General features: G+C 60.5%; 88 protein-coding genes, 1 tRNA gene and 2 pseudogenes (1 of these 91 running past the window's edge). 43 read left to right on the top strand and 48 right to left on the bottom strand.

The window, feature by feature from the left end:
- The first annotated feature begins 102 nt into the window (after positions 1-102).
- The 7 genes from MUG96_RS04545 to MUG96_RS04515 all read left to right on the top strand — a co-directional run bounded on the left by MUG96_RS04545 (position 103) and on the right by MUG96_RS04515 (position 10,664).
- A complete protein-coding gene (locus MUG96_RS04545; RefSeq protein WP_246986913.1) occupies positions 103-1,461 on the top strand; it encodes a hypothetical protein in 1,359 nt (452 codons plus the stop codon).
- Between the two features lie 2 nt (positions 1,462-1,463).
- On the top strand, positions 1,464-1,910 hold the full coding sequence (locus MUG96_RS04540) for a hypothetical protein (protein WP_246986911.1): 447 nt from the start codon (positions 1,464-1,466) through the stop codon (positions 1,908-1,910).
- Positions 1,911-2,441: 531 nt separating this feature from the next.
- On the top strand, positions 2,442-5,081 hold the full coding sequence (locus tag MUG96_RS04535) for a HEAT repeat domain-containing protein (RefSeq protein ID WP_246986909.1): 2,640 nt from the start codon (positions 2,442-2,444) through the stop codon (positions 5,079-5,081).
- 45 nt (positions 5,082-5,126) lie between these two features.
- Positions 5,127-5,246: transfer RNA gene (locus MUG96_RS04530), tRNA-OTHER, on the top strand.
- Between the two features lie 921 nt (positions 5,247-6,167).
- Positions 6,168-7,913, top strand: coding sequence for a hypothetical protein (locus tag MUG96_RS04525; protein ID WP_246986907.1), 1,746 nt, complete (start codon positions 6,168-6,170; stop codon positions 7,911-7,913).
- Between the two features lie 241 nt (positions 7,914-8,154).
- Complete coding sequence (locus MUG96_RS04520; RefSeq protein WP_246986905.1) at positions 8,155-8,967, top strand: hypothetical protein; 813 nt, start codon at positions 8,155-8,157, stop codon at positions 8,965-8,967.
- 227 nt (positions 8,968-9,194) lie between these two features.
- Complete coding sequence (locus tag MUG96_RS04515; protein WP_246986903.1) at positions 9,195-10,664, top strand: FtsZ/tubulin family protein; 1,470 nt, start codon at positions 9,195-9,197, stop codon at positions 10,662-10,664.
- Positions 10,665-11,226: 562 nt separating this feature from the next.
- Here MUG96_RS04515 and MUG96_RS04510 read toward each other — a convergent pair.
- From MUG96_RS04510 to MUG96_RS04500, 3 genes are all read right to left on the bottom strand, one after another.
- Positions 11,227-11,538 (bottom strand): hypothetical protein, encoded by a 312-nt coding sequence (locus tag MUG96_RS04510; RefSeq protein WP_246986901.1) that lies wholly within the window; start codon positions 11,536-11,538, stop codon positions 11,227-11,229.
- A gap of 178 nt (positions 11,539-11,716) precedes the next feature.
- Positions 11,717-12,406, bottom strand: a complete 690-nt coding sequence (locus MUG96_RS04505; protein ID WP_246986900.1) for a metallophosphoesterase family protein — start codon at positions 12,404-12,406, stop codon at positions 11,717-11,719.
- 204 nt (positions 12,407-12,610) lie between these two features.
- Positions 12,611-13,036: a dual specificity protein phosphatase family protein gene (locus tag MUG96_RS04500; RefSeq protein ID WP_246986898.1), complete on the bottom strand. Its 426-nt coding sequence runs from the start codon at positions 13,034-13,036 to the stop codon at positions 12,611-12,613.
- A 774-nt stretch (positions 13,037-13,810) separates the two neighbouring features.
- Between MUG96_RS04500 and MUG96_RS04495 the strand changes: the two genes are divergently transcribed.
- The 7 genes from MUG96_RS04495 (at position 13,811) to MUG96_RS04465 (ending at position 27,452) form a co-directional block, all read left to right on the top strand.
- Positions 13,811-14,386: a helix-turn-helix domain-containing protein gene (locus MUG96_RS04495; RefSeq protein ID WP_246986896.1), complete on the top strand. Its 576-nt coding sequence runs from the start codon at positions 13,811-13,813 to the stop codon at positions 14,384-14,386.
- Positions 14,386-16,356 carry a hypothetical protein gene (locus MUG96_RS04490; RefSeq protein ID WP_246986894.1) on the top strand — a complete coding sequence of 657 codons (1,971 nt, stop codon included), beginning with the start codon at positions 14,386-14,388 and terminating at the stop codon, positions 16,354-16,356. The genes MUG96_RS04495 and MUG96_RS04490 overlap by 1 nt, the downstream gene beginning before the upstream one ends.
- 165 nt (positions 16,357-16,521) lie before the next feature.
- The gene (locus tag MUG96_RS04485; protein ID WP_246986893.1) at positions 16,522-17,115 is read left to right on the top strand and encodes a hypothetical protein; all 594 of its coding nucleotides are present in this window, start codon (positions 16,522-16,524) and stop codon (positions 17,113-17,115) included.
- Between the two features lie 52 nt (positions 17,116-17,167).
- Entirely contained in the window at positions 17,168-18,406 is a 1,239-nt protein-coding gene (locus MUG96_RS04480) for a hypothetical protein (RefSeq protein WP_246986892.1), read from the top strand.
- Between the two features lie 241 nt (positions 18,407-18,647).
- Positions 18,648-21,389 (top strand): hypothetical protein, encoded by a 2,742-nt coding sequence (locus MUG96_RS04475; protein WP_246986891.1) that lies wholly within the window; start codon positions 18,648-18,650, stop codon positions 21,387-21,389.
- Positions 21,390-21,638: 249 nt separating this feature from the next.
- Positions 21,639-23,756: a HEAT repeat domain-containing protein gene (locus MUG96_RS04470; protein WP_246986890.1), complete on the top strand. Its 2,118-nt coding sequence runs from the start codon at positions 21,639-21,641 to the stop codon at positions 23,754-23,756.
- An 894-nt stretch (positions 23,757-24,650) separates the two neighbouring features.
- The gene (locus MUG96_RS04465; protein WP_246986889.1) at positions 24,651-27,452 is read left to right on the top strand and encodes a HEAT repeat domain-containing protein; all 2,802 of its coding nucleotides are present in this window, start codon (positions 24,651-24,653) and stop codon (positions 27,450-27,452) included.
- Positions 27,453-27,791: 339 nt separating this feature from the next.
- Here the strand turns inward: MUG96_RS04465 and MUG96_RS04460 are convergent, their stop codons facing one another.
- Positions 27,792-28,049 carry a hypothetical protein gene (locus MUG96_RS04460; RefSeq protein ID WP_246986888.1) on the bottom strand — a complete coding sequence of 86 codons (258 nt, stop codon included), beginning with the start codon at positions 28,047-28,049 and terminating at the stop codon, positions 27,792-27,794.
- Positions 28,050-28,589: 540 nt separating this feature from the next.
- Here MUG96_RS04460 and MUG96_RS04455 point away from each other — a divergent pair.
- The 5 genes from MUG96_RS04455 to MUG96_RS04435 all read left to right on the top strand — a co-directional run bounded on the left by MUG96_RS04455 (position 28,590) and on the right by MUG96_RS04435 (position 35,604).
- Complete coding sequence (locus MUG96_RS04455) at positions 28,590-31,937, top strand: hypothetical protein (RefSeq protein ID WP_246986886.1); 3,348 nt, start codon at positions 28,590-28,592, stop codon at positions 31,935-31,937.
- A gap of 248 nt (positions 31,938-32,185) precedes the next feature.
- The gene (locus MUG96_RS04450) at positions 32,186-32,908 is read left to right on the top strand and encodes a vWA domain-containing protein (protein WP_246986884.1); all 723 of its coding nucleotides are present in this window, start codon (positions 32,186-32,188) and stop codon (positions 32,906-32,908) included.
- Between the two features lie 8 nt (positions 32,909-32,916).
- On the top strand, positions 32,917-33,819 hold the full coding sequence (locus tag MUG96_RS04445) for a protein phosphatase 2C domain-containing protein (protein ID WP_246986882.1): 903 nt from the start codon (positions 32,917-32,919) through the stop codon (positions 33,817-33,819).
- A gap of 21 nt (positions 33,820-33,840) precedes the next feature.
- On the top strand, positions 33,841-34,686 hold the full coding sequence (locus MUG96_RS04440) for a CAP domain-containing protein (protein ID WP_246986880.1): 846 nt from the start codon (positions 33,841-33,843) through the stop codon (positions 34,684-34,686).
- Between the two features lie 156 nt (positions 34,687-34,842).
- Complete coding sequence (locus tag MUG96_RS04435) at positions 34,843-35,604, top strand: pentapeptide repeat-containing protein (protein ID WP_246986878.1); 762 nt, start codon at positions 34,843-34,845, stop codon at positions 35,602-35,604.
- Positions 35,605-35,637: 33 nt separating this feature from the next.
- Here the strand turns inward: MUG96_RS04435 and MUG96_RS04430 are convergent, their stop codons facing one another.
- Positions 35,638-36,933, bottom strand: coding sequence for a hypothetical protein (locus tag MUG96_RS04430; protein WP_246986876.1), 1,296 nt, complete (start codon positions 36,931-36,933; stop codon positions 35,638-35,640).
- 215 nt (positions 36,934-37,148) lie between these two features.
- Between MUG96_RS04430 and MUG96_RS04425 the strand changes: the two genes are divergently transcribed.
- The 3 genes from MUG96_RS04425 (at position 37,149) to MUG96_RS04415 (ending at position 42,714) form a co-directional block, all read left to right on the top strand.
- The gene (locus tag MUG96_RS04425; protein ID WP_246986874.1) at positions 37,149-40,334 is read left to right on the top strand and encodes a hypothetical protein; all 3,186 of its coding nucleotides are present in this window, start codon (positions 37,149-37,151) and stop codon (positions 40,332-40,334) included.
- Positions 40,327-41,700: a C58 family peptidase gene (locus MUG96_RS04420; RefSeq protein WP_246986872.1), complete on the top strand. Its 1,374-nt coding sequence runs from the start codon at positions 40,327-40,329 to the stop codon at positions 41,698-41,700. Before MUG96_RS04425 ends, MUG96_RS04420 begins: the two co-directional genes overlap by 8 nt.
- 84 nt (positions 41,701-41,784) lie before the next feature.
- Positions 41,785-42,714 (top strand): metallophosphoesterase, encoded by a 930-nt coding sequence (locus MUG96_RS04415; RefSeq protein ID WP_246986870.1) that lies wholly within the window; start codon positions 41,785-41,787, stop codon positions 42,712-42,714.
- A gap of 22 nt (positions 42,715-42,736) precedes the next feature.
- On the opposite strand, the gene MUG96_RS04410 is transcribed toward MUG96_RS04415, so the two are convergent.
- Complete coding sequence (locus MUG96_RS04410; protein ID WP_246986868.1) at positions 42,737-45,745, bottom strand: hypothetical protein; 3,009 nt, start codon at positions 45,743-45,745, stop codon at positions 42,737-42,739.
- A 508-nt stretch (positions 45,746-46,253) separates the two neighbouring features.
- Complete coding sequence (locus MUG96_RS04405; protein WP_246986866.1) at positions 46,254-46,571, bottom strand: hypothetical protein; 318 nt, start codon at positions 46,569-46,571, stop codon at positions 46,254-46,256.
- Positions 46,572-46,850: 279 nt separating this feature from the next.
- Between MUG96_RS04405 and MUG96_RS04400 the strand changes: the two genes are divergently transcribed.
- Both MUG96_RS04400 and MUG96_RS04395 read left to right on the top strand, forming a co-directional pair.
- Positions 46,851-48,242 (top strand): MBL fold metallo-hydrolase, encoded by a 1,392-nt coding sequence (locus MUG96_RS04400; RefSeq protein ID WP_246986864.1) that lies wholly within the window; start codon positions 46,851-46,853, stop codon positions 48,240-48,242.
- 110 nt (positions 48,243-48,352) lie between these two features.
- Complete coding sequence (locus MUG96_RS04395; RefSeq protein WP_246986862.1) at positions 48,353-48,769, top strand: hypothetical protein; 417 nt, start codon at positions 48,353-48,355, stop codon at positions 48,767-48,769.
- Between the two features lie 406 nt (positions 48,770-49,175).
- Here MUG96_RS04395 and MUG96_RS04390 read toward each other — a convergent pair whose 3' ends face one another.
- The 5 genes from MUG96_RS04390 to MUG96_RS04370 all read right to left on the bottom strand — a co-directional run bounded on the left by MUG96_RS04390 (position 49,176) and on the right by MUG96_RS04370 (position 53,357).
- Positions 49,176-49,328, bottom strand: coding sequence for a DUF7837 family putative zinc-binding protein (locus MUG96_RS04390; protein WP_246986861.1), 153 nt, complete (start codon positions 49,326-49,328; stop codon positions 49,176-49,178).
- An 898-nt stretch (positions 49,329-50,226) separates the two neighbouring features.
- The gene (locus MUG96_RS04385) at positions 50,227-51,327 is read right to left on the bottom strand and encodes a tyrosine-type recombinase/integrase (protein ID WP_246986860.1); all 1,101 of its coding nucleotides are present in this window, start codon (positions 51,325-51,327) and stop codon (positions 50,227-50,229) included.
- On the bottom strand, positions 51,324-51,791 hold the full coding sequence (locus MUG96_RS04380; RefSeq protein ID WP_246986859.1) for a hypothetical protein: 468 nt from the start codon (positions 51,789-51,791) through the stop codon (positions 51,324-51,326). Before MUG96_RS04380 ends, MUG96_RS04385 begins: the two co-directional genes overlap by 4 nt.
- Before the next feature lie 289 nt (positions 51,792-52,080).
- Positions 52,081-52,509, bottom strand: a complete 429-nt coding sequence (locus MUG96_RS04375; protein WP_246986858.1) for an SWIM zinc finger family protein — start codon at positions 52,507-52,509, stop codon at positions 52,081-52,083.
- 257 nt (positions 52,510-52,766) lie between these two features.
- Positions 52,767-53,357 carry a TFIIB-type zinc ribbon-containing protein gene (locus MUG96_RS04370; RefSeq protein ID WP_246986857.1) on the bottom strand — a complete coding sequence of 197 codons (591 nt, stop codon included), beginning with the start codon at positions 53,355-53,357 and terminating at the stop codon, positions 52,767-52,769.
- A 419-nt stretch (positions 53,358-53,776) separates the two neighbouring features.
- Here MUG96_RS04370 and MUG96_RS04365 point away from each other — a divergent pair, with 419 nt between their 5' ends.
- Positions 53,777-54,256 carry a hypothetical protein gene (locus tag MUG96_RS04365; protein ID WP_246986856.1) on the top strand — a complete coding sequence of 160 codons (480 nt, stop codon included), beginning with the start codon at positions 53,777-53,779 and terminating at the stop codon, positions 54,254-54,256.
- Between the two features lie 39 nt (positions 54,257-54,295).
- Here the strand turns inward: MUG96_RS04365 and MUG96_RS04360 are convergent, their stop codons facing one another.
- The 5 genes from MUG96_RS04360 to MUG96_RS04340 all read right to left on the bottom strand — a co-directional run bounded on the left by MUG96_RS04360 (position 54,296) and on the right by MUG96_RS04340 (position 57,732).
- Positions 54,296-54,874: a hypothetical protein gene (locus tag MUG96_RS04360; protein WP_246986855.1), complete on the bottom strand. Its 579-nt coding sequence runs from the start codon at positions 54,872-54,874 to the stop codon at positions 54,296-54,298.
- Between the two features lie 164 nt (positions 54,875-55,038).
- Complete coding sequence (locus MUG96_RS04355) at positions 55,039-55,368, bottom strand: type II toxin-antitoxin system PemK/MazF family toxin (protein WP_246986853.1); 330 nt, start codon at positions 55,366-55,368, stop codon at positions 55,039-55,041.
- Between the two features lies 1 nt (position 55,369).
- The gene (locus MUG96_RS04350; protein ID WP_246986852.1) at positions 55,370-55,726 is read right to left on the bottom strand and encodes a MarR family transcriptional regulator; all 357 of its coding nucleotides are present in this window, start codon (positions 55,724-55,726) and stop codon (positions 55,370-55,372) included.
- 314 nt (positions 55,727-56,040) lie between these two features.
- The gene (locus MUG96_RS04345) at positions 56,041-56,988 is read right to left on the bottom strand and encodes an ImmA/IrrE family metallo-endopeptidase (protein WP_246986851.1); all 948 of its coding nucleotides are present in this window, start codon (positions 56,986-56,988) and stop codon (positions 56,041-56,043) included.
- An 81-nt stretch (positions 56,989-57,069) separates the two neighbouring features.
- Positions 57,070-57,732 (bottom strand): DUF6735 family protein, encoded by a 663-nt coding sequence (locus MUG96_RS04340; RefSeq protein ID WP_246986850.1) that lies wholly within the window; start codon positions 57,730-57,732, stop codon positions 57,070-57,072.
- A gap of 1 nt (position 57,733) precedes the next feature.
- Between MUG96_RS04340 and MUG96_RS04335 the strand changes: the two genes are divergently transcribed.
- Positions 57,734-58,006, top strand: coding sequence for a DUF2250 domain-containing protein (locus MUG96_RS04335; protein ID WP_246986849.1), 273 nt, complete (start codon positions 57,734-57,736; stop codon positions 58,004-58,006).
- Between the two features lie 25 nt (positions 58,007-58,031).
- On the opposite strand, the gene MUG96_RS04330 is transcribed toward MUG96_RS04335, so the two are convergent.
- From MUG96_RS04330 to MUG96_RS04310, 5 genes are all read right to left on the bottom strand, one after another.
- The gene (locus tag MUG96_RS04330; RefSeq protein ID WP_246986848.1) at positions 58,032-59,810 is read right to left on the bottom strand and encodes a hypothetical protein; all 1,779 of its coding nucleotides are present in this window, start codon (positions 59,808-59,810) and stop codon (positions 58,032-58,034) included.
- Between the two features lie 248 nt (positions 59,811-60,058).
- Positions 60,059-60,583, bottom strand: a complete 525-nt coding sequence (locus MUG96_RS04325; RefSeq protein WP_246986833.1) for a restriction endonuclease — start codon at positions 60,581-60,583, stop codon at positions 60,059-60,061.
- A gap of 313 nt (positions 60,584-60,896) precedes the next feature.
- A complete protein-coding gene (locus MUG96_RS04320) occupies positions 60,897-62,168 on the bottom strand; it encodes a DsbA family protein (RefSeq protein WP_246986831.1) in 1,272 nt (423 codons plus the stop codon).
- A complete protein-coding gene (locus tag MUG96_RS04315; RefSeq protein WP_246986829.1) occupies positions 62,152-62,877 on the bottom strand; it encodes a hypothetical protein in 726 nt (241 codons plus the stop codon). Before MUG96_RS04315 ends, MUG96_RS04320 begins: the two co-directional genes overlap by 17 nt.
- 486 nt (positions 62,878-63,363) lie before the next feature.
- The gene (locus tag MUG96_RS04310) at positions 63,364-63,750 is read right to left on the bottom strand and encodes a hypothetical protein (RefSeq protein WP_246986827.1); all 387 of its coding nucleotides are present in this window, start codon (positions 63,748-63,750) and stop codon (positions 63,364-63,366) included.
- Positions 63,751-63,849: 99 nt separating this feature from the next.
- Here MUG96_RS04310 and MUG96_RS04305 point away from each other — a divergent pair, with 99 nt between their 5' ends.
- Positions 63,850-65,976: an AAA family ATPase gene (locus MUG96_RS04305; protein ID WP_246986825.1), complete on the top strand. Its 2,127-nt coding sequence runs from the start codon at positions 63,850-63,852 to the stop codon at positions 65,974-65,976.
- Positions 65,977-66,267: 291 nt separating this feature from the next.
- Positions 66,268-66,972, top strand: a complete 705-nt coding sequence (locus tag MUG96_RS04300; RefSeq protein ID WP_246986823.1) for a hypothetical protein — start codon at positions 66,268-66,270, stop codon at positions 66,970-66,972.
- 4 nt (positions 66,973-66,976) lie between these two features.
- Here the strand turns inward: MUG96_RS04300 and MUG96_RS04295 are convergent, their stop codons facing one another.
- Positions 66,977-68,200, bottom strand: a complete 1,224-nt coding sequence (locus MUG96_RS04295; protein ID WP_246986822.1) for a hypothetical protein — start codon at positions 68,198-68,200, stop codon at positions 66,977-66,979.
- Entirely contained in the window at positions 68,130-69,887 is a 1,758-nt protein-coding gene (locus MUG96_RS04290; protein WP_246986821.1) for a DEAD/DEAH box helicase, read from the bottom strand. Before MUG96_RS04290 ends, MUG96_RS04295 begins: the two co-directional genes overlap by 71 nt.
- 135 nt (positions 69,888-70,022) lie before the next feature.
- Between MUG96_RS04290 and MUG96_RS04285 the strand changes: the two genes are divergently transcribed.
- A complete protein-coding gene (locus MUG96_RS04285; RefSeq protein ID WP_246986820.1) occupies positions 70,023-70,745 on the top strand; it encodes a hypothetical protein in 723 nt (240 codons plus the stop codon).
- Between the two features lie 6 nt (positions 70,746-70,751).
- Here the strand turns inward: MUG96_RS04285 and MUG96_RS04280 are convergent, their stop codons facing one another.
- Positions 70,752-73,445, bottom strand: coding sequence for a DUF1156 domain-containing protein (locus MUG96_RS04280; RefSeq protein WP_246986819.1), 2,694 nt, complete (start codon positions 73,443-73,445; stop codon positions 70,752-70,754).
- A 203-nt stretch (positions 73,446-73,648) separates the two neighbouring features.
- On the opposite strand from MUG96_RS04280, the gene MUG96_RS04275 reads away from it, so the two are divergent.
- A complete protein-coding gene (locus MUG96_RS04275; RefSeq protein WP_246986818.1) occupies positions 73,649-76,909 on the top strand; it encodes a DUF499 family protein in 3,261 nt (1,086 codons plus the stop codon).
- 2 nt (positions 76,910-76,911) lie between these two features.
- Positions 76,912-77,298, top strand: a complete 387-nt coding sequence (locus tag MUG96_RS04270; protein WP_246986816.1) for a DUF8076 family protein — start codon at positions 76,912-76,914, stop codon at positions 77,296-77,298.
- A gap of 9 nt (positions 77,299-77,307) precedes the next feature.
- On the opposite strand, the gene MUG96_RS04265 is transcribed toward MUG96_RS04270, so the two are convergent.
- The 6 genes from MUG96_RS04265 to MUG96_RS04240 all read right to left on the bottom strand — a co-directional run bounded on the left by MUG96_RS04265 (position 77,308) and on the right by MUG96_RS04240 (position 83,744).
- Positions 77,308-79,083: an McrC family protein gene (locus MUG96_RS04265; protein ID WP_246986814.1), complete on the bottom strand. Its 1,776-nt coding sequence runs from the start codon at positions 79,081-79,083 to the stop codon at positions 77,308-77,310.
- A complete protein-coding gene (locus tag MUG96_RS04260) occupies positions 79,080-80,327 on the bottom strand; it encodes an AAA family ATPase (protein ID WP_246986812.1) in 1,248 nt (415 codons plus the stop codon). The genes MUG96_RS04265 and MUG96_RS04260 overlap by 4 nt, the downstream gene beginning before the upstream one ends.
- A 593-nt stretch (positions 80,328-80,920) precedes the next feature.
- Positions 80,921-82,315: a GIY-YIG nuclease family protein gene (locus MUG96_RS04255; RefSeq protein WP_246986810.1), complete on the bottom strand. Its 1,395-nt coding sequence runs from the start codon at positions 82,313-82,315 to the stop codon at positions 80,921-80,923.
- Between the two features lie 95 nt (positions 82,316-82,410).
- The gene (locus MUG96_RS04250) at positions 82,411-82,806 is read right to left on the bottom strand and encodes a DUF7567 family protein (protein WP_246986809.1); all 396 of its coding nucleotides are present in this window, start codon (positions 82,804-82,806) and stop codon (positions 82,411-82,413) included.
- Positions 82,807-82,832: 26 nt separating this feature from the next.
- Positions 82,833-83,249, bottom strand: a complete 417-nt coding sequence (locus tag MUG96_RS04245) for a DUF7568 family protein (protein ID WP_246986807.1) — start codon at positions 83,247-83,249, stop codon at positions 82,833-82,835.
- Between the two features lie 3 nt (positions 83,250-83,252).
- On the bottom strand, positions 83,253-83,744 hold the full coding sequence (locus tag MUG96_RS04240; RefSeq protein WP_246986805.1) for a DUF7995 family protein: 492 nt from the start codon (positions 83,742-83,744) through the stop codon (positions 83,253-83,255).
- Between MUG96_RS04240 and MUG96_RS04235 the strand changes: the two genes are divergently transcribed.
- Positions 83,739-85,850 (top strand): hypothetical protein, encoded by a 2,112-nt coding sequence (locus MUG96_RS04235; RefSeq protein ID WP_246986804.1) that lies wholly within the window; start codon positions 83,739-83,741, stop codon positions 85,848-85,850. The two genes, MUG96_RS04240 and MUG96_RS04235, sit on opposite strands and share 6 nt — an antisense overlap.
- Positions 85,847-88,414: a phospholipase D family protein gene (locus tag MUG96_RS04230; protein ID WP_246986802.1), complete on the top strand. Its 2,568-nt coding sequence runs from the start codon at positions 85,847-85,849 to the stop codon at positions 88,412-88,414. Before MUG96_RS04235 ends, MUG96_RS04230 begins: the two co-directional genes overlap by 4 nt.
- 533 nt (positions 88,415-88,947) lie before the next feature.
- Here the strand turns inward: MUG96_RS04230 and MUG96_RS04225 are convergent.
- Positions 88,948-89,802 carry a DNA-binding protein gene (locus MUG96_RS04225; RefSeq protein ID WP_246986800.1) on the bottom strand — a complete coding sequence of 285 codons (855 nt, stop codon included), beginning with the start codon at positions 89,800-89,802 and terminating at the stop codon, positions 88,948-88,950.
- Positions 89,803-90,703: 901 nt separating this feature from the next.
- Between MUG96_RS04225 and MUG96_RS04220 the strand changes: the two genes are divergently transcribed.
- Positions 90,704-91,210 (top strand): hypothetical protein, encoded by a 507-nt coding sequence (locus tag MUG96_RS04220; RefSeq protein WP_246986798.1) that lies wholly within the window; start codon positions 90,704-90,706, stop codon positions 91,208-91,210.
- 14 nt (positions 91,211-91,224) lie between these two features.
- On the opposite strand, the gene MUG96_RS04215 is transcribed toward MUG96_RS04220, so the two are convergent.
- Both MUG96_RS04215 and MUG96_RS04210 read right to left on the bottom strand, forming a co-directional pair.
- Complete coding sequence (locus tag MUG96_RS04215; RefSeq protein WP_246986796.1) at positions 91,225-93,177, bottom strand: Aq_aa27 family P-loop NTPase; 1,953 nt, start codon at positions 93,175-93,177, stop codon at positions 91,225-91,227.
- Positions 93,178-93,505: 328 nt separating this feature from the next.
- Positions 93,506-93,700: pseudogene (locus tag MUG96_RS04210) on the bottom strand (ArsR family transcriptional regulator); the annotation flags it as partial.
- Positions 93,701-93,930: 230 nt separating this feature from the next.
- On the opposite strand from MUG96_RS04210, the gene MUG96_RS04205 reads away from it, so the two are divergent.
- The 3 genes from MUG96_RS04205 (at position 93,931) to MUG96_RS04200 (ending at position 99,261) form a co-directional block, all read left to right on the top strand.
- Positions 93,931-97,695 carry a DUF8128 domain-containing protein gene (locus MUG96_RS04205; RefSeq protein WP_246986794.1) on the top strand — a complete coding sequence of 1,255 codons (3,765 nt, stop codon included), beginning with the start codon at positions 93,931-93,933 and terminating at the stop codon, positions 97,693-97,695.
- Between the two features lie 667 nt (positions 97,696-98,362).
- Positions 98,363-98,725 (top strand): DUF7262 family protein, encoded by a 363-nt coding sequence (locus tag MUG96_RS24385; RefSeq protein WP_443984567.1) that lies wholly within the window; start codon positions 98,363-98,365, stop codon positions 98,723-98,725.
- Positions 98,713-99,261: a DUF7261 family protein gene (locus MUG96_RS04200; RefSeq protein WP_246986792.1), complete on the top strand. Its 549-nt coding sequence runs from the start codon at positions 98,713-98,715 to the stop codon at positions 99,259-99,261. Before MUG96_RS24385 ends, MUG96_RS04200 begins: the two co-directional genes overlap by 13 nt.
- A 4-nt stretch (positions 99,262-99,265) precedes the next feature.
- On the opposite strand, the gene MUG96_RS04195 is transcribed toward MUG96_RS04200, so the two are convergent.
- Entirely contained in the window at positions 99,266-99,889 is a 624-nt protein-coding gene (locus tag MUG96_RS04195; protein ID WP_246986790.1) for a hypothetical protein, read from the bottom strand.
- A gap of 90 nt (positions 99,890-99,979) precedes the next feature.
- Here MUG96_RS04195 and MUG96_RS04190 point away from each other — a divergent pair, with 90 nt between their 5' ends.
- The gene (locus MUG96_RS04190; RefSeq protein WP_246986788.1) at positions 99,980-100,225 is read left to right on the top strand and encodes a BolA/IbaG family iron-sulfur metabolism protein; all 246 of its coding nucleotides are present in this window, start codon (positions 99,980-99,982) and stop codon (positions 100,223-100,225) included.
- A gap of 9 nt (positions 100,226-100,234) precedes the next feature.
- Here MUG96_RS04190 and MUG96_RS04185 read toward each other — a convergent pair whose 3' ends face one another.
- The 5 genes from MUG96_RS04185 to MUG96_RS04165 all read right to left on the bottom strand — a co-directional run bounded on the left by MUG96_RS04185 (position 100,235) and on the right by MUG96_RS04165 (position 104,987).
- The gene (locus tag MUG96_RS04185; protein ID WP_246986786.1) at positions 100,235-101,287 is read right to left on the bottom strand and encodes an ATP-binding protein; all 1,053 of its coding nucleotides are present in this window, start codon (positions 101,285-101,287) and stop codon (positions 100,235-100,237) included.
- A 125-nt stretch (positions 101,288-101,412) separates the two neighbouring features.
- A complete protein-coding gene (locus tag MUG96_RS04180; RefSeq protein ID WP_246986784.1) occupies positions 101,413-102,285 on the bottom strand; it encodes a transcription initiation factor IIB in 873 nt (290 codons plus the stop codon).
- 220 nt (positions 102,286-102,505) lie between these two features.
- On the bottom strand, positions 102,506-103,171 hold the full coding sequence (locus MUG96_RS04175) for a hypothetical protein (RefSeq protein WP_246986782.1): 666 nt from the start codon (positions 103,169-103,171) through the stop codon (positions 102,506-102,508).
- Positions 103,168-104,013 carry an ABC transporter permease subunit gene (locus MUG96_RS04170; RefSeq protein WP_246986780.1) on the bottom strand — a complete coding sequence of 282 codons (846 nt, stop codon included), beginning with the start codon at positions 104,011-104,013 and terminating at the stop codon, positions 103,168-103,170. The genes MUG96_RS04175 and MUG96_RS04170 overlap by 4 nt, the downstream gene beginning before the upstream one ends.
- Positions 104,010-104,987, bottom strand: coding sequence for an ABC transporter ATP-binding protein (locus MUG96_RS04165; RefSeq protein ID WP_246986778.1), 978 nt, complete (start codon positions 104,985-104,987; stop codon positions 104,010-104,012). The genes MUG96_RS04170 and MUG96_RS04165 overlap by 4 nt, the downstream gene beginning before the upstream one ends.
- A 283-nt stretch (positions 104,988-105,270) precedes the next feature.
- Here MUG96_RS04165 and MUG96_RS04160 point away from each other — a divergent pair, with 283 nt between their 5' ends.
- Both MUG96_RS04160 and MUG96_RS04155 read left to right on the top strand, forming a co-directional pair.
- Positions 105,271-105,612 carry a glutaredoxin family protein gene (locus MUG96_RS04160; protein ID WP_246986776.1) on the top strand — a complete coding sequence of 114 codons (342 nt, stop codon included), beginning with the start codon at positions 105,271-105,273 and terminating at the stop codon, positions 105,610-105,612.
- 71 nt (positions 105,613-105,683) lie between these two features.
- Complete coding sequence (locus MUG96_RS04155) at positions 105,684-106,406, top strand: profilin-fold protein (protein WP_246986774.1); 723 nt, start codon at positions 105,684-105,686, stop codon at positions 106,404-106,406.
- Here the strand turns inward: MUG96_RS04155 and MUG96_RS04150 are convergent.
- On the bottom strand, positions 106,403-107,515 hold the full coding sequence (locus MUG96_RS04150) for a serine hydrolase domain-containing protein (protein ID WP_246986772.1): 1,113 nt from the start codon (positions 107,513-107,515) through the stop codon (positions 106,403-106,405). The two genes, MUG96_RS04155 and MUG96_RS04150, sit on opposite strands and share 4 nt — an antisense overlap.
- Positions 107,516-107,659: 144 nt before the next feature.
- Positions 107,660-107,827, bottom strand: a complete 168-nt coding sequence (locus MUG96_RS04145) for a DUF7556 family protein (RefSeq protein ID WP_246986770.1) — start codon at positions 107,825-107,827, stop codon at positions 107,660-107,662.
- A gap of 150 nt (positions 107,828-107,977) precedes the next feature.
- On the opposite strand from MUG96_RS04145, the gene MUG96_RS04140 reads away from it, so the two are divergent.
- A complete protein-coding gene (locus MUG96_RS04140; protein WP_246986768.1) occupies positions 107,978-108,214 on the top strand; it encodes a helix-turn-helix domain-containing protein in 237 nt (78 codons plus the stop codon).
- 290 nt (positions 108,215-108,504) lie between these two features.
- On the opposite strand, the gene MUG96_RS04135 is transcribed toward MUG96_RS04140, so the two are convergent.
- From MUG96_RS04135 to MUG96_RS04120, 4 genes are all read right to left on the bottom strand, one after another.
- Positions 108,505-109,074, bottom strand: coding sequence for a DUF8054 family protein (locus tag MUG96_RS04135; protein WP_246986767.1), 570 nt, complete (start codon positions 109,072-109,074; stop codon positions 108,505-108,507).
- The gene (locus MUG96_RS04130) at positions 109,071-109,841 is read right to left on the bottom strand and encodes a nucleotide-binding protein (protein ID WP_246986765.1); all 771 of its coding nucleotides are present in this window, start codon (positions 109,839-109,841) and stop codon (positions 109,071-109,073) included. Before MUG96_RS04130 ends, MUG96_RS04135 begins: the two co-directional genes overlap by 4 nt.
- A gap of 202 nt (positions 109,842-110,043) precedes the next feature.
- Entirely contained in the window at positions 110,044-111,564 is a 1,521-nt protein-coding gene (locus tag MUG96_RS04125; RefSeq protein WP_246986763.1) for a cobyric acid synthase, read from the bottom strand.
- A gap of 156 nt (positions 111,565-111,720) precedes the next feature.
- Positions 111,721-112,374, bottom strand: a complete 654-nt coding sequence (locus MUG96_RS04120) for a cob(I)yrinic acid a,c-diamide adenosyltransferase (protein ID WP_246986761.1) — start codon at positions 112,372-112,374, stop codon at positions 111,721-111,723.
- Positions 112,375-112,521: 147 nt separating this feature from the next.
- Between MUG96_RS04120 and MUG96_RS04115 the strand changes: the two genes are divergently transcribed.
- Together MUG96_RS04115 and MUG96_RS04110 are read left to right on the top strand one after the other, a co-directional pair.
- Positions 112,522-113,295, top strand: coding sequence for a CbiX/SirB N-terminal domain-containing protein (locus tag MUG96_RS04115; protein WP_246986759.1), 774 nt, complete (start codon positions 112,522-112,524; stop codon positions 113,293-113,295).
- A gap of 97 nt (positions 113,296-113,392) precedes the next feature.
- Positions 113,393-113,779 (top strand): annotated as a pseudogene (locus MUG96_RS04110) (zinc ribbon domain-containing protein); the annotation flags it as partial.
- 77 nt (positions 113,780-113,856) lie between these two features.
- Here the strand turns inward: MUG96_RS04110 and MUG96_RS04105 are convergent.
- Positions 113,857-114,663, bottom strand: a complete 807-nt coding sequence (locus tag MUG96_RS04105; protein ID WP_246986757.1) for a cobalt-precorrin-7 (C(5))-methyltransferase — start codon at positions 114,661-114,663, stop codon at positions 113,857-113,859.
- A protein-coding gene (locus MUG96_RS04100; protein ID WP_246986755.1) for a precorrin-8X methylmutase crosses the window boundary here: on the bottom strand, positions 114,660-115,343 show its 3' portion. 66 nt of this gene lie beyond the right edge of the window; the window shows 684 of its 750 coding nt (coding positions 67-750); its start codon lies off the right edge, out of view; its stop codon occupies positions 114,660-114,662. The genes MUG96_RS04105 and MUG96_RS04100 overlap by 4 nt, the downstream gene beginning before the upstream one ends.

Here is a 115,343-nt window from a genome sequence, read left to right as displayed (position 1 = left end):
GACGGTGGTCCCGCAACCGAGTCGTCTGCTGTCGAATCGACGCATGCACAGCAATCTCGCCCAGTTCAGGTCACTGGGATGGGCGAGGGAGGGTCCCGTACCATGCTGATCGTCATCGATACGCTGAATCGGTGTGGATACATCGACATCGACAACGCGGGCATGGGTGGCACCCAGATCACCACGGACGACGGTTCAGTCCTGGAGATCGGCGTTCTCGACACCGACGAACTCATCGAACAGGAGGTGCCCGAGGCCGTCGAGGACCCGACCCTCGCCGAGTACATCCTCTCGAACACCATTGCCCCCTACGAGGGCAGCGGTGGCAATCCCGAGCGGGTACTGCGCTGGTTCGACAACAACCCGGACCTCGCAGACTGGCTCGTCAACCAGCACACGCCGGAGGGAGAGCAACACCCCGCCGGAACCATCGTCCACATCGCGCTGCTGGGCGGATCGGGCAACGCGGGCTCACACCGCTTCTGCAGGGACATCACTGACGGGAAGTACCTGCAGGCCGACGACGACCAGCGCGGGCCGGTCACCATCGTCGCCATCCTGCCGGCGTTCCGGCACGGCGACCGCCCACGCAAGCAACTCGCTGACGAGGAGGGCATGCCTGGGACGGCCTTCGTGAACAACGTCATCCCGCGGCTGGATGACCTCAATACCCACGTCAAGCAGGGCAACATCAACGCTCTGACGCCGGTGTCGAACGGGTTGTTAACGCTCCAGTCACACGCGCTCTCGAAACTCATGCCCTACAACGAACTCCGGCGCATCCTCGAACCGATCCGGACCAATCTGGACTGGTCGAAGTTCCGCCGGTACTTCCAGCAGCAGGGTGAGATGCGCGACGCGACCAAGTTGATGTACGCGAACGACGCGCTCAGGAAATCGGTCTGGCCGCAGTATCTGGGGATCATCCGGCCCCCGGACATCTCGATGAGCATCGGGTGGGCCAACGTCGACGCCGCGGACTTCGAGGGCATGTTCGGCCACGGCGTCTACGCTCCCGGCCGGTGTTTCCTCAACGAGGTCGACGAGATCGCCGAACTGTTCCCGCGTGATGTGCCAGCCGGTGCGGACTTCGAGACCGCGCTGAAGGGTGCCGCCAAGTACTCCGCGTGGACGAACGCAGCAGCCTACCGGAACGACTCCGTCTACCGGGCGACGACCATCGCCTTCAGCCGGTCGCGGGACGTGACGACCACCTCGGCCTACGAGATTCGGGAGGGCGTCGCCACCGAACTGGGCATCAATCCCCACGACGTGACGCTGGCGACGATCGACGGCTTCACCGACGAGACGTTCCCCGGTGAGCGTGCCCCCGAGATCGCGGTCTGGACCTACGCCAACATCGACGACCCGCTGTCCCCCTACGCACAGCATCTCAGCCCGGACGAACGCGCCCATCTCACCGATGAACACGACATCGACCTTGGCGGGAGGGGGCTCTGACGATGAAGGACACTCTCGTGGGACGACTGCAGGGCCCGACGCCGGCCGCAACGGTGCGACGTTCACTGCTCGTGGCCGCCGCCGTCCTGCTGGCCGCTATCGTCGGCGTCCTGGTCTTCGATCTCGGACTCCGGGCCGACCTGCAGGCGATGGGGATCGGTGCCGCGCTGGCCGTGGCACTGGTCAGCCTCGCGCTGACGCTCCAGGCTCACAGCGAACTCCGAATGCTCGAGGAGCGCTTGAGTGTTCACGCCAGCCGCCTGGACAGTCAGCAGGGAGCTACCGGACAATCGGGCACGGAGGAGTCCCAGCAGCATTCCCAGACCCCTTCGACCCAGCAGGACGGCTCCCAGACCGGCCTGGACAAGTCGCTCTCGGAGATGAACGGAAGCGAACGGGCCAGGGAGACCTGGCCGCAAAACACCGACGAGAACGAGACACTCCGGTAGACTGAGACACCGATGCCGTCACACGCCCCAGAACAGTCCCCCCTGACGCTTTTCCCTCCATCTCTCACCAACGCCAGCAGATCACGTTCGGTCGACCACTGGTTCCCGAACCGCTACCGTAGTGTTCCCCATTCCCGACAGTTTCAGTATCGGGCGGTCATTACCCGTGGTATCGGGGTCTTTCAGAGCCACTGACATCCGGATGTCTCACTGGTATACTGATACGACGGTACCCACGCAACCGCCAGATATCGTGCCGGGATGCACCTGGCATAGGTATGTGGGGAGACGGGAGACGCATCTATGACTGGCTTCGAGTCCGGATCGGTCGACTCCGGTGAGGTGACCGACAGCGATTCGTCCCCGGCAGCTCGACGGGAGGCCATCGAGACGCGGCTAGCTCGCGAGGTTCCTGCTGACGCATCGCTGGGAAAACTCGCTGGCCGCGCCGAGGCGCTCGCCGACGCCCGGGATCTGTCGACGGCTCATCCCAAGCAGGTCGGCGCGCTCGTCCCAGCGATCAGCCAGACGATGGCCGGTGTCGCCGCAACTCGTTGGAGCAAGGGGAGCGAGTACCTGCTCGGTGCCTACAGGGACGACGTCTTCCGACACGGGTTGGCCGCGATTGCCGAACTCGATGCCAATCACCTCCCGACCGACGAGACCGAGAGCCTCGAGAGGGTTCTCGAGGTCATCCAGACGGTACTGGCGAACGCTGACGACACCGAGATGACTGGGCACGCGATTCGGGCATTCGGGGTGATTGCGGCGACCCGACCCGACTGGACCGCCACGTGGGTGGCGAACAACTACGGGGAACGCCACCTCTATCGGTTCAACGAGCAGGTCGAGACAACCCTCACAGAGATGGCCGACACCGATGAACTGGTGTCGCTTTTGCAGACCGTTGCAGTCCTCGTCAGCCACGACCGGCTTTCCGTCCTCGTCGCCACCCTGCCTCGACGTGTCCTCGAGAATTGCGCAACTGTCGATGAGTATCGAAGCAGGACCTGGATTCACGTGATCTGTCGGGAACTCGGATACGATTCGCCAGTCGACCCCGCGGACGTCTGGGTCCGAATCGAGAACGAGCGACATGCATTCGGGATGTACAGGTGGCTCTTGGTGACCTACAGTGTCGGAGAGATTCCTGGCCTCGATCCAGGGCCCGACGCGGCAGCAGTCGTCATACAGAAACAGCGCCACATCGGGATCACCCAGGTCGCGACTCTCCCGGAATCGCTCGTCAATACGAACGATCTCATCGACCAGTTGATGATCCTCGCGACCCGCGACACAGACGGCTACCCCGGCATCCAGAAGAGGGCGGCCAAGAGTCTCGGAGCGATCGCAAGTTCGCCTCGACTCTCGGTGACTGAGGCAACACAACTCGTCGAGCATTTCGAATCGGTCGTCGACGATCACGACCGCCGCGTCCAGAAACCGGCCCTCGCGGGTCTCAAGCAACTCGCCGTCTCGGATGGGATCCCATCGCGTGTTCGGTTGCGGGCAGTCGAGGTGATCACTACTGCGATGGACACAGACCACGCTGGTGTCCGACACACGGCTCTCAAGGAACTTGGAACGATGTTGACGCTGGACACTGCCGCACTGACCGGCCGTGTCCGTGAGATGCTCGAGACCGCTCTCGATCACGCGGACCCGGTCGTTCGCGCAACGGCCGCATGGGAACTCGTACGCTCCGAGGGGACGAAAGATGGCTCAGACCTGACACGGACGGAGGTCGTTGCGCCGCTAGAACGTGCACTCGACAGCGACGATGCTGAGGTACGTGAACTGGCCATCGAACGGAGCAAACTGCTTGCGAGTAGCACCGTCGTGCCGGTGGACCTGCGACAGGGGGCGATCTGCGTCCTCGAACGCGCGATGGAGGCTGACACCGCGGAATTACGCCGGAACGCCGCGAGGGGACTTGGTGAAGCTGCGGACACCACCGGCCAGTCCTCGAACACCCACTGGCGGATCTTTTCAGCACTCGAAACAGCGCTCGACGACCCTGCGACGAAGGTTCTGGAGGCTGCAGCTAATGCACTGAAAAGACAGGCAGCGGGTGAGACGACCCCACCGGAACTGTGTGAACGAGCGATTCCGACGCTCGGTTCGACCCTCCGTAACTCTGAGCGTTTCGACGCGGGGGCTGTAGCGGGAGCGCTCGTCGAGTGGACCGGGAGAGCCGCAGTTTCAGATGCCGTGAGTGACACGATAGTCACAGCATTGACTACCGCTTTCGAAGCTTCCGATGGTAATGATCGGAACCAGGTCGTCCAGGGTACCAAGCTGCTCCTTCAGGCGGATTCAACGTCGCTCTCGCCGCTGCAGCGGTCACAGGTTCGCGATCTGCTTTGCACTGCGGTCCGTGACGAAAACCAATTTGTGCGGGAGGAAGCTGTTGCCGGTCTCACAGCGTGGGCAGAAACGGCAACCTCGCCGGCCGACGGGGACGACGAAGTCGTCAGGGCCCTCCAGTCACAACTCGATGCTGAGAGTCCCGACACCAGACTGCACGCTGGCGACGGGCTGTCAACAATCGCCGCAAGTGGTCAATTCACCGAGGGTGCCAGCGATTCGGCTGCCGACTCGATGGCCAGCATGCTTGAGGACGACGATCTCCGCGTTCGAGTGGCGGCTGCGCTGAATATCATTCGGCTGTCGTCATCACCGCTGATCACGACAGCGAGAGTGAGTCGAGCGCTAGACGTGCTCCAGGCGGCCCAACAAGCCGATAACCCGGCCGTTCGGCTGTATATTCTGGACCGGCTCGAGGCGTTAGTGGTAGAGGAAGCCTCGATCGAGACACACGGATGGGTCTGGACACTCTATCTCACGGCTCTGGAAGACGATCGGAACGAAATTAGAGAAAGAGCGGCCCGCGGGATTCGAGATATCTGTGAGCGAGCGCTCCCGTCGCCAGGTAGCGCCAAGCACTCGTTTGTTTCAGACCTCGGCGATGCGCTTTCAACGCTCGATCCGGCAGTGACACGCCACCTCTTGGTCGGCCTTCGGACCCCCGCAGAGAACGATCCAGTACGACTCGAGGCACTGCGAGCCGAGATCAGGGCCGTCCTTACCGAAGACGCGCCCGTTGACGTACAAATAACGGCACTGGGACTGCTCTCGCTGCTCGGTGTTCGAACGATGGCGACCGACTGACCGAAGGATTTAATATTGACTAAATATTAGTAAGTGGTGCAGAGAGGATCGGTGGTGTAGGCCGGCATAACACACGGCCAGCCGCCCTCGCTCAGTCCCCTGCGGCCGCGGGTCGTCGGGGCGGCACACATGGCCGTGCCGGAGGTTCAAATCCTCCCCGATCCATTTTTCAACACCAGCAGACCCAACCAGTCTATGACGCACCAGACCGCAGATGACCGACCTCGAACGGCTGATACCGGCCCAGCGAGTGCAACTGGTGTCAGTGTCGTCAGGAGTCGTGATATCGCCGATCAGGAACGGTCTGTCAGCCAATACTGGGTTTGATACGAATCTGGCTGTAGAACACACGACAAGGAACGTTGCCAATACCGGCTTATGACTACGGAACAACTGGACGGTGGCGAAGACTCTGTCACTTCTGACGCGTCGGTCGAGGAGAAACGCGACCGTCTCGACCGACAACTCGCGGACGAACTGTCCGCAGATCCGAAGATTGGCGAACTCTCGGCTCGTGCAGATTCGCTCACAGCTGCTCGAGAACTGGCCGTCGAACGGCCCGATCTGATCGGCGATCTCGTGCCCGAGATCGCTCAGACAGTGCTCGCAGTCACACCCAGTCCCCGGAGCAAGGGCAGGTCGATGCTGCTCGGTCGCTTCGAAGCGGCCGTTCGGCGCGACGGAGCAGCGGCGCTCGCCGAAGCCATGTCACGGTCGAACACTGGAGAGTCGGACGAACACGTCGCAGTCGCGTTGCGGGCCGCGTCATCCGTCCTCGAACACGCCACCGCGCCTGCTGCGACGCGACAGGCGCTCCGCACGGTCGGCGCGATTGCTGCTACTCGGCCGGACGCTGTCGCCAACCATCTGGATTGGGCTGTATCGGGGGCCGATTCGGAGTCGCTGTGCACGACTCTCGAGACACTCCTCTCACGGACCAGCGAGCGAGAGCAGTTACGAGAGTTACTTCGAACAATTGCGATCCTGGCGGTGCACGATTCGACCCGGCCGCTAATCGACGGCCTACCATCGTCAGCTTTGCCACCGGCCGACTATGCCGACGGTATCGGCGAGCGAGCGTATCGAGTGCAGGCGTGGGCGTATGTGTGTCGCCACGAACTCGGGTACGACTCACCGGTCGATCCCGGACAGCTCTGGGCGGACCTCGAGCAGGGAATCGGCGTCAGTAGCGCAGACCCCGGCCCGGGTATCGTCTGGTGGCTCCTCGCTGAGTCCGCTGCTGCCGATCTCCCGACCGATATCGATACTCGATTCGCAACCATCGTCCAGCATGACCATGCCAGGACACGCCTCGGCGATGCAGTGGCGCTTCCGGATGCGATCGTAGACACGCGCCGACTCGTTTATACTGCTGCCACCGCGCTTGACGACGCTGATATCGAACGTCGGACCGAATCCGCACGAGCGCTCGTCTCGTTGGTGGGCACGCCTCCGATGTCGACGCCACTACTGGAACTGGTCATCGACACCCTCACAGACGCAATCGGCGACCCGGACTTGTCCCCGAGTGGTGTCGTCCAGGAGCTCGCAACGTTGGCAGACTCGCCATCGGTCTCGACGTCGCTTCGACGCCGTGCCCTCGTCGGTCTCACTACTGGACTGATTGTCGATCACGACGGGACAAAGTGGCTTACAGCACAGGAACTGGCCGAAATAGATACACCGGTGATTGACCAGTCCCATCGTATGCGTGCAGTCGAGACGCTCGAACAGGTGCTCTGTCGTGACCCTGGAAGTCTCACCAGTCCTCTTCTCGTAGAGCAAGCCGCGAAACAACTCGCGAGCATTGCCTGTGATGAAGCATTTCAGGACGGCACCCGCGAGCGTGCTGCCGACGCCCTGCTCGCCGCGCTGACCTACGACGAGCACTCGGATTCGGAACACATCCAGGGCTGGGCGACGGATCAGCTCATGGAACTCGTCGGAACCGACATCCTCTCGGCTGACCAGCACGGCCAGATCTACGACTCCCTTGTGAAGATGCTCAACGGCTTTCAGCCGGAACTGGGAGAGAAGGGTGCCAGAGGGCTCGGGATCCTGGCAGGGACAGCAGCAGTCCGAGAACCGCTTCGTCACCGCGCCGTCGAGACGCTAGCCGCCGCCCTCGAATCCACGACCGAGAACCCACTCGAGCAGATTTCCGGCCCGGCCAAGGTCTCTGCCGCATTCGTACTCACGAGACTGACCGAGACTGACCTGGTCACGCCCGATGTTCTGGAGCGTGCCCGGAGCTACCTTGCCGACTACACCCTGCGCAGCGATACTGCTGTCGACGGACTGGGTGAACTGGTCGCGGGTAATTCCGTTCCGACGCCACTCAAAGAACGCGCGTTCGCCGACCTCGTGACCAAACTCGAGTCTCTCGCCGATCACACCACGCTGAGAGATCCTCGACGCACAGCAGCGAGGCGACTGGCGACCGCAAACAGCTACGAAACCGTCTCCGAGGAAACGGTTCTCTCGGTGGTTACGGTTCTCGGTTCAGTCCTCGACGACTCCGCGGGCCGAGCACCAGCCGCTCGCGGTGTGCGTAACGTTTGTGAGACAAGCCCGGACCTTGCGTCTCGTCTTGGCCGCGACCATATCGAACAGTTCGGGGCGGAACTGTCCCCAGATACACCGACACCGACCCGGAACCTCCTGTGGGCGCTGAAAGTGCTGGCCGAGGAGTCTCCAGCGCTGCTGTGTCATGTCCGGGACGACCTCCAGGGACTCCTCGTGGAAGAAGCGCCCGTGAGCGTCCAAACCCAGGCGCTCGAGGTACACTCGTGGCTCCAGCAGACCGGAGAACACGAGACCGACGGTGCGTGACTGGTATCGATTCGGAGTGTGCTGAGTCCTGAAAGACCAAGCCAGTACATTGCCGACCTGCCAAAACCGCGGCCATACATCGAAGCCGAGGGTTCACCGACGAGAACGAAATCGAAACCATGCAACGGGACCTCGAGTAGCCCGTTTCTCACAGTCCCGGATACTCCACGATCTGGGATGCGTCCCAAAGTTTATACCCTACAGATACAAAACTAAGATTGAGTCAGAAGTAGTGATTATTATGACTGACGAACCACAGTCCGATGACGATGATCAGCCAGACGAGTCCGGGAAAACGGGGTTGCCGGAGAAGATGGAACGAGAGGTTGAATCATTTCTCGGTCAATTTGACGCGACGCGACAGTTTCTGGACGAACTGCAGACACAGCAGGTCCAGGGGCAAGACGCCGAAGTGCGCGAACAACTGCGGCAGTGGGCAGATCGGAAGCCCGGACAGTACACAGTGCTGTTCCACACTCTCGTGACAGGGGAGCGGTTTCGGCAGGACGTCAAGGTGAACTTCGGGTCGAAGGTGGCGACCGCGCTGGAAAAGCTCCAGGACCAGTATTCATCTCTGTCATATGACTTCTTCCTCATTCGATTGGAGCGAGTCTATGGTCTGTATCGGTCGGATCTCCGGGCGATCGTCACCGATGCCGTCCCAGCTGAACAGGACGGAATGCCGGTACTGTCGGTTGAATACCGTGAGGGGTCGGCAGTCGTCGCCGAAAGTCAGCAGGAGCCGTCCCAGGCACTCGTGACCGCAGCCAATCTCACACAGGCTGTGGCGGAGTTGCTGACGACGGAGCAAGACGAGTGGGACCAGCAGCATCCGGCAGAGCTACGAGGACAAAAGGAAGCGATCGAGCGACTTACAGACGCAGTCGAACAGCTCCCGGACGTCGAGGAAGCCGAAGTCGAGACTCGTGACGCGGCCAATGTCGACACCACGGACGCTGACCAGTCGTCCCCGTCGCTACTAGAACACGACCCCGGGTCGTACAGGGACCGCGACGATCCCTCCGAGTCCGAAAGGCCGACGTACATCCAGTGATGAGAGACTCCGTCTCGGTCCCGGGACACTGCCCACGTGCCATCCCACAGGCTGTTCAGGCCCCCACGCCGGAATTCGTCTCGATATTTGGTGATGCCCATCAAACACTGCGGGTCGGTGAACTGGTGGTGTAACTGATTTCCTGGAGTCCAGGCAGCTCTCAGCTGAACTGTTCCGAATATTTTAATAGTAACTTTTATTGACTAAAGATGGCTATTTGAATTAAGATGAGCCCAGACAATCGAACTGCGCCGGATACCACCAGTCCAGGAGACCAACCTGCGCTGGACGCCGATCCGGCGCACCGACTCACGGTGACCGGTCTCGGGGGTGCCGGTGCGCGCTTGCTGTGGGGTACTCTGACTGCGTTCCACCGACTCGGTCTCGTCGAGATCGACGGGGAAGACGACTCGGAACTGTACTCTGGTACTGACACGACCGTCAACGTCGGCCTCTTCGACACTGACCGGCAGACATTCGACAGGACGCGGGAGCACATCGACGACGAACGTCTCGCCACCCATCTTTCTCGACACACGATTGCGCCCTTCCAGGGTAGTGGGGGCAACCCAGAGCGGGTCGATAGGTGGTTCGACGAACACCCCGAACTCGGCAACTGGATCCGTAGCCACCTCACAGCGACGACGGAGTTGCAGTCTGACCACGCCATCGTCTACTGTTCGCTCATGGGTGGGACCGGGAGCGGCACTATCGAGCATGTCTGTGATGTCTTCCGGGATGATGGGTGGCGAGCATCCGACGACAGTCGGGAACAACACGTCTCTGTGGTCGCAGTCGCGCCTGCGTTCCGGCAGGGTGACCGCCCCTGCCGACAACTTCCGGGGTCCGAGCGCGAAGTGAAGACCGCATACGTCGAGAATGTTATCCCACGACTCGACTCCCTTGCGACACGTGTCGAGCGTGAGACGGTGGACAACGTGATTTTGGTGTCGAACGACCTCCTGAAGCTGCAATCGTTTGCCACAACGGCGGATCTCCCGTTCCAGGAACTTCGAGCGCTGGTCGAACCCCTCCGGAGTGACCTCGACTGGAGCCCCATCAGACGTCTGTACAGACACGAAGATTGGGTGCAGAGTGCGACCCGAGCGAGGGCAAACCAGTCGCTGGTCAGGGCCCTGTTCCCCCTGTTGCTCGGGACACTCCAGCCACCAGATGTTGCACTCGACCACGGCTTTGGATGGGGAGCGCTCGATGCGACTGGCTTCGCTCAGTGTCTTGCTGACGGCTTCGTCACGCCAGGGTACTGTTTTTTACAGGAATCGTCCGCTGTGCGGCAACTGTTCCCCTCACAGGTGCACAGTACCGAACAGGCAACCTTCGAAACAGCACTGCGGGGTGCGACCACCTACTCGGCCTGGACCTCAGCAGCGGCCTTCTGCCACGAGACGGTCCAGCAGGCCTTACTCTTCGCCTATGGTCGCGACGAAATTGACCGCTCAGTCTGCAGCGAACTCGAACAGGTTGTCAGCTCCGAACTCGATATTGACACCCACGACGTCCAGTCGGTCACGATAGACGCGGAGCGAGATGCGTGGTTCCCCAACGGCGACACACCCGAAGTCGCAGTCTGGACCTATCTGGTGTTCACTGACCCGCTGCCTCCATACGCCATGCACCTGACTAAGGAAGAGCGATCCCACCTGACCACCGAATACGGAATCGATATCGAACGATAGACACCCTCTTGCACAAAACAAATAACATACGCATTGCAACCACTCCATATGGTTTCAGAATGTTCGAATTGTGGGTCCTCAAACATCTACACTCAGAAGGAGTGTTCTTACTGCGGGACAGAGTTCCACTTCAACAGGAAATCGGATAACTGTGTGGCAGGACGAAAACAGGTGAGATATCGAACGTCCTATGGTGGCGATGAGGTTCGGAAGGGATGGCTGGTGAAATGCCCGAGCTGTAAGGAGTGGCTCTACCATACTGGCGGCACCAAGCCAAACCGTGAGGTCCGTGCGACTGAAAAATATCAGCGAGGGATGGAGATAGTCGAAACCATCAAAACCGGCGAATACTGACAGGATGATGTCAATTCTGCCTGCGTTGAAGAACGTGGGTCCCGCTATGAGAGATGAGATTTTAGGTGCACTCCGGGCACTCGAACACGTTGCTGTGCGGCCCGTAGTCGATCCACTGTTTCCGAGCCCCGCAGTCGCTGCAGGTTCTGGGCTGTTCTGTCCGGGGATTGCTGCATCGGCACTCCTGACCAGGTAAAGGGTCCATAGGTCAGTTCCCTCCGAAATCGGGGTTGCGGAGGCTGTCGTGAAGGCCCACGTCGCTGGGTTTGCCGTGGAGTTCGATGCGTTCCAGCCGCTGGATGAGGTCTTCCAGGGCGGCGTGTATGTGTTCCATCTCCTCGGTACTGGCTGCGAGGTGAGCTTCAATCTCGTTCAACTCCTCCTTCAGCTTTAGTTTCTTCTCCTCGGATTCCTCCAGTTCCTCTTCGAGGAAATCGATCTGATCGTAGAGCCGGTCAATGTACTGTTCGAGGTCCTCCTCTGAATCGAACTGTTCCGGTATCTCGGGTATTTCAGTCACCGCTTGCCTCCTACAGGTCTATCTGTGGTTCTGGGAAGTTTTAACTCTGGGAGGCTACACCCCCGTCCGCGAGGCGCGACCAGCAGGAGCGAGCAGGGCGAGGATACAGCCGTCACGTCCCGAGGTCATTCTAGGCAGGGGATGACCGTATCGTCGCCACTGTTTGCTGGTGGCGGGCTCACCGCCAGGGGTTCCGGTCCCGACGCCGTCCTCGGTCTTCGGGGGTCAGCCGCTCAGCGGTCGCATCCGGAAGCCCTGTCCTCTTGATCTCACGAGTGACCTCCTGAATGGCATATTCAGTGCTGTAGACGGAAATCTCGTGGGTGTCGGCGTCGACGACTGCGTAGCGCGCTGCCGTCCCGTCACGTGGTTGACCGACGCTGCCCGGATTCACGATCAGTCTATCGTCGATAACCGCCTCGTGCTGGAGATGCGTATGACCCAGGAAGATGCCGTCGTGGTCCTCCAGGTACGGCCGCATTTTCGGGAAGTCCTTCGGGAACACGTACTCATCCAGATTCGTCGGATGGCTGTGAACTGCCAGGAACTCTCCGATTTCCTGCTGGGTTGGAAGCGCCAGCAGGTACTCTATCTGCTCGTCTTGCAACTCGCGCTGGGCATACTTCAGCCCCGCTCTGGCCTGTCTGTTGTTGTCATAGCGCTCCGGATTCGTGACCTCTCGGTCGTGGTTTCCCTGCAGTACCACGTCACACTCGTGTCGAACCATTTCGACGCACTCTGCGGGAAACGGATTGTATCCGACGATGTCTCCGAGACAGACCAGCAGGTCCACTGTCGGCATATCGTCCAGAACAGCCTCGAGAGCCGGTCGGTTCGCATGGATGTCCGACAGCAGGCCGATCTTCACTCGTCACTCACCTGTCTCAGGTAGACGCTCGGGGCCTTTCAAACTCCGCCGGTTTGTTCGCGAGGTCATCACCCAGCCACCATCCGACAGACCCCTGGAACTCACCTGAATCTCCACATTTCTCGATAGCCAGGTGTATGGCAAACACATCCGAGATGTCGACACGGCAGGGGCCGAATGCCTTGGATACCTGTTCCCCGAATGCTACTGCTGGAACGTGTGGGACGCTGTTGCCGCTCGCCGTACCAACGCATCGTGTGGATCGGTTTCCTCCCTGTGGGCTGCCACCTGCTTGAACGCCTCGTCGATGCTGATCCCTCGGTGAATAGCGAGAGCGGTAGCCGCTACTGCCGGACTGCGAGAAGCACCCCGCGAGCAATGCACAAGCACACTATCGCTCGAGCACAATCCCGAGAGAACCTCCTCGACTGCCGACTCGAAACGGTCCCTTTCGTTCCTCGGTCCGTCCTTCATTGGAACCTTGTCGATAGAAACACCGGACGGGAACCCAGTCTCGGGACCTCCGTGCGTGAGTGATACCACTCTATCTACACCACACTCACGGAGCAGGACCTCGTTTCCTGCTTCGTTCGTTGTCCCGACGAACAGACCGGAGCAGATCTCGTCCATTGGTCGTGAGTCAAGGCAGTTCGTATTGAATGTGTGGCTGTCTCGTGGCCGATTCTGACCGACACGGCCTGGAGCTCGCGCTGTTCTCGATGCGGTGGCTGTTATCTGGCGCCGGGGAGGAAGCGTATCTGCAGGTGGATCACGTCAGGGACATTCGCTGCTTCCGCGAAGTACGTGCTTTCGCCACACTCGTCACACACCGTTTTTCCTTTAGTGGTAGTTTCGTCATCCGGCCTGAAGGGAGATGCGGAAATCTGGATGTGCTCACCCGGACATTTCCGTATCCGGTTCTCGCAGGCCTGGTTTGAACAGGGGATTCTAATGCCTTCTGCCCGTGTTGATTTGTCCAACCTGCTCCAGCTGACCCGGACGAGCCGACCACAACCGGAGCAGATGCTCGAATCCAGATCGACAATTGATGGTGTGTCATTCGATACCGTGATGTGCTCATCTGTTATCCACAGCGACTGAACACGACCCACCGACGGGACAGTACAGCGTATCGACCCATCACAGCCCGGATCTGGACAACTCGTGAGTATTGATCTGGATGTCATCCGTCCACTAATAAGCTATTATTACTAATTAATACTTCGAAGTGACAACCTATAGCTTGTAGTATTCCTCTCTCCAGTCAGACTCCGATGGACTCCGTCAGTGATTGGAGTTGTCGAATGTGGACGGTAGACTGTTTACGGGATCGAATTTAAATAGACTAATGCAAACTCAGAAAAAGCACAAAAACCTTAAGCATATGTCAAAGTAACACCCGCCATGGACGATGACATCAAGGACTCGGTCCTGAAGGTGAAGAGTTCGGACGTTCGTGAAGAGATACTTCGGGAGTTGCACGAACGCGGCGAACAGGTGCGTCCGTCGAAAGTCCTCAAAACAATCCAGGCGCGCAAAGACACCTCGAGCGGAAATTTTTATATGAACTTAAAAACGCTGCAGGAGGAGGGGCTCGTCGAGAAGATGGAAGGGAGTGGCGGTGGCGCGACGTTGTACTGGACGACTGACCTCGGCGAACGGGTTGCGGCCGAGCTGGAAGACGAATGGAGTGATAAATCGTCAGCGGAGCGTGACGAGGAGACGAGCAGCGTCAAACAACCGACTGCGAACCCAGTAGACGGCCAATCGGAGGACCAGGCGCGAGCTCGAGATCGTGACGAGGGTGTCGGTGGAGAGGCGGCGTTACCGGACGAGGGCCACCCGGTTAGCAGCGAGACAGTCGATGTGGATGTCGACCCGTCGTTCGTCGACGACGTGCTCCGGTTCCTTGGCCGGCGGTCTCAGGGGCCAGACGAACTGATCGCTGCTGCCAACCAGATCAAACAGGAGCGGGAATGATGACGACGGGTGATCGCTGGGCAGTCATTCCCGAAGCGAGCGCCCCCACCGGCAGTGAATCAGCGGTCGAAAGCGAGGGCCCAGAATACGACATCGCTGGATTGGCCGACTGGCCAACCCATCCCGAGTGGCACTTCGATGTCGCACCCTTTGCAATCATCTATCCCGAGATCAGTCTGCTCTGGTTGTATCGACCGAGTTCGAGCAAGGTCGAGATGACCAAGACGTACGCATTGCACACACGCGAGGAACTCCTCCATCTCGATTGGCAGAATAACGGACTCACGCGAACGAAAGCTCAGATTGCTATCGCAGCGAGTGAGGCGCTGCTCTCGACGCTGACACGCGATGACCCTCGCGTTGGGGAACTCGAAGAGCAGATCGATCTGATCGACAAATTCCTCGCCAACAAATACGTCCTGGAGACGCTCGACGGAATCTCGTCGTTTCGAGAGGCGGTCGACAAGTTCCACATCGCTTCCGAAATCGCACCGACAGGAGCCACCGACGAGGCGTATCTTCGACGAATCGCGGACTCGATAGCAGGTAGCGATATGGAACCGGACGTGCTGATCGAAGAACTCGAGAACTCGAACTCCGATCTCCTGAGCGAGGAGGGCTACGAACTACAGGTTGACGCGGAACACGACGCGGCCGCTGACATTCTGTACAAGGTGTTGCTCGAGGACGTGGACAAGAATATCCTCGGCCACGTGGAAAACACAGGAAGGGAGACGAGCCCTGCGGAAGCGACAGAAGGTTACACGAACTCTGCAATATACTACGCGCTGAATCACATTACAGAGGAGTTCAGCGATCAGGAACTGGGTGGCGAACGGAGGGATGGCCAGTCCGTCGCCGAGGCAGTCGCAAACGCCACACTCGACGTGCCGTATCCCATCGTTCCACTGAGCCACCATACTGACAATCGACATCTGAACGTAGACAATCTCGACGTGGGGGCGATGGATTCACTCGCGAGGTTCGTCGAAGAGTCGGGCATTGGGGCTTCGCCCGAGACGGACGATTTCCTCACTCACGAGGTACTGCCTGCCGGACGCGAAGGATCCAGAGACGAATATACCACAATTGAGTCTATCTTCATCCGTATGTATCGCGAGGTCGGTTCCATCCAGGACGACCTCGAGGAAGGCCAAATTGAGACGGTCAGTGACGAGGTAACGCATCCGGCCGAATTGGACCAGACTGTACTGCACCGGCTGCTGGTCGAACGGGTCTACGACGTTGACCTGGACCAGATGAAGACGATCAAAGATCTCGAGATACCGTTACTTGATTTCCCTGCGGAGGCGACCACGCCGCGAACGAGCGATGTAGACACGTTGGACGAGAACGGTGGTATTCTCGGGAAGATTCTCTTCGATAGCTTTCGCGCCAAAGGAAACTTCGGCGGGGCTATATTTCAACTGAGTGATGAGGAGACGAACTTTCTGGTCAACCCCTATACGATGGGGCCGGCCAGCGAGGAATCAATTAGTTTCGAGTCCGACCGACACCCGGATGTTGACTCGTATCCGGCCCTGTGGAAACGCTACGCGTTCGCGTTCCTGACGATCATGCGGCTCGAACATGTCTCACGGGACTGGAGTACCATCGCCGACGCCTGTCTGCAACGCACGTTCCGCGATTCGAAGGATGGTGTCGACGAACTCGCCCAGCAACTGTCCGAAGGCTATGATGTCTCGAGATCGACCCTCGACGAGGTGGTTGCAGACGCAGAGGCGGCTGACGCAGAACCGTTCTTCGAGGCATTCCTCAGAGGGTTTCTTCAGCACCCGGACACCGATGCGAGTGGCTGTCCGCTGTGTGGCGTGAGTCGGGACAGTAGTTGTGGGTCGAATCAGTGTGACTTCGAAGCAGAACAGAGGGCACTGGAGAACGCCTTCCCAACGCTCGTGCTCGCAATGACGCGGAAGCGACGCGGGAACCGAGTCACCGAACCGATCTGACCCACCACTGCACTCACGGGGTCACCGCCATGTCGACACTGCTCTCTGACGACCATTGCAGATAGTGGAGTTTAGTAAATAATACCCAATACTTATTTACTATTAGTCCCAACGGTTCGCTTGCATCTCAGGTGGAGTGACACAATCAGCGATCACAACCTATCCATGACAACGAACACTCAAACATCGGTTGACGCAAACGACGGAAGCGGGCTCTTCATGGCCATCCTCGTCGTGGCGGGGCTCGTGGCCATCGGTAGTGCGCTGTTCATCGACGTGATCACGGACGTACCGAAAGAACTCCCGCTAGCCCTCGTCGGGCCACTGTTTGGTGGCCTGACCTTCGCCCTGTTGCTGACCCAGTACAATCGTCGCCAGCGAAGCAGTCTCGTCACTGCAGTCGGCGACCTGGAGGGACGAATCGCGGAGCAGAACGCAATCATCGAGACTCATCGAGAACAGCTCAGGGAGCTCGAATCGGAGGTCAGCGAACTGCAGGGGCGCAACTGGGGACACCACGGGGCGACAACCCGGTCCAGACAATCGACAGCCTCGCAGACTGGCCAACAGGCTCGATCTGGCGAGCAGGCGCGGAGCCCCACTGGAAAGTCCACCCGAACCGGAGCCAGTGACGGGAGCGCATCCAGTAGCGAGACCCGAACTGATCGACACGGCGACGAACAGTCGACACAGCGTTCGGCGCATCACGAGGACCTCGTCCACCGTGTTGAGGTCTCGACCGACGAGCCGACTGAATGACCGGAACTGGCGCAGTGTCGACCATCAGGTATGCCAGAGATCAACCTGGGTTATGATTGACCCTCATCGTAGCGACCACCTGCTCTGCCTTCCACTCAGCAGTGAGCGACAGTTCTCCGTTGGAGTCGACCTCGCCGGCTCGCGGGTCTGGATCGATGGTGACTGCGGCGAGCCATCGACTCTGCCGGCCGTCATGTTCGGACTCGAGGTGAGTCGGCACCAGCAGACGTCCCTGGTACTGGAGCTCGGACGGGTGGAGAGTCGCCTCCGAAGCGTCTTCGGAGAGATCACGCGGCAGGAACCGACCGAGGACCGTGTTGCGGACCTCCTGGCGCTGGACCAGACTCGAACGCAGTTGTGCCAGTGGATCCGCTCGCTGGCGACTCCAGGTGCCTGCGTCGGTCTCAGGCCCTATTACGAGGACGAGCAGTTCAGGGAGCGAATTGCCTCACAGTTGTCGGCACTGTCGGGGATCGACAGTACCGGGGCAGTCTATCGAGAGCTCGGTGGCTTGCAGGATCTCAGGGCCGCCACGGAGGGAGGGGACGAAATCTGGACGCAGCTCGACCGTATCGACGCGGCCACGTCCGACCGAGGGGTCCAGATCGCCGTCAGAGTGTTGTTGAATCCCCCACCGAACCAAGTGCGAACCGAGGGTCAGCGATCCGGCCATGCTGCGGAGCGTCTGCGATCGAGACTGAAACGCGCCGCGGACCTCCTCGTTTCCGTCCCGTCTCCACGGCAGTGGACGACTCGCGACCTGTACGCCGAGGTCCACCGGGAGCTGTGGGACGCCGAACCGGACCGAAGGGGAACCGTCGACAGTCACATCTCCGCGTCAGCGCGTGCCCTCGTCACACGACCCCGGGAACTGGAGCAGGTGACCGGCTCCCCCGAACTGGGGGGTCACCCGAACGAGGTCCGTTTGCGCGGATGGGCCCTGTATCGACTCTTCAGACAGGCACGATACGGCGGTGTCATCTATCCGCACGCGACGGGTGACACCGCCCATCTCGTGAATCCGTGGGTCGATTCCGCCACTGTCGACGAGAGTGTGGGTTCCTACCGTCGGCTGTGGCGTGAGGCGCTGTTCTACGACGGCCTTCTGGGACAGGTGTTCGAGCAGGTGGCCAGCGGCTCGGAACGCACACCGCTACGCTGCCCGCTCTGTGCTGTCTCGGTGGCACACTGTGGCGGTGAGACCTGTGGACGGCGAACGACGGTCGCGCGCGCCAACCGCCAGCTTCACGAACTGGTCTCGCGCCTCCGTACCGCGGACGACTCGGGGTGAGCAGTCCGATGCGAATCCCGTCTGCCCCCGTGCGAACGACGCGTGAGGCCCACAGAACGAATCGCCTAGCAACAGTTTCACTACAGCCCGCCGATTGGTCGAGTATACCAGTTGCCTCATCGTCGACCGATGGTTCCACAGCTCAGGCACACCCCCTCGGGCTCGTGGGCACAGCCTCGAGGTTCGTTTCACGACCACTCCACGCTGTGTGGGGAGCGCGGAGCGCCAGCAGGAGTCACCCATGACTGAACCGACCGACGGACAGCGTGCCGCCGCATCTCGCGATTCGACTGAAGAGACGCGACTGTCTGCGGTTGAGCGGCGGGAAGCAATCGAGTCACAACTGGCAGTCGAGGTGTCCGCCGAGTCGCCGACCGGAACCATAGCCGCCTCTGCCGAGGCATTGCGCGAGGCCAGAGAACTGGCGACCACAGACCCGGAGCAAGCGGCAAGACTCGTACCAGACATCGCCCAGGCGGTGCTCGCAGTGACTCCAGGGTACCACAGCAAGGGCAGGGCGTTCCTGCTCGGGTCGTACGAGGCCGACATTCGGCGCGACGGGATGGCCATACTCGAAGAACTGGGGTCCGAACGGATTGTCGCTGGCGATGCTTCACGACTGGAGTCCGTCATCTCGGCCGTCGTGGCGGTGCTCGAAACTGACGCCGCCTTGACTGCCCAGCAACACGCTCTCGTCGTGCTCAGCACCTGTGGGGCGGCACTGCCGAGGCGGACCGCAGAACGACTCCAGTCGACAACTGGGGAGCCAAACGGTATCCCCGACTACAGCGACCGGATCGAAGCGATTCTCGTCAACACGACGGATACCGACCGGCTGATCACAGTGCTCCAGTCGCTTGCAGTCCTCGCCGGCTACGATCAATTGCGGGGGCTCGTCTCCGGTCTCTCCCGACTCGTACTCAGTGAACCGGAACGTGTGGTCGGCGAACTCGCCACAGAAATGCCGAGCGGGAGAGACGCCTTCCTCGTCCAGGGGTGGCTCCACTTCGTCACGACCGAACTGTTCGGGAGGTCACAACTGGCTGTGTACGGTGAGTCGCCAGTGGATGTCTGGGTGCTTCGGGATTTACTCGACATCCATGGCAGCGAGCATGCGTTATCAGATGAAGAAGCCCTGCTGTGGTGGCTGCTCGCAGAGGCGGACAACGAGACAATACAGGAATATTATGGGGACTTCGAGACGCTACTGCAGAAACCATACGCTCCCGATGGTCTGATCGCATCCGACGAATACCCGAACACGCTCCTCGATACGCCGACGTATGTCGTCTTGAGTGAACGAGCGCTCGATACGGCAGATTCCAGTGTCCGGGTGACAGCCGCCAGGACGCTTCTCCGATTGGTGGAGACCGATGGCGTCACGACGGAAACCTTCGTGGCGGCCCTGGAAACGCTGGGGGCGGCCGTGGACACCCTCTCCGAGGTCGTGACTGAAGCCGACGATACTGCTGTCCAGCGACGAACTGCCAGCTGTCTGGCGATCGTCGCAGAGATCGGCCAGTGCGAGGCGGCCCATCAGGCAACGGCACTCGACGGATTGTGTAGCTGTGCGCGCGACCGAGAGAACGAGCCCGCGGTCAGACGCGAGGCGATCAGGTCCACACTCGCGGTGGTCGACGGGATGTCGGCGAGTCACGAGGACGTCGACCTCGTCGTGGATACGCTCGCGGAGACGGCCAGCGGCACCGCCGAAACTCGCGTTGGGACCGAGTCGGTACGGGGTCTCTTACGCGTCGTCCGGCGTTGCAGTGTGACCGCCGAGCAACGCGACCGCGCAGTTGCAGCGGTCACCGAGGTGCTCACGACCGCGGACGACACCAGTCTTCGACTGGCGGCCGCCGAATCTATCGTCGAGGACTCGACGACCGACACCGCGAACGGCGACCTCGAGGAGGTCGCCGTACGCGAACTCGCAGACATCGCTCGTGACCACGATCCGCTTTTTCACGACTTCCAGGCAGTCTGGCAACTCGTTCGGGTCGCACAGCGCGAGTCACGGTCGACGGGAGACGCTCGGCTGGCGATCACGGCCCTCGAAGACATAACCGAGAGCAACGGGGCGGCGAGCGTCCGGACGCTCGCCGCTTGGGGACTCTACGCAACAGCACATCGTCCGTCCGTCACACCGTCCGCGCTCGGCCAGGCGATGGACGCGCTGAACGAGTGCATGACGGAAAGCTACAGCCGAACCAACCCGCTCACTTGGTTGCTGGGCACACCCGGCCTGTTGACGATGGAAGCTGCCGAGAGCCTCGCAGTCCCGGAAGCCGGAGACACATTCCCCGCATCCGATCAGTCCTCGACCCGACTCCGGACGGCTCGACGACTCGTCGACCTCGCGGATACGCCAGTCGCTGGCCCTGGCGACCTCGACCGTGCCCGGGCCCTCGTCACTGATGTAGCCCGTGATGGTCACTCCTCGCTGTCGACGTATCGCGTTATCGGGGTCATCGAGGGACTGGCATCCTTCGAGACAGTCACGCCGGAGCTCCTCGACGACGCCGTCGACGTAATCGTCGACATCATCGAAACAGCCGACGGCGAGTCCAATACTATCTTTCCAGCGCTCGAGTGTCTCGGGGACCTCGCCGAGCACGATGCACTCCCCACCGGTTCGTTTGCGTCCGTTCACGACGGATTCCTCTCAGGGTTGGAACAGTCGAACAGAGAACCGATCAGACGAGCGAGTGCCGACGGATTCCAACGGTTCTGTCGCGCTCACCCCGACGCGTTTGCCGAGTCTGGGGCCCAGCGGTGCGCCCGGTACAGTGCTCATCTGACACCCGATACGCCAGCCGTCTGCAGGGATCTCCTTGCAGGATTCCGCTCAGTTACCGCTTCGAATGCTACCACCCCTGTGTCGATACGAGACGACATCCGGCGTCTCCTGGCCGACGACGTCCCCGTCGAACTCCAGGTACAGGCGCTGGAAATCAGTTCTTCACTTCCGAATAAGCGGTAAGAACATGGTTGTGAAGTCGTTCGGTTCTCTCTTGAACTGACGATTGTGGTCGATTGCTTGGGCATTGTATCGTACTGGGTCCAGAGCTGTCAAGTGGGTAGGCTGTTTTCGACAGATAACTACTCTATACAGCCTTGAACCGTGACTGATCCCGAACCCATAGAAACCGACAATCCCGTTCGGACCCCCGAGGAGCGGTCCGAACGCATCTATCGCAGATTGGATGGGGGCGTCCGGTCTTCCCCGAGCATGGGTGAACTCGCGGTTCGTGCCGATGCACTAGGCGACGCGAGACAGCTGGCAACCACGCACCCTGAAGTGGTGATCGACCTCCTGCCAGCCATCGTCCGAACCGTGACCGATGTCGCTGCTGCCTTCCAGAGCAAAGGGCGAGGTGTCCTCCCGGGAGAGTACGATACGAAGATATTGCGACGTGGACTCGCTGTCATTACTGATATGGCCCAGGAGCATCGCGTGGCTGGTGACGCTGAGGTGATCGATTCCGCGTCGACAGCGGTCCTTCGCGTCCTCAGTGACGACACAATCGAACAGTCCGCACGGCAAGACGCACTCGTCGCACTCGGCGAGTTAGCGGCTATGGCACCCGACTGTGTCGCCGAACACCTTGCTGACAACAGTGCTGTCGAGACCAGTCCTGCCTCGGGCGTCGTGATCGACCGTGTCATAGCCGGGACCGACGACACCGACCGCTTGAGCGAACTACTCGCCGCCGTCGCCTTCCTCGCGAGCGACGACCGACATGCCCACGTGATCGATACGGTTTCGCGGTCGACGCTCCAGCGCTGTGCAGTCACTGACGACGATCGTGTCCGTATCTGGTGTCACGTAATCAATCGGGCAAGCGACCGGAGTTCGATGGTCGACCCGATCCAGACGTGGGAGTCGTTTCTCGAAGGCCAGGCCGGCAGTGAGACAGCATTCGCTCTGTGGGTGCTCATACAGCACACTGCGACGGAACCTGTACACCCGAATGCCGACTCACCCGTCGAACCAGTGCTTCGCCAGATGAACTCCGTCGAAAGCTTCGAGGAGGCGGCCAGGCTACCAGACAGTCTATTCGATCCCGCCAAGCTCGAAGCAGACATTGCGGACGTTGCCGCCAATGCAGAACTGTCCGTTCGACTGCGAGCTGCTCGACTCCTGTTGAAGCTCATCGACACGGCGGACGGTACGACAGATCATCTCTCTGAAGCCTGTACAGTCATAACTGAAGCGCTTGAGCGCGCGAGCGAACTCTCATCCGAGGACATCGAGGTCGCGCTGACCGACCTCGCCCGGTGTACTCCGCCGACAGGCCAGCATACAACTGTACTCAATGTTTTCGAGGTGGCACTTGGGCACCCCGACCTTGGTCTGCGTATCCACGCTGCCGAAATACTTCCTACCCTCTCGATAGAGGGTGGTCTCCCAGTTGGACACCGGACCCGTGCTCTCGACGTGCTTGCCGCTGCACTTGAGGCTGACAACCTCTTGCATCGACTCGGGGCCGTTGGAACGCTTTCCGAATACGTGGTCGAGGAGACCTTCACCGCTGCAGATCGTGACCGTATGCTAGCGCTTCTGGAAGACACACTGGATCACGACGACGAACACGTCAGGACCTGGGCAGCACACGCGTTCGCGGATCTGGTTGTAGATGAGGGAATGCCACAAGCGCATCGAGAGCGGGTAATTGATGCGTTGCAGACGGTACTTCAGGACGACGCCTCACCAGTCCGGACGTGGGCAGCGGTCGCACTCGCCGACCTCACGACTACGAAGACGGTTCCCGAGTGGTCCCGGAGTATGGCCGTGAATACATTACGGGATGCGCTCGACGACGATGATCCTGACCTGCGCATCGAAGCTGCGGGAGCACTGGTAGACCTGGCAGTGGATTCGGGGCGTCTTGAATCGCTTGGTGAGACCGCCTGCCGGACATTGACTGCGGCGCTTGAGGATCCAGATTCCGAGATTCGGCGGTGGGCGGCACGGCGACTCACCACTCTGGCAGTCCAAGATGATCTGCCATCACATCACTACGCGAAGACTCTTGACATCCTGCTCACTGCCATCGAACTCGATGGTCTCCAAGACCAAGAAGACGCAGATCGACTGGAACAGTTGTGTACCTCGATACCAGATGCAGCAGCTATCCTGTCAAGATTTTCTTCTCGGGTCGCAACCTTGCTCGACCCGGATCGGCCCGTGGTTTCCCAGTCTCTTCTCGCTGGGCTCAGTACGCTCCCGAGAAGTCCGACTGCCGAAGATCTCGAAACTAAACTTCAGCGACTTTTGATCGGCGAAACACCGACTGGCCTCCAGATACGGGCCCTGGAAGTCCGTTCACAGTTAGCTGGCACCTGAGTAACCCCGAACACACAGAGTGGTACCCGTCACAAGATTTAATAGATACCAACTATTAGCTATAATTAGCAATAGCGGTTCAATGGTGTAGTCTGGCTTAACACACGGCCGTACGCGCAGGCACAGTCCCTGACTGCAGGACGTCTGCGCGTAATCCACGGACGAGCCGGAGGTTCAAATCCTCTGAGAACCACTTCTTCCCTCAGGTGCTCAAGCCACCGTATGGTCTATCACTATCTTATAATTACTAAATATGAGTTAGTTTTTTATACAGTGAGAGACAACAACAGTGATGGAGGAAATGCATGTCCACTCCCACCACCTCGGCAAACGTCACAGACGTTCGCATCGACCACTCGGATAGTGCGGTTCGCCGGCGAGCAGGTAAGCAACTCGTCAATGCGTTCCGCGGAGGAAATGCAGATGGAAACGGCGGAGGCTCGTTGCCGGATCGCAGTAAACTCCTCGTCCGATTGAATCGTGCGCTCCGTCACGACGACTACAAGGTTCGCTGGAGGGCAGTCCGGACCTGCCAGGAACTCATCGCGGCGGTTCCGTCCGTCCGCGACGCGATCGAACCACTTCTTCGCCAACGGACATCCGACAGCGTCCCACTCGTGCGACAGGCAGCTCGAGCCTGCCTCGAAGACGAAGAAACGGTGATTCAGGCGCTTTCCCCGCGATATCTGCCCGGTTGAGCGTCCACTATCACCTAATTAATTTGTTCGATACTTTCAGTAGCAGGGGAGTCAAACAGAGACTGACCGTGGGTACGCGAGCAGTTCGAGTAGGGTGCGGGGTGGAAAAGCGAGACGAGTGGCCGAGAAGGCGTTGTACCCGGCTGCGAGCGGAGCAGCAGGTCCGCCAGGAAGCTGGATACCGGGGGCAGGTTGCATGAATGGAGACTCGGAGGTCCCCGATCGCGAGGCCGTGCCAACGGACGACGCCGGCCAGACGCCCACCGACCGAAAGAAAGTCATTGAGCGACGGTTGGCCGAGACAGTGTCGGCTGATTTGAGGATGGGTGGACTGGCGGTCCTGGCCGACGCGCTAACAGACGCTCGAGACCTTGCGACCGAGCATCCTGAGATGGTGGCTGAACTGGTACCCGAGATTGTGCGGACGGTGATAGCGGCGATCGAATCCCAGTCTGGAAAAGGACGGGACGTGCTGCCTGGGGCCTTCGGGACGCGAATCCAGCGCGACGGGATGGCCGCGCTTGCAGTACTCACGGCCCAGCAGATGATCGATGCAGAACTCGACGACGGGGAGCGGACAGATCGGATTTCGGAAGTTGTTGAGGCGGTCAACGCCGCACTCGCCGACAGTGGGGATGTGGCGACGACCGGGTACGCAATAGAGGTGCTGGGGACACTCGCCATACCACACCCCGAACAGGTAGCAAGACTGCTGACAGATGAGCAAACCGACGCGGGAACCCTGGCGATTGAAGCGTGTCTAGAACGAGTGGTGAACCGAGCAGATGAGTCCGAACTCGTAGCTGGGGTATTACGCGGAGGGACGATCTTGGCCAATCACGAGGCAACACGGCCCCTCGTGGATGATATTAGTCATTCGCTGCTGGCCGAAGTGACCAACGGAGATGACACGCTCGTCAGGGCTTGGTGTCACGTGCTGTGTCGAGAACTGGGGCGGGACTCGCCTCTCAATCCTGCCCAACTCTGGACCAAACTCGAGGAGCAATCGAATCCGGACGGACTCAGCAGGTGGCTACTGGCCGAGTATAGCGCAGATGAGGTTCCCGCTCTCGATAGCGGCGACGTATTTGTGACACTCCTCTCCCAATCCGAGGCACTGGCGTCGATCAACGAGGCTCACCGCTTGGGAGATACCTTCTTCGAGACCATCCTTCCCTCCAACAACGTTCTCGCCAGTCTCGAGGTGGTCCTCGATGACACTGATGAGGACATTCGACAGCGTGCTGTGTGGGGCCTGAAGCGGGTAGCAAGCGAGGAAACCCTCTCCGGTGAGGTGGAGCAAAGACTGGTCGAGGCAATCATAACAACTCTGGAAGATCCCGACCTCGCTGTTAGACGTCGTGCTGTTGAGGATCTGGCAGATCTGGTAGCAGAAAATTCCCTACCGAGTGCGGAAGAGGTGCGAGTTATCGAAGCACTTGAAACTGCTCTCGAAGACCCCGACGATGGTGTTCGGAGTCTCGCTGCGGATGGCCTGAGAGAGGTGGCAACGAGAGATACCCTCTCAACTGAGGTGCAGCAGCGAGTGGGTGAAGCACTGGTAACTGCCCTCGAATACGACGATAAAGGTATTCAACGGCGCGCTTCGGAGGGTCTAACGAAGGTAGCAGCAGAAAATGACGTGGCGATTGGGGTGCAACGGCGCCTGCTTGACGTGCTGGCAAACACTCTCGAAGACAACCGTGGGTTCGTCCGAAGACAGGCCCTGACGTCCCTCAGAGATGCAGCAGCGGAAGAAGACCTGCCCCGTGAGGTGCGGCACCGATTTGTAAACGTGTCAGCATCTGTACTCGAAGACACCGAGTATGAGAAGCTTCGAGAGATAGCCGCGACGGGCCTGGCCTATCTTGTAGGAAAAGAGAATCTCTCCAGCAAGGTTCAACGAAACGCGGTCGGAGCGCTGGTAGACGCTGCCGAAAACGAAAACGAGGGTGTTCGACGATGCTCTGCACAGGGACTGAGAGATGTGGCAGCCGAAAAGAGCCTGAACGCTGAGGCACAGCAGCGCGTGTTCAGGACACTCGCAATCGCCCTTGAGGATGCCGACGAGGTGGTTCGACGATATGCTGCACAGGGCCTGAAGTGGTTGGTAACGAATGAGAGCGTGTCCAGTGAAACAAAGCAGCTCGTGGTCGAAAGATTTGGAACCACACTCGAAGAGGCCGACGATGAAATCGTTCGGACGAAAGCTGCGGAGGGCCTCGTGAATTTGCCGCCGGGTGAGGATCTGTCCTGCGAGAGACAGCAGCGCGTACTCGAGACGCTCCTGAATGCGCTTGACCACGACTCTTGGGACGTTCGAGTCAGTGCCGCGGAGGGCCTGAGAGATCTATCTTCAGGATCCGAACTGTCTGGCAGGGTCGAGCGGCACGTGTTCGAGACGGTTCTGACTGGCTTCGAGGACGAACGTCCGTCCGTGCAAATGGCGTATCTAGAGACGATTGTAGATTTGGTAACGGAGGAAGACATACCTTCTGAGGTGCAGCGGCGCGCACTCAAAACCCTGGCGCGCGATCTTGAAGACGATGATAAATTTGTTCGACAGATCGTTCTTGATAGGGTAGAGGAGATGGTTATGTGTAGGACCCTCACACAAGTTCAGGCGAGAATCCTTCTCGAGGGCCTCCAAACTGTGATTGACGCTGAGCACCGAAGTCTCCGACAGGATGCCGCCCGAAACATTCGAGTCTGCTGCGAAATCCATCCACAGGTTGCTGGTGAGATGTCACGTCTGACGACAACGATTGGCCGGGGGCTAAAGCCAACCGAACTAACGGTAACACGGGAATTGCTGGGTGCGCTCGAGGCACTGGCAGCAGATGACGTGCTGTACGTCATGCCAGTAACCCATAATATTCAGAGGGTCCTGACTGCTGAGACACCAGAAAGAATTCAGATTCGGGCACTGGGGGTACTCTCACTCACTGGTGCGAGTCCAGGCAGCGCAGGGACTGATAGAATCAGTCCAACTGACTAGGGTGCTGCCTGAATTCAGACGGCGGGTCCTCGAGGTCCGTCAGAAGTATCTCAGGTAGCCCAACACGGCCGGTGGAGCAAATTTGCAGTCAATTCGAGTCAGTACTCATGAACATACAGAATGTGTTGGCCGAGAGGGAAACAACCGAAGTCGAGAATTGTCGAAAGAACCCCGGCTAGGCGTGTTGGCTGTCCAGAAGCCCTCACTGAGGCACGTTTTTGTGTCCGCAATCCGAGAGGACTGGACGGGACTGCTGATCAACCGACCGCAGAGTCCCTCTCCATACCGATATCACTCGAGAACTAGTTTTCCAGATGGTGAGGGGACGTTTCCCGGGATCTACCGCTTTTTCCCGCATTTCGTACAGCGCCAGTTGTTTTCCCCGACGAACCAGTCAGCACCGCCACAGCCCCTGTAGCCACATGTGGGCCCGTTCGTGACGTACGCGTAGGTTCCTTTCAGCCCCCTGTCTTTTCCGCAATTGGAACATTTAATCTTGCTGTCTCCTTTGATGATCCAGTCGGTTCCGCCGCAGTTCCTGTATCCACACCGCGGTCCGTCTTTAATGAATCCGCCCTTGATTTCGGTCTGTGTCATGTGATGGTTTCCTTGGTTTCCTTGCGATCTATTCCACGGCCAGCCGTCGCGTGATCTCGAGTGTACGTCGAGGCGATGCCGGTTGCCGGTTCAGCCGTCATAGGGATAGTCACCCTCGGCGAGCCGACGGTGGCCCTGCCACGAATGCGGCATGACCTCCTCGAGACCTTCGTCCATCTGCCTGGCCCACTTCGCCTGTATCCTCCTATAGTCTAATTTACTCATTGTGACTCAACACACTAGCCAACACTGACGAAAGAACATAAAACTGTCGTCGTTAGAGACGTCCCACCTCGACTCGTGGAAATCTGATTCCTTCACGGATTTCCACCTCTACAGTCGTGTTTCTGTCTGGGTTCGTGCGGGAGTCGCTTCGGACACGGGGCGGGTGGCCGGTCGCTGAGTAAGATTTATCTCTCGTGAGTCGTTTCGACTATACAGTGGTTCGATGTCACCTCTCCCGCCCGCCCGGTCATCGAGTGCGCGACCGAACTCCGGAACGGTGACCATCCGAACGGACCAACCCGACCGTGGTGAACGATGAGTGCGCTCGACGAAGGGCCACGGGTAGATACCGCATCTACCGCCGAGAGTCCCGAACCGACGCCCACCGACAGACGGGAAGCCATCGAAACGACACTCGCTGATGGGCAGGCGGACAGTCCCGGGCTGGGTGAACTGGCAACCCGTGCGGAGGCGCTCGCCGACGCCCACGCGCTGGCGGTCGACCACCCCGAACAGGTGGACCGACTCGTTCCGAATATCGCAAGCACAGTCCTCGCCGTGTCCACAGGCTCGTGGAGCAAGGGTCGACAGTTCCTGGTCGGGGCCTACGACACCGAGGTTCGACAGGAGGGAATGGCTGCGCTCGCAGCGCTCGATGAAGCGCAACTGGCGTCGTCGGCCGACCGGACTGCAGTCGTCCTCCAGGCCGTGACCGGTGTTCTCAAGACCACAGCCACACGGATTGCCCACGTCGAGGCGATTCGGACACTCGGGACCGTCGTCGTCGCCCGCCCCGAGTTCACCGCCGACTGGCTGCTGACCGAGCACACCGACGACCGCCTGCCACGATTCACGGGCCAGTTCGAGACGGCCCTCTCCGGACCAGCCGACGCGGACGCGCTGACGGACCTGCTTCGGACGACGGCTGTTCTCGCTGGACACGAGGACCTGTCTCGACTTGTCACTGGTCTCTCGCGATCCGTCCTCGAAGACTGTGCCGACGTGGACGATTCGCGGGTCCGTATCTGGACGCACGTTGTGAGTCGTCAGTTCGATCTCGCGTCTCCAGTCGACACCGATCTCCTCTGGAACAGAGTGGAACGGGGGAGGAACCCGAGTTCGTTCTACCGGTGGCTCCTCTGGGCACATACGACCGGTGACATTCCCATGCTGGACGGTGACGACCCGTTCACGGTGCTCGTCGAGTCCGGTGCAGCGCGGTATCTCAACGAAGTGGTGCGGCTCCCGGGCATCTCGGTCGATAGTCGACTCGGCGGGGACACCACGGTTACAGACGCTCTTGGCACCGTCCTCAGCGGCGAGGCTTCCCGTACCGGTGCCGGATACGGACTCGCGTCGCTGGCCGGCGACGAATCCGTCGCCCCGGCGCGTCGATCTGCCGCCGTCGAGGTGCTCCTGGACGCGCTCGAAACGGGTGGCGCTGGCTCTGATCGGGTCCTCCAGCGCCTCGCGGACCTCGTCGAGGACGGCTCACTGCCGCCCGGCTGTGGGACGGCAGTCGTCGAGACACTCGAAACGGTTCTCGCGGACGGCGACGAATCCAGACACGGGACGGCAGCGGAACTGCTCGCGCGACTGGCAGCTGACGACGAACGCTCGACTGAGACACGGAACGCACTGCTCAACGTGTTCGCGACACGGATCGAAGACGAGCGGTCGAGCGTCCGCCGCCAGGCCGCAACGGGGCTTGTCGCATTGCTGGCGCGTGCGAGCATCGCGCCCGAGCATCGGGTGGTTGCCGTCGACACCGTCTGTGCGGCACTGGCCCACGATGACGCTGCGGTCCGGACTGCAACTGTCGAAGCTCTCGTCACACTTCCCGAAGGGGCGACCCTGTCCGCCGACCACCGTTCCACGCTCCTGGATGCACTCACGACTGCCCTCGTGGACGATGCTGTCCGTGTCCGAATCGGCGCTGCACGGGTCCTCGTGCGGTTCCCGAACGACGAGGCCCCCACCGCGGCCCGCGACACCGCTCCTGCCGACGTGCTCACTTCTGCTCTCGACCACCACGAGCCCGAGGTCCGACGCGACGCTGTCCAGGGGATCGTGGAGCGACTGGAGAGGGACGGGCCCACTCTCGATCCCTCTCCCACTCTCGTCGACGCGCTCGTCACTCCCATCGACGATGACGATCCCGATGTGAGGGGCGCCGCCGCTCGAGGACTCGTTGTGCTCGCACGCCAGGACGACGTCCCAACGGACCTGCGCGCGACCGCGGCAACCGCGCTGGCGGAGTCTCTCCGCGAGGCGAATCCCGACCGCATTCTCCTGACGCGCACGGCGAAGCTGGCAGGCGAGCAGACACTTCCTCCCGACCAGCGTCTCGTGCTCGTCGATGCGCTCAATGACGCGCTCACGGTCGACGACCGGGAAGTTCAGGCACGGGCCACAGGCGAACTCGCGGCGCTGGCGGGAGCGGAGAGTCGGTACGCAATCGCTCGAGGCGACGAGACCGACTCGAGCGGCATCCGAACACATCTCGTGGGGATTCTGCGGGATGCCCTGGGACACGAGAGACGTGAAGTCCCGCGAACGGCCGTACGTGGACTGGTGGCACTCGCAACCAACGGTCACCTGTCGGATGACGTGCGCACCGCACTCGTCGCGGCACTCGAAGCAGGACTCGACCACGATGAAAAGATAATCAGAGGATACGCAGCAGTGGGTGTCGCAGCGCTAGCAGACGACGTCCCGGTCGACCTCTGGACCGACGGTCTCGACACGCTTGGGTCCGTGCTCGACCACGCGAACCCCAGGATGAGGGTGCGAGCAGCGAGCGCACTCCGTGACGTAGCGAGCGATCGGACCGTCCCGGCCGGACTGCGCGCACAACTCGTCGATCCCCTGACCACTGCTCTCGAGCACAGTTACTTTCAGATGAACCACGATGGGGCGAAGGGACTCGCGGCCCTCGCTGCTGACGCCACGCTCCCTGCCTCCCTGCGGGCCGACGCCTACAGCGAACTCGCCAACAGCTGCGAGTTCGACCGACAGAACCTTCTCGACGATCACTCGCGCAAATGGGCCGCCACGGGACTCTCGCTAGTCGCCGACGACGATTTCCGGCTGGACCTGTCCGTCGACAGGTACGTGACACTCGACGAAGCCCTCGGTGGTGATCACACGGGAGACCGTCGGTACAGAACAGGCGTGTCGACAGCCCTCCACAGACGCGCGCTCGTCGATCTCTCTGTGGCGCTCGACGATCACCATCGAGACGTCAGATCACAGGCCGCCTTCGAACTCTGTACGGTGTCCGGGTTCGGGGTACTCTCTCCGGAGACGGCCGCCGGACTGGTCGCCGTGCTCGGCGACGCGCTCGATGACCGCCCAGCAGTCCGGGAGCCAGCCGCCGTCGCCATCCGACGGATCTGTGAACAGATGCCGGCAGTGGCCCGGTATCTCGATGATCCGGTACTCGAGAACATCGGGACAGCGCTCTCCCCGACGTCCCCGGCCACGACACGACCCTTGCTGTCGGCATTGCAGGCGATCATCGGCGACGAACCCACTGCGCTCGCCCCCGTAGAGGACGCGGTCAGTGCCCTGCTTGAAACCGACTCACCCGCGAGTGTGCAGGCACAGACGCTCGAACTGCTCTCCCGGCAGCGGGTACCGCGTACCGTCAGTGAGCTTTGATGAGCTTTCCGTCCTCGACGCGCTCGCGGACACTCACGATCTCTCCACGCTGTACTAGGCATTCATTAGTTCACGCTCTTCAATCGCTCTTCAACTATTCGGGAGATAGATCGGTGTAGAACACCCACAAACCGGAAAAGAGCTAAAGAACACCATCACTTCGGCCCCATACTTAAATTGGTAAATACAGCTAATATTGAGTTATCTTTATTAGCCTGGGGATTAGTATTCGGTAGTGGAGTCGAACGATGAGCGAGAATCAAGATTCACAGGCGGAGTTCGCAGACCAACCACCGACGAATGTCGCACGTGTACCGACCCTCCTGCTGTTGGACACGTCGCGCTCGATGGACCAGAAAACGAAGGACGAAGACGGGAACAGGCGGCCAAAAATTGACCAGCTCAACGAGGGCCTGAAGCTGTTCAAACAGGAGATCGACGACGACTTCAAGGCGGAACGCGCGGTGGATATCTCACTCGTGACGTTCGGCGGGGACGTCTCGGTCGAACAGGAGTTTTCGGAGATCGAAGACTGGCAGCCACCGAACCTGTCTGCAAGCGGCGGGACGCCGCTGTGTGAGGCGCTCGTCAAGGGTGCTAACCACCTCCGAGATCATCGCAATGATCTCCGTGACGACAAAGTCCCGCTGAAGAAGGCGCTCGTGTGGGTGTTGACCGACGGCCGACCGACTGACGACCGGGGCTCGAAGTGGGACAAGGCCCAGACTGTGGTCGAAGACGGGACCGAGGACGGTGAGCTGCTGTTCTACGCAGTCGGTATCGGCGAGGAGGCGAACATGAGCAAACTGGAAGACCTGGCCTCGGCCGCCCCCGACGAGTCGAAGGTGAACACGTTCCAGCTGGAATCGGGCATGTTCAAGGAGTTCTTCCGGATTGTCTCGGAGAGTGCTCAGGCACAATCCGAGGGCGGAGACGCTGAAGAGGCCGATGATAACCTCACCCAGCAGTAACTGATATAATGACCCGATCTGATCCCGAGAAGGCCACTGTCGTCGGCTGTGCCGTCGAAGGCCCCAGTCACGAGGGGACCGAACTTCCCTGTCAGGACGCCTGGTGCAGTCACCGGCTTCCGGATGGGCGGTTCGTGATCGCCGTCGGAGACGGTCTCGGTAGCGCCGCCTTCTCACACGACGGATCAGAGATCGCCACCGAGAGAGCGGCACAGGTCCTCAAAGATCGCTTCGAGACCGCCGATTCCATCGACGAGGCGACGGCCCAGCCGATCTTCGAGCGGGCGTTCGTCGAGGCACGGTCGGCTCTCGCACGGAAAGCCGAGAGCAGGGGTGACGATCTGTCCGACTACGCCACCACGTTGCTGGCCGTCGTCGCGGGATCCTCCGGTGCAGCGGGAGCCGCAGCGGGGGATGGCGGTGCTGTTTTCGGTCTGCAGGACACGTACGAGCCGCTGGTTCCGCCGGAGGAGGCCGTCGCAGACCTCGGCGCCGCTCACAGGACTTACCCGCTGACCCACGACGCCTGGGAGGACTATTACCGATTCGACTACAGGGAGGACGTCGACAGTGTCGCCGTCTTTTCCGATGGCCTCAGTCAGTGGGCGTGGCAGGGCGACCACGAGGCGAACCGGACGTGGTTCGAGTCCGCGTTCGCCCTGATCGAAGCCGCTGGCGATGCGGGCCGTGCCGAGCAGTCGCTGCGTGAAGCCCTCGACAACGACAACTACCGCCAGTCACGAGACGACAAGACCCTCGTGATGGGGACTCTCGACGTGGCGGATGTCGAGGACCAGATCGAGGCCGAACAGGGCACTGACGACATCGTGTCGGTCTGGTTCAGAACCGTCGTCGGATCGGTCCGCGCGGTGACCCGCGTCTTCGCGCCAGCACACCGCAACCGACGGTGAACGAATTTCGAGCGGAATCCAATGACAGACGATCGAGTTTCGATCGACCACAAGCCCCTCCGGCAGCGGATCGCTGGCGGTGAACTTCCGGACTGGGCAGACTGGGACGACGAGGAGAGTACAGACACGAATCCACCCCCTGATAGCTCCGACTCGTGGTTAGACGACACGCTCGCGGATCTCGGCTCACCCGAGCGTGGGAGAGCGGATACGTCTGCATCACCAGACGCCAGCGAGCACGGACTGCGGTTGACGGTCAATCAAACCGTCTGTCAGCACTGTGGAACCGCGAGCCGGCGTCACCACCAGGGCTGTGACGCACCACTGGTCCGTATCAGTGGGCAGTGGCGATGTGGCGACTGTGGCGTCGAAATGCCACCGCCAGCAGAGTGCACGGAGTGTGGGGGACAGGTCGACAGACGGCCGGTCGACGTCCCGTTCGACCTGCGCCTCGAGGCACGGCCAGCCGAGATCGAGCGCGCGATTCACGAGGAGACCAACGACCGCCGGCACGAGCACGCGCTCGATTCACTGGCGTACAGTAGCCACCTGAGCACCATCGCCTTACATCACAGTCGGGACATGGTCCATCGCGGGTTCTTCTCCCACACCAATCCCGAGGGGCAGGCGGCTATCGACAGGTATCGCGAGTACGGACACAGCGACCGGAGCGCGGGGGAAAACATCGCGGAGATCTACCTCGACCGCACCGCGTCCGCCGAGGATGCAGCCCGAACGGTAGTCGACGAGTGGATGGCTTCGCCCGGCCACCGGGAGAACATCCTGCGGGACCGCTTCGAGCGCGAGGGAATCGGGGTGTACCTCGCGCAGAACGGTGCCGTGTACGCGACACAGAACTTCTACTGAGACTCGCAGTTTCCACCGAGACTCGCGGTTGTCGCTTCCTCGTCCGCCCTCACCGGCGACGTTTTCCCTGACTGGTGCACACTGAGCAGGATGGTTCCTATCCCATCATTACTTATTTTGAGTAAATTTTAACTTTGTATGAGAGGATGGTGGGGTATGGACGAATCAGTGGAGATACCGACCGACGTCGTCACTGCTGCGGATATCGAGCCAGGTGCCACGCTCCGCGGCGTGAATCTAGAGGATGCAAATCTCACGGGGGCCGACCTGCGGAACAGCGATCTGCGGAATGCGACACTCATACGTGTCAGTAGCATGAACATCATTCTCCGACAGGCGGACCTCAGGGACACGACGAGCTACCATGCGGTGTTAAAAGAGGGGGATCTCAGAGGAGCAGACCTGCGCGGTGCTGATTTCGGGCATGCGTACTTCCAGCACGCAGATCTCCGAGACGCCCAGATGACCGGGACGATCCTGACTGATTCCTATTTCACTGGTGCTGATCTGACCGCGGCGACTCTCTCGGAGTCTGACGTCAGGCACGTCTGGTTCAGGTCCTGTACACTGACGAACGCCGACCTGACCGACGCGAATCTCACGAACACCGACTACACCGACGCGACACTCGTCGACGCCGATCTGAGTCAGTCGAGACTACGCGCTGCTGATTTCGAGGACGCTGACCTCAGGGGTGCCGACCTCAGTAATACGAACCTGAACGACGCGAACCTCGTCGGTGCGAATCTGAGTGGAGCCGACCTCAGGAACGCGACGCTCGACGAGGCTGATTTCACGGACGCGACGCTCACGGATGCCGATCTCTCGGCCGCCCGTCTGGAGGATGCAGATCTGTTCGGCGCCTACGACCTCTGGGAGGCTGACCTGACCGACACTATATTCGGTGACGCCCAGTGAGACGGGACTTACTTCCCGAACTGCGCTCGGCCGCTATGACGTGCTGTTACTACGCTCGTCGTCAGCTGATCCGAACTTCGGGACGTCCAGTTCGTCAGTATCACCGTCGGCAGCGGACTGGTCGTGACTCGTGCCCGACTTGCCGAAGTCCGGGACGGTGACATCGTCCTCGTCAGAGTCCGCGTCCCGTGCCCGTCCAGTGCCTCGAGTGGTGGGCCCGAAATCTGGAACCGACAAACCGTCGTCGGAACCGCCATCGTCACGGCCAGAGGTGCCATTGCCCGACGGCTTGCCAAACGCAGGAACGGTCAATCCATCGTCCGTGCTATTTCCCGTCGCGGATTCGCTATTGCCCCCGATCGGTAACTCGCTATCACTGAACTGCAGATCGTACCGGGAGCTGGTCAGTTCACCGATCGTTCGGATCCACTCGATCGGGGCCGGCCGCCCCCAGGTGAGGGCCTTCGAACCTGTACCGAAACACTCCTCGAACAGCGCCCGAATCTCCGAGGGGAGTTTGTCGTACTTGGCCTGCATCCCGTTGCCCGGCCGCACGTCGCTCTCGGTGTCTTCGTAGGGAAACGGATTGCCCTGAATCTTGTCGGCCCAGTCCCCGTTGGCAGCCTCGTCTCCGACTGCCTGGTACGGGTGGGCCCCCTCGAGAAGGAACTGGAACAGGTGAACGCCGAGGCAGAACTTGTCGGCCTCCTGGACCGCAGTCAGCGAGTGGCCCCGTTTTTGCGGCGGGGAGTACCTCGGGTGGTAGGTCGAATCCCCGTAAATCGTGCCGCCGTCGCTGACGTGAAACGCGTCGCAGTCGATGAGCGTGACGTACCCGTCGTCGATCAGGATGTTCTTGTCGTTGAAATCGCCCATCGCGTGGCCTGCGCGATGGATGTTCCGGACCATGATGGCCAGGTTACGAGCTGCCTTGAATCGGTCCTTGATATCACTGGCCTCCCAGCTGAGGTCGACGACCGAGTACTCAAACGCTGGCGTTGCCGACTCGAGGTCCTTGTAGGGCATCTGGTAGCCCAGGAACGCGCTCGAGGTTTCCTTTTCGGCAACCGCTTCGGGCCAGATAATCGAGCGGACGCCTTTCCGCTTGTAGGTCCGATCAGTCGGTTTTTCTCCGATCATCGCCTCGATCTTCGGTTCTTTCTGGTCACGCCGGTCGGGATGAAATATCTTCACGACCTGGTCCGGCGCCCCTTCGATACGATAGACATCGCCCTCGCTCCCGGAACCGATTGCCTTCCCGACGGTCTCTGTGTCTGTTCCCACGACGATTGTCTCACCTTGCCAGTCATCACGGTCGTATGAGCTCATCTATTTCTCACTCTATGTTTACTATTATTGAGTCTGTATAAATTACTTTCGGCGGAACTCACCCTTCCGTTGAAAACTACCATAGAATCCCGATAATTGCCGTTTTTCGGCATATAACCGCCATTTAGCCGAAAATATAGCCCTCCGCCGTTAGCATAGATGTTTTACGGGGAACACAAGAAATAAGTTATAATGGGTTTATCTAGCTAAATACGATGGTAGACGATTTCACCACCCGAAAAGCGGATCTGGAGCGCGCGTGGGAACCACTCACTGACGAACACGAACGGCAGTTGGAGCGAGCTGAAGGGACATTCGAGCGCTTCGCGAACGGTGAATCGGTCGATCCCCTTGCGATCGTCGGTGCGTACCGGTCGGGAAAGACACAGTTGCTCTACCATCTCTTTTCACAGTCCTGGGAGCAGGACATCCCGGCGTTTTACATCGGCGACCCGGGCCAGCTTTTGACCGAGTACGCCGCCGCTGATGCGTCTGACCTCAATACGTGGCTACAGGCCCGCATCGATGACCAGCTTTCCGCGTATGTCAATGACGATCCGTCCGAGATTCCGTGGTTCCCGAACGTCCCGACCGAGACAAAGCGTGCATTCGTACAGGCCCACGGGGACGATCTCGATCCCGATGAGCCGGTCCAGACGGCCCTGCTATTCGACGAGGTAGAGCAGTCCTATCGTGACTTCATCCGGGTCATGGACAAGGACGACGACAATCCGCTGCGGAAGATCAACGACGGCCTTCAGGACTCGATCAAGGTCTGGAGCTTCGGGATGATATCCGCCTTCGAGTTCATCGGAGAAGCCGACTGGGGGCGGATGCGAGAGATCCGGGTTCCACCGCTCGAAGTCGATGATGTGCGGGATCTACTTGCGGACAGACGACCAGAGGCGACTGGTCTGGCAACAACTCTGTGGTGGCTCGCACGTGGCCGAACCGGACTCATAATCAAATTTGTCGACGGTCTCCCGGAAGACCCAGATTCGGACGCAACCGAGTGGCTCCGGGGCCTGGCCGAGACGAACTTCCGGGACACGAAGCTGCTCAACAATCTCTGGACCGAACGCGAGAGAGACGAGTGGGAACAGGCGATCCGCGCGCTCCTGTTCGACAGCACCGGACTCGATGCCTGGCAACTCACCCAGCAGACAGCTCTCCCTGCTACCCGCTGTCAGTATCTGGCAGTGGACATCCTGAAAGATGTGTTCACGTTCGAACAGACCGAGAGGCACCAGAACGCGCTCGAGATCATCGATCGCAATCTAAAGCGTGTGTTCTCGGGATTGTGCGTCACCGAGGATAATCTATTTCCGGCCTTCGGGCTGGCAGACGAGGAGCAGGCCGAGGCGTTTCTCTCGCTGGTTAGCGACATGATCGTCTCATTCGAACCGGCGAGTGACGAGCGTTCGACCGCACTCGAGGCAGTTGACGACGCGACGGAGGGGTTCCACACTCAGTGGATAGAACACGTTTCGGATGCGGAACTCGTCGACCGATCCGTCGCCACCGTGACGCCGACCATCCTTCAATCGGCTTTCCCCCCGATTGCGGTGAATCCCGAACGCGTCTCTGACCGCTCGACAGAGTCCCTGGAACCCAGGATGGACCGCGGCCTGACAGTGGCTGCTGGGACTCCAGCAGCTGAAACCGTCGACATCCGACTCTGTCCCACCGAAGCGACGTTCCAGACGGAACTCGAGTCAGTCACCACCAGTTACGATATCACCGCTCCGACGCTGCTCGTCGTCCCAGAGGACGCCGACTTCGATCATGACGCCACTGGCGTCGATGTTTACGAGCGCCACCAGTTGCTCGGTGTCGAATCGTACCGCTCGAACCGGTTCTGGACTTTCGTCGTCCATCTGTTCGGGCGGCTGAGCGCCGACGGCGTCTCGGACCCGTATCAGGTCGACGACCAGACGATATCTCGCCTGCTCGCCGACTGTGATGACCGAGAGGTCCGGAATACGATCGAGACGCTCTACGACCAGTTGCGACAGGTTACGATCGATCTTCTCGACACCTTCGCGGCCACCTACCGGGAGACGTACTCACTCGACGACTCGGAGTCGTTGCTATGGGAGGAATCGCGGCTCGACGGAATGAGGCCGTACTGGGCGAGCGGCAAGTTCGTCGAATCCACAGTGGCACTGTCGTATTTACTACTTGTTGGGCCCGAGTACGAGTCAGGCCGTGCCTACGCCGCGTTGCACGAACCGTTGCAATCCGGGATCGAAGACGACCTTGTCTCGGGTGGGAGAGACGGATTCCAATTCAAAACGTACCTCGAGAGCCTGTTCGTCCAGGACGGGTTCAGTCGGACCGTTCGGTCGGAACGCGACCATTACACGGCCGACGAACACCTGGCAGCCCCAGTCCGTCGGACCCGGGATGCGCTGTCCGATCTCGCCGCGCTCACCGACGTCTCGGATATCGTCGACCAACTCGATGACCCGGCGCTGTCACTCCAGGACACACAGGTGCCGGTCGCGAGCCTCGATGGACTCACCTATCTCGGGAACGCCCTGATTCGGGCCCTGCTCACTGCGGGACTAACCACCGGGTCGGACCCCGAGATCGACATGGGTACTCGGCTCCAGCAGGTGATGGACGATATCGATGCAGCCATCGACACAGTCACTAACTGCCGACAGCAGGTCGAAACATACGATTCACGACTTCGACCACCGGACAGTGCGACCGTCGGAACCTGGTTCGAGATAGACAGTGGCCGCCTGGAGCGCTATCAGTCGAACCTCGAGCGGCTACGGGACGGGGTTATGGACCTGCGTGACAAGATCGACACAGAGCCTGCTTCCGGTCCAGTTGCGTATCACTACTGGTTCCTGCTGCGGTTGTATCTCGACGATATCACCGGCCAGATCGAAGCCATGGAATCAACGATCGAAGCTCCCCTGATTGCGGCTATCACGGAAGCCGGTGACCGGTTCGATGAGGTCCATTCGATACTGGCGTCGGAATCGTTCGTGGAGTTCGTGTTCGAGGACCGTGACACGCTGGTCGATCAGTTCGAGGAGTATGGTGACCAGATATTCGATCTGCGATCGCAACTCACCCGGATGACCGTTGGAAACCCGGACGATGACGGTGTCGTTCTGAGTCAGGTCGAAGAATACGACGACAGGGTCCTGCTGAGTGACCCCGAGGAGGGCGATGTGAGCCTCAGTCTCCCCGGTGATGCCGACGTTCTCAAACAGCTGAACCAGTTCCTGGCCGAGCACAGACAGCATCTCACGACACTCAAAGACGAACTCGACGCACTCGAGTCAACAGCAACCGACGTGGAACAGGTCACCGAGGAGACGCGGAAGGAGTTACTGACACTGCTTCCGGCAGACCAGACAATGGAGGCCGCCGATGACTGACACTCGCCCGGCAATCCTCGAGACAGTCACTGAGCGCTCGAGGACGCTTTCGGAAACGCTGCGTGAACTCCGTGCGTTCAAAACGACCGTCGAGGAGTACCAGGACCGCGTCGACAATATGAGTACCAACGAGCGGGAGTTGTTCTATCAGAGTACCACCTCGATCCAGACCGACGTCATCGAAACGACGGACCCGGAGACACTTCTGGAAACGCGAGAGACTCTCGAGGAAGCAGTACGGTCACCACTCCAGCAGGTCGCACGCGAATCCTTCACAGCCCTCCTTGGACAACTCCAGGTTGCACTCAGTGACCAGGAACGCGACCAGGCCCTCGATAGACTCGAATCCAAAATCCCCGCCGAGCTGGAGAGCATCACCGAAACGTATCAAAACCTGTACACACGGATCGACGATTTCGACACTGTCCTGCTGGGGTTGCTTGGCGAGGTGGTCGAGGAGCGGCCGTCGATCATGCTCTCTCCAGAGCACGAGTTCACACCGATTGTTGACAGACTCGAAGCGAGACACGAGACGTTGAAAGAACTCGAGACGATCCTTGCGGAGAGTGACTGGGCCCCGACACTCGAGTTTGCGGATGCAAAGCAATTCTACGACAGGGATGCAGGCGATATTGACCTCTCTGCCGTTCGAAGCGACGTCGACGCGATCGCCACCGCGCTCACGACGCTCCGCGAAAACGGAATCGAAATTCAGCTGGTTCTCGAAGAAGAGCTGACCGACGCGTACGAAAGCGGCAACATCGACGAATTCGTGGATACGCTCGAGAACGCTAGGCAGACTGTGGCCGCGACGGCCGATACCCATACGACCGTGGTTGAATTCATGGACCCGCTCGAAGCCGATGCCCAGTCACCGGAACGATTCGAGTCCGTCCTCGCCGATCTGTGGGCGTCGTACGAGACGCTACAGACACACGACTATTCGACGCTCGAGTACACAGCCCAGTCGGTCGAGGACATGACGAACGACATCGACAGGTTCATCGAGTTACTCCACGGGCGCCTCCAGGCACAGCGTGAACTCGTCGACGAACTCGACCTCGCGGCGAATGCATCCGCGTCGAGGCCGGAACCGCGATTCGAGGAATCCCCACTCCTCCCGAGTCACGTCAGGGACAGACCTACCGAGGCGCTGGAGGAGTATGCTGACCGTCACGAGTGGCTCACCTCTCACCTCGAAACGGACGTGGAATCAGTCGATCAAGAACAGGTACTCGAGATCTGGCAGTCACTGACTGGCGGCGAGGAGGTACCCCTCACTCCGGACAATCAGGACACTGTCCTCGCGCTCGCAGATCGGCTCCCAGTGAGTGTCGTACTGTCCAATAGCCAACGTTACGCTTGATACAGAACTACAGATGATGAAACAGCGATACCGACTCGACCGGAGCACAAGATTCTCTGTTGGCATATTCGTTGTTAGAACACCATGAGAGAGGAGATCAGGCGGGCAACGGCGTCGGAATCATTGCCGACAATCGAGGGGTCTCTTCCGACGCGGGAGACGTCCACAGTCGACGATTTTGACGGCGCGCCAGCGATCCTGAGCATCAGCGACATTCACGGCTATTACGAGCCAGCCCACTCCGCACTGACCGCGGTCGGGGACGTACGCGATCCCGTCGTGACCGAAGACAGTTCGGGACAGCTTCACTGGGCCGGCTCGAATTACATCCTGCTGTTCAACGGTGACCTGATCGACAGGGGAGACGAGAACGAGAGCGTGCTCGAAACCGCGCTTCGGCTGAAACAGGAGGCGCCACCCGGGCGTGTCCGACTCCATCTCGGCAATCACGAGATGGCTATCATGTTGCCGGACGTTCTCCACTGGCCACAGACCTACAGCGGACAACTGACCCAGGAAGCCCGCGTTTCGTTCGTCGATCAGGTACGCGCCGGGGTCTGGAACGCCGCGTTCGAGGGATACAATCACACCTATAGCCACGCCGGCCGCGAATCGTCGTTCGACGCGACCAGCGTGAATACACGGCTTCGAACCTGTGCTGACGAGGTTCACGAGGAGATGACAGGCACTGACGACGGGAGCGTGCAGGAAGACGTCCCCGAGCAATACGACCTGCTCTTCGGTCTCGACAAGGATGGCCGAGGTCCCGACGCAGGGCTCCTCTGGATGGACTTCCTCCACATGCCGCGAGACGCACCGCCACAGATCGTCGGTCACTCTCGACAGACGGAGGTCGTAAGGAAAGGGAACGTCGTCTGCCAGAACACGATTCGCTCGAACCTGGGATCGATCGGTGGCGAAGCCGTCGTGATCGAGACGCCGAACGAGGTCACCGTCGTGACTCGGGATGGATCGGGAACGGCCACGACCACGGTGCCGAAAGAGACCCCGTGACGTCAGCGGTCACACAGGCCGCTCAGTCGCCCCAGTAACAGAGCAGATCGAGTGCCCGGATCTGTGTCGCTGTCGTTCCGTCGGGGTCCGTAAGGTAGGCCATGGGTACTGGACCCAGTTCGAGCGGTCCGTCGTCAACTGAAGCCAGCTCGAAATCCGGACTCGAGAGGACGAGACTCGTGTGGAGTGCGTGTAGCAACTGTTCAGTCGCGGAGTCACCAGCGAGTGGCGATCCGTCTGACCCAGCAATCGACGTCATGGCGTCAGTGATTGCTGGAACGAGGCGTTCCGGGTCGACGGCAGTTGCGAGTGTATCGAGGACAGCTGCCGCTTCCGGTGCGTCGAGGTCGTAGCTGTGAGTATCGACCGAGACCCCCGAGAGAGCGAGATAATCTTCGATGTCAGCACTGGGAGGGCGCTCCGAGAGGCGAACCATCGACGTACAGAGGTCGTCAATCAGCGCCGATAGATCGGGTTTCAAATCGGTATCTGCGTCGACCGCCCAGGAAAGGGCCAGCGCGGCCGCAAACGTGTGCGTATCGTCCCCGGGTGCTGCGCTCTCAAGAAGCGTCGTTGTACTCTGGTCCCGTTCGCCCTGTGGTATCGCTGGGTGGGTTTGTAAGAGCGTCCCCAGACAGACAAGCGGCTGTCGACTATCGATCGCGGCGTCAGGAGTTGTCGCCATGCGGCGAAGCGGACTGAGGTCGGGGAGCTGCAAACTGGCGTCGATGTAGCCCTCCCGAGCGAGGGTCGAAACGACGAGTGCCGCCGTCTCGCCGTCGCCTGCGAGGTCGGGGTCCGTCCACGCGATGAGACGACGGACGGTCTTGGTGAACGTGACGTCTGTGAGGGGGCGTTTGGCTGCCATGATACCGAGGCCAAATGCTGCGCCGGTCTGGAGCACGTCGCCCGAGTCAGGGGCGGGAACGTGCGCCGCGAACAGGGTAGCGATGTGCTCGAGGCTCCGGGTGTCGGAAAGATACTCATTTGTGAGGAAGACTGCCAGGAGACGCGAGACCAGACGAAGGGACGGACGAGGCTCGTCGGTGGTGGCTCGTGACAGGGTGGCGTCGAGCGGACCGCTCTCGACGAACCGGGAGAGGACACTCGTATCGACACCACGACTCAGTACGTCTTCGATGAGGTCGATGACCGGGATGTACTCGCCGTCGGCGGGGAGTGCATTCGTCGCTCCGAGCGCGGTAAGTGCTTCCAGCGGAGATTTCGGATCCGGCTCGGTTGTGGGGTGTGCGGCTCGGCACAGTGCATCAACGACTGGCCGGTACGCATAGTGAGTGTCGAGGCAACCCGCCTCTACGAGTGTGTTGAGCCGCTCCGCCGCGATCGTCGATGATGCCTCGGAGGCAGGGTCAATTCCCTCGGTGAGTATCTCGACCGATTCCGACAGGTCAGCCTGCTTGAGCAGACCCGAGTGGGCGAGTGCGTCGAGAGGTGCCTGCGTTCGGAGGCCGAGAGAATCAGATGATACAGAGGCCGCACAATAGCGCCGACAGCTCGTCGCATACGTGGGTTCACCCGACAGGAGGCCCCGTCGTTGCATGACTGCGAGCACGAGCGCCGGCACCTGGTTGGCTGAACTGGTGATGCTACCCAGTGAGCTTCGGAACGCATCGACGACGAGCTCCGGGACGCGATCGGGAACCGCTGGGTGTCTGAACGGCCGAACAGCTGTCTGGATGTCCGTTCCCGGCCCGAGAACCGGTCCACACAGTTCAGCTCCCTCCTGCAGTCCCGACAGTGTGATCGACTCAACGCTTTTGGTTGCGACGAGTGCGACCAGTGCCGCCGCCAGCGGTTCAGGATCGGTTTGATTGGGGGCGTACATCGCCCGCGCGAGGGCGGTGAACGCCGCTTTACACTCGGTATTTATCAAGTCGCCAGCCGTGGCGAGTCGTTCGAGCGTACTCGCCGCTTCCGTGAGGACAGGTGGTGTTTCGCTATGTGCGAGTATATCAGCGAGCACGTCACAGATACGCTGTGAGATCTCCGCAGTCGGGAAGCAGCCAGCAACGGCGAACTCTCCGAGCGCCTGGATGGTTGTTTCCGTCTGGAGTGCTGTCGGATTCTCGGCTTCAAAAGCACGAAGTGACGCGAATGCCGGTGCGTACTGCTCTTGCTTCCCATCCAGATGCCCGGTCGTATCCAGCAATCTTTCGAGTGTCGCCGTCGCGGATGACTCGGCTGGCGCGTCCCCCGATGCGTCTAGTTCCAGCAGTCGACAGAGGAGTTGGACAGTCCTGTATGTCGGTTTGTCTGCCGACGTGTGGATCGGGATGCCATCAACTGAAACGTTTAGACGCTCGATCACCAGCGAACTCCAGACGACAGACAGGAGGTCGTCGGCGGTTGCGGCCTGGCGAAGCGTGGCTATCGCGGACTCCGAGAGAGGGATCGAATCGGCTGTGACTGAACAGGCACCGAGAACACGGATGGCATCGAGACGAGTACCCGTCCCGTCGAGAGCGGGGAGCCAGCGTCGAACGCCTGAAACCACTCCAGACGCCGTCAGCATCGGGCCGGTCACTTCCTCGCTTGCCACGACCAGTGTCCCCAGTAAATCGAGAGCAGGACGCACGACCGCAATCGCATCACTATTGGTGAGGACGGCGGTGATCACTCGGAAGAGTCTCGTACGCATTTGTTCGGTGCCAAGCGAGAGGTGGTCGGGTGCAAGTGTCGCAAGGGTCTCGATCCCGTACTGTTGGACCCGCATTGTGTAGTTCCCGGCGAGAACCTGTTTTCCAGCTGAGGAGTTCTGTGTCGCAACGGACTCGACAATCGAGAGAATGTCAGAGACGAGTGGGGAAATCTCGGCCGGATCGGTCTGAGCAGTTGTCTGTGCCCTGTCAAGTGTGTCGGCGGTGAGTGCGAGTTTGCTCAGTGGCGCCCCCGTAGAGAGGTTACGGTCGAGACTCGTGTCGAAACGGTCACGCTCGCTAGTCACTGCTGTTGTGCCGTAAGTCGACGGGAGCGTTGCCGGCCAGAGCAGGTCCACCTCGGACAGTGTCACGTGTGAGCCCACCCTCCTGCCAGCAGGTTCAGGTGTTGACTGCGGTGGCGTGCTCGAGTCACTTGACGCCTGCGCGAATCGTGCCCGCCATCCGGATTGTGAAAGATGCCGCTCTCCGTCTGGCGTTGGAATGGTGCTCGACAACGACTCCCGGTCCGCCAGAATCCAGATGCGGTGGCTCCGCCAGGTTCGTACGATCGGCTGTTTTTGCAGCGTCGCTGCTCGTGGCCTTGCCAGCCGTCCTGACTCTCCACTGCATCGTTCTGCCTTCGCCTAGTCCCGCGCGGCATCTAGTTGTTTGTCGTTCGTCGCCTGCCCTACTGAACCTGACGCCAAGCCACCACAACCTGTAACCCCGCCCTCGCTACCATGTTCATGATCTCGACGGAACGTCCGCTGTTGCGGGCGGTTTTTTATGGGTTTCGGAGACTCTCGCCCGTCTCTTTGCAACCGAATCTGAACAACGCACCGCGTCTGTCGCACCGCCGACAGTCCCGAGGAAGGGTTATCAGTCGGCGAGCGAGAGACGCTGCGTGATTTCCTGCTCTAGGAGGACTGCTACCAGGCGTGCGAACTCCGCGAGCTCGTCGTCAAGTTGCTCGTCAGTCGTGACTGGCGGTCGGTATGGCGTTTCGCTCTCGGGCACTGGAAGTACTTCGGTCAGGATCTCGCGATCCTGCCGGTTCGTCCCTATGTACCCGAACGCCCGTTTGAACCGTGGCAGAATCTCGGCGTGTTCTTCCTCCAGTTCTTCAAACACAGCCATCCAAGCGTCGTGAATCACCATGGGGAAGTCGTCAGTGCTGCCGCTGTTGTTAGTTGCCATTGGCTAGTGGAACACCTCGTTGTGCCCCCGACGGGGCAAGACCCAGTAATCGACCGGTCCGCCCAGTCGACAGCTGGCGACCGATGACCGCATCAAGCCCTTCTGTACACAGGTGATTAAGCCCTTCAAATACGTGAGCGCTGATTGATCTCCCTCTCTCTCAGAGGAGAGTGTCTTATCCTGGCTGATGGTATAAGGAGGTTGTTCGCTCTTGACTGTTTTTAGATATAGATGAACGCCCAGAAAGCAATATATATTATAAACCTGTTGTGATAACATATGTCGAAGAAACGCTCGTGGTTCTGTTTTGGTGGTCATACGATACGTTCAGCGTACGAAAAGGTCACCATTCCGCAGCAGGTATTTGCAGATGGGGTTCTGGAGTACGATGATGACTCCGTGTTCACCGTTATTGATTCACAGGGAAGATATGCAATAACCCAAAACCCAGGCGGGTTCAGAGGAGTTGACGTAGCTGAGTTTAAACAGTTCACCAGTATATCCAGGCCCGACGGTGGAAAGACGCGCGTCCTCCAGTTATTGAAGAGCGTGCTTGTGGACGATAGCACGCCGATAACGTACGACGAGCCCGTTGTGTTTTGTGCAACAGAAGAGATGATCGAACCCGAAGATCACACGCTATATTTGCTGACTTTCGAGCAGCTCGCAGAGAGTATTCACGGTCCAGATATGTGGAAACGAGCGATCGATGTCGAACAGATAGAGACGATTCTCTCGCGGCATGAGTTGTCTGCGGTTGCGGATGAAGGAAACCATCTCAAGGAGATGGTCCCCACCGAGACGACAGGAGAGTCATATCAATCACACCCTGAAGTCACTGTTCTCGGGTCCGCGCAAGACGGAGGGGTTCCACAGATAGACTGTGCCTGTTCAAACTGTGAGCAAGCACGAGAGAATGACCGCCCAAGATATGTGTCGTCCCTAGAAATAACCGCGACGAAAGGGCGGACGTTTCGATACGTTATCGACCCATCTCCGGACCTCAGGTTTCAAACACAGACTGATCACATAGACGGTGTCTTCATCACCCATGCACATATAGGACAGATTACAGGACTTCTTCAATTCGGGAACGAGGTATCCGACTCCCTCCGACTTCCGATCTACTGTACCCCTGACCTCGAAGAATATCTCTTCTCCTCTTCTGGGCCATTTTCAGCGTTAGCTGAAGCCAACAATATTCAAATCAATAACATACATGGTGGTGAGACGATCGATCTCGTTGGGTGTGAGATAACGCCGTACAGCGTCCCTCACGAATACTCGCCTACTGAGACGCTGGCGTTTTATATCGAGGGGATTGGTCGCTCGCTGCTGTATATCAGCGATATCGATAGATGGACGAAGCGTCTCTCAGAACTCGTCCAACGAGTCGACATCGCCATCGTGGACGGGTGCTTTTGGGACGCGAACGAAATTGGCCGTCAAGAATCCGTCCCTCATCCACCCATCCCTCGGACGATGGATACATTCCGAGAGGTAGATACTGACATATATTTCACAAATATAAATCATTCCAACCCGGTTATTGACACAGAATCCGAAGAACACCGACAATTGAAACACAGTGAGTTCAATTTGGCCCAGCGCGACCTCGAGTTCCAGTTGCTGGAGCCCGCTGCTTCCGCGTTAACTGAAGAGGACTCGTAACTACTCGGAGTGAGTCGCCGTTCGTTCGATCGACACTCAGTGGTGGGGCTATAGGCAATCACTTTGACATCGGTGAGCCGAACAGCATCGTCGTAGAATTTCCCTTCAACATGCCCCTCAAAGTATTCGAATCGCCCCTCGACGACGGCCTGTTCTTTCCCGCGATCGCCCAGTTGCTCCGCGATGCTCACGGCCTCGCCGGGACGACGATGCGGCTGTACGACATGGTCGGAATTGAGGTGACGACCGTGTACCGGTTCCCCGACTGGGTGCTTGACGACGCTGACCGACGCCGCCACGTCGCGAAGATGCTCGCGACGGAGACGGCGATCAGTTCGCGCTACGGTGTGTACTCGGCGAACCGCGTGCTGTACGAACCGCGGTCCGAGAAACGCGAGCAACTTCTCGGGACGCCGGACGTCGGCCACCAGGACCCGGCGGGCGATGTTTGCGGATCGTGGGTCCTAGTCGGTGACGGCGCCGACGACTTTCACAAGTTCCTCGACGCGATTGAGGACCTGCTCTAAAAAAAACGTCATGTAGAATTCGCGCTCCTCGCGAGCGTCGACGGGTCCGGCTGTCGCCACGATCACGCCGGGACCGCACCCTCTGCCAGGATATACACTGACCTCAATTCTACTTAGATCGCTGTTGGGCGGCGTGTGTATAAAACCTGAGTGCTCAGTGTGCGTGCACACTGAGCAGGTGATTCATATTTAGCAATCCTGAAAGTAAGCACCTTGTGAACTGCCTGTAAAAACCCTGCACGTTCTATCACACTCTATGAAGCGATGGAACGGAATCCCGATCAAAATAAGGAGCCGCTCTTCGCGCATACTTTGATTAATCTGACGTCTCTATCGTTACTCAAGAGAAATACTCACCCACGCCGGTCGTTATCCATGCGGTCCCGAACGGACGCAAAATCCGGCTTTATTCCGGCGCTACAACGTCTTCGCACACCGGACACTCGGCCCACAGGCCTTCAGTGCCGTCGTCCTTCTCGTACTCGACCAGTAGCCACGCTTGGGGGATAGACTCACCACAGTCCGGACACCGACCGAGAGACGATTCATCGGTGCTCATGGAAAGGGGGTGGAAGGAGCGTGTGACAGGCTCCCTTCCGTACGTACCTGTGAAGTCCTCGTAGGTAAGTTTTCGGCGGCATTGCCGGTGATGCACACAGGATTTCCGCTGGAACAAGTCTCCGCCACAATTAATCCGTTGTCACCTGTAGTTCAAAGGACGATGGGGGTCCGCACAGTCCTCACTCGATTACTCCCCGGAGGCGGGTCGAACGTAGTCGTCGAGTGTCGCAACTGCGGAACGAGCGTCTCGGCGGAGACCGAAGAATGTCCAGACTGTGGGGACACCGAGTTCTCTCGATACGAGATTCCGGAATAGGTTGTCGGGTTACTTGTGATCCGCGGCACCGATGATGGCGACTTCGTCGGTATCCTCACAAACCGGCGGATCTCATCCACTATCTACCTCGACTCAGGAACACGATTCTCCGTAGCCGAGATGACTTCGCCGATCAGTGAAAACCCTATATTCAGCAGGGTGATTCTGTCAGGACAATTGACTGAGGGTTGCATCAGCAGCCTCCAACTCTACTATACTGGATGTCAAAAGTAATCGGATATTCTGGCAGTGAGTTTCCGGCTCTGACCTGTTGGGACGACGCTCCTATCGAACCACGCCTTGACGAACTTCTGGCTTTCAGTATAGTAGTCGTTCGATTTGGAACGCCCACATGCCCTTCGTCGACTACGACGACCGCCCCATCTCCATCGACGAGGGCTCTCGGGAGGTTCGGCTCCCCCACGAGACGGGCATCTCGATGATGACCAGGGACCACGGAGGCGACTGGAAGCGACACCGTGCCACAAAGAACCTGCCAATAAGATCTAACGTGGTCTTCACCCATGCGGTCACCTGTCCAGTATCAGTTATACCTTTTAGACGAGCAGGGCGCCAGGATTTACCTCAAGAATTCGTAGATACAGTTCCGATACGGTTCTTCGATATCCTCATAGTAGGTATGGATGTAGTGATCGATACCGGCCTTGTCGGATATTGACTCAGTACCTGGTGAGTCGCCCCGCATGTATTGCAACAGGGGGCGCGATAACTCCTGTTCAACCCGCCAATACGTCGTGAAGTAGTGCCGTCCAAAGTGGCTCGTGACCGGTCGGTGATATTTCGTTTCCTCATACATCGGGTGAAACGCTGCCTTCCAAAGCTTCGTGACATCTTCCTGGTTGAGTTGTTTGTTATTCTCCTTCGAAAGAAAGAGCCAGCCTGCGTCCACATCAGGTCGACTGTAAAGATACCGCGTCAGGTAGTAACGAACCTCTCCATCCAGTGGGAGGACACGAGGGCGGCCTGACTTGTTCCCGTCGCGATCGTGTGGAACGTAGATCGTATTCGGTCGTCCCTCAAGCGTCCCCTGTGTTCCAAGTTCGGAGTAGTAGGACTGAACCGTCGAATCCATCAATGAGAGATCCTCCAGACGAATGTTACAGAGTTCCGTGGCTCGCAGGCCGAGTTTCAGCTGAAGGAGGATTAGTAACTGATCTCGTCTGTGGGTTATCGATTCCAGTACAGTCGTTATTTCCCCCTGCGTGAGCGGTGGCAGTTCTTTCTGATCGGGATCATCGAAGGAAACCCGCTGCCGAACCACATCGAATGGGTTGTAATCGCCGGGATGGGGGAATTCCGGGGTGCTCTGCCAGAACTCGTAAGCTTCGTTCACCCGACGAAGCTTTGCTTTGATCGTCTGTGGATGGTTGTCCTGGGTTGTCGAGAGATAATCGATGAAGCCAGCAACGTGTTCCTCCGAAGGGCAGGCTGGGTGCCGGCCACTCTCTTCCATGTGTGTCTTCCAGTGACGGAACGCGATTTGGTAGGTATTGACCGTCTTGTCCGTCACATCTCGTCTCGACAGTGACTCGGTAGTGAATACCTCGAACGGATCTACATCGAGTGTCGTGAACGTCTCTGCGTGGGCCGCGAGTGGATCGTTCGATCGATCGAACGCCGCGGCGACCTCGTCGCGGGCGACAGTTGGTTCCTCGGTCATGTTTCTGCCTCCTCGATCTTTGTCGTCCACACTTCGCCAGCGTGTTCGAACTGGGCGGCTGCCATCAAGACCGGATGGTAGAGATGGGGATGCTCTGTGTGCCAGAGCAACCACGTGTAGAACCGTTCGAGCTTCGACCAATAGGTCTTGTACGCTGTCCGCGTGTTCACGTCCGAGAGGAGTCGTTCACACCACGTTTCGACATCGACCGGGCGGGCGAGTGCATGATGTCGCTCCCGGTTCTCGATGTGGTCTTTCCACCGGCGTCCCGCCAAACGACCCGTCTGTTTCGTTCGGTAGGAGTTGTGTGACGGAAACAGTTCCGTGACGAGAAATGTCCCCCAGACATCATTACCTTCGTACTCGGTTTCATACTGCTCAAGGCGTACCGCAGCGGGCACGTCTTCGAGTTGTTTGAAAACGCCTATTCTGTCGTTCGGATCGGGAGATTGTGTTGGTTCCATACTGACCGGCGACGCTCGCGCCGCCACCCCTTACCGGCGCGAAAAAACCAACGTGCGTTACAGCGGTAGCAGCGTGGAGGCCCACGAGTTTACAGTAGTTGCTGAAGTCGGTCTAGTGTCGGTTTCGATGCCCGCTCATACCGGTTCCGAGAGCCGTACACCCGGTGCACGGAAATTTCAGACTCTCTGCGTTCGCTCGGTAACAGAGATAGCAGTTGGATCAGCAACGACTGTTCAGTGGTGGATGGCTGACACTGGACAGAAATACAAGTAATCTCTGTGAAGCGACTCAGTCTGGAAGCGAACGACGGCCGGTTCGGACACACTCCCAGCACGGGAAGTCGTCGGAGAGAGCCGAGCAGTCACAGGTATTATCGGATGCATCGGGATCAGTCATATCCATCCCATCGTCCGATGGCGAGGTTGCCGTCCCACCATCAGCCGCCATCTGCTCGGCGCGGGCTGCATCGAGGAGTGGTTCACGTATCGCGACCGCGATCCGATGTTTGCAGGCACCGTCGAAGCGCTCATCTGCCGGGCACGTACAGGCCGACGGAAGACCGTCGGAGATCGTGACGAGGTATTCGTGGTCCGCAGGGTTCGCGTGGCTACAGTTGCGAACACTGACGCCCTTCGGCGTGAGGGCGAACTCGAAGGCTTCGTATTGGGCACGCTTTGCGACGCGAGTCGTGAACTCCAGTTGTTCGAGGGGATTCATCCGATCAGGGCGCTCGACTGTGTGCGCCCACCCCTCGGGCGCACCACAAACACTGCGGGGTCGCCGCTGTGTTCATTCCGGGCCAGTTCCCTGATCGGACGAGACAGGCGATCAGGGAATTTCGTAGCGAGCGATCTCCGACGACCCACACTGTGGACACGTTTCGGTCGTCCCATCGACCGGCGTTCCACACCGACGACACTCCAAGACGACCGTCCGCCCCGCCGTGCCGAGCAGGACCCGCGACCAGAACCCCCTCATTTCGTGTCCAGGAACCGCCCACGAATCACATCGCGGTGCCTCCGGACCGTCGCTGGACAGACATCGGCTGCTGCAGCCAAATCAGCCAGTTGGACGTCGATCCCCTGCTGATGTGGGGCAACAGCCAATAGCATCGACACCTGTTCCCGGATGGTCCGGTCCAGGCCCAGCACCGCGGTCATGCGGGCGATTTCGGGACAGCCATGCCCCAGATTCCGCTCGGCTTTCGACTGCCACCTCCCGCGGCGATGCTCGCGTCGCAACCGCGCCAGTTGTCGTCGTTTTCGCGCCGAGAGTGTGTTGCCCCGGGCGTCACGATCACGACCGATCTCCGTCGGGAGACCGCGGTCGTGGCGCGTATTTGTCAGTGGCTGTTCCGTCCGTTTGCGGTTCGAATCCTGGTCGTCGAATACCCGCGGCCCCCGCCGATCAAGTCGTGCAGCCTCGATCACCAACCCACAGGATTCACAGCGCGTTTCGCCGGCGTCCGTGACGAGTGTGCTGTCACAGTCCGGGCAATCCGTGATCGACAGTTCGCCAGTCGTTTCTTCGTCGAATGCATCCGTGTAAATGTCTCTCGTTGCCATCTCGAATCAGCGCGACCACTGCGTGTGGCCCCGCACCCCTCTGGGGCCACAAACAAACCAACACGCGACTGCAGCGAAGTTTGTTCGACTGTGCATATTGGAGTCCGGAATTTGGCACCCCTGTCAGCGGCAGCTTATCGGTGGCATTGCACCGAATAGAGTCTCCGTCGCGTCCTGATGGTACGTTCAAGACAGGGATGCAGACGTTCCAGCAGTATCCGGCGTCTGTGTTCCCGGAGGCTGAGCGAGACGAAGCCGGACTGGTACAGATCCTCGCCGATAAGCTGGTAAAGTAGCCCAGGTTGAGCGGAACAAACGAGCGACCCCTACTGGCAAGATCGACGGAAAGGCGAAGATGTCAATAAGAGCGGGCAAACAAGATATCGAAACATGTCGAAAGTTGGGAGGGGAGAAGTTCAATGACCGGCGACCGATTCCCACATGCTCCGACCGAGTCCCGTGAGATCGACCCGAATGCTCCAACGTCGTTCGATGAGGCGAAAGAACACGTCGAAGATGGTGATGCAGAGGGACTCGGATTCGTTGTGAACCGCCACGATCCGTTCCTCGTTGTAGAGATAGCGAATGCGTTAGAGGGCGATGAGTTAGCTGAGCCGGTTGAACGTATCCTTTCGTCGCTCGGGATGACGTTCACAGAGAAAGAAGACGACGAGACAATTCGGTTGATGTACGAAGGGGCCCTTCCGGGGGACTTACACGGTGGTGATCCTGTAGGTGTCGTAGTCAGTGGGGAGGAGACGAACTACGCGTTCCGTTTGTACGATAACGGATGGACACCCCTGACCGGGAACCACATCCCTGGTACGCCAGAAGGCGTCGAGGACATCGATGCGAATGCGCTGAAGAGTTTCCTAGCGAAATCGGGGAAACTCGACTGATAATGCGTAAGACGAGCGGATCGAGTGCCGGGAAATCGGTTAGTCTGTCTCACCATCCGGGCCCGACAACAATTCGGTCAGCCGGCTGCGATAGGTATCGATCTCGTGCTGGTCGACGAGGTCGAGTGCGGCGAGAACGGCTCCATCGTTCGTGATGCCATCCGCTGCGAGGTTCCGGAGTCGCGCGACTGCGGCTGCTTCGTCTGTGTCACACCGATGGAGGTCGGGTACGAGGTCAAGGGCCAGTTGCTTCCAGTCAGTGGCTGTACCAGTGAGTTCGACCGACCAGTCGTCGATACGTCCGTCACGCTGGTAGCCATCCATCGCGTGGTCGGCGAGGAGATCGTCGACAATTACAGGCTTACAGACAGCTGGTCCACTCCCCCTGAACGTGGGATCGAGTACTGACTCGAAGGCATTAGCCGACCGGATCTCCCGTTCGATATGCAGCGTGACGCTGTCGTGTTCGGCGAGAATACTCGCCGTCCCGTCGGCGCTCACCTGCCGGGTGAACGTCGCAGGGCCGGTCGAGACAACCGTCAGCGTCGGCACCGATGTGTCTGGTTCTGTCTGTGCGTCTGTCGTATCGGTCGTGGATTCGGGAACTTCCGAGCTCATCGTTGCTGGAGGGTATTGCTCCCTCCACCCCTGGAGGGGAGACAAAAACACAAGTGGCCGAGAGTCGATCAGGTTGGATACGTAGCTGAATGCTTAGGCCGTCATACAACGGTTCTCAGACCCATCCTTCGCCCTCAATCCGATCAGTACAGAGCATCCATTCCTCAAAGAACGCGGGTCAGTTCGTGAATTCGGTCTGCGACCGCAGTCATGGTTGAGTCGTTGGCCTGCGCCACGCGCTTGGTGACCTCTTGGTGGGGAAAGACGTGCAGCGACCACGGACTCACGTAACTTGGATATGTCTTCAGTTCACCCGCCGTGAGCGAATCGGCCGTCAGTTCGACTGCCGTTTCCCGCTCGGTCGACGTGATGACCGCAACCGTATATCGGTCGCCAAAGAACGGTCGGTTCCGGTTCGACACGACGAGATACGGTCGGACCCCGCTTTTGAACGTCGCTGGTGCGAGGACGACACTGCCCTGTGCGTAGGCCATCCTACGCGTTCTCTCCCAGATCCGGCGCGTCGTCAGCCCACTCGTCATCGTCGCCGTAGGCGTCTTCACCGTACTCGGCCTCGATCTGCTGGAGGCTCACCACGTTCGCAATCTCCGAGGCCGCGACGTCCTCGGCGACTGCCCAGTAGGAATCGACCTTCCGAACGAGGTCCTTCTCCTGGAGTCGAGAGAGGGTCTTGTGGACACTGGAATGGGGGACATCGGTGAGTTCCGTCAGTTCCTTCGGACTGAACCCCATGTCTGGATGGTCGAGCAACACGGTGAGCAGTTCGTGGGCGTTCGTGCCGGGTTTGACCGGTGGCGTGTCCTCCCCGCTGGAATCGATCTTGATTGGCATTGGCGTCAGTCTATGTCAGTGTCTGTCTGAGATCGTCATAAAATTTGTCGTCGTCGGAATCCGATCTTGGCCTGTCATCTCGACACGATACCCCCGGTCAGGATCCAGTCTGCCGTCTTCGCAGTGATCGAGGGTACTCCAAAATCTGTCTCGGCCGGTCTGTTTCCGTGGTCTCGCTACACAAGCAGTGAGGAATGCGCGTTTTCAACGCAGCATGACTTGCTAGAAGTCTCGAAATCAATCACCCACGGAAATGTACTTTGGCAGCCTGTGAATGCTGCTCAGTATTCAAACCATGAGAACGGTGACCGCCGCTACATTGTGCTGCGTTCCCCCAGTTGGTCGGTGACTGCGTCGATGATCGTCGTCGCCGTCGTACTGATCCGCTGCAGTCGGTCAGTGATGGTGTCTGTCTCGTCGTCAGCCCACGCCGCCAGGTAGAACGCCGCATTGCGCGTATCGAGTCCGAAGTACCGACCGACGACGTACGCCACTGCTTCAGCTTCGACCTCGCGTTTGGCCCGTTCGCTGTCGTCGTCCATCTGAAAGTGCAACAACGCGTGGGCGTACTCGTGGATCAACGTCGTCGCCAGATCGGCACTGTTTGCTCTGTTCGTTGCCTTCACGACCGGGTGCTCGTCCTGGACTGCCTGACTACAGACACCCTTTGCACCTGGATGGGACCAGTCGGACTGAGCGACGATCCGAACCTCGACATCGAGAGTCGGTGCAGCCGCCTGCAATGCATCGACCAGCTCGGACCCATCGCCGTGGGTGTCAGTATCGAGTTCGGGAAGTGGCTCGCCCTCGGTCTGGGAGACGTCAAACACCGGCGCGGGTTTGAATCCGACCAAGCCCTCGTCCCATTCCTCCGGTGGTGTCTCGTCGTAGTCACAGTCGATCTTGTCGTGATACGACGGCGCGTTCTCACATTCGGGACACCGCGTCGTGATGATCGGTGCCCAGATCCAGATGGCCGACTCGCCCTCCTGGACGTGTCTGTCGAACTCCTCTTGCCACGTCCGGTAGCCAGCAACCTTCGTCGCCTCCGGACACTGCTGTTTGATCAGGAGTGTATTCCGATGCGAATAGTCGTGAAACCGACTCTGGACATCCAGCCACTCCTGGAACTCTTCGCTGGCTCGTGCATCGTCGACGAGGTCGGTGAGGTCCGCGACCCACTCGTCGATGGTTGCTCGCATCTGTTCGTCACGCGTCTCGCGGTCGTCGAATCGCTTCGTTGTACATTCGCTCGAAGCCATCTCGGATCAGCGCGACCACTGTGTGTGGCCCCGCACCCCTCATGGGGCCAAAAACCACCACATGCTGTTCGCTAAGATGGTCTACCGAGAATCCGACGCCCGACCGGGAGTCGTCCGCCGATCGGCCATCCGAATGATGAGGTCACGCCGATCCCTGACCCACTCGCGGAGTTTCCGTTGGAGATACTGCTGTGCCTGCTCGGGTGTGAAGACACCACGGTCGACCATGTCACCGACGACGTCTTTCAGCGCCCGGAACTCGCCCTGGGTAGCGCCGTCACCGACCGGTTCGCCATCGACCCACCGCACCGTCCGGAGCGCGCCGTTGCCGACCGTGGGCGCGTCGGTGACCGTCTCACAGTCGTAGGTGAGCCCGAACCAGTGTGTGCGGTAGGCCGTTACCTCGAAGTCCTGCGCGACTTCGAAGAACGCCTCGTGGTGGAGAAAGTCCAGGTACTCGGTGACGATCTCGTCTTTCGTGAGCCCGATCGCCATCGGGTCGTGGTTGACCTTCGAAGCGAGGAGATTGGCCTCGCGGACGTACCGTGAGACTGCCTGCTCGTCGGTGCTGGTTCTGAGTGTCCGACAGAGCAACTGGTGTGTCTCTGCGGCACGGTCACCGCCGAAGGGGGTCTCGGGAGTGATGTCGTGTTTGAGTCTGAGGTTACATGCCCCCCAGTGGCTGTAGTGCAGATTGTACGATCCATCCGGTCGTTCGTATGCGACAAGTGCTCTGTGTCCCATAGTGAGTCACGCGGGACTATCTGCTGCCCCGCACCCCTCGGGGGCGAGAAACAGACCTACCTATGAGGGAAGTACGGTCAAGGCCAGCGAGCGCAAGCTCAAACCCAAAGACGAGACCCACCGCAAGCATACTGAATACGTGACGACATCCGTGGCTGAAGAATTGCTGCGGGAATTTGACGAGGAGGTGAAGCTGGACGACGACGGGCCTTACGCTGGTGGCTTCTCCGACAGCAGAGTATCGCCCAACCCAGAATCTGAACTGCTCCAGTGAAGAGCGGCGGCTATGAGAGCAGTGCTTACTGCTCCTGATCTCGGGTTGAACTGGCTTTGTTGGAGGGCTCGCCTCGGTCTTCAGTGGGAACCTCCGGGGGCTCCGCTGGTTCAGCTGAAACATGCCGAAACAGAACGAGCACCGCCGAAATCGCTGCGACGGCTAGGAAGACCGGTGGTGTTGCCTCGAGGACTGTTCCGACAATGGCGATGCCCGTGAGACTCAGCGCATACATCGAGACTAGGAGATCTGCACGCTGAGTGTTAGCCTCCGCCCAGTGAGCGAATCGCTTGTAATAGAACAGCCACGCGACGGTGACCGCCCCAACGGTTGCCAGCAGTATGGATCGGCCGATCGGCATGATGATGAAATAGGCAATGAGGAGCGTACTCCAGAACGAGACGAAAAGCGGGATACCCACCCGCCAGGAGGCATCGGGTTGTTCTGACGATTGCCCAGAAAGCGTTCGCCGAAACGTGACGAGATGGACGATGACGAGGGGTGGCCACAGAACCACGAAAAGCATCGATGGCTCAACCGGCAGCCAGCCGAGACGAAGCTCACCGATCGAGTACAGGAGCTCGATTTTCCAGGCAAAGACCAGCCCAGCAGCGGGGAGCAACATTCCCGGTGGACGAACCGGATACGGGCCCTCAGCGCCCTCGCTGTCGCTGCCCGGGACCATGCTCGCGACGGTTCCAGGCAGGCGCTGAATCTCTCGATACCAGAACCACGTTGCATACCCGATTGCGATCGGCAGCGCAAGGAACTCACCAGTCTGGCTGCCAGCGCTCACGAACTGCTCGCCCACCGCGCCGATACTGACGGTTCCAGTTACCGACCGGACGAGATAGTCGATTGTGAGTCTCCAATCCGAGACCACATACGCCGGTGTGAGGTACCCAGAACTGAGCACGAGAGCGACGGCCGCAACCGGCGTCAGCACTCCAAGGACACAGACGAGGGTGGCCGCAGCGCCGGTCATCCCTCGGGTCGTCATTGATAGTTGTTCGTAAAAGGTCTGATCAACGTCGGTGAGCTCGCTGAGTTCGAGATGCTCGGCGTCAGTAGATTCGTCCTGGCGTGCCTCCCAGATGAGGCCGAAGAGAACCAGCAGTTCGAGGACTGGAAAGACGGCATTGAGTGCGCCGCCGATGACGCCTAAGAGAATCATCGGGATGATGTAACTCGCGGCGACAGCGCCCACCGCCAGGAAGCGAACGAGGTGTCCGAACCATCGCGGCCCTTCATCGAGTTGGCCAAACTCCGCTCGGATGACGTCTGCAGTTTCGTCTCGGCGTGCTCGGATAACCGCGTAGGCATCGCTCTCGGGTTCAAGAAGTGGTTCAGCTTGTGTGAGCGACAGCAGGGCGATGACGAGAAAGACTGCAATGACGACTGTACTGAAGAGGTAGGTGACGAACAGCCCCCCAGTGCCGCCGATCGCCGTCCACGCGCCGGTCGCGAGGAGCACGACCGGGATAGCGAAGAGGGTTGCAATACTCGCGAGGATGACTCGAAATGGATCGTTCTGACGTGCTCGTTCCCCGGCCGCTCCCGGCAGGACCGTCGGCAGGAAAAAGTAGAACGTGACGAGCAGGAACAGCGCCTGGGCAACAGAGAGCAGAATGCTATTTTGAATACTGAGGTTCACTGTAACCGAAGCCAGGACAGCGGCCAGTGTCTTACCGAATGCCGCATTGAGTGTCTCAGGGAGGAGTCTGACACCCACCTCGAAGAGTCCCGTCCCAACGACTACGATTCCGCCCCGCCCGAGAGAGAACGGCCGACGGGACACGGGCATAGGTGATATGCGATGGCAGTCGGACTTAATCCTTCACAGACTTTCGACAGGCAAGTGAACGGGATGAGTCTCACGGGCGAAAATCGAAAGACTTCACAGTGAACCTGCGTCCGTGTCCCCGACTACAACAGAGTACTGATGAATGGTATGTATTCTAAATAAATGTCTATATATTCAATGAGTGTGAATTCTTAGAATTGAAAAAATACTGGCTGAAAATGACTCCTAAAATTCGGAGGTAAACAAGGTTACTTGAGACCGTGGAATTCACGTGCCTTATCAACTATCCTTATGGATCTGATCCACGCTTCTGGATTTAGCGAAGACTTGTTCAGCATCTTAACCAGTTCATCCCCATCTACATATTCTATCTCCAGATCTTCTGCAGCGGTCTCAGCTGGATCTGTATATTCTGAAGCTGTGACAAATACCGCCTGATCAGCGTTGTGACGTCGCCGGACTCCTTCCATCCGTTCAATCTCGCTCATCGGAATGCTACTGTTGTAACGTTTCGCCTGTATGACTATCTTGTCGAAGTTGAATGGGCTGATACCAGAAGATTTCAGGCCCCGGAATTCTGCGATCACGTCGACACCACCGTCACGTGAGCCTTGGGTCAGTTCCGTGCTACAGCCCTTGATATCTTCCCACGTGTCGGATACTAGTAATTCAAATTCTTCCGGACTCAATTCGTTCTGAATATCATCTTCAAGGTCCCAATTTCGCGTGTCTACTTCCTTTCCATCTTCAAACGGTAATTCCGTCCAGCCCATACCATATTGACACTTCCATATCATATATTTATTTTGTCGAGGAATTATATCAGGGGAAGATGAGCGATTTTGCTCAATTTAATCACGTCTCAGACCAGAGTCGTTAGTTCATTATATCCCTCTACAACGGAGTAAATATCAAAATACAATTAGTTCTTGAGATGCTGTCCGCAGGAAGGAGTAAGATAGTTCAAACTCTTATAATTCGTCGGAGTGACCGCTTCGTTCACCGGAGTGATTTGCTACCGGGAGGCTACGGGCGGAGATGTTATTGGCACACCTAACTGGATATAGATCGTTTCCCGCTTAGGCGCTAAACCGATTGAGACGTCCTCCACAGAGTCGTTTCACCGTACTCCACGGGCACAACTTCCTCTACGTTCTGGAGTTCGTCAAGTACTTCCTCACGTGAATATTCGTACACCTGCTGGATCTCCTTCACAGCAACCGGACCGTGCCTTTCGACGAATCCTGGGAGTGGCTGTGGGTCAGCGGCCTCCAGCCCTGCTCGCTTCAAGAGAGTCTTCACGTCGTTGGCCGTCACTAGACCGGGCTGGGTGACAGTCTCGCCATCAACGTGGATGGTGGTCTTCGGTGTCTCTACTCCCCGTGAACTTTGTCGGAGATCTACACCCTCCCAGTCCTCTTCCAGTTGGTCGGTGTCCAACCCGACGTTCTGAGCCAGTTTGAGGAGAGTCTCGCGGTCCTCGATGTTCATACCCTCAATGATAGCTGCCGTCCTCAGCCGACGCATGAACCGCTTCGCCAATGGGATGCTCTGCTGACGTGCAGCCGCGAATGCTCGGTTCGCAAGTTTCGTCGACTCAGGTGGGTCTTCGTTCCAGACCTCGGTGTTGACTGGCATTCCGTGGCGCGGCTCCCATTTCTCCCAGTGTTGAGCCCGGTCTTCCGGAGAGTCGAACTCACGGACAGGGGCCAGTCGGTCATCGAATTGGACTTGTTCGCCATACTCCTCCTTGAGTTGGAGCCGAATAGGGTAGATTCCCCACGCGATGCTGTCCCATGCATCGGAGTGGACTACTATGTGAGCCACCTGATCTTCTTCGTCGTCATCGTCCTCGTCATCGTCTTCATCCTCCTGCTCTTCCTCGTCGTCATCCTCCTGCTCTTCCTCGTCGTCATCGTATTCATCTTCCTGTCCGTGGTCATCAGGCCTCTCAGGTTCCTCCGGCTCGAGGTGGTCCGGTTGTTCTGGTTCCTTTTCAGGAGAGTTTTCTTCGGGAGTTTCAGGTTGGGCGGGTATCTCAGGTTCAGACTCCACCTCATCGTCAGATTCCTCGCCCGATGGCTCTTCAGGAGTAGATGTTGGTGTACCTCCTGCTCCTGCACCTCCTGCCGCTCCGGCACCGGCCGCTCCAGAAGCAGCCCCTCCAGCCGCTGCTCCTGCGGCTGCAGCCCCAGAACCGCTGTCGGAAGAGGAAGTATCGTCTACCTCTCCAGTCTCACCGTCAGATGTGTGGTCATCAAGTCCGGTTGGCCGAGTACCATCGTCTTCTTGATCACCATCTGAGGAGTCTCCACCACCAGAACTGATTGGTGGGTCAGGATCAGTTCCGTCCCCCATCACTTCTCACCTCCTTCTGAGTAGCCGAATTCAGTCCGATCTGTCTGCTGGTACATTCCGTCCGTAATGCGTTCTTGACCTTGTGAAACCATGTCGCAAAGTCCTCCGATGAATAGCCGTCCGCTGTCAGGTTACACGCCTCTTTCCAGTTCCAATACCCTGCAGCTCCGTCGACCAGGTCGGGAAATTCCGCGACATCCTCAGGTGCCTGCCGACCGATAACCAGCACGCCCTCTGGGTCAAGTACGTCGATGGCCTGGTCAACCCGATTCACCAGCCTATCGAGACTCCGGGTCTGCGTCCCATAGACGGCGAACCGGTCAACATCCCATCGCTCGAACGTTTCGACCAGTTCGGCAAAGTGCCCGTCGTGAAGCCCCTTGGCGAGCGGTATGAACTCAACATGGTCCAGACCGATTATTTCAGCCCCCTCATAGAGTTCATCGAGTCGGGTAGTGTAGTCGTCGAGACTTTCCCGGCGCTCGGTAGAGCTCATATCATTGTTGTAGATCCAACTCCAGTCAGGGACGTACCGGAACTCCTTCTCAATCCCCTCGAAAAAGTCCAGTACGTCCCACACTGGCCGTTCTAGTGTATCCAAGTCATCTTCCGTGCCGGTGATTGTGAGAGTCTGGTGAGCCTCAAGCAACTCGTCGAATCGCCCAGTACGATTCTCGAATGCAGTCTTTGCCTTGCTATAGTTCACCATCAGGTGGGAGGCGAGCCGGTTCCCGTCGGTGAATCGGATGAATTTGCCGTGCGGGTCCCACCGTAGAATGACCTCATTGCGCCCGCTGTAACCCGACAGGGTACTATCTTCGGAATTCTGTACACCGCTCTGGATTGCTGAGGACTGCCGCGTCAAACTTTCACCCGGCCTCCTGGTTGTGTTCGGACGGAGACAGATTGGTGTTGGAGGAAGAGACATTTAAAGCCTGTGGGCTTTCAGATACTATATCCGGGTTTCGGTCGGCCTAGACCATTGATATCGACCGAATCCAAAATCTGAAATCGAAAGCTGATTGCAAATATTGCGTGTCCCTTGATTTTCGGACATACTCTTATAGTAACAAAATCTTGATTCGTGAGTCGGTTTTCGATGGTGAGGTTGGTCGTGGGATATTCTTTCGGTGATAACCACCGAACACTTCCAAATATTGCTTGATCTACTCAGAGCTGAGTCGCGACATTACCCTCACTCTTCGGTCCGGGGGCTGTATGCCAACACTTCAGCGTCGATGAGACGAACAGCGTCATCGTAGAATTTCCCCTCAACAGTCCCCTCGAAGTGTTCCAGAATCCCTTCCACTACTGCCTGTTCCTTGCCAACCCTTCGGCCCTCCTGTGGTAGCCGTCGGGCATCGTCACAATTCGCGCAGAATCGGAATCGTTGGTACCACTCCTCATCGCCCCGCTCATGATCTCTGACGTACGATATGATGACGCCATCACCAGCCTCCATACTCCCCTTGCAATTGTGACAACCGTAGTCAACTTTCCCCATCTGTGGGTGTCCCTGACAGTGGACGACGCCTCCCTTTGTGTGCCGGACGACGTCTCCAATGAACTCCTCTCGTTTCATTAAGTCACAATGTTGTCTTTACACTGATTAACCTAACGAGGAGCAAAATCAGTGTGTCCGAAGGTTCTTTCATAACAGGCCAGAAAAATTTCCTAAGAAATGCCCCGGATACGCGAAGACGACCTCAATTCCGTCGCAGAAGCTGTGAACGACGGTGTCCAGACGATCCATATTTCCGGGCAGCCGGGTGTCGGAAAGAGTACGTTTCTTGAGGAGTTAGCCGATGAACTCTCGGACTCATACAAGACCCAGGTTCTCTACGTCCGAGAAGGGAATTCACCGACGGCGCTAACCCGAGATCTACTCTACGAGATACGTGAGGCAGTCGGGCACTTCCGTGCATTACTTAACAAGGCAACCGGTGGTAGTTTCGGAGTTCATCCCGTCAGTGTAGGTGTTTCTACAGACGACCGTGCTCGTCACCTCCGGAAATTAGCAAGTCTCTCAGAATCTATCAAGGAAACCAAGGCCCTCATCTTCTTCGTTGATGATATTCATAAACTCGCTGAGCCGACGGTTACATGTGACTTTCTCCGGGAACTCTCCTCTACGCTCGGTGAGAACGTCCATTTAATCACAGCTGGTCGCCTCACCTACGATGACGCTGGCTACACAGTCCACCTTGGTACCTTCTCACGTGAGGAGACTGCGGAATACCTTCGTCAAGTGTACCCAGATGTAGACGACGACACAGTCGATGGCGTCTATGAGACGCTGGAGGGGCATCCCTACTATCTCGGTCTTCTCAGGGAGGCTGCGGGCGATGATAGTGCGTTTGAACTTCCAGAGGAAGATGCCCGTGACTTCATCGAGAGGGCATATTTGGACTCGATGTCGGAGGAGGAAGAAGAGTTCATCCGGAAGACCTCGGCGCTTGCCGAATTGGATGAGGAAATCTGCTCGTCAGTACTGGACGACGTGAGCCGCACCCAGGCTCGACGTATCCTTGACTCGTTAAGCACCAAGGCAGTCGTTCAGGAACTGGGTCGTTCAGAAGATACAGGAGATAAAGTGTTCAAAGTTCACGACCTCTTCCAGGAGTTCCTCTACAACCGACTTGATAACCCCGAACATCTCCACCGGGCAGCTTTCCAATACTATGCTGGGAAACTCTACAATGTGGTGGAAAAAAGTGAGGCGCCACCACTCGAAGGCTTCGTCTACGGACTGATGGCAAATGTTCACTTGGAAGCAATCTACAACGGGGAGCCAGAAATTGAGGAACTCCGCGAGGAAATAGACCGGTTGGAACTGGACCCAAGTGAGCGCCTTCAGTTCATGTTCGCCTACGGGATGAATGCTGTAACATCCCAAGAGAAGTCCGCGATGTTACTCGCATTGGAGTTGGATAACTACACGGAGTGGATCCGTGGCTTGGAGCCTGAAGACGAGGGGGAAGAGTTGAAAATCGAGTTTCACGGAGTGATGTTGGATTTAATGCGGGCGACGTTCAGGTCCAATACTGATATCGAGTTTGAGGAGTCGTCTGTAGAAATCTACGAATCCACGATCCAGCGAATCGAAGACTCCGATTTTGTCGCGTTCTTCGACGAAGATAAGCAGGAAGCGGCCCAGATTATCCCGGATATGCTTCGGGTCTGTGTCCACGTTGCTGCTCATCGGGATCTTGAGGAAGGTAAAAGCGACGATGAGCACCTGGTTGCGGCCTATGACGTGCTTGAAAAATATGGACTAAACCGAGGTGTAGTTGAGGCATTCCTCGGTAATTGGCGTGAGTTGGCCGAGGAGTACGAGGCAGGCGAACAGGCTGAGGATATGATAGAAGGCCAGATGGAGGAATTCTTCGCCCAATTCGACCAAGACGACGCTACTCGGAATACCCTCATCCGAATGCAGTCGGACCTTTACCGGGAGATGATGGAGTTGGCGAACTCGGCTTTCACTGCGATGGTTTCGGAGTCCGACCGATTGCTGAAATTCATTCATGAGTGCGGGGACAGTCTAGAACAGGCCGATAATCCATTCTTCGTCGCTGCTTGGTACTCGTTCGCCGCGCATGTCTTCAGGATGTTTGCCCCAGACGCGGACTCCACCAAAGAACTGGAGGAAGCCGCTCAACACTACGCAGAAGTCCGTATGGAGTATGAAGAGGAACTTGAGAACCCCATCTACGAGATTGAAGAATTTGAGGTCCACGACATGGACTTTCCGGATTTGATGAGCGAAATCACGGATAGCGATGATGACCGTCGGCTCACGGAATAGAGTCAACACACATTTTCTTAGCACAGGAATCTTTTCCGAAGGTCGTGAGCAATACGGACCTCCAAACGGCCAGTATCCGCCACAAGACCGGCTTGAACGCAGACAGCATCGCCGATAGTTTTTCGTTTTTCCACATGACTGCATAGAGCGTCCCCAGTGGCGCACAAGAGGAATTTGGTTTTATGAAAGGTCGGGAAGGAGCCATTCGGTTCTATCTGCAAACAATAACGCCGATCCCTCTAAATCGGAGTGACTTATGCTTTCTCAGGAATTGTACTAGCTAAAATAGCAATGAGCACGGGTAACGACCAACTCCGAACTGAACTCGACCGTAAATTCCAACCACCGATCGACGTACTGCTCGATCCGTCACTGCTTGTTGCTAACCGCTCTCTCGAACGGTTGGCCGACTCGACGGTCTTCGCATCTCAGACGCAGGCTACACTCGGTCGAACACCCACGGAACCTCGTCTTGGAGATCTGTATGTGCCTGCAACCTTTCACGGCCTCCTCTCGAACGAGGAGCGGTCAACCGTACAGAAGACGGACATATGGGACTTCTACCGTGGACAAGCCGAAGCGGCATTCCCAGACGACGTTGTCGATCTTCTCGACGGGAATGACGTAGATACCTACTCCGGTGAGTCAGCTTCGGATGACCTCGAATGGGCAAACGTTGTTGACGACCCTGATCGGCAAGAGCGGTTGCTGGCAATCCTCGACGAGGAGTTTTCTTTCCTGCACTCCGGCGAACTCGTGTTGTCGAGGACATCGGCGGCTTTCGAGGCGTTCCGCGATGCGGGAGTGCCAACAGTCGATGTGGGGAAGGCAGAGTTGGCGCCCAAGCTACGAGAGACTCTGATCGACGTTGGGTATCGGGATCCAGCTTCCGTCTGTGCGTTCGGTGTTTCGACCGCCGGGTCAACCACCGATGCTCTGGTGGGGAGCGTTCTCGCTCACCCTTCAGATGTTCTCCTCTATCGGGTGGTTGACTAACCGCTTAATCGTCACAGCAGGCTGCTCCCACCGTTTGCTTCCCATCTATATCCAGCGGGTTCTCGGCCGTCAGTTGTTGTCCACACCTGTCGCAGGCGACTTCCTCTACGACGCCGGCACCGAGGGCGTATCCGTACGATTTCGAGATTGTAGTCTCGTCAGCTCCAAGCGTAAGATCGAGATCGCCACGTTCGAACGAAACTGCTGTCGCAGCCACCGGTCGCAGACGAACAGTGAGGGCGTGACGCTCCCGTATCTCTTGGCGCTTGTCGGGGAATCCAGCTTCAATCTTGGTGGTCAAGTCGTCCAATTCGGAACGGAGATCATCCCGTTCTGCTCGGAGTTCCTTCCGCTTCCGGAGCGCATTAACGCGTTCCTCCTGTTGGGAGACAGTGTCGATCGTTTCGGTCACGTCCTCTATTCGCGTCGTCAGGCTATCAATCTCGTCCGATAGTTCGTCACGTCGCTGGCGCACGAACTGGCGATACTCGTCAAGTTCGACCTCGGCGGCACGTGTCGCCCGCTCACGAGTCTCTCGTACCGTCGACGATAGCTCGTCTTCGAGGGTGGCACATGCAACATCGAGTGTGTCCGTCAGCTCCTGCTCGTCGATAGCCCGCCCCTCGTCGAGTTCCGGTTGTCCGTCATCAGTCAGCTCAAGATACGTGTCTGCGAGCCGGGGACGCTCCTCGTGATCGTTGAGATCGATCGCGATGGCGTGAAGCTCTTCTCGCTGATATTCGCTGACGGTCTCGATTCCAACGTGAAAGAGCGCACAGACCGCCCGCCGGTCGTAGTACGGCGTGAACGTCTGATCCACAACGTCGACCGGGCCATCAGTCAGCCACGGCGGAAGCTGGATGTCTACCCGCTCGCCAGTCAGCGCTAGTGAACCGATGGGGGTTCGATCGGCCGCTTCGTCGAGCATCCGCTCTACGAATGGACTCTCTGGAGCGATGGCGAAGGGCCCCTCGTCTATATCATTCGGATCGTCGGTGATCTCCAGCACCGCCCCATCCAGTTCAAGATCAGTGGGGGTGCCCTCGGGAAGGGTGACCGTCCACCGCCGTCCCTCCTTCGTAATCTCGGCTCCGAGAGACGTGAGATAACTCTCAGCGAACCGCTCGACAGCCCGCTCTGTGACTGCAAGGGCGGCGTCAGTCATCGCTGGCCCCCAAGTCGAACCCCTCGAAGACACCGCTGTTGAAGTCCTCGACCTTGTCGGCAAGGTCGCGCTGCTCCTGCAGGTCGACGGCCATCGCGTCGAAGTCGTTCTCCAGCTCGATCTCGGAGTCCGCTTCGACCAACCGCTCGAACACCTCGTCCTCGAAGTTACGACCGGTCTCCTCCAGCCGGGTGAGGATCTCGCTCAGTTCGCCGACAGACTGCTGGAACAGGTCGATCTTGTGGTAGAGCCGTTCCAGCACGTATTCCTCGATGGTATCTTTCAGCGCGGTGTTGAACACGTAGACCTCGCGATCCTGTCCGATCCGGTGAATGCGCCCGATGCGCTGTTCGACTTTCATCGGATTCCACGGCAGGTCGTAGTTGACCATCACGTTGCAGAACTGGAGGTTGCGCCCCTCGTTCATCGCATCCGTCGAGACGAGGACACCGCCTTCCTCCTCGAACCGCTCGACGATTTCCTCCTTCTCGTCGCTGGAGTGGCCACCGTGAAACGGATGTGTGGTGTACCCCTCTTCGTCGAGTGTCTCCAGCAACTCCTGTTGGGTTGCCCGGAACTGCGTGAAGACGATCACCCGGCCCTTGTCGACGCGGTCTCGAGCCTCGCGAGTGATGCGTTGGACGCGTTCGAGCTTGGTTGGCGTTTCGATGGCGTCGATTCGCTCCAGAATCTGCTTGAGCGGGGCGACGTGTTCGGGTTTCACGTCGTCGCCTTCGAGCTGGCGCTCGACGGTCTGTTTGAGTGCTGCGGGGCTGCTGACGACCTCCTTCTGGAGTGTCATCAGGACGAGCTTCTGGCCCTGACTCTCGCGGTACGCCGTCCGAACGTAGTCGGTGACAGCCTCGTAGAGGTCGCGCTCCTCCGGCGACGGATCGAAAGTGTGCGTGGTGACGTTGCGCGGCGTAAAGTCGATGTCCGTCTCTTCGCGGCGGTTGCGGATCATCACTTCGCGGAGCCGGTTCTGGAGTTCGTTGCGGTTGACCAGCGTCTCCTGCGAGGAGTTGACGAAGTAGTTGTGGAACGCCTCGCGTGTGCCGAACAGGCCCGGGCGGAGGAGCGAGATGATATTATAGAGGTCGGTGACGTCGTTCTGGATAGGGGTCGCCGTGAGGAAGAACGCGTAGTCGTAGGAGAGCTTCTCGAGCAGGGCGTAGCGATCGGTATCCTCGTTCTTCACGTAGTGGGCCTCGTCCAGCACGAGGACATCCCAATCGCGGGCGAGAACGGTCGAGCGATGACGATCGCTCTTGGCGGTGTCGATGCTGGCGATGATGTGGTCGTGGGCATCGAATCCGGCGAAGTCGTCGTCGTAGTTGCAGGTGAAGTCAAGGCCGAACTTCTCCAGCATCTCGGCCTGCCACTGCTGGGCGAGCTGCGCCGGTGTGAGGATGAGCACCGCGTCGTCGGTACCGCGGTAGTGCATCTCCTTGAGGATCATCCCAACCTCGATAGTCTTCCCGAGGCCGACCTCGTCGGCGAGGAGGGCCTTGCCGTCCATTTCGAAGAGGGCGCGGTGAGCGGCGTCCACCTGATGTTCGAGAAGTTTGACGTTTTCCTCATCGAGATGTGAGAGGGAACGAAGTTCCGAGTCTGGATGGCCAGCTTGGAGGCGGTTGGCCTGTACTGTGAGAAGGTGCTCTTCTAACGAGGACGTGTTGGTGGCTCGTAACACCAACTCTTCGGTATCCTCGTGGCGGAATTCGACATCCACGAGGGTGTCTTTCGTCATCTACTCTCTTCTGGCTACCCGCTCGTTTGTATATCTGTGGTGAATAGACTACACCGTATTTGACTCCGATTTAGAAGGGTGACGATAGCGAAGGAAAAGACTCACTCTTTTTATAAAGGGGCGAGATGCGCGAATATGAGTCTCACTACGACGTTACTATCTGGTGCGATTGGAGGACTCGTCGCCACACTCGGTTCAAAATGGCTATGGAGGTTCTATTCACGTCCGAAACTGGCCTTTGCGTCGGGGATCATCAAAGAGGGAGAGTCACACTATGAAGAGCCGATGACTTGGGGGAGATACCGGGTGGAGGTTTCAAATAAAGGTAGATCAGTTGCTTCTAATTGTAAACCGAGAATCCGACTCATTGGTTATAGAGAAACGACTGAGGAGCGGCCAGACGTTGCTCCAGGAGGCGGATTCAAATCGTACGAAGTTACAGTACAAAAGAAGTATATTGTCGATATAGTACCAACTTGGAATGAATCAGGTTCTCCAACGAGAATCGATTTGAATCGAAATGAGTCCGCACAATTTGATTTGTTCTATGCACACTCCGAAGCTTCACCACCAAACGGTAACCATACCATCATCCGGTTTGGTGATCGAAAGGATTCAGAGGATTTCGAAGAGGGCAACGATAAATGGGAAACGCGTCCGATTCGTGTTGAGACCTCGAAAGACGGAGATTTCACTCAACCACTCGTAGATACGGAACCGCGAATAAATGCGGACGATTTTAGAGAGATCGAATGGGTGGAAAAGAAGATTCAGATAACTTCTGCTGATACGGAACCTTTGGAAGGTGAATTAGATTTTAAATGGGATGAGGTCATCCCCGTAGTCAGCGTAAAGTAGAGATTTTCAGAAGTCGCTTAGCCGCGATTCCAGAATGTTCCGGTAGGTGTCGTCGCCGGTTGCATCGGCCAGTCCTTCACACAGCTCTCGCAGATCGTCGGTAATCTCCCATTCACCGAGGTATTCGGAGACGGACTTGCCGTGTTCCCACCGGTAGCGGAGGAACTGCGCCTTGTCGAGGTCAGTGAGTTCTTCGTCGCTGTCGACGCGTGACTGGATGTAGGCGATGCGCTTCTCGTCGTCCCACGTCCCGAGCTTAAAGCCGTCGTCCATCCGGTAGAGTCGCATATCTTCCATACGCTCGGGCGTGGCATTCGTCCCGCGGCAGAGCTTGTTGAGGTCGTCGTAGGATGCACTCGGAGTCTCCAGTAAGTCGAGGAAGACATCAATCTCGCCAATGTCACTGCCGTGCTGAATAACGCCGTAAATCTCGTCTACGACTTCCTTGGCGGTCATCGTCTCACCAGCACGTTCGACCTTGCCGTGGTGCTTCGAATACTCGTGGAAACACCGCCCCATCTCAACGACACCGACATCGCCGCGAGAGAGATCACGATTTTCTTCAAGACGCTGCCGGGTCTTTTGCGCTGTTCGGTAGATGTTGCGTCGGAGGCTGTTCCACGAAATGGGTTTGCGCTCGGTTGCTGGGCGAGCGATGATGACGATGTCGAACTCGACCGCTTCGCCTTCGATGAATTTACTAACGTCTGCAGTAATCGGATAGGTTGCCGTCACCTCGAACTCAGCCTCACACAATGATTGAAGCAACTCCCCCCACGATTCCGAGTCGCTATGGTGGTAGGTGAACGCGAGTAGACCATCCTGTTTCAGCGCCTGCTGAATGGACGAGAATGCCTCACCAAGTTCTTGTTCGAACTCCTCTTCACCTTTTTTGAGGAACGGGTTGGCAACGATGCTATCCTCGTGTGGCGTCCGTTCGCCCTCAAAGCACTCGTACTCCTCCTCAAGTAAGACTTTCTGCCAGACATAGAAGAAGTCGGAGATCTCCGAGTAAAGGATATTGTCGTAGTATGGGGGATCAGTGATCACGGCATCATATTCGTTTTCGACACCAATATCCCGAACATCTCCCTGTTCGACTGTTGTGTTTTGACCAATCGGCTGAGCGAACGGGGAAGTCTCAACTGTGTCTGGTTCGTCAAGATCTCTATTTACCGGAATATCCGGGAAGCCGTCCCGCTGTGGATATTCAATATAGCGATCAGTCGGAGCGTTCGCCCATTTAACTCCACGAATTGTCTTATCCCACGTTGATTGGAATGTTCCGGTACCATAATCGGCACCCCAAAAGTTACTCTCAGTCGGTTGCGTCGGTGGATCGAACGCGTTTGTTTTGAATAAGTGATTAATTTGGTTAGCGGTTTCACTATACGCACACATCATCGAATTCCGGCACAACGAGTCGGTGAATGTGAGAAGAAGGAATTCTCGTATGTTTTTGTCAGTTATTTCCTCAACCTCTTTGAGGAACAGTCCGAAACACAGTAGCTGTCTGGGTGAAAACATATCCTCCCAATGTTCATAACCGTGATCAAACAGTGGGTTACGATCTGAGGTCATATGTCCCTCTGGTATCGGCTCATCTGGGACATAGCCGTGAAGATCGGGGCTATTCTCCCATCGTGACTCCGCCTTCTCGTACAATTTGATGTCTTCCTCGCGAACGCAACGGTAACCCTTTGTATCGCTCTTATCGTAATCTCGACGGTCGTCGCATATCGGACAGTGATACTCAATAGCGAAGTATTTCAGATCGTAACCGCCCTGCTCTTGGATAGCGTCCGTAATACCGTACTTTTGCCCACACTTATGGCAGGTGTAACTACTGCCACTCACGGTCCCTTCTTGTGGCACCCACTCGTGGCCGCACTCCGAACAGGTCGTGTCGCTTTGCCAGTCGTCAGCGTAAACCACCGACTCGCAACTCGGACAGAAGACGCTATACTTGTCATCGTTCTCGTATCGGCCTTTTCCGACCCGGTAGTCGCCAAATAACGAGACCGTCTCTCCACAAGAGACACAACCCAGTTGCTTCACCCAGAAGCTGTTCATCACGTCGGCGTCGTGTTCTTTTGGATGATTCGGACAGGGAGTCTTGTAGTACTGCTTCAGTTCGTCTGCGACGCTCGCTTCAATCTTGTCGTACGCTGCTTCCAACTTCTCCGGATCGGTTGAACCGGCGTCGATCTCTTTTTTCGTCACGAACCACGCCACAGGGTTGAGATCTCGTCCGTGACATTCCGCTCCGAATCGCGACGCCTCTACAAGTGAAGTACCACCTCCCATGAACGGGTCGAGTATCTTCTTGTCGGAAATGCGAACATCCTTCGGATAAAGTTCCCACAATGCGTCCGGTTTTTCAATCGATACCGATGAGATTAGTCGCTCAAGATCGTTTCTTCCTCCTTCGAACGACGATAGCTGCTGATCAGCACCGGGTTCGTAGACATCAATGCTGTCTGGGTCGTCAAGGAGCGAATACAGGGAAATCGCTCTAAACGTGCTGCCTAAGCGCCGGGCCCACCATTTATGCATCGTATAAATAGGCCGGTACCACTGTCGCGCTCCACCGTACCCCTCCTTTTCAGCGATGTCATTGAGTTGCCGTATCGGGAATCCGTTCTCGATAGGAGCAGTCGTACGCTCGCTTTCCTCAGACTGTCCGATCTCTTGAGACATTGATTGTCTCTTACGTCCCGCGGCAGGGTTGTATATGTTTCTGGTCTACGACTGGCAGGTTACGAAATAGAGCACTCGCTATAGCACTACCGTCTTATCCGAGAAATGTTGTTTAATTACTTGGCTTGTTCCCGACCGTGAATTATGTATCGACGATGAGACACAGTACTTAAGCGGCCAACATACGGTGTATATGACATCAAATGGCCAGTACGGAATCTCTCTCACAATCAATCGCGGACACGGTCACAATAAGCCAAGAACTCCGAGAAGAGGGCGAAATCGACGGCCAAGTCAAGCTCTACAACGTCGATGAAGACGACGAATTCGAGGCCGACGCGTCCACGTTCTTCGACCGAACGCTGATGACACAGGGGCTCCGCGAGGGGTTTGTCGACCTCCGAGACACGCTCCGTGGTGATGCGAACTACGGCACGCACATCCTCTACGGGCCGTACGGGAGTGGGAAGTCCCACCAGATGGTGGCGATGTACCACTGCTTCGCCGACCCTGAGGCTGCTGGCGAGTTCGGCGACCGCCACGTCGATGGTTTCAGCGATGCGTTGCCCGAGGCCGATAACTCGGAAGCGGTCACCGTCTCCCTCCAGCAGCGCCAGCCGGACTACCTCTGGGAGCCCTTCTTCGACATCCTTGGCTACGAGCCGTCCGACAGCGACCTCGATCCCTATCCCGACATGGAGACAATTCAGGAGGCGGTCGACGGGCGCACGGTCGCCTACCTGATGGACGAACTCGAGGATTGGTTCGAGCCGCTCAGCGGCGACCGCAAGAAGCGGAATCGTGGCTTCCTGCAGGCTCTTCTCGAAACTGCCGACCTCGACGACAGCGACATCTTCGCCATCGTGTCCGTCCTCCGTAAGGGCTCGGAGGTTCACAACATCCTCGACCGCGAGAACGCGTCCGAGGTCAATATGAGTAGCAAGGTGAGCAAGCAGGAAGTCATCCGCCACCGCCTCATCGACGACATCGACGAGAGTGCGGTCGGCGAAATCGTCTCGGGCTACGTGGATGCGTACGCCGACAACGACCACGTCTCGGACTCCGAGATCCCGAGCGACCTCGCGCAGAAGATGCGTGACGCGTACCCGTTCCACCCCGTTCTCCTCAACGCCCTCGAGACCCGCTACTACGCCGACGAAGGCAACCAGAACACGCGGGGGATGATCTATCTCTTCTCGAAGATTCTCACAACTGCTGCGGATCCCGAGGCCGACCCAGACGACGAGGACGCCTCCCGCCTCATCGAGGAGACCGACCTCGTCACGCACGGCGACATCGATGCCGTCCTGTTCGACGACGAACTGACGCGGATCAATATCGATCGTCCCGGCGTCTGCATCGAAGACATCCGCAACCGTGTCGATCCCGATTCGATCCCCTACGGCCGGCGCATCCTGAACACGATCCTCCTCTACAGTCTCAAGCCAGACGAGGGCGAGGGCGCTGGCAAGGCCGAGATCGTGATGGGCACCTACCAGACGGGAGACCTCGTCTCGGATATTGTCCTCAACCTCGAACAGCTCTACGGCGTCGCGTGGTACCTCCACAAGCTCAACGGCAAGTACGCTATTCGCGACAGGCAGAATCCGAACGCGCTCATCCAGAACAAGGCCGAGGACGTCGACGAGAAGGTTGCACTTGGCCAGATCGCAGACACAGTCGAACAGGTCTTTGGCTCCGAAGCGTACCCGGTTGGGTTCACCGACAACGACCTCAAGCAGGTACCTGACAACCGGGAGGTCAAGGTCGTCGTCAAGGTCGATGACTGGACGCAAGAGGAGGTCGAGACCGTCATCAAGAACGCAGACGGCAGCCCCGGCCGCGAGTGGCGCAACACGCTCGTGTTCGTCCAGCCGGCCGGCGATAAGGCAATCGAGTCCGGGACTGGCTTCATCGAGAAGGCTCGCTACATCGAGGGTGCCGAGCGCGTCCTCGAAGACAACTCACTCGACGACGAGATTCGCTCGTCTGTCAGGCGCCAGCGCGAGGACGAGCAGCGCGAACTCCGCGATCGCGTCGAACTTGCCTACGGCGAAGTTCTCGACGGCGACGACCTCCTGAACGAGTTCGATCTGGCCGCCGAGATGGATCTCGACGTGTTCGTCTCCGATGGTGAGCCGCTCAACGCTGGCGACATCGCCGATAGCGTCGCCGCCGAGGGGATTGACCTCCAACAGCACATCTGGGGGATCGTTGACGACCTCCTCGACCGGCGGGGCGAGGCCAGCATCGAAGATGTCTACGAGCAGTTCCTCCAACAGCCCACCTACCCAATCCCGGGTAGTCCGGGCGACGTAGTTGATGCCGTCGTTGATGCCCTCGAAGACAAGCCAGTGATCACCCACGGTTCGAACGGCTTCTCGGAGTCGCTTGAGGGGAGTTCTCTCGACACGACGCTTCTCCACGAACGTGACGTCCAGCGGTGGACGACCGATGATGTCGAGCAGGAACTCCGCCAGCGATTCGGGAGCGGTACCAAGTCAGTCGACATCGGGAATTTCGAGCTTGAACTTCTCGAAGACACCGAGATATGGCTGGAAGGTGACGGCCACGACATCGTGATGACCGCTGCTGGCCGACTCGCACAGGACGGCCAATACGTCATCTACAGCGGCACCGAGATCGTCACGAAGGCCCAGTCAGACGCGACGATCCGCGATATCTCCGAGGCTGAACGTATCGGTGCTTCCGAAGTTCGCGAGCGCATCGACGACGCCCTAGAGGACAGCGGTCGAGCGAACACCCACCGTATCCTCGAAGATATTCGCCGCGACGAAACTGTCTATCTCCCTGACAGCGAGACCGAGCGGGCGTTCCGCGAGGCTGTGACGAACCTCCTCGTCGATGACTACCTTGTCGACATCAACCGCGAGTACGCTGACGGGCTGGACGACCGCGACCCGACCGACGTTACGCTTGTCCCCGTAGTTTCGGACGACATCGTCGAGCAGATCCTTGACTACATCGAGGGGCTCGATGGGGGCGACGAGTTCACGGTTGGGAGTGTGGCTGACCGGTTCGACGCGTCGGTTTCGGAAGACGCTGTTCAGACGTTCCTGCTTCGAAACCTCGGACGTGAGGCGGAGCCCGAGTACGTCATCGCCTCTGACGGATCTGGCGACCCGACACGGTGGTCGCCGGGCTACCAGTTCCGCATACCGAGCGGTGGCTGGCGGTTCGTGTTCAACGGCGACGACGCAGCCGCGTTGCGTCGGAAATGGCGAGAGGAGGAAGATTCCGGGGAGGTCACATACGGCGAGGTCAGATTCCAGCTGACCAACCGAATGGGAATTCCCGAGCCCCTCCAAGGTACTGCAAGAGTCGAGGAGACGATGACAAAGCTCACCCTTGAATCCGGCGAGGACTTCACGAAGGTGCGCGACCTCTTCGAGCGTATGCCCGATGAAGCATCAAACATCTCCGTCGAGATCAACTTCGAGTAACGATGGTCGAGCACGGCAAACTTCCCGGCGAATATAACATCGTCGTCGAGGACGAGTACGATCTCTTCGATCACCGAGTGCCGGTCGAGGAGTTCGAAGAGATGCTCCGCGAGAACGATGTGCCCGACGAGGTGTGCGTCGTCGGCCTTGACGACCTATTTGGCGACGACGATGCGGTGAGCGAGCTGTCGACGCTGATGGATCGCAACGCGAATACACTTGAGAACCGCAGTCCGCTGCCGACCATTCAATTCGCTGTCAAGGGGTCGTTTCAGCGGCGTCAGCGCGACTTTGAATTGCAGACTGGCGGTGATCTCCACCGGCTGAGTCACGTGTTCGGGCCGCAGATCGAGCGTCGGAGTGGTGGCTGGCTCACGGCACCATTCTGAGGAGTCTGCTCAGAGCAACCGGAAATCGTCTTCGGCGGAAACGTCTGTAGGCTTCCCGTCCTCACTACGCGTCACGAAGTACAGGTCGATTCGCTCCTCGCGGTTCTCTCGACGAAAGACCGGGACGCAAGTCGTGAACTCCGCCGACCGTTCTCGGCACTGCGTCTCGATTTGCCGCCGCGTCCACTTGCCATCTTGTTCGAGATCGGAGCGCGACCGGTACTGTGTCGATAGTGTGTCCGCGGCCGCGTTGATCACGCGAAGCGAAAACTCGTGGACGTTGCTGAAGTCGAACGGCCCATCCGGGTCGGTCAGGCGATCCAGTGCGGACGCGTCGTGCTGATCAAGACAGAGAGCGTGCTCCTCAACGGCACGGTAGACGTCGAGGGCGGGATACACGTCGGCAAGTGCCTCGTGCAGGTAATTCCGGACGCAGGCGTGGTATCCATCGAGCGAAAAGTGGTCGCTGTCGGGGGAGATCACCTGTAGCTCCGCCCCTGTCTGGGCGACCGTCCGTGTCCGCGGCTCACCGAGCGGTGTCAAAAATCCCATCCGCGGCGTATTCAGCAGGTACGCGTAACTGAACAGCCGCGACCGCGAGCCGCCACTCTTCACCGGATCCTTGCCCTCAGCGTAGTACTTCGAGTCGAGGACGGCCAGCGTCTCGTCGCCCTCCTCAACCGCGTGATCCGGTTGGTGGAACACTTGCCTTTCCTTCTCGAAGGGTTGGAGTGTCGGCGACCGGACGGCCGAGACGTTTGCGGTCTGGTCAAGCTGGTCGTAGTCCTTGATTGTGTCCAGCTCATCCTCGATGGCGACCTGCGAGTACTGCTCGAACAGGGACTCCATATTCAACACGTAATCCACGACCAATTCTCGGTCGCCCTCCATCGCCGGCGTTCCAAGGGAGGAAGCCACCACCGCCTTCGCAACCTCGATGGCCTGCTGATAGTAGTGGCGCTGCTTGGGGAGGTCGTGTATGGAGAAGCGTCGGTACTCGGGGATCCGTCGACGCCCGCTCGTCACGTCCAGCCCCTCCAAGTGACGCACCTCCTGATGCACTTGCGAAAAGATGTGGTAGTACGCCTGATGGTCGTACTCGTCCTCGTACTGCCGGAAGAGCCGAAGAAGATGCGTGCCCGCGTAATGGAGCAGCGAGTTGGCCGCGTTATCGTAGTTGACCTCCTTTAGCAGACAGTGCTGCTGGGCGCGACCCTCGGCTTGATTGACCAGCGACTGCTCGATATCGATGACACCCCGTGGCTGTTCGAGGTCAGCACGTCGCGTCTCCAGTCGCCGTACGAACCCGTTGCGGTGGATGGTCTCCAGCCCGTTGAGGTAGTTGATCGCCAGAATCAGGAACACGTCCTCCAGATCGATGTCTTCGGTGCGGAATTCGTCCAGTGGGATGCCGTGGTATTCGACCGACCGCTTGCGACCATGCACCGCCAGCAGCATATCGAAGATGTAGTCCCAGTCGATCTTCGGTTCGATGCGGAGCTTCGACCGAGGTGTGAGGCTGACGATGCCCACGTTGTCCCGCGCCGTCACGTGCAGTACCGGGCCATTGACTCGGACTTTGACGACCCGGTACTCCTTGTCGCGGTCGTCGAGCGACTCCTGCGTCTTCACGAAGACGTTGTCGCTCTCCTGCTCGAAGGAGGCGCGACGGAGCTGGTCGTCGATCGAAGGGGGACACCCCTCGATGCGAATTTCACCTCGCTCGGGCACGCTGAACGTCCCGGGCTGGTAGGTGTACGATGCGTCCGGATCGGAAACGCTCATTGCTCGTAGGAACCCATCCGGCGACGCTCGGCCTCAAGTTCTCGGCTGGCGAGGTCGGCAGCCGGCGCGAGGTCGAACATCTCGAAATCGTTGTCGAGTGCCCGATAGTGCTCCTCGATCTGCTCGATCTGCGGGAACGCCGCCGAATTCAGTAGGCGCGGGACAATGAACGTGCGGAACGCCTGCCCGACAGCCTCCTCCGGGGCGTCCATATACAGGTCGTCGTCTTGGAGTGCCTCACGCAGGAAGATCGTCACGTCGCGGTAATGCATCGGCCCAAATCGCATAATCGGGCCACGTGAAGCCTGTTCAGAGCCGTTGTTGATACCGTCGTAGTCGGCCTCGAAAAGGTCGAGCAGATCGTCGTTGCTAAGGAGGGGGGTCTCTCCGAGGTTGTCCTCAAGCCAACCTTCGAACAACGCCCGACGGTCGTCGTCATCGTATTCGTCGAGTTCGACCATCGCGAATCGCCGGGTGATTGCATTATCCAGCTCGTTGACCGTTCGGTCGGACATGTTCATCGTGCAGATGATGCTCACGTCCTCGTCCAGCTCGATAGTCTCGCCGTCATCAGTCTCGATGAGGGTCTGGTTGCGATTCTCGATGGCCGTGTACAGCGGCCCGAAGATCTGGGAAATATCGGCCCGGGTGATTTCGTCAAGAATGACTGCGTAGGGGATGTTGAAGTCACGGGCCCGCTTAACTCCTTCCGAGACTGCCCCAAGTTCTGTCTCGTAGTTTAGCGACTGATAGCCCGAAGAGCCAGTGAGATTTGGTCCGATGCCCCCGATGATGTCCTTTGCTGTCCATGACGGTGTTGCAGTGTGAAGCGAGTAGCCGACGCAGTGATTGAGTGCGAGTTGTTTAGCGAATGTAGTCTTCCCTGTACCAGTCGGTCCATAGAGAACGACCGGCTTCCCGGTTTTTAGAGCGGTTTTTGCGTTCCGTTCCACCGCGTCCGGGACCAGAATAGTCGCTGGTGTATCATCACCACGGGTGATGACGGTGCGTTTCAGATTCTGTGAGGCCTTCGAGGATTCGAGAACTGCTCGGCGAATTCGACCGACACCCTGATCGCCCTCATGATGAAGATCGAGTTGCTGCTCGCGGATGAGATATTCTAAAACGTCTGTGCTTGCTGCCTGCTCGATTGCTTCAACAACTTTGTCCTCTACAGCCCGAAGAACGTCCAAATTCTCCTTCGCTTTCTCAAGTGAATAGCTATCATCAGATGAAGCGCTCATTTATTGAATGACTTTTCAGACTCCGAGAACAAAAACGTGCCCTCGGTTTTTTACCCGATAAGGACGGTAGCAATAATACTACGCCGTTGTATCAGTAGACACCCGAGTAGTGTCTCAAGATTTCGCGGCGTTCTTGAGTGCGGACGCAACTGAATCTAAGGACATCACTGCGAATCTTAATCAGATGGTGGTGGAGTAGTGAAAACAGTCGCTCTCTGTCTTCCTCTGAGTCGCCACCCAGTGGTCGTGGCTGCGCGCACAGCGTAGCGAGGCGTGACGACAGGAACGCCTCGTGAGCGAGCACGGAGCGGAGGGCGGGGAGGTGGGTCGTGGGAGGTCTGGTCCACAAATTAAAAAGAAATAGCCGCATAGCTCACTCCTGGATATTTGGGTTGAGTGGAGACAACTGCTCCCAGTACTGGTGATGAGGAATACACAGCGTCACCGAATTATTTAGCCGGTCCATTTTGTCAAAGTCTGCGTCCTTTCCCTCCCTGAACGTGGGAGCAGGAATGTTGGATGAATCGGAAGGGGTATGCGCTGAAAAGGGTATCAGCGGATCACTGATTTGCCGAAAGATTCGGGGAAGGCCGTCAGTGACCGTCCTCAACAGGTCGAAATTCGAACTCGCGGCTGTTCGCCGGTGCGTCACTTGGGACTTCGTTGTGATTGAGTAGGTAATCGGGCCATGCCTCGTATGCGAGTCCAACCAGTAGCGGCTCAACTTCTGCGAGATACGCTGGATAGCCGTACGGCCCCGGATACATTTCCGGGTCCCACGCACGGATCCACAGGTACGTCTGTTGTTTGAGCTGCCGTGTTCCCTGTTCGAAAAGTTCGCTCGCCCAACTGAGTTTCTTCGATGCCTCCCCGAATACTGTCTCCGAGAGTTCCCCTACGTGCCAGTAACTCCCGTCGCCCCACCGAGCGAAACTCCGTGTGCCGCTCCGGTCTTTCGCTATCTCCTCGAAGTTCGCACTCAGTTCGTTCTTTTTCCCGTACGCCTCAGCTTTGCCGATGTACCGTGGGACAACATCCGTAGGGGAGGGGTTTTCGGAGTTGAGTTGAAACATGACATAGAGTAATCCGCTCTCTCCTTCTCTCACACCGTCACTGTGCACACATCGTTTGCCCTCTCGCCGGATCCGTTCGTCAATGGCATCGCTTCGCGTGAGCACCGTCGAGGAGCCGAGTGTCTTTGTCTCGACAACGAGGTTTTCGTCAGTCTCGAAGAGTGGTATCGGATCTGTCTCTTCGGAGTCGTTGATGTCTCGACAGATGGTTTTCTCGACCCACTCGTACCACAGTTCGGTCTTACTCTCCGCGGTTACCTTCTCAACGGGTAGGTCAGTGAGACGTGCTGGTTCGTCGTTCGAGGATTCGTTTTCGTCGTCGACCCATTCGGGGCCCACTTGGCCCATCTCGTGAGGGACGCGGTTTGGAACAAAGTCGCGATTGGCGAAGACGCGATCGAACCGAGGGAGCGAGTGAACGAGGCCGACCATCTTCCCCTCGAGTTCGTGTCGATACGTCGGGTACCCGTACGGACCTGCCTCCAGATCGTCGACGTCGACCACCCACGCGTATAGCTGTGCAGCCGAGTGTTCGTAGACGGTCGCGATGTGATCGTACTTCCCGTAACTGCCCCATGACCCATCGTCTTCCCACTCCGAAATGGGGAGGGCGTCCCGGAGCTTTCTGAAGTGGTTCATCAGTCGGCTCGCGACGTTGCTCGTTTCGCCGATGTACACCGGGATCACATCTCGGGGTCCGTCTGCGGGTTCCGCAAGGAGGTACAACATGTACAGATAGTCACCACTCCCCCGACCCAGGCGATACGTATCGTACTCGTCGGCCATCGATAAATCCGAGCCGCTGTCGTCGACCATTGGCACCGGATCCGGGGTTGCAGCCGACTGGATATCTGAGAGAACTGTCCTCCGCACCCACTCCTCCCAGATCTCCTCTTTCGATTGTCTATTCGGCATTGCTGGGAGGAGACAACATACGATGATAAAGTTGATTGCGACAATTCAGAGCAATACTCGAGTCCCAGTGGTCCCATGAAGGATTCACCAGACGACTACGCTAAATGTGACACCTCGTCTGGTTCCTCCACATCGTCGAATTCACCACGCTCGACAGGCTCCCAGTCCTCACCTGGCTCCGGACTCCACCAGTCGACCTCGTAGTCGTCCGGGGCACCGAAGACCTTCACGCGTGCTGACCCATCAGGTAGGTCGCGACGAAGCTTCTCGTCAACGTGGAGGTTCCAGGTGGTGTCGGTATCGAAACAGGCGAGTACGGCCTCTTCGTAGCCGCGTGTCTCTCGGGACTCCTGAAGTTCGACCTGCGTGTTGCAGTTCTTGCAGAACACCCCCTCGAAGGGGATGTGGGTGAACACCTCCTGCCCGCAAACGGGACACCAGAGGAACTCGAACAGTGCCTCGCTGTGTCGGTCGAGTACTTCGAGACTCATTGTTTTCCCAACCCGGTCGTACCGGGTCACCTCCTTCTGCCCGGACAAAAAATAGCCCCCAGTGCGAGGCCACCCACTCTCCGTTCGGCACCGTAGACGATACGTGAGGGGACTTCGTACCCACAGTCGGGACAGTCGTACCACCGCTGGATCTTGGCCCCATCTGCTGCCTTCTCGCCGACGCGAACATCGTCGTTCGGACACTCCGGACAGCTGAGTTCCGGAACTGGCCGCTCCCGGAGCTCGTCACGGAATGACTTCGCGTCCATCGTCTCATACCCCCGTGACCAGACCGGATAGCCGTCGGCGAGGATTTCCCCACGCCATTTGTACCGGTAGGAGTCCGGGGCTCGATGCAAGACAGCTCGGGCACCGCTCTCGGTGTTCCGATATATGAGTGTCGGCGAGCGGCTCTCGCGTCGCCAATTGGGAATTCGGGACATTGTTCAGAAATGGACGTCAGCGGGCACGATCCAGAGTTCTTCACTCTCTTCGAGGAGTCGGTCCAGCTGCCCACGGTGGCGAATGCCGGTCGCCTGCTCGGTGTACAGGAAGATCGTCGGGCCGTCGTACGCGCCGACCTGGTGGAAGGAGTGCCGAGCGAGATCCTCGTCACGCATGATCTCCTCATCGGAGAGTTCATCCAGTGCTTCCTTCACCCAGTCGAGATTGCGCTCGAACTCTTCCTTCGTCGCCTCCCAGCCACGCTCGAGCAGGTCCTGACCGTCGCCGGAGTCGACAGGAGCTGCTGTCGGGAGCTCGCCCCATCGCGCCTTGCCCGCAACAGACGTGTCTTCCTGGTCGAAACAGACGTAGTAATCGAAGACGGCGCCAGCGTGTGGATCCGCGCCGACCAGACGGTCGAACACCGTCTTTCCGGTGGCCAGCGCGTCGTCGTGCGTCGATGCCTCTACCAGTGCGTATATCATCATATGCATCTCGAACACCTCGAAGCGCCGACGCACCGGGGCCATTGCTTGCTCGCCCTGCTGCGCCGGCACCCATCGCCGGCGCCAGACAAACCGTATCCAAGGTCGTGGCTGCGCGCGCAGCGAGTGTCCGAAACAAAGCCATCACTTAACAGCTCACCAGCAGTTGACAAAGCCATGTCACTCAGGTCGCTCGATCCTCGTTGGGCCGATCGGGCACCGACGATGCGCGTGCTTGATCCACTTGGGGTCGAATCAACAGAGGCGAGTCTGCAGGACCGCCTTCTCCGACCGGTCCTGAGCATCGCAATAACCCAGCGGCTGCGTTATCTCTCCTACTGGGCTTGGGTTACAGCCAACCTGGACGAACACGATGCTGACGAACGTGCCCTCTTCGAGAAAGTGCTGCTCGTCGCGAGTACGGGACATGAGTGCCCCTCAGCGGGGACGGGGACGAACGGCATCATGGGTGGGACCGACGACCTCGAGGACCAGCTTGCCGACCCAGCAGTAGACGACATCGACATCAGCGCGGAAGCGATGCAGATCGCGGGTAGTGACACCGCTCGCTTCGATAGCTACTACAGCGGCGTCCTCTACCGATTGTTGCTGTTCGAGAACGAATGGACGCTTACGCCACTTGGCGAAGCACTCGCCAATGCATACGAGGTCGCTGTACCCGTTACATTCGAAGCCGTCGAACAGGCGGTCAAACAAGAAACGGTACCGCGTAAGTTGCTCGACCAGATGATGGCGGGTGGCTGTCTCTGTCAACTCTCCAGTAAGGAGCAGGAGCTACTCACACAGGCCTACTGGTATCTCGTGACCCCGACCGACCACTTCGACGAACTCGCATTTGGCCGTGAACCGGGGCCGGATCTGCTGACGTTGCGTGAGTATCTCGAATCGCCAGCAGATTCGGCCGAGGGCCACGATGCGATCATCGAAGCAACGATTGCGGGGGCCAGCGAGGTCGATGACGCAGAGTATAGTGAAGACCTCGACCTGTTTTTCACGACGGGACGTGACGCCTTCGTTCGGAGTTCGCTCGTCCTTCTGCTCTCGATCGGTGACTGGGTCAATCGGCGACACACGCCGACACCTGCGTTTGAAGCACTCGCGGACGCTCGCGAAGCGTGGCGACTCCTCGTTCATGCAGAGTTTGCCTCGTATGCGCTCCAGTCGCTGTTCATCGCGATCCTCGAGGCGATCAAGCAACTGGAACCGATCGCCCCAGAACAGTTACTCCAACAGCTGTTCACGACTGGCAAGTTCGACCAGGCGGCTGGCGACGCACTGGCCGGGCTCTCACTGACCGAACGATCAGCCGACGATCGTACGACACTCACAGGTGTCCGTGATGCAGTGTATTTCGGTGAGGCACCGACTGCCCCACTTCAGACGACTGTGCCCGGAGAGGCAGCCCCCATCGATACGACGTGGGGAGGAGTCTGTGCCAGACTCCAGGACACGGATTCCGAAACTGACCCGTTCACATTCTCCGGACACAGCGAACGCGCCTACCAACGATTGCTCGATGCCACACTGTCTGAACCCCGCAGTCTCGAAAAGTCCCAGCGCGTTGCAGCCTACAGTGCCATCCAGCTCGCTCGGCTCACGACGCGATACACACAGTACTACAGTACAGACACAATGGCCCCATTCACGAACTGGTTCCAGACGGCCCAGGACGAACCAAGTGCCGCGACCTGTTGGCGGTTGAGCAGTGCCCATGAGGAGCAGGCACAAATCGAGATTGACCCAGAAGACACCGGGGCGGCATCCCCATTCGCACTCACTGCGGCCAGCCTAACTCGCCATTGGGTACTCGACCACTATTTCCAGCGGCTGTACGGGAAGATCAAGGACGGGAACGGGAAATCGCCACAGCTGTTACAGGTTGAGCAGGACGGTCGCCTGACTTTCGATCACGGCATCAATGACGGCAACGTGTACAACGGTGGCGTCCCGAACGCGCCGACGCTAAAGTTCGACCGATTGGGCGATATTTGCTATGAGTTGGGGTTAATCGAAGACAACGACCTGTATGATATGCAGGTCACTGATCGGGGCCGACAGTTCACAGCTGCGTTCACCAGCGAGGAGGATACATGAACCTGCTTCGCGAGCTGGACAAGGACGATCGTGTCATGACTGGTGTGATCATGACGACGTATCCGTTTGCGCCACAGTTCTTCGAACAGGCTGTCCTCCCCGCACTCCAGGACAAAAACGTCGATGAGACGATCGCAATCCTCGCTGATGCAACACACTACGAGAGCACGCTGACAACAGCCGATCAGGCTAATGACCAGCAGTGGCGGGCCAGTCAGGCACCACGCCATGCGGGACAGCGATATCAGTTAGCACCCGTCTCAGCAGGCCCGAATCGGGCGTTCCATCCCAAGATCCACTACATCGCTGGTGAGCGGCGCGTGCATGCCGCCGTTGGGAGTGCAAATCTGACCCATCCAGGCATGACGAACAACAGGGAAATCGCAACGTGGATAGCCATCGAAGCAGATCAGGATGGGGCCACAGCAGACAGTGATAGCAATGCTGACTCCGCGCTACAGCGAGGGGAACGAGCCGCCGTCTGTCTGTCAATCAGTGCGTTCCTTCGCGCGCTCTGTGAGCCACCGTTCGGACAATCGATCGATTCGGTAACAACCCAGACAATCGAGCAAACCCTCGCCGCAGGCGCGTGGCTCGATGAAATCGATACGCCAGAACCGACGCGGCGATCGACACGTTTTCTCCACAACCTAGAACGCCCACTCTTGGCACAGCTCACCGAGGTGCTACGGGAGCGAGGCGAGCAGATACAAGCCGTCGACATTGCAGCGCCGTTCTATGGCTCGTCGCTTGCCGTCCCACGGTCGTTCACCGAGGATGGCATCAAGACACGACTGTGGCTCCAACAGGGCCGAACACAGATCGAGACAGAGGAACTCGAAGACTGGCTCGAATCCCCCACAGCGACAGCATTACGCTACGAGGCAAACCGCTACGTCCACGGGAAGGTACTCCGCGTACAAACGGAACAGGCAGACTACTGTTTGAGTGGCAGTCCAAACGCATCTCACGCTGCGTTGCTGTCCGCAGCGACTGAGTTCGGTGGGAATATCGAGGCCGCACTGCTTCGGCGAGCGCCACAAAACCACTTTGAGTATCTGTTTGAGACACCGCCGTTTGCAACTGCGACCGCCGTCGATCTGTCGACGTTCGAGGCGGGGGCCGAGTTCGAAACGCTCGAAACTGACCAGAATACCGAAAGGCGTGACGAGACAGATCTTGAGCTATATAGCGTCAGCTACCACCGACGACCCTCCTACAACGGTGGGACACTCACCGTGGCTGGTGAAGGAACCGAGTCAATCGAAGCGACACTCCGTGAAGATGGGGCCACGCTACTCGTTCAGACGGCTGATGACGATGAGCCAGCGAAGATTTCGCTCGAACCATACGAATTCGAGTGGGCATCTGATAGTGACCGAGCTGAGTTTACCGTGAAGAAAGACCTGTATGGCAACGCAAACGAGCGCCCACTCACACGGACGGCAACAGCCACGCTTCGCTGTGGGAGCCAGACTTCGACAGCGCGGTGGGTCCAGACCCATACCCCCACGTCTGGTGAGCCCACACCTGATGAGATCGAAGACGCAGGCGCGACAACGGTTCCCCAACAGATCCCCGGGCTGTTCCAAGACGACCAAGAACAGCGATCGAACGCTGTTGAGTCGCTGAATGGGCTGCTCTCTGCGTTGAAGAACCTCGATGAGTCTGATTCTGGTGACGAACCAGCATCTGTGGACGAGCAACCGAAGCACAAAGATGAGCCTAAAGGCGGCCTCCGCGTTCGGGAATGGAGTCAATCGGGAGGTGACGATCCCACCGATCTCATCGAGTCATTCTATGCGGGGTGGGAGGAGGATATCAGCGAGTTCGTCCACGGGATGACCAGCGAGGAGTACCACTTCGAGGAAGTCGAAACCCGCCTGAAAGCGATCAACGCAACGACGCTGCTGTTGTTCCTGCTCGATGAGGGACGGTCCGATATTACTGTGCCTCGCCAAGCCGCACTCGAAGCAATCAAGGCCGTCTACTCACAGCAGGATCAGCAGGGCGAACGGGGAGAAAGTCACGTCGCTGATTACTGTGCGTACCTCCGCCACTACGCGGGCCAATCCGACGCTCAAGCAGCGGAGATCTATCCAAACATGCAGTCACAGATCCTGCCTCACGTCGTGTTCGCGGCGATCCTCGCGGAAACACACATTGCCAATGATCGCGAGACGTACTTCCGACAGCAAAACTGGGCGTTCGAGGCGCTCATCGGCGACTGCTTCCCTTCGGGTTATCCAGAGCCGACACACCTGACTGACGACAATGTTGACACGGTCGTCACGACACTCAAAGAGAGTATGGCCGGACTTCGGACCCGAATCGAAGAGAACCCACAGCTAAATCGGTATGCCGATGCAGGCTACATGAAGGACAACCATCTCCGATCGGCTGTGATCGAACTCCTTGCCCGAAGTATCCTCTATGCCGGGCCTGAAGCTCTCGAGGCGTACCAGTCGAACCCGCGATGGGAGGCACGAATGGAGCGGGTGTTCGACGACTGCGTTACCTATCTGCCCGCAGAAAGGCAACGACAAGTGGAACGACAGCTCTGATACCTCGACTGGGGTCGTCCTGGTCTAAGGGTCATGCCACAACCTGGTTACCAGGGATAGGAGGATTCGAACGATGCAGCCCCAACCGAGCTTAGCGGTGCGAGGGAATTACAGGACTACTATCACCCACGAGTGAGTGACTGCCGTCGCTGTTCACGTGGCCGATGCTGCTACGATTCCCGAACCACCCGAATCCTAGCCACGAGACCGATCACAAGCAGACTGAGCAATGTGGTAAATCCCGGTCCACTCCCACTGGTCGTACCAGTTGAGTTGTAGCCGTCATCTGTGGAGCCTGCATCGGCAAACCGATTACCGTCGGTGATCCGGTTGCCGTAGCCGTCTTGTCGTCTCCGCGAAGTACGAGAACACCGATACAAAGTACAGCAACTTTGTTCTATCAGTGTCCATCAAAGTAGATGAAGGTCGTGGCTGCGCGCGCAGCGACCATCGGGAGCGAGCACGGAGCGGAGGGCGGGGAGGCGGGGCAGGCCGAGGTGGCACGAGAAAAGAAAAACCGGAGAGCGTGTCGCCTACTGGTCAGTCCACCGGTCGCGATCCGGGAAGTGGATGTGGCTCTGCCCCGTCAGAGCCACCGAACATCGACCCTGGTACCAGTTCTTGGCGACGTTCCGGAACACGACCCGATCACCTTCCTGGACGATTGGCATCCGAGACTTCACCCAGCTTGTCCACTTGATACGACCACTCTCATCTTCGAGCAACCCCACCTGGCTGATGGCTTCACTGTCAGCGTCCCAGAGCTGACTGACTGTCCCCTCGATGCTGACCGTCGCTCGATCCACCTCGGGAACGGCCGCGATCGGTACAGCCGTCCCGGGTTCGCGCTGACAGCCCTCGACCACGTCCAGCACCGCCCGTGAGATGTCTGCGCCGTCGACGACCCGTGCGGCCAGCCGCCGCGCGATGGCTGCTCGCGACCACCCATCGACCTCCTCAACCAACCGGGCTGCCTGCTCGTTGATCCGCGCTAACTCCGCCTGCGAACACAACTCCCGGGGATCGCTCGGCCCCTGTGACGGAGCCACGCTCGCCGCGCGTTCCTCGAACTGCTGTCGTCGCTCGTGACTGCCTGACCTAGCCACCTTGCGAGTCCGTCGTTCCCGGCTGGACTGTTGCCGGCGATCCAACCGCTGGCGCGTCCGTTCCTTTTCCATTTTCCGCGCCAGGTGCGTCTCCTGCCCTTCGAGCGTCATGCCTTCCGGGCGTGCATCGGGGTGGTTGGTGTCCACCTTCGCCTGGGACTCCAGTTCGACCGTCGCCCGGAGCTCGGGATCGTCCTCGACGGCGTACGCCGCATCGTCCGCGTACTTCTCGTTCTGTGCCTCAACCGAATCCTTATCTACGACTGTCTTTCTAGAAGTCATTGGAGTACAGCTCCGAAGGCGCTCACGCGCCGCCACCGCGATGCCCTTACATCGCGGTTTTCCGACGACGACAACGACCGACAGACCCATCTGCGCGCTCTCGCTCGCGCCTTCGCGAGCGCCCTTCTGGGCGCGAGCGAGAGCGCGCCTGCATGAGGTGGCCCCATCCAGCACCGCGCGCCGTCCGCCCGGAGCGAGCGGCCAGCTTTAAGCCGTTTCTCGCGTCCGGCCCGGACTGCGGGTCCGTGTCCAGCGCGACTGTCGCCGAGAACGCGCGCCGCCGTGTGGCGCGCGACAGCGTAGGCGGCACCAAGCGCTGGAACGCGAAAGCCCGCGAGGGGCGCAACCGAAAACGCGCTTAATGCTGGCGGCGAGGGCACATTCATTTTAGCCCGGCAGTCCGCCCGCTACTGCAGGCAGACCGCCCGGAATGGTCGGTCGCGAGCGACGCGGAGGTCCCGCGAACGAAGTGAGCGGGACGCCGGTGAGCGAAGCTCACCGGAAGGCGGCACGCGGCGAGCGGTGCGGGCCGTCAGGAACCACTGTGCAACCACCGACGGAGCTCAGAGAAGTAACCACCGTCCTGGCGGACGCAGAAAGGGCAAGGCCGCCTCGATCGTCCCGACCCCGCAAGCACCGCAGGCACGAGGAGCGCAGCTGTGGTCGCGGGATGCCGAGCGGCCGAGGGCTTTCAGGGATAGTCTCAGATGTCGACCGTGATCTCGCTACTACTCCAGCAAACTCAAGATCGGTCGCGAGCGTGACGGCAGGGTTCTTGCCAGTATCGAGAGCAACCACCCGTGTATCGCGTGTCTCTGGACGGGAACGGTCCCGAAAACAGGAGTCTACCCCATACTGAACGGCCATCGGGAATCAAGAGGATACCCGTGACAGTGACTCTATGACAGTCTGTGACGACTGCGGGAATACGGAACTCCCATCGGCAAAATACTGCTCGAACTGCGGAACACAGTTACAGCGAGACAAGAAAGATCTCTCTGAGGGGTTCCTGAGTATCGCTGACCGTGTCCACATACAGGAAGCAATCGACGGGAATCGGCGACCACCGGATGGCTACCATGACCGACTCCATGAAACAGTCCGTCACGCGTTCACCGATTTCTGTCACCTCAATCGCTGGGACGAGTTCGACAACCGGACAGCAATACTCGGTGATCTGGTCGAGGAGGACTTACCCGAGGCCCTCACATCAGACGACGAAGCGTTGAGTCACCTGTATCGACTCACCTGCCCATTCCGATTTATCCATACAGCGGTGGGTGTCGACGGACTTGAAACACTCCTCGAGCTTAGTCTCCTCGTCGTGTATGGAACCACGACTAATCAGGAGCCTGACGGGAATACTATCTCAGTATCGATCGACGTGGACGGAAACGAATCCGGATAGGAGAGCTACCTAGCTTACTCGAACCAGGTAGTCCGAAGCCTATCAAGGAATCCACCAACCTCGTCCACATTCCGTTGTAGCCAGCGTTCGAAGGGGTCAACGGACGTAATCCAGATTTCGTTGTGGGCGCGGCGAGCCCGAATGTGCCGAGGGAGGTTCCGGAGGTACGCGTTGTCGATTTCATAGGAGGCGAGATCGTCATCAAACACGGCAACGAGTCGGTCGTTGCGGCGCTGGAAGGCAAGATACCCATTATCAATCGCCTCGTGCCAGCGCTGTCGACCGATGTCATGCTCCCATTCTGCTGGCTGTTCCGGGAAATACGTCGGTAGTGGACGATCAGCGTACTCGTACAGGTCGATGACCGTGTCCCGGACGACTGCCAGAATGTCATCACGGTCGGTCTCCTCGTCGACCAGATCCGCCATCTCGATATCGCGTCGCAGATACTGATGTGTGAACCACTTGTAGAATGGATTATCGGCCTCGACGATTTCCCGCATTCGCATCCGAGACGTCGATTGTCCAGTGAACATCAGCTTGAAATGGAGCATCTTGGCCCGCTTGAGGAACCACTCGTCGGGCTTGTTCTCGTTGCTCGTAATGATGATCGCCGGGTATGGTTTGCCGTTCCAGTTGTCCCAGTAATTCCGGAGTCGTCCCAACCGACCGAACGTCTGTCGCTCGACATCGTCGAATGCAACGGGAAATGCAGTCACTGGTTCGCGAATGTTGTTTGGCGTCCGACTCCCGACGGTTGCACCGTCGATCGGGCTGACGACGGAATTGTCCGAGATGAGGCGGAGTCCGAATTCAAGGAATGTCCCCTTCCCGGCGTTTGGTTCACCGTGGATGTAGAGAAATGGAACGCTCTTTTCGACGTCACCGACCTGCCCTGCCCCAAACGCCGTGGCGTACTGGTTGACAAATGGGGCCCAGAGAAAGTACAACAACCCCTCATACATGTGAGCTTTTGCGGCCGCTGCATCGTCAGTTTCCGCCTTGTCGACCGTCTCCAGATATGCTTCGATGTTAGCGAGGCTCATATCGACCGCCTGAGAATTGGGTGGTGGTTCGGTCAACTCGATGTGGCGTCCACTCGGCGTCAGCAGATGTACTCCATCAGCTGTTACCCACAACTTCGGAATATCGTAGTTGCGCTTGACAGCACGACCATATTCCCCAATGGATGTCCGGAAGAGGCTATCATTGAGCGTGATATCAAAAGGCTGGAATAGATCCTGCATCTTCGAGTGCGTGCTATCGGAGTACTGTTGCAGCGATTCGTGGATTATCTCATCAGCATCGATCGACGCTCCGAACTCGCCGAGTTGGGTAGAAATTGAACCGTGAAACTCTCTGAGTTCGTTTTCTTCTTCTGCATCGGTTACCGTAAGCCAGCGTTCGATGACCGCTTCAGGTGGATCATCGGATGCGTCGAGTTCGTCCGTCAAGTCTTCCAGAAACGGGTCTGGATCACAGAGATCCATGTATTCATCGTAGAGCTCAAGTGCCTGTTGATGCCATTCGGACTCTGGCGCGCAGTTGAATACGTCGAGGTTGTTGACCTGATAGCGATTCGTCCACGCTGAATCGGTGAAGTTCGGTGAGCCGGTCAGGATCGTGATGTCCTCGTTGTTTCGCAGAATATAGAGTTTCGCATGGATATCACGGTCGGGTGAGAGATAGATCAACAGGTCCCCGCGTCGCTTGTATCGTTCGAGTGCCTGGGCGACGGAGGCGGATTTGATTTCCTCACGAAAGTCGGTTTTCTCGCCAACGATCACCTCCAGCTTTTCCATGTCATGTTCGTTGAAGAGTTCGAGAATCATCCGCGGAGAGGTACAGTAACTCACGACCTTCATTCTGTCAGCCGACGACAGGTACTTCTCGAATCCTCTGTAGCTGCGAAGAGAGACAAACGGTGACAGCGACCGCATGTCTGCAGATGATTCCTGTGGCTCCATGGTAGGTGGTCCAGAGATCGTGTATTGACTCTTGTTACCATATATCAGCATTTTCCATGGCTGGCGTGTCTGTTAGACCACTGATAGAGAGACACGACAGAGCAGTGACCGACGGCCCTGATCGGGACCTCGATCACCCCGTCAAGGGGTACATCTATGCGTAGTGGCCAGCCTGATCGAACCCAGCCCATGTCCGTGTTTCAGGAGTCGGGCTCCAATGGCGGCCGCTCTGACAGCCGATCGAACCGGGACTGGGCTGCCTCGCTCCGCTCCTCGGTTTCCTTTCCTCGGAGGGTGCCTCGGCCATCCCCCGACCTTGCAAGCACCGCAGGGCGTCGATCAGCGCCGGCGTGATCGTGTACTCACGGTCGCCCGCGGCCGTCGTCACAGTCAGGTCGATTTCGCGGGCGGCATACCGCCGTGGCTGCTCGTCATGAGTAACCTCGACAACACCGGCGTCGACGAGCCGATTGACGTAGCTGTAGGCCGTCCCCTGGGCGAACCCAAGGTCGTCTGGACAGTCGCCTCGCCCCCCGCGAGAGACCACTGTGCAACCGGCACCGTCGCTCGGCGACCCAGCCACCAGCCTGGCGGACTGTGAGGGCGAGCCCGGGTCGCGTTCGCGTGGTCGCCTGCGCGGCCCCTCGCTGGCGATGCCGCGCAGCGACCGCGAGCCGGGCGAGGGCTCACGCCCCAACCGACTCTCGAATCAAATCCACAACACATAACTATCAGCCAAAGTGGCAGACCCACATGAATCCGGACGAGCTACCGGTGAAAAAAGACAGACAGCAGCCGGATGCGATCCAGGTTCGCCCCGCAGCAACTGCCCTCGCACCACGCGCGGCCAGCAACCAGGCCAAACGGTTCCACGGCCTGAGCAAGGGCCGGCTCCCGGACGGGATCACACACAAACTCGCCCGGGCACTCGACATTGGCGCGGCGCCACCATGGATCGAATGCCAGATTCTCTCGCGGGGAACCGACGCACTCGAATACTGCTTTAGCATCGAAGACGCCGACGAGCACGGGCTCGATGTGCTCGAAACCAGCCTCCGGACGCTGTTTCCCGACGAGTACGAACTCAGGCGCACGTACCGGGAGAACCTCGGGGCCACCCATCTGCCACAGGACGCCGGTGAGGACTGGTACGTCGCCGGCGTCGAGTACGTCGGCGACGCCGACCGCCGCCGGGACTGGCAAACCCGACTGGAACCGTTCGCCACGAGCGACCGGCCCCACCAGCAGACACAGGCCGACACCAGCCAGCATACGGGACAGAACGACCACGACCACAGTCCACTCACTGCCATCATCGAGACGATGGCGACGAGTTCGCTGCCCATGGTCTATCAGGTCCTCTTTCGCCCCATCGACGACTGGCATCGAGCAGCCGACGCTCGGATCGAAGCCATCGAAACCGGGACCGAGACGCTCTGGGGCCAACTCACCAAGCTCCGCGAGGTCGACCTCGACCGGGTCGATCTCTCTCAGTCCGACCGCCAACGCCGGTCCGAGATCCGGGCCCGAGCGTCGGCCCACTCCTTTGCTGTCAATGCGCGTGTGGCCGCCCTCGCCCCGGCCGAGGAGGCCCACCGTGCCGACCGGATTGCGACCCAGTTGCAGTCGGCGTTTAGTCACATCAGTGGTGACTTCCACAGCGTCACTGGCCGTGTCCGGACCGACGACGACGGCTATCTGGGATCGACCGGCCGGGACCTACTCGGGGCCATCCACAAACGCGCGTTTTACGACCCGAGCTACCAGCGCCCAGGGACGGCAGTCCCGCTCACGACCAACGACAGCCGTGGGATCGTCGTCGACCACCAGGAACTCCCTCACTTTTTCGCGGTCGACGGTGCCCAACTGCCCCCCGATGCACACCGTGCACTCGAAACGATCCCCGAAGACCAGACTTCGATCACGCTCCCGCCCGAGTCGGTGCTGGACCGCTACCGCCAGCCCGGCCTTGCTATCGGTGCGCCCCAAACCAACGACGGGACGACGACCGACCCGATCGCCATCCCGCCGGCTGTCCAGACGCACAACGTTGCCTGGATCGGCCAGACCGGTGCCGGGAAGACAACGAGTCTCATCACCGCTGGGCTGGCGAACCACCGGGCGACTGCCGGGCCGGAGATCATCCTCGACTCCAAGGGTGGGCGCATGCCCAGAGAGTACATGCAGAGCCACGTCGCCGCGTTCGGCGATCTCGACGACGTCATCTACTTCGACTGTGCCGAGTGGCTGCCGGCGATCTCCTTTTTCGATATCAAGCCGGAACTCGACGCGGGCGTGCCCCGGACCGTGGCCGTCGAGGATCGCATCGCCCACTACGAACAGATCCTGCGCCAGAATATCGGCACTGAGCAGTACGAACGTGCCCTCCGCTCGATACAGGTCATCAGCACCGTCCTCGAGGCACTGTACGATCCGATTCACGGCCGGGATGCCATTACCAATCGCGACCTGCAGGCGGCACTCAAACGGTTCGCCGACCGTGAAACGCCACCGGCCGTCAGCAATCCCGATCTCGAAGAGCGGCTGGATAGCATCGTCACTGGCACGGACTATGAGACGTTCAATCAGATCATGGGCGGTGCGATCAACCGCATCGAGACGGTGAGTTCCTCAACCCATCTCAGCCGACTCTTCAACCATCGCCCCAGCGGCATCGAGGCCGACCAGCCCGCCTTCGATTTCGCAGACTGGCTCGATGACGACGTCGTCATCATCCTCGACACCGGTCGGCTCCGACCAGCTGTCCGCGAGGAACTGACACTCGCATTGCTCTCGAATCTCTGGACGGCGCTGCGTCGGCGACGACGTCGCCGTCCGAACGCCGAGCTCGGACTGGTCAACGTCTATCTCGAGGAGGCAGCGTCGGTCGCCAACAGCACGCTTCTCAAGCGATTGCTCGCCCAGAGCCGGTCGTTTGGCTGTGCGTTGCTGTTGGCCATGCAGTTCCCCGGCCAGCTCGAAGCGACCGACGCTGACGTGTACGCGGAGTTGCTCAACAACGTCGGCAGTTACATCACCAGCACTGTCGGCGTCGATCACGATCTCGCCCACCGGTTCGCGACCGAGGCCATGGACAACCAGGAGATGGCCAACCGGCTGCGTGGGCTCTCGGCCGGCGAGTGGCTCGTCGACCTGCCCGGCGAATTCCGAGGTCGTGATCCGAACCCCTTCATGGTCGAGTCGCTCCCGTTGCCAGCCGGCCACCCCGACAGGGTGGACAGCGCCCCCGCCGGGTTCGAGACCGCCTTCGACGCGATGCGGGACCGAACCCGGGGCGAATACGGGCTGTCGGTCGCGGCCGACCAGCCGGCACACGCAGCGTCGGCCACGGGCACCAACGCGGCTGCAGGGGCCACTGCTCCGGATGGGACAGCCCCAGCCACTGCCCAGACGGGTGCGAAACCAACCCCGGATGCTGCGTCGCCGTCGGACGCCGAGGCCCCGTCGGACGCCGAGGAGCCGTCGTCGATTCTCGCTGCGACCAGTCGGATGCCCTCGTTTCTCAGGTACACCGCCGACAGTGACGCCCTGGTCTGTACGACCTGTGACAGCCGGTTCGATTCCACGGCCGACGGGATGCGGGCGGCGATCCAGTGTTGTCACGACCTCGCCAGCGTTGCCCTGGATGACGTCCCCATCTGTAGCTGCAATGTAACGCTGAGTCCCGACGAGATCCAGGCGTGCAAGTGGTCACCGCGCCAGCTCACCTTCCTGCAGGCAGTCCACAACGCCCAGCAGCTGCGGTACGACCCGATCGAGTACGATATCGTCCACGACAGTATGATCCGGCTGAAAGAAGACGTCGGGATCGACCAGGCCGAAATCGACGACCTCCTCGATGCCGGCCTGCTCCGCCACGACGGCGACCATCCCCATCGGTATTACACTGTCACACCAGCGGGTCGTGAGACGATCGACGAGCAGTTCCAGGAGGGCGTCGATTTCGGGCATGGAAAAGGCGATCTCGACGAGTCAAGCCAACACGTTGCGATGGTTGAAGCGGCCCGCCGTTGGCTCCAGTCCGAATACGTTGCAGATCCCGAGTCAGCTGCCGAGGAGGTGGTTACCTACTACGAGGTCAGCGAGGGGAGTGCTGACGCGGCAGCGTTCATGGGTGGGGACGAGGAGCCCGAGTCGGTTGCCGATAATTTTGAACGGCGACGGTTGGACTGTGTCGCTCTCGACGCCGATGGCGACGTCGTCGTCGCGGTCGAAGCCGAGCGGGTCAATCACGATGTCAGACGCGCCGTCCCTGACGACTACGATAAGATGGCAGCGTGTGAGCCGGCGGAAGCGATCTGGGTCGTCCTGAGCCATTCGGCTGGCCACGAGATTCTGGAGGCACTCAACGAGCCACTCGAGGGCGAGCCCCGGGTCGAGAAGACCTACAGTTCGACCAGCCCCCCGCAACGCTTCGTGATCGATAAGCCGGGACTGACTGCCGTGTATCCGCTCACGTGGCTCCAGCGCCAGTTCGAGGGGTCTCCGGACAGCTAAGAATCTACCTGCTGGGGTGGTTCAGCGCTAGTCGGCGGCCGTGATGTATAATCGGTCCCTGACGTGCTAACCGTCGGAGAACCGTGCTAGTATGATTTGCGGAGCTAGTGGATGCGTATATTCGGCACCAGCCGCCGCTACTATGTGGGTGAGAGAGGGGTGGTTCGAGTATGATGTGCGCGGTGCTGTTCCAGTAGCGATGTCGGACTGCGAGTCGGCCTGTCGATGGCGATACCGGCCAGGGAGGTGCGTTGCACGACTGGTATGAAATCAGTTTGAGGAAAATTCTAATCGGATGTAATCGCCGTACGTGGTCCGAATAGAATATTAGAGCTGTCGTCGACCGCTCGATATACAATCATGTTCGCTACTCGGCCGGGTTCTAGTCGCCCGCTGGTGGCTTGCTCGCATGCGTTTCGCTTTCTCGGACCCCTCAAATGGCTCCGTCTAGTTCTGATTTCACAGCTCTGTATTACATTATTGCGGGCCCAGGAGTTGATTATACACCACTCTAATTGGGTAGAATCGGACAAGAACCGCTATAAGACGCAGTCAGTCAGTGATGCCGATCATAACGAAAGTTCGACGGCGAGCACGACCTCCAGTTCAGGGCCTTCCACCGCATTGCAGAGCGGACCGACCGCCACGTCGAAGGCGTCGAAGACGAATTCCACCGGAAGCATCGGTATGTCGAGGACCTCGCCCGCGAGAGCGTCACCGACTTCCCGAACTGTTCGGGTTCCTGGCCGACCTCAAGACCAACAAGGCGGCGACGGTCCTCTCCGGCGAGCCGCCACAGCACCGGGGCGCTACACGGCTCGCGGAGGTCGTCGCCTCGGCGGAGAGTTTCGAGCGCGAGCGGGGCACCCTCGACCGGCGAGTCGACCGGATCCTGCCGGCCAACCTCATGTACCGCGTCGAGACGCCCCACGGCGCAGTGGGGTTCCGGAAGCCCGCGAACGCGCCGGTCGGTCGCGCGAGCGTCACGACGGTCAACGGGGAGGTGACGATCTGGGTATGGTACGCGTGAGCCGTGACCGCGGTCAGCTCGTCCTCGTCGCCGCGGCAGCGCTCGCCGTCGCGCTCGCGCCGGTCGTTCTCGCGTACCTGCAACTGGGCTACCACGCCGACGTGGCCGCCAGCGCCGACCACGCCGACCCCGCGGCGAACGCCGACCGCTACCTCGAACGTGCGGTTCACGAGGCCGCCGCCGACGTACAGGGCGAGTACGCCTGGAGCCACGGTGTCGAAACGGGGCCGGCCGTCGACCGCGTCCGGGAACGACTCGACCCGAAACGGGGCCGGATCGCCGACGCGCGAGTGACCGCAGGGACCGTCACCCGCACGCGCTACAACGACTCGGCCGCACGAGCCTGGGCGAGCGACCGCTGTCCGCGGGGACCGAATCGGCAGTTCGGCGATTGCGATGCCCGCCGCGGCGTCGTGGTACAGGAACGCGCCGGCCGGGCGCACGTCCTCGCGGTCGCGCTCGACGTGACCGTCACGACCGAGCGAGGGCGGATCGAGATGACGCTGGTCGTCGAGGCGGTCGACGGAAGTGAGTAGGCGGCTACCCCGCTTCGATGGTCCGGTGGGCGGCGTACACCGGAATCGTCCGGGAGACGGTGTCACCCTCGACAGAGACGGTGGCATCGACGGACTGGGGCGCGTTCGCGGCCAGTCGGGCGACGGGGAACGGAGGGGTACTCCGCTGCCCATCGGGGCCGATCCGCGTCGTGACCGAGAGGGTGACGACCGGTTGTGACGCGTCCCCGCCCGGCGGATCGCCGGTCCGGACCTCGAAGCGCTGTGTGTTCAGCCGCTCGGCCGTCACCGTCCGGACGCGGTCGCGTCCCGCCTCCGCACACTGGATCGCGCCCCACTCGTCGAAGGGCATCGTCTCGAACCACGCCGGGTCGCCGCCGCTCCGCCTGGCGACGAACCGCACCGTCTCGTTGCTGGCGAAGTACTCGATGTCGTCGTCGTACCCCGATTCGTCCGTGATAGCGCGTTCGACGGCGACCGGTTCGCCCCGGCAGCGGAGCGCGGTCCCCGGCCCGGACCGCGTGAACGACTGGGTCGGCGGCGGGTCCGTCGAGCCGTTTGCCGGCTCGTCGTCGAACGCCGCGTCGCTCCCACAGCCCGCGAGCGGGACGCTGGCCGCCAGGGCCGCCAGAATGGTGCGCCGTCGCATCACCAGAGGCGTGTGAGCGAGCTATCAAAAGGGTTCGTACTCCGAACGCCACTCGGCAACCGTTATGCGCCCGGGGCCGCTCTCACCGGTATGGACACCGACGCAGTCGCCGAACTCATCGAGTCGGGCGTGCCCGACGCACGGGCCGAGGTTACGACGCCGCGGGACCCGGACGACGACGACCACTACGCGGCCGTGGTCGTCTCGCCGGCCTTCGAGGGGGAGTCGCTCGTCGACCGTCACCAGCGCGTCCACGACGCGCTGGGCGAGCACATGACCCGCGATATCCACGCCATCGAACTCGAGACGTACACTCCCGAGGAGTACGAGGACTGAGCGAGCGCCTCACTCGACGGCCGCATCGCTCGCGGTCGGACTCGACCCGCCGTGTGGCGTGTCCCGTTCGCGGACCTGTGCGGCGTGAATCGTTTCGGTCGAGTCGTCGACGACGACGACCTCACCGGGGTCGGTCGGCAGCCGCTCGGCCAGCGACTCGTTCATGTACGTCGGCTGGGCCTTCTCCAGGGCGTCGAGGTCGGCGCGGGAAGTCAGCCGGTGGGAGAGCAACAGGTCGGACTGGGAGATGCCGACCGCCGGGACGGCACTGGGTCGCTGGGTCGCCATGACCAGACTCACGCCCGGCGCCCGCCCGCGGGTGAGGATCGTCTGCAGCGCCGACTCGGCGACCCCCTCGAAGAAAGTGTGTGCCTCGTCGACCAGGAGCCACGGGAGCCGGTCGACCGCCCGGTCGACACGGGCACGGTACAGTGACTCTGCGACCCCGCGGACGACGGCGTTCATCGGCGCCGTGTCGAGCCCGGACACGTCGACGACGGTGACATCCGGACCCGCCAGGCCCGCGGCGGTGAGTCCATCGGCGTCGAACACGTCCCAGGAGTCGGCCAGCGTCAGGTGGTTCGTCGCGGCACGCTTGTCGCTCACGGGCGCGTCGGTCGCCTCGACGGCCGCTCGCATCGCATCGAGCGTGGCCGCCCCCTGTGTAGCCTGCCAGACGAGACTCCCCGCCCCGCTCTCGGGCGAGAGCCCGAGCAACGCACACCACGACCGCGGGTCGAGAGCGGTCGGCGCGACGGACGGCTCGGCGACGACGGTCGTCGGCACTGGCTCGCCGTCGCTCTCGGCGGCGAGCGTGTCGAACACACCCATCGGATCGACGACGGCGGGCGCGACGCCGTCGGCCCGCGAAAGCGCCTCCGCGAACACGCCCAGCGTGTAGGACTTCCCGTACCCGCGTTTCCCGACGATCGTCGCCGCGTGTGGTCCATCGAGGTCGACGTGGACCCTCGCGCCCTCGCTGCCGTCCAGCGCACGGTACCGGCCGAGGTGACCCGTCGGCCCCGCGTCGATACCCGCGTCACGACCGAGTACGAATGGCACGGCGGCTCTGGCTCCGTCCTCGTATATGAACCCTGGCCCGTGCGCTCCGACAGACGAGTCCGGTACCGACCGCGTCCCTGCTCGACGCCCGGGGGTCGGTCGCGCTCGCCGTCGGTCGCGGTGCCTCAGGCGAGCCCCCTGAGGTCGGTGACGGTCGAGCGGATAGTCATCAGGGAGACGTCGGCGAGGTCCGCGGCCTCGCTCTGCGTGACCCCGACCCCGTGGTCGTCGGCGGCCTTGTAGAGGCAGGCCGCGGCGACGCCGCTGGGTTTCTTCCCGCCCACCTCGCCGGCCTCGCGGAGCAGGTCGACGCACTCGCGGGCGCGATGCTCGACGTCCATCGCCACGTCGAGGTCCGAGGCGTACCGCGGGAGGTACTCGCTGGGTTCGATGGGACTCGCCGGCAGCCCGAGTTCACGGTTCAGCGCGTCGTAGGCCGCTTGACACTCGCTTTCGTCAGCGCGTGCGTCCGTGACGACGTCGTCCAGCGTCCGCGCGATAGAGCGGGTCCGGCAGGTCGCGTACACGGACGCCGCCGAGAACCCTTCGAGCGAGCGGCCACGGAGGAGCCCCTCGGACTGGGCGGACTCGAAGAGGGCACAGGCCTGTTCCCGAACGGACCCGGCCAGCGACATGGCCGACACCAGCCGCCGAATCTCGGTGAAGGCGTACAGCCTGTTGCGGTCGCGCTTCGAGGAGAGTCGCGCCCGGTTGTGCTGTGTGCGCATCCGAACCAGCTGTCGCTGGCGTTCCCCGGACACCGCCGAACCGGTCCCGTACCCGATCTCCGTCGACAGCCCCTTGTCGTGTCGCGACCGTCTGAGCGGCGCACCGGTCCGCCGCCCGTCCGTCCCTCCGTCGAGGGACCGCCACTCCGGTCCCCGGTCTATCGTCTCCGACGAGACGACGAGCCCGCAGTTCTCACAGACCGCCTCGGCGTCACGCCGGCGAACGATACCGCTACATTCCGGACAGTTGTGACTATCGCTACGTGTCATTTACACACCCCACCCTGGCAGCGTCGACTCGTGAACCACCCGACGTCTCCCTACCGCCAGGAGATACTAACAGCGATAAATTGTTGTCTAATAAGTGTTACTATCAATACGTATTTTTGAACTGCCACGATACGACGGTAGTACAGTTGTCGGGTGGTGTAGGCCCAGCACGTCCGGAGCCGGGACCGCTCGGGCGGCTACGAGCGGCAGGCCGGCGTTCTCAGGGGAGCGACGACCGGTAGCCGCCGACCCCGAGGCAGAGGACGCCGACCAGCGCCGGGAACAGCCGGAGCAGATTCGCCGTGTCGGACAGTGGCGGGCTGTCGGTCGTGGTCTGCATCATGTCGTAGCGCGTGATGGTCTCGCGCATCTCGTCGTAGTCGGGCGTGGTCGGCGTCGCGGTCCCGTTGCCGGTCGACGTGCGGCGGTCGCCGTCGCGCTCACGGGCCCGTTCACGTTCCGCTGCCTCGCGCTCACGGGCTCGCGCCACGGCTTCGACCGGTTCGTCGGCCGGCGGCAGGTCGGCGTCGGGCGGCCGCTCGATGGCGATCGTTCCCGATCGTCTGACGCTCGGGCCGGTCGGGCCGCGCCCGTCGTCGCGGTCCTCGGCCCCGTAGTCGAAATCCGGCGCGCCCTGTCCGATGGGGACGGTGTAGCGGCCCCCGTTCTCCAGCGTCTCCCGGTAGAGCTCCTGCCCGCGGTCCGAGAGGTTCTCGTAGGCGACGACCTCGATCCCGCTCTCTTCCAGCTCGGCCCGGTCGGCGGTCGTCCCCCCGCGGGTGTCGTGGACCCGGTACTGCTGGACCGGAGCCAGCGCGGGGACGACGAGGAGGACGACGCCGACGGCGACGAGGGCGTGGGCGAGCGTGACCCGGTCGCCGATCATAGGTCGACCCCCCGGAACCGCAGGTATCCCAGTGTGATCGGAACGACCAGCCAGACGGCGAAGACCACCGGCGCGAACTCGTCGGTGAGGTAGACCGGGAGGTCCGCGGCCTCCCGTTCGACGGCACGGAACACCTGCTGGTCTCCGGGGAAGACGAGGTTCGTCGCCTTCCGGTAGGCCGTGAACGGGCTGGTGTAGGTGACCGCGCTGTAGAGGTGCGGGTTCTCGGCCTGACCGAGCATCGTGTGGTGGACCCAGCGGACGATAGCCGGGATACGGACCGCGGGGACGACGTAGAGGATCACGAGCAGCAGGTACGAGGCGACCGCGGCACCGATGGCGCGGCTCCGGGCGGCGACGCTCGCCGACAGCGCGACGGCGAGGGACACGAACACCGCGGCGTACACGAGCGTCAGGACGAAGAGTCCGAGGACGGCCGCGAGCGGGAGCGTCCCGTGGCGCGCCAGCGACATGCTCGCGGCCGCGGCGAACAGGAACGCGACACCGGCGGTGACGACGACCAGCCGACTCCCGAGTTTCCCGAACACGACCTCCCGGCGAGTGTTGGGGAAACCGAGCAGGAACTTGATGCCGCCGCTCTCGCGTTCGCCGGCGACGGCGAGATAGCCCGCGACCAGCGCGACGATGGGGACCACGGCGGCCAGCAGCGTCGCCAGCGTCCGGAACGCCGCGGTCGCCTCCTCGGCCGGGCCCATCCGATAGCCCTGGTAGCCGAACACGAGCAGGGCGGCGACCATCGAGAGCAGGGTCGCGGCCGCCCACAGCGCCCGGGAGCGCCGCGCCCGCGTGAAGTCCTTCCGCGCGACCGAGCGGAGACTCATTCGTCTCCCCCCACGCCGTCTTCGCCCCCTGCGGCGGCCCCGGCCGGCCGGGGTTCGTCCGCCGCGGCCACGTCCCGGCCACCCTCGGTCAGGTCCGCGAACAGTGACTCCAGGGAGACGGTCTCCGAGCGGATGTCGAGGACCTCTGCGCGGTCGGCGACGTGGGTGACCACGTCGACTTTTGCCCGGGGGTTCGCGCAGTCGACGACGAGTGTCCCGTCGTCGACGCTCGTCCCGGCGACCCCGTCGAGCGCCTCGACGCCGATGTCGGTCGGCGGGGCCGCACAGTCGAGGTGGATCGTCGCGTGGCCGCCGGCGCTCTCCCGGAGGCCGTCGATGGTGTCGACCGCGACGAGTTCGCCGTCGTTCATCACGCCGACACGGTCACAGACCGCCTCCACCTCCGCGAGGTGGTGGCTGGAGAAGAAGACGGTCGTCCCCCCGGCGGCGCGCTCGCGGACGACCTCCCGGATGGTCCCGATGCCGTTGGGGTCCAGCCCCGTCGATGGCTCGTCGAGGATCAGGAGGTCGGGGTCGCCGACCAGCGCCATCGCGAACGCGAGTCGCTGTTGCATCCCCTTCGAGTAGTCGCTAGCCAGCCGGTCGGCGTCGTCGGTCAGCCCAACGGTATCGAGGAGGGCATCGGGGTCGTCACCGGCGTCTTTCGTCTCGATGGCCCACTCCAGGTACTCCCGGCCGAGCAGCGGGTCGTCGAAGCCGTAGCCCTCGGGGAGGACGCCGGTGCGCTGGCGGACCGCCGTCGAGCGGTCCTGTGCGTCGAGGCCGAACACCTCGACGGTCCCGCTCGTCGGCCGGATGAAATCGAGCAGGAGGTTGATCGTCGTCGACTTCCCCGCGCCGTTCGGCCCGAGGAAGCCGAAGACCTCGCCGCGCTCGACGGTCAGGTCGAGGTCGTCGACCGCCGTCTCCTCGCCGAACCGTTTGGTCAGTCCCGTCGTCTCGATGGTCGCCACCGTCACCCACCCCCGTGGCAGGAGCCGATCACGCCAGCGGGCGTCGGCGGGTCGCGAGCGCTGCCTTGAGGGAAACGGCAGCGACTGGGGGCAGTTTCGGTCGCGGTGCTGGGAGGGAGGGGCGTGGCGAGGGGACCAGCCATGCGGGACACCTGCGAGCGACCCAACAAGTGTCTTCTCCTTCCGGGTCGGTCCCGGTCGGCCCTCGAACGCGGCGCGGGTCGGCACGGCAGCCCGCGCGAGTGCCGGAAATCATTTGCATCAGGCACCCCGAGTAACGGGTATGACTTTCGAACCCGGTGCGGAACTCTCGGCGGACGAAGTCGAAACGCGGGTCGAGGAGACCCTCGCGGAGAACGATGTCGTCCTGTTCATGAAGGGGACCGAACTGATGCCACAGTGTGGCTACTCCCGGAAGGCACTGGGCCTGATCGGGCAGTACCGCGAGGAGTTCGAGACCGTCGACGTGCTCGAATCGCTGGAGGAGTACCGCGCGGCGCTCGAACCCCACAGCGGCCGCGAGACGATTCCCCAGACGTTCGTCGACGGCGAGTTCGTCGGCGGCAGCGACATCCTCGAACAGCTCGACGAGCGGGGCGAACTCGAAGCGAAACTGCGGGCCTGAGGCGTCGAGCGGCGGACACGTTTTTCGCCGGCTCCCGTGCCCTCAAGCCCCCCAGGACCGTCCGGTCCGACATGATCGAGGGGCTGGACGCAGACGTGGTCGGGACCGAAGCCGCGACCGAGCGACGGGACGAAGTAGTCGCGCGGGTGCGCGAGCACGCGGGAACCGTCGCGCGCGAACTCGCCCTGCTGGAGGGCGGCGACTACGGGAAACGCTCTTTCGAGACCGACGCCGGGACGTGGACGCTGAAGTACGAGGCCGGCACCGTCAAGTTCCTCCTGTTCGAGCGGGGCGGCGCGGAGACCTACGTCATCTCGACTCACCAGCCGCCCGACCCCGAGGCGCTGGCGGAAGCGATGACCGACTACGCGGACTTCGTCGCCGCGTTCAACGACTACGTCGAGTCGCTCGCTGGCGTGCTGGACGACGCGCCGACGGAGTTCCCCGAAGTCGTCTCGACGGAGTCCGTCGTCGCCGAGCGCGAGCGCGTCCTCGAGGGAATCCGCGAGGCCGCGACCGCGATGGCGGGCGAACTCCACCGGTATCAGGGGTCGAACTACGGCACGTTCGAGACGCGCGTCGACGGGACCCGCTGGGAACTCAACTGGGAGGACGGCCGCGTCGACTACCTCCGCGTCGGCGGCGAGAACGGCGTCTACCTCCTCTCGCAGTACGGCCCGCCGTCGGCGCGGGACCTGCGTGCCCACGTCGACGACTTCGCGGCGTTCGTCGCGGCGTTCAACGACCACGTCCGCGAAATCTCCGAGGAACTGGAGACGGTCTCGCTCGACTAGTCGAGCAGGCTGCGGACGGCGTCGGTGACGGCGTTGACGCGGGCGGCGTGCTCGTAGGATTCCTCGCGGATGCCGTTTGTCACGTACGCGAAGCCGACCTTTTCCTCGGGGTCGCCCCAGCCGAAGACGCTGCCGAGGCCGGCGTGGCCGAACACCCGGTCCGGACTCAGCGTCCCGAACATGTCGGCAGCGTGGCCGCCCTTCCAGAACCCCATCGCGTAGCGGGCGGGCCGCGAGAGCGTGCCGTCGGACTCGGTCTCGGCCTGGAGTTCGAGGGCCGCCTCGACCGTCGATTCCTCGAGGAGCCGGGTTCCGTCGAGTTCGCCGCCGTTGGCGATGCAGGCGTAGAACCGCGCCATGTCGCGGGCGGTGCCGATGCCAGCCGCCGCCGGGATGACCGCGTTCCGAATGGCTGGCTCGTTGAACGCCGCGGCCGACTCCTCGGCGGGGTCGCCCAGCCCCTCGCCGGGGTCGCGACAGCGGTCGAACTCCGCGAAGCCCGCGAGCGTCGCCACGTCGTCGGCCGCGCCGAGGGTCGTGTCGTCCATCCCGAGCGGGTCGAAGACGTGCTCGGCGACGTACGCCTCGATGGGCTGGCCGCTCACGCGGCGGACGAGTTCGCCGACGAGCCAGCCGTAGTTGAGCGCGTGGTAGGCCGACTGTTCGCCCGGCGGGAAGACGGGTTCGATCTCCTCCATCGCCGCGACGACGGCGTCCCAATCGCCCCACTCGCCGGGTCGGTCGTCGAACTCGCCGAACGGAATCCCCGCCTGGTGGCTGAGGACCTGTCGGACCGTGATCTCGGCCTTCTCGCTGCCCTCGTCGGCGAACTCGGGCCAGTGGGCCACGAGCGGGTCGTCGTAGTCGAGGTCGCCGGCCTCCGCGAGCTGGTGGACGGCGACGCCGGCGTACGGTTTGGTACACGAGAAGAGGACGTGCTGCTGGTCGCTCTCGGTCGGCTCGCCGTCCGGGCCGGTCTGCCCGCCGGCGAAGTCGACGACGAGGTCGCCGTCGACGACGAGCGCGAGTTGGGCGCCGTGGTGGAGCCCCACGTCGAGCTGGCGGTCGAAGACGGCACGGAGTCGCTCCCTGTCGGTGTCCGATAGCATGGCTTCCCCTGAGACGGTCGCCCACCTAACGTTTGGGGCATACTCACACTCCAGGACCGTGACCGACGGCGGTAGCCCCGGTTTGGCGTTCACCCGCCGGTCGGCGGACGGCGTCGAGCGACCCGCTGTGACCCCGCGGCGGCATCACCGCCACTCGCGGAGCGAACGGGCCGACGATAGCACCGCCGACAGCGACGCCCCGTCGCGGCCACGCTCCGCGATGACGAGCCGCGGGTGCGCCCCGGTCCGGTCGACCGAAGCCACGACCTGCCGAACCCCCGGCTTCGCGTGCGGACGGTCCCCACTCGCCATGGGCGTCCGTCCGTCGAGACGGAAAAACCAATCGTGATATGACAGGTCAGATCGTGTGCCACGTCGACATGGGTCACGAGTTCGCCCTCGGGCGGTCACGGGACCGCGCGCACCCGAGCATTAAGTAGGAGGGCAGCGATGGGGCCGCCAATGGCAGACCCAGGCCGCGAGACGGAGTTCACACAGGCGAGCGTCATCGAGGTGTTCGAGACCCGCGAGGATTACGCCGAGCCGCTGACAGCGACGGAAATCGCGGAGCGGCTCGGTTGTTCGCGGCGGACCGCCCTCAACAAACTCCACGACCTCGAAGACGAAACCGACGTGACGAGCAAGAAGGTCGGCGGCCGGAGCCGGGTCTGGTGGATTCCGGTCCCCATCGACCGGTAGGCGAAGACGAGAAGCGGTGTGGAGGGGGTAGGCGACCCCGGGGCGGTCGCCTCAGGCGATCCAGGCCCCGTGTTCGGACCGGGCGTGTTCGAGGAGAGCCTCCGTCGAGTCGAACTCCTCCCCGCAACTGCACGTGTGGTACGCCGTCGGCTTCTGGCTTGTCGCCATACACGAATAGGAACGGTACGCAACTACATAGTCGTTTATCCGTCCAGCGAGAACTGGACGTGCGTCCACCTCACGCAGTCGGCACGCGCCGGAGCCGCGCTGCCGGCTGGGGGAGTCACCGCCTACGTCCCCAGATCGTCGAATCCCCACTCCCGGGCGCGCTCACGTGCCTCCTCGCGGGCCTGCTCGCGGATGGCCGCGATCTTCTCCTCGTCGTCGAGGAAGGCTTCGAGCGCGCCCGGGTCGTCGTCGGTGCGGTCCGTCGTCGGACCGGATTCGGCGTCCGACCGCGTGCGCGTCGCCGGCGCGCGGCGGCGGGTCCGGTCGGCCAGTTCCGCGTCGCCGGCGAGGCGCTGGGCAGGCATCGCCGGCGGCACCGTCAGCGCCGGCGTGTCGTGAACGGCGTCGAGACTGCCGTCGGGCACCGCGACCAGTCGGACGTGGTACGGGCCGGGAACGGCGAGGTCGGCCAGCGCCGGCGGCCCGCCGCGGTCGGTCGCCGTCGAGTACGCCAGTACGGGCACCCCGTCGGCGAAGGTGATGACACCGGCGCCGTCTCCCCCCGCCAGGAGCGTGTCCTGCGGTTCGAGGACGGCGTAGCCGGTCAGCAGGCGGTCGAGTGCGTCCTCGAAAAGCGCCGCGAGGTCGTCGACGGCCCGCGACCGCAGGAGTTCGCCGTCGGGGAGTCTCATCGTCGCTCCGGGATAACGGCACTGCGGAACCGATCCGCGACGTCGCCGGCATCGCCTGCCCGGACGTCGAGCCCGTCGGCGGCCTCGCGGAACGCGGCCGCCGCCTCGGCGTCAGGCGCGTGTGCCAGCAACGGCTCGCCGGCCCGCCGCGCCGCCCGAACCGCGTCGCTCTCGGGGACGGTCGAAAGCGTCGGCCCCTCGAAGTACCGCCGACTCTTCTCGGCGATCCGGTCGATGGCCGCCGGGTCCGCCACCTTGTTGAAGATCGTCCCCGCCGTGTCCGTGCCGTAGGAGGTCGCGTACTCCTGGACCTTCAGCCCGTCCGAGAGCGCCGGAATCGTCGGCTGGAGGACGATCACTACCCGGTCGGCCAGCACGACCGGCAGGACCGCCGACTTCGAGGAGAGCGTCGCCGGCGAGTCGAGCAGGATGACGTCGGTGTCGGCCGCGAGCGTCGCCACCACGTCCCGCAGGCGCTCGGGCTCGGCCGCCTCGAACCCCGCCAGGCTCGTCCCGCAGGGGACGACCGACATCCCGAAGCGGTCGTACACCGCCGCCTCGACCGACGCACCCCCCTCGATGAGTACGTCGTGCAGTGTCGTGTCGACGGCTTCCAGACCGGCGTGAAAGAGGAGGTTCGCCATCCCGGTGTCCGCGTCGATGACCGTCACGTCGTACTCCTCGGCCAGTGCCATCCCCAGCGCGAGCGTACTCGTGGTCTTTCCCGTCCCACCTTTCCCGCTGGCGACCGCGAACGCCTCCACCATTACCCGGGGTTCTGTGCGGTCCCTGGTTTAAACCTACGGGTCGAAGCGGGGGGGTCGCTCCTGCTCGCGGGCAAAAAGGTGAATCGGACCCGCTCCTAACCGGGAGTAGATGCCCGAAGACGGGGAGTCGCCACGGACCGCGTCGGTGGCCGGCGACGTGACTGCTGGCACGTCGACCGGCGACGCGACCGACGGCCCGACCTCACAGCCCGAGCGCCGAGAGGTCACAGTGTGTCGCCACGAGGTCGGCCGCGCGGTCGTAGGGGTCGGCAGTACCGCCCTCCCGTGCGGGGCGCTCACGACCCGCCGCCGCGAAGACCGAGTCGACGAACGCCTCACGAGCGGTCGCGTTCTCGAACAGGCCGTGGAGGTACGTCCCGAGGACGTGCGCCGTCGCCGCGCCGTCCGGGTCAGCGGCCGCGTCCGCCGCGCCGTCGTCCGTGACCGCCGGGAACGGGCGAGCCACGTCCGCGACCGGGTCGGTCCGGCCCATGTGAATCTCGTAGCCGGTGACGGCCCCGTTCGCGCCCGCGAGCGGGCCGACGCCACGGAGGTCCCGGGTCACCGGTTCGACGCGCTTGTCCCGCCGGAAGCGCGTCTCGACGGGGAGCAGGCCAAAGCCCGGAACGGTCTCGCGGTCGCCGGTGCCTTCGACGGCAGCGTTCGTGATGCGCTCGCCGAGCATCTGGTAGCCGCCACAGAGGCCGACGACGGGGCCCTCGAAGGAACGGAGTTCGGCGTCGAAGCCCGCCTCGCGGCACGCGAGCAGGTCGTCGACCGTGTTCTTCGTCCCCGGGAGGACGACCGCGTCCGCGCCGTCGAGGGCGGCGTCGAGCGGGCGGTAGGCGACCCGGACGCCCGGTTCGCGGGCGAGCGGTTCGAGGTCGGTGAAGTTCGAGAGCCGCGGGAACCGGGGCACGGCGACCGTCACCGCGCGCTCGTCGGGAACGCCGTCGTCGGTCCCCCGGACCGCTCGCTCGCCGGCGGCCGGGAGCGAGACGCTGTCCTCCTCGGGCAGGCCGGGGTCGTCGTAGGGCAGGACGCCGAGAATGGGGACGCCGGTGCGGTCCTCGAAGTCCTCGATGCCGGGCGCGAGCAGCGAGCGGTCGCCGCGGAACTTCGTGATGACTGCGCCGGCGACCCGCTCGCGGAGGTCGTCGGGGAGGAGTTCGAGGGAGCCGACCAGGGCCGCGAAGACGCCGCCGCGTTCGATGTCGCCGACGAGCAGGATGTCGGCGTCGGCGAAACGCGCGGTCTCGACGTTCGAGAGGTCGCGGTGGTGGAGGTTCGGCTCGGCGAGCGAGCCGGCACCCTCGGCGACGATGACGTCGTGGTCGGCCGCGAGTCGCTCGTGGGATGCCTCCGCCGCCGCAAGCGCGTCGTCCCAGTGCTCGTCGTAGTACTCGCCGGCGGCGTAGTGACCGACCGCCTCGCCCCCCAGGACCAACTGTGACTCCCCCTCGCCGCGGGGTTTGAGGAGGACGGGGTTGTGGTCGGTCGTCGGCGGGACCCGTGCCGCCCGTGCCTGGACGTACTGGGAGACGCCGATCTCGCCGGTCGAGCCGTCCGGCGTCGCCACCGCCCGGGCGTTGTTGCTCATGTTCTGGGCCTTGTAGGGGGCCACGTCGACGCCGCGGTCGGCGAGATGCCGGCAGAGTCCGGCGGCGACGGTGCTCTTGCCGACGTGGCTCGCGGTGCCGGCGACCAGCACGGTTCGGGCCATCGCGTTCGACGGGACTGACGGGGCCGCCGCTCAAAGGGATTGCGTCGGAGGAGCGTGTGACTGCGGACGAGAACCTCGTCCGCTATCGGCACCCGATAGCGGCCGCGTAATGTGTTTTGTGGTGTGTTCGCCGCGCGTCGGACGCCCGGATTGCGGTCAGAACTCCGTGCCCTGCCGCGCGCCCTGGCCGGCGTCCATCGGGTGGACCTCCTTGCGGACGTTGGTCACGAGGTCGGCGTGGTCGTCTAAGTAGTCCGGGCGGTCGTGACCGCCGGTGAGGACGAGTTCGAGGTCCGCCGGCTTGTCCTCGATCAGTCCGACGACGTCCGCGGGGGCCAGCAGGTCCCGGTTCGCGGCGTAGACGATCTCGTCGAGGACGAGCATGTGGACGCCGTTGCCGGGGTCGCCGTCGAGCGCGAGCGGGGCGGTGAGGTCGGCGTCGGCGGCCCCGTCGAGCAGTTCGCGGGCCCGGGCGAGCGCCCCCTCGGCGCGGGCGGCGTGTTCGTCGTCGTCGCTCCCGTCGAGGAAGCCGTGCCAGCCGTAGTGCCCGGCGTTCTCGTAGGAGAAGCCCGGCAGGGCCGCGATGGCGTTGTACTCGCCGCGGACGTCGTCAACCGTGCCGGTGCCGCCTTTCATGAACTGGAGCATGTGGACGCGGTAACCGTGACCCGCGGCGCGCATCCCCATGCCGAGCGCCGCCGTTGTCTTCCCTTTGCCGTCGCCCCACCAGACCTGTACGAGCCCGAACTCCGCGGGGGCGCTCGCCGTTATCTCACGCGGACGCGGCCCCTCCGTGCTGTCCTCGACCATACCACCTTCTGGGACCGATGCCACCTATCTCTCCCGGTCGCGACCCCGGCGGCCCGGGTTGTGACTAACCCAACTTATTTGTGAGTCGCCATCGTCGCCAATTGCAAGCGAGTTTGGAATAGTGAAACCAAACTTGTACCCAAGACAATGACTGACGAAACACTCCTGCTGATCGGCAGGGAGACGCCACACGGCAGGGAGGTCATGGAGACGCACGCGCGGCGACTGCGGGACCGGGCCGCGGTCGAGACGGTACGAGTCGTCACCTACGAGTCCGATCCGGAACGCGAGTTGCGCGGCGCCATCGACACGGGGACGGCCGACCGCGCCTTCGCGATCCCGATGGTCGCGGCACACACACGTGAGACGGAGACGGACGTGCCGCGGGCTCTCCGGGGTCTCGACGCGGCCGTCGAGTACGTCGACCCCGTCGGCCGGAGTCCGGCCGTCACGGAGGCGCTCGCCGACCGCGCACGCGCGGCGCTCGCCCCGGCGGGAGACACCTCGATCATCCTCGCGGGCTTCGGCAGTAGCTCGCTGCCCTACCAGCGCCGGACCGCGGAGTACCACGCCGAGCGCCTGCTCGCCGAGACCGACTACGACGAGGTCGAGCCGAGTTTCCTCCTCCAGAACCCCGCGATGGAGTGTGCCCGCTACACCGTCTCGAACGACCGCGTCGTGGCCGTTCCCCTCTTTTTCGCCCACGGCCCGGCGACACGCGAGCGTATCCCCGAGGAACTCGACATCGACCGTGGCGGCATCGCCTACGCCGAACCCCTCGGCGACCACCCGCGGCTCACCGACGTACTTCACGGCGCGCTCGAAAAACGGCGCGTCCTCGCCGAGTCCAGCGACGCGACGCCCGCCGCCGGGACGGCATCGAACCCCGTCGCCACCGACGGCGACGGCCGTGCCCGGTAACGACGGATTCAGCAGGTTCGAGGCGGAGCCCCCGGCCTCAAGTCGTGCGGGACCGAAGGTCCCGCTGACCATCCGAACAGGCCCGCGGCCCGTGAGGAGAGAGCGAGGGCTTCCTCACGCAGACTGGCATCACGTCTGGGCATTTCGTCGCCTTGTCGAGTACGTCGAGTACAAAGCACCAGAACGTGGTGTGGCTGTTGAGCAGGTCGAACCCGACCACACCAGCCAGCGGTGTTCTCGCACCGACTGTGGGTTTACCCACGAAGACAACCGCGACGGCGAGCAGTTCCAGTGTCTCAAATGCGGGTACGAAATCAACGCTGACTACAACGGCGCGAAAAACGTCGGCCTGCGGTACATGCGGAAGAGACAGCACAGACTGCGTTCCTCGCCCACGTCGGGGAGCGCAGACGCACCAGTAGACGTGCGTATACATGGTGGGATATTGAACGGCGACGGCTATCGGCCAACCGCCGACAGTTGATCGCCGGGAGTCCACATCAAAGCCCCACCCTCGACGAGCGAACCGCCTATGCGGTGAACGAAGTAGGGTGGGGTAGTTTACTTCTCCTGTCCCGCCCGCACGACCAGCACCGACAGGTCCGAGAACCGCGAGTCGTCGGCACCGTCGCCGCCGGCGCCCGCGGCCAGGTCCCCCAGCGTCGTCCGCGTGAGCAGCTCGTCGTCGTGGGTCAACCGCTCGCAGACCAGTGCCGTCCGCTCGCCGTCCGCGCCGGCGTCGACGAGGTCAGCGGCCACGTCCTCGGGCATCCAGTCGTAGGGCCGGGGGAGCACCAGGAGGTGCCGGTCGTCGCTTGCCGTCCGCAGTCGCTCCAGGTCGGCCGTCAGGTCGCCGCTCTTGTGGAGCGTCACGAACGTCGAATCCTCCATCGGCGTCCGGGCACGGCTCGCAGCTATCTGGAGCGACGAGATGCCCGGCACCACGCGCACCGGGCGCTCGACCGCGCGCTCGACCTTGCCGACGAACTGGTAGCCCGAGTGGTTCGGATCACCCATCAGGACCGCCGTCCCGTCCGCGCCGTCGGCGACCCGCTCGGCGAACCGCGACAGCGTCTCGCCCTCGTCGCGGTACCCGCAGGTCAGCAGGTCCGTCCCGTCGGGCGCCACGTCGTCGACGAACCCGACGACCGTCTCGAAGCCGACGACCACGTCCGCCTCGCGGATGGCGCGCTCGCCGCGAGGAGTCAGGTACTCCGGATTGCCCGGGCCGATACCGACGGCGTAGACGGGGGCTCCGTCGCTCGGCGCGCCCCCGCGACGCACCGGCTCAGGCGTCTCGGCCGCGAACGTCGCCGGGTCCGGCCCGGAATCGAGGTCGTAGTCGTCGGCGGACTCGCTGTCGCTCATCGTTCCGCCCCACGGTGGTCGATCCGGTCGGCCTCGGTGGCCGCCGTCTCGAGGTCGATCTCGCCGTCCCGTGCATCACTCGCGACGTGGATCAGCTCGTTCGTCAGGCCCGCCGCGAGCCCGCTCCCGCCGCGGCGTCCGACGGTGGTGATAGCCGGCACGTCGTACTCGGCGGCGGCCTCGCGGATTCGCTGCCGGCTCTCAGCGGCCTTGACGAACCCGACTGGCGTCGCGACGACGACCGCCGGCCGGGTCCCCTCCTCGATACAGTCGGCGAGCGCGAGCGCCGCGGTCGGCGCGTTCCCGACCGTCGCGATGGCCCCGTCGTAGACGCCCCGTTTGTCGAGTTCGAGGACGGACGCGGCCGTCCGGGTCATCCCCGTCTCGGCCGCTAGCTCGGCGCCGTTGCCGATTGCCTTGCGGACCTCACAGGAGTGGCCGCGTCCGGTGATGCCCTCCTTGACCATCGTGATGTCGGTCACGACGGGGCGTTCGTCGAGGACCGCCTCCGCCCCCGCACGCACCGGATCGCCGGCGAACCGCACGAGGTACTGGAACTCGGGGTCCCCGGTCGCGTGGACGGATTTCTGACGGATGCGGTCCTCCAGCGTCTCGTCGGGGACGAGTTCGCGCACGCGGTCCATGCTCGTCTCCGCGATCTCCATCGCGTTCGACGTCGT

This window comes from Halorientalis marina (assembly GCF_023028345.1).
GTDB lineage: Archaea > Halobacteriota > Halobacteria > Halobacteriales > Haloarculaceae > Halorientalis > Halorientalis marina.
The sequence above is the reverse complement of the archived record's forward strand: the minus strand, read 5'-3'. Positions and strand labels throughout refer to the sequence as shown.

Bases quoted from the DNA above. Each gene is read 5' to 3' on its own strand.
- MUG96_RS04545 (WP_246986913.1), top strand. From the start codon at position 103: ATGCTGATCGTCATCGATACGCTGAATCGGTGTGGATACATCGACATC.
- MUG96_RS04540 (WP_246986911.1), top strand. From the start codon at position 1,464: ATGAAGGACACTCTCGTGGGACGACTGCAGGGCCCGACGCCGGCCGCA.
- MUG96_RS04535 (WP_246986909.1), top strand. From the start codon at position 2,442: ATGGCCGGTGTCGCCGCAACTCGTTGGAGCAAGGGGAGCGAGTACCTG.
- MUG96_RS04520 (WP_246986905.1), top strand. From the start codon at position 8,155: ATGACTGACGAACCACAGTCCGATGACGATGATCAGCCAGACGAGTCC.
- MUG96_RS04515 (WP_246986903.1), top strand. From the start codon at position 9,195: ATGAGCCCAGACAATCGAACTGCGCCGGATACCACCAGTCCAGGAGAC.
- MUG96_RS04500 (WP_246986898.1), bottom strand. From the start codon at position 13,036: ATGGACGAGATCTGCTCCGGTCTGTTCGTCGGGACAACGAACGAAGCA.
- MUG96_RS04495 (WP_246986896.1), top strand. From the start codon at position 13,811: ATGGACGATGACATCAAGGACTCGGTCCTGAAGGTGAAGAGTTCGGAC.
- MUG96_RS04490 (WP_246986894.1), top strand. From the start codon at position 14,386: ATGACGACGGGTGATCGCTGGGCAGTCATTCCCGAAGCGAGCGCCCCC.
- MUG96_RS04485 (WP_246986893.1), top strand. From the start codon at position 16,522: ATGACAACGAACACTCAAACATCGGTTGACGCAAACGACGGAAGCGGG.
- MUG96_RS04480 (WP_246986892.1), top strand. From the start codon at position 17,168: ATGATTGACCCTCATCGTAGCGACCACCTGCTCTGCCTTCCACTCAGC.
- MUG96_RS04475 (WP_246986891.1), top strand. From the start codon at position 18,648: ATGACTGAACCGACCGACGGACAGCGTGCCGCCGCATCTCGCGATTCG.
- MUG96_RS04470 (WP_246986890.1), top strand. From the start codon at position 21,639: ATGGGTGAACTCGCGGTTCGTGCCGATGCACTAGGCGACGCGAGACAG.
- MUG96_RS04465 (WP_246986889.1), top strand. From the start codon at position 24,651: ATGAATGGAGACTCGGAGGTCCCCGATCGCGAGGCCGTGCCAACGGAC.
- MUG96_RS04460 (WP_246986888.1), bottom strand. From the start codon at position 28,049: ATGACACAGACCGAAATCAAGGGCGGATTCATTAAAGACGGACCGCGG.
- MUG96_RS04455 (WP_246986886.1), top strand. From the start codon at position 28,590: ATGAGTGCGCTCGACGAAGGGCCACGGGTAGATACCGCATCTACCGCC.
- MUG96_RS04450 (WP_246986884.1), top strand. From the start codon at position 32,186: ATGAGCGAGAATCAAGATTCACAGGCGGAGTTCGCAGACCAACCACCG.
- MUG96_RS04445 (WP_246986882.1), top strand. From the start codon at position 32,917: ATGACCCGATCTGATCCCGAGAAGGCCACTGTCGTCGGCTGTGCCGTC.
- MUG96_RS04440 (WP_246986880.1), top strand. From the start codon at position 33,841: ATGACAGACGATCGAGTTTCGATCGACCACAAGCCCCTCCGGCAGCGG.
- MUG96_RS04435 (WP_246986878.1), top strand. From the start codon at position 34,843: ATGGACGAATCAGTGGAGATACCGACCGACGTCGTCACTGCTGCGGAT.
- MUG96_RS04430 (WP_246986876.1), bottom strand. From the start codon at position 36,933: ATGAGCTCATACGACCGTGATGACTGGCAAGGTGAGACAATCGTCGTG.
- MUG96_RS04425 (WP_246986874.1), top strand. From the start codon at position 37,149: ATGGTAGACGATTTCACCACCCGAAAAGCGGATCTGGAGCGCGCGTGG.
- MUG96_RS04420 (WP_246986872.1), top strand. From the start codon at position 40,327: ATGACTGACACTCGCCCGGCAATCCTCGAGACAGTCACTGAGCGCTCG.
- MUG96_RS04415 (WP_246986870.1), top strand. From the start codon at position 41,785: ATGAGAGAGGAGATCAGGCGGGCAACGGCGTCGGAATCATTGCCGACA.
- MUG96_RS04405 (WP_246986866.1), bottom strand. From the start codon at position 46,571: ATGGCAACTAACAACAGCGGCAGCACTGACGACTTCCCCATGGTGATT.
- MUG96_RS04400 (WP_246986864.1), top strand. From the start codon at position 46,851: ATGTCGAAGAAACGCTCGTGGTTCTGTTTTGGTGGTCATACGATACGT.
- MUG96_RS04395 (WP_246986862.1), top strand. From the start codon at position 48,353: ATGCCCCTCAAAGTATTCGAATCGCCCCTCGACGACGGCCTGTTCTTT.
- MUG96_RS04390 (WP_246986861.1), bottom strand. From the start codon at position 49,328: ATGAGCACCGATGAATCGTCTCTCGGTCGGTGTCCGGACTGTGGTGAG.
- MUG96_RS04385 (WP_246986860.1), bottom strand. From the start codon at position 51,327: ATGACCGAGGAACCAACTGTCGCCCGCGACGAGGTCGCCGCGGCGTTC.
- MUG96_RS04380 (WP_246986859.1), bottom strand. From the start codon at position 51,791: ATGGAACCAACACAATCTCCCGATCCGAACGACAGAATAGGCGTTTTC.
- MUG96_RS04375 (WP_246986858.1), bottom strand. From the start codon at position 52,509: ATGAATCCCCTCGAACAACTGGAGTTCACGACTCGCGTCGCAAAGCGT.
- MUG96_RS04370 (WP_246986857.1), bottom strand. From the start codon at position 53,357: ATGGCAACGAGAGACATTTACACGGATGCATTCGACGAAGAAACGACT.
- MUG96_RS04365 (WP_246986856.1), top strand. From the start codon at position 53,777: ATGACCGGCGACCGATTCCCACATGCTCCGACCGAGTCCCGTGAGATC.
- MUG96_RS04360 (WP_246986855.1), bottom strand. From the start codon at position 54,874: ATGAGCTCGGAAGTTCCCGAATCCACGACCGATACGACAGACGCACAG.
- MUG96_RS04355 (WP_246986853.1), bottom strand. From the start codon at position 55,368: ATGGCCTACGCACAGGGCAGTGTCGTCCTCGCACCAGCGACGTTCAAA.
- MUG96_RS04350 (WP_246986852.1), bottom strand. From the start codon at position 55,726: ATGCCAATCAAGATCGATTCCAGCGGGGAGGACACGCCACCGGTCAAA.
- MUG96_RS04345 (WP_246986851.1), bottom strand. From the start codon at position 56,988: ATGGCTTCGAGCGAATGTACAACGAAGCGATTCGACGACCGCGAGACG.
- MUG96_RS04340 (WP_246986850.1), bottom strand. From the start codon at position 57,732: ATGGGACACAGAGCACTTGTCGCATACGAACGACCGGATGGATCGTAC.
- MUG96_RS04330 (WP_246986848.1), bottom strand. From the start codon at position 59,810: ATGCCCGTGTCCCGTCGGCCGTTCTCTCTCGGGCGGGGCGGAATCGTA.
- MUG96_RS04325 (WP_246986833.1), bottom strand. From the start codon at position 60,583: ATGGGCTGGACGGAATTACCGTTTGAAGATGGAAAGGAAGTAGACACG.
- MUG96_RS04320 (WP_246986831.1), bottom strand. From the start codon at position 62,168: ATGGGGGACGGAACTGATCCTGACCCACCAATCAGTTCTGGTGGTGGA.
- MUG96_RS04315 (WP_246986829.1), bottom strand. From the start codon at position 62,877: ATGGTGAACTATAGCAAGGCAAAGACTGCATTCGAGAATCGTACTGGG.
- MUG96_RS04310 (WP_246986827.1), bottom strand. From the start codon at position 63,750: ATGAAACGAGAGGAGTTCATTGGAGACGTCGTCCGGCACACAAAGGGA.
- MUG96_RS04305 (WP_246986825.1), top strand. From the start codon at position 63,850: ATGCCCCGGATACGCGAAGACGACCTCAATTCCGTCGCAGAAGCTGTG.
- MUG96_RS04300 (WP_246986823.1), top strand. From the start codon at position 66,268: ATGAGCACGGGTAACGACCAACTCCGAACTGAACTCGACCGTAAATTC.
- MUG96_RS04290 (WP_246986821.1), bottom strand. From the start codon at position 69,887: ATGACGAAAGACACCCTCGTGGATGTCGAATTCCGCCACGAGGATACC.
- MUG96_RS04285 (WP_246986820.1), top strand. From the start codon at position 70,023: ATGAGTCTCACTACGACGTTACTATCTGGTGCGATTGGAGGACTCGTC.
- MUG96_RS04280 (WP_246986819.1), bottom strand. From the start codon at position 73,445: ATGTCTCAAGAGATCGGACAGTCTGAGGAAAGCGAGCGTACGACTGCT.
- MUG96_RS04275 (WP_246986818.1), top strand. From the start codon at position 73,649: ATGGCCAGTACGGAATCTCTCTCACAATCAATCGCGGACACGGTCACA.
- MUG96_RS04270 (WP_246986816.1), top strand. From the start codon at position 76,912: ATGGTCGAGCACGGCAAACTTCCCGGCGAATATAACATCGTCGTCGAG.
- MUG96_RS04265 (WP_246986814.1), bottom strand. From the start codon at position 79,083: ATGAGCGTTTCCGATCCGGACGCATCGTACACCTACCAGCCCGGGACG.
- MUG96_RS04260 (WP_246986812.1), bottom strand. From the start codon at position 80,327: ATGAGCGCTTCATCTGATGATAGCTATTCACTTGAGAAAGCGAAGGAG.
- MUG96_RS04255 (WP_246986810.1), bottom strand. From the start codon at position 82,315: ATGCCGAATAGACAATCGAAAGAGGAGATCTGGGAGGAGTGGGTGCGG.
- MUG96_RS04250 (WP_246986809.1), bottom strand. From the start codon at position 82,806: ATGAGTCTCGAAGTACTCGACCGACACAGCGAGGCACTGTTCGAGTTC.
- MUG96_RS04245 (WP_246986807.1), bottom strand. From the start codon at position 83,249: ATGTCCCGAATTCCCAATTGGCGACGCGAGAGCCGCTCGCCGACACTC.
- MUG96_RS04235 (WP_246986804.1), top strand. From the start codon at position 83,739: ATGCATCTCGAACACCTCGAAGCGCCGACGCACCGGGGCCATTGCTTG.
- MUG96_RS04240 (WP_246986805.1), bottom strand. From the start codon at position 83,744: ATGCATATGATGATATACGCACTGGTAGAGGCATCGACGCACGACGAC.
- MUG96_RS04230 (WP_246986802.1), top strand. From the start codon at position 85,847: ATGAACCTGCTTCGCGAGCTGGACAAGGACGATCGTGTCATGACTGGT.
- MUG96_RS04225 (WP_246986800.1), bottom strand. From the start codon at position 89,802: ATGACTTCTAGAAAGACAGTCGTAGATAAGGATTCGGTTGAGGCACAG.
- MUG96_RS04220 (WP_246986798.1), top strand. From the start codon at position 90,704: ATGACAGTCTGTGACGACTGCGGGAATACGGAACTCCCATCGGCAAAA.
- MUG96_RS04215 (WP_246986796.1), bottom strand. From the start codon at position 93,177: ATGGAGCCACAGGAATCATCTGCAGACATGCGGTCGCTGTCACCGTTT.
- MUG96_RS04205 (WP_246986794.1), top strand. From the start codon at position 93,931: ATGAATCCGGACGAGCTACCGGTGAAAAAAGACAGACAGCAGCCGGAT.
- MUG96_RS04200 (WP_246986792.1), top strand. From the start codon at position 98,713: ATGGTACGCGTGAGCCGTGACCGCGGTCAGCTCGTCCTCGTCGCCGCG.
- MUG96_RS04195 (WP_246986790.1), bottom strand. From the start codon at position 99,889: ATGCGACGGCGCACCATTCTGGCGGCCCTGGCGGCCAGCGTCCCGCTC.
- MUG96_RS04190 (WP_246986788.1), top strand. From the start codon at position 99,980: ATGGACACCGACGCAGTCGCCGAACTCATCGAGTCGGGCGTGCCCGAC.
- MUG96_RS04180 (WP_246986784.1), bottom strand. From the start codon at position 102,285: ATGACACGTAGCGATAGTCACAACTGTCCGGAATGTAGCGGTATCGTT.
- MUG96_RS04175 (WP_246986782.1), bottom strand. From the start codon at position 103,171: ATGATCGGCGACCGGGTCACGCTCGCCCACGCCCTCGTCGCCGTCGGC.
- MUG96_RS04170 (WP_246986780.1), bottom strand. From the start codon at position 104,013: ATGAGTCTCCGCTCGGTCGCGCGGAAGGACTTCACGCGGGCGCGGCGC.
- MUG96_RS04160 (WP_246986776.1), top strand. From the start codon at position 105,271: ATGACTTTCGAACCCGGTGCGGAACTCTCGGCGGACGAAGTCGAAACG.
- MUG96_RS04155 (WP_246986774.1), top strand. From the start codon at position 105,684: ATGATCGAGGGGCTGGACGCAGACGTGGTCGGGACCGAAGCCGCGACC.
- MUG96_RS04150 (WP_246986772.1), bottom strand. From the start codon at position 107,515: ATGCTATCGGACACCGACAGGGAGCGACTCCGTGCCGTCTTCGACCGC.
- MUG96_RS04145 (WP_246986770.1), bottom strand. From the start codon at position 107,827: ATGGCGAGTGGGGACCGTCCGCACGCGAAGCCGGGGGTTCGGCAGGTC.
- MUG96_RS04140 (WP_246986768.1), top strand. From the start codon at position 107,978: ATGGCAGACCCAGGCCGCGAGACGGAGTTCACACAGGCGAGCGTCATC.
- MUG96_RS04135 (WP_246986767.1), bottom strand. From the start codon at position 109,074: ATGAGACTCCCCGACGGCGAACTCCTGCGGTCGCGGGCCGTCGACGAC.
- MUG96_RS04130 (WP_246986765.1), bottom strand. From the start codon at position 109,841: ATGGTGGAGGCGTTCGCGGTCGCCAGCGGGAAAGGTGGGACGGGAAAG.
- MUG96_RS04125 (WP_246986763.1), bottom strand. From the start codon at position 111,564: ATGGCCCGAACCGTGCTGGTCGCCGGCACCGCGAGCCACGTCGGCAAG.
- MUG96_RS04120 (WP_246986761.1), bottom strand. From the start codon at position 112,374: ATGGTCGAGGACAGCACGGAGGGGCCGCGTCCGCGTGAGATAACGGCG.
- MUG96_RS04115 (WP_246986759.1), top strand. From the start codon at position 112,522: ATGACTGACGAAACACTCCTGCTGATCGGCAGGGAGACGCCACACGGC.
- MUG96_RS04105 (WP_246986757.1), bottom strand. From the start codon at position 114,663: ATGAGCGACAGCGAGTCCGCCGACGACTACGACCTCGATTCCGGGCCG.